Origin of the sequence: Escherichia sp. KTE31, assembly GCF_000407925.1 — a bacterium.
GTDB lineage: Bacteria > Pseudomonadota > Gammaproteobacteria > Enterobacterales > Enterobacteriaceae > Escherichia > Escherichia ruysiae.
In genome coordinates this window covers 413,102-528,444 of the sequence record NZ_KE136726.1, presented here as the reverse complement: position 1 = coordinate 528,444, position 115,343 = coordinate 413,102, and the positions used below count along the sequence as shown (strand labels likewise).

General features: G+C 50.7%; 107 protein-coding genes, 1 pseudogene and 1 riboswitch (2 of these 109 running past the window's edge). Of the genes and pseudogenes, 62 read left to right on the top strand and 46 right to left on the bottom strand.

What is annotated here, in order from left to right; genetic code table 11:
• The 3 genes from rpoD to rpsU form a co-directional block, all read right to left on the bottom strand.
• Window positions 1–1,575 carry the 5' portion of an RNA polymerase sigma factor RpoD gene (rpoD, locus tag WES_RS03160; RefSeq protein ID WP_000437367.1) on the bottom strand. 267 nt of this gene lie to the left of the window's left edge, so the window shows 1,575 of its 1,842 coding nt (coding positions 1–1,575); its start codon is at window positions 1,573–1,575; its stop codon lies off the left edge, out of view.
• A gap of 194 nt (window positions 1,576–1,769) precedes the next feature.
• Complete coding sequence (gene dnaG / locus WES_RS03165) at window positions 1,770–3,515, bottom strand: DNA primase (protein ID WP_016159752.1); 1,746 nt, start codon at window positions 3,513–3,515, stop codon at window positions 1,770–1,772.
• Between the two features lie 110 nt (window positions 3,516–3,625).
• Window positions 3,626–3,841 carry a 30S ribosomal protein S21 gene (rpsU, locus tag WES_RS03170; protein ID WP_001144069.1) on the bottom strand — a complete coding sequence of 72 codons (216 nt, stop codon included), beginning with the start codon at window positions 3,839–3,841 and terminating at the stop codon, window positions 3,626–3,628.
• A gap of 237 nt (window positions 3,842–4,078) precedes the next feature.
• Between rpsU and tsaD the strand changes: the two genes are divergently transcribed.
• A complete protein-coding gene (gene tsaD, locus WES_RS03175; RefSeq protein ID WP_001264373.1) occupies window positions 4,079–5,092 on the top strand; it encodes a tRNA (adenosine(37)-N6)-threonylcarbamoyltransferase complex transferase subunit TsaD in 1,014 nt (337 codons plus the stop codon).
• 42 nt (window positions 5,093–5,134) lie between these two features.
• Here the strand turns inward: tsaD and ttdT are convergent, their stop codons facing one another.
• The 3 genes from ttdT to ttdA are packed head-to-tail and all read right to left on the bottom strand — an operon-like array spanning window position 5,135 to window position 8,160.
• Window positions 5,135–6,598, bottom strand: a complete 1,464-nt coding sequence (ttdT, locus tag WES_RS03180) for an L-tartrate/succinate antiporter (RefSeq protein WP_000804984.1) — start codon at window positions 6,596–6,598, stop codon at window positions 5,135–5,137.
• 48 nt (window positions 6,599–6,646) lie between these two features.
• Window positions 6,647–7,252, bottom strand: coding sequence for a L(+)-tartrate dehydratase subunit beta (gene ttdB / locus WES_RS03185; protein WP_000722945.1), 606 nt, complete (start codon window positions 7,250–7,252; stop codon window positions 6,647–6,649).
• Entirely contained in the window at window positions 7,249–8,160 is a 912-nt protein-coding gene (gene ttdA / locus WES_RS03190) for a L(+)-tartrate dehydratase subunit alpha (protein WP_000986723.1), read from the bottom strand. Before ttdA ends, ttdB begins: the two co-directional genes overlap by 4 nt.
• Window positions 8,161–8,366: 206 nt before the next feature.
• Here ttdA and ttdR point away from each other — a divergent pair, with 206 nt between their 5' ends.
• Entirely contained in the window at window positions 8,367–9,299 is a 933-nt protein-coding gene (gene ttdR, locus WES_RS03195) for an L-tartrate utilization transcriptional activator TtdR (RefSeq protein ID WP_016159753.1), read from the top strand.
• Between the two features lie 12 nt (window positions 9,300–9,311).
• Here the strand turns inward: ttdR and plsY are convergent, their stop codons facing one another.
• The gene (gene plsY, locus WES_RS03200; protein WP_001272794.1) at window positions 9,312–9,929 is read right to left on the bottom strand and encodes a glycerol-3-phosphate 1-O-acyltransferase PlsY; all 618 of its coding nucleotides are present in this window, start codon (window positions 9,927–9,929) and stop codon (window positions 9,312–9,314) included.
• 104 nt (window positions 9,930–10,033) lie between these two features.
• Here plsY and folB point away from each other — a divergent pair, with 104 nt between their 5' ends.
• On the top strand, window positions 10,034–10,402 hold the full coding sequence (gene folB, locus WES_RS03205) for a bifunctional dihydroneopterin aldolase/7,8-dihydroneopterin epimerase (RefSeq protein WP_016159754.1): 369 nt from the start codon (window positions 10,034–10,036) through the stop codon (window positions 10,400–10,402).
• A gap of 90 nt (window positions 10,403–10,492) precedes the next feature.
• Window positions 10,493–11,314: an undecaprenyl-diphosphate phosphatase gene (bacA, locus tag WES_RS03210; protein WP_001305111.1), complete on the top strand. Its 822-nt coding sequence runs from the start codon at window positions 10,493–10,495 to the stop codon at window positions 11,312–11,314.
• Window positions 11,315–11,472: 158 nt separating this feature from the next.
• On the opposite strand, the gene cca is transcribed toward bacA, so the two are convergent.
• Together cca and WES_RS03220 are read right to left on the bottom strand one after the other, a co-directional pair.
• Entirely contained in the window at window positions 11,473–12,711 is a 1,239-nt protein-coding gene (gene cca, locus WES_RS03215) for a fused tRNA nucleotidyltransferase/2',3'-cyclic phosphodiesterase/2' nucleotidase/phosphatase Cca (RefSeq protein WP_016159755.1), read from the bottom strand.
• Between the two features lie 63 nt (window positions 12,712–12,774).
• Window positions 12,775–13,395, bottom strand: a complete 621-nt coding sequence (locus WES_RS03220; RefSeq protein ID WP_001125317.1) for a TIGR04211 family SH3 domain-containing protein — start codon at window positions 13,393–13,395, stop codon at window positions 12,775–12,777.
• A 241-nt stretch (window positions 13,396–13,636) separates the two neighbouring features.
• Between WES_RS03220 and ygiF the strand changes: the two genes are divergently transcribed.
• Genes ygiF through hldE form a run of 3 tightly spaced genes read left to right on the top strand, consistent with a single transcriptional unit; the run spans window position 13,637 to window position 19,282 of the window.
• The gene (gene ygiF, locus WES_RS03225; RefSeq protein WP_016159756.1) at window positions 13,637–14,938 is read left to right on the top strand and encodes an inorganic triphosphatase; all 1,302 of its coding nucleotides are present in this window, start codon (window positions 13,637–13,639) and stop codon (window positions 14,936–14,938) included.
• Between the two features lie 22 nt (window positions 14,939–14,960).
• The gene (gene glnE / locus WES_RS03230; RefSeq protein WP_016159757.1) at window positions 14,961–17,801 is read left to right on the top strand and encodes a bifunctional [glutamate--ammonia ligase]-adenylyl-L-tyrosine phosphorylase/[glutamate--ammonia-ligase] adenylyltransferase; all 2,841 of its coding nucleotides are present in this window, start codon (window positions 14,961–14,963) and stop codon (window positions 17,799–17,801) included.
• 47 nt (window positions 17,802–17,848) lie between these two features.
• Window positions 17,849–19,282 carry a bifunctional D-glycero-beta-D-manno-heptose-7-phosphate kinase/D-glycero-beta-D-manno-heptose 1-phosphate adenylyltransferase HldE gene (hldE, locus tag WES_RS03235; protein WP_000869188.1) on the top strand — a complete coding sequence of 478 codons (1,434 nt, stop codon included), beginning with the start codon at window positions 17,849–17,851 and terminating at the stop codon, window positions 19,280–19,282.
• A 119-nt stretch (window positions 19,283–19,401) separates the two neighbouring features.
• Here the strand turns inward: hldE and WES_RS24175 are convergent, their stop codons facing one another.
• The 3 genes and pseudogenes from WES_RS24175 to WES_RS03245 form a co-directional block, all read right to left on the bottom strand.
• Window positions 19,402–19,461, bottom strand: a complete 60-nt coding sequence (locus WES_RS24175) for a type I toxin-antitoxin system Ibs family toxin (RefSeq protein WP_105271347.1) — start codon at window positions 19,459–19,461, stop codon at window positions 19,402–19,404.
• A gap of 238 nt (window positions 19,462–19,699) precedes the next feature.
• Entirely contained in the window at window positions 19,700–21,361 is a 1,662-nt protein-coding gene (locus WES_RS03240; RefSeq protein WP_016159758.1) for a flotillin family protein, read from the bottom strand.
• A 26-nt stretch (window positions 21,362–21,387) separates the two neighbouring features.
• Window positions 21,388–22,018, bottom strand: a pseudogene (locus tag WES_RS03245) (OB-fold-containig protein).
• Between the two features lie 266 nt (window positions 22,019–22,284).
• On the opposite strand from WES_RS03245, the gene glgS reads away from it, so the two are divergent.
• Complete coding sequence (gene glgS / locus WES_RS03250) at window positions 22,285–22,485, top strand: cell surface composition regulator GlgS (RefSeq protein ID WP_010348753.1); 201 nt, start codon at window positions 22,285–22,287, stop codon at window positions 22,483–22,485.
• A gap of 34 nt (window positions 22,486–22,519) precedes the next feature.
• Here the strand turns inward: glgS and ubiK are convergent, their stop codons facing one another.
• A complete protein-coding gene (gene ubiK, locus WES_RS03255) occupies window positions 22,520–22,819 on the bottom strand; it encodes a ubiquinone biosynthesis accessory factor UbiK (RefSeq protein ID WP_010347865.1) in 300 nt (99 codons plus the stop codon).
• A 121-nt stretch (window positions 22,820–22,940) separates the two neighbouring features.
• Window positions 22,941–23,089, top strand: a riboswitch (FMN riboswitch).
• A gap of 103 nt (window positions 23,090–23,192) precedes the next feature.
• Here ubiK and ribB point away from each other — a divergent pair.
• Window positions 23,193–23,846, top strand: coding sequence for a 3,4-dihydroxy-2-butanone-4-phosphate synthase (gene ribB / locus WES_RS03260; protein WP_016159760.1), 654 nt, complete (start codon window positions 23,193–23,195; stop codon window positions 23,844–23,846).
• Between the two features lie 63 nt (window positions 23,847–23,909).
• Here the strand turns inward: ribB and WES_RS03265 are convergent, their stop codons facing one another.
• The 4 genes from WES_RS03265 to WES_RS03280 form a co-directional block, all read right to left on the bottom strand.
• Entirely contained in the window at window positions 23,910–24,962 is a 1,053-nt protein-coding gene (locus tag WES_RS03265; RefSeq protein ID WP_016159761.1) for a fimbrial adhesin, read from the bottom strand.
• The gene (locus tag WES_RS03270; protein ID WP_016159762.1) at window positions 24,959–25,699 is read right to left on the bottom strand and encodes a fimbrial biogenesis chaperone; all 741 of its coding nucleotides are present in this window, start codon (window positions 25,697–25,699) and stop codon (window positions 24,959–24,961) included. Before WES_RS03270 ends, WES_RS03265 begins: the two co-directional genes overlap by 4 nt.
• Window positions 25,700–25,714: 15 nt before the next feature.
• Window positions 25,715–28,237, bottom strand: a complete 2,523-nt coding sequence (locus WES_RS03275; protein ID WP_016159763.1) for a fimbria/pilus outer membrane usher protein — start codon at window positions 28,235–28,237, stop codon at window positions 25,715–25,717.
• A 79-nt stretch (window positions 28,238–28,316) separates the two neighbouring features.
• Complete coding sequence (locus WES_RS03280; RefSeq protein WP_000915004.1) at window positions 28,317–28,880, bottom strand: fimbrial-like protein; 564 nt, start codon at window positions 28,878–28,880, stop codon at window positions 28,317–28,319.
• A 571-nt stretch (window positions 28,881–29,451) separates the two neighbouring features.
• On the opposite strand from WES_RS03280, the gene yqiD reads away from it, so the two are divergent.
• Entirely contained in the window at window positions 29,452–29,622 is a 171-nt protein-coding gene (gene yqiD, locus WES_RS24300) for a protein YqiD (protein ID WP_000469267.1), read from the top strand.
• Window positions 29,623–29,679: 57 nt separating this feature from the next.
• On the opposite strand, the gene zupT is transcribed toward yqiD, so the two are convergent.
• Window positions 29,680–30,453: a zinc transporter ZupT gene (gene zupT, locus WES_RS03290; RefSeq protein WP_000115866.1), complete on the bottom strand. Its 774-nt coding sequence runs from the start codon at window positions 30,451–30,453 to the stop codon at window positions 29,680–29,682.
• 142 nt (window positions 30,454–30,595) lie between these two features.
• On the opposite strand from zupT, the gene ygiD reads away from it, so the two are divergent.
• Window positions 30,596–31,384 carry a 4,5-DOPA-extradiol-dioxygenase gene (ygiD, locus tag WES_RS03295; protein ID WP_010358743.1) on the top strand — a complete coding sequence of 263 codons (789 nt, stop codon included), beginning with the start codon at window positions 30,596–30,598 and terminating at the stop codon, window positions 31,382–31,384.
• Between the two features lie 48 nt (window positions 31,385–31,432).
• Here ygiD and dsbI read toward each other — a convergent pair whose 3' ends face one another.
• From dsbI to tolC, 6 genes are all read right to left on the bottom strand, one after another.
• Window positions 31,433–32,104, bottom strand: coding sequence for a protein-disulfide oxidoreductase DsbI (dsbI, locus tag WES_RS03300; RefSeq protein ID WP_016159764.1), 672 nt, complete (start codon window positions 32,102–32,104; stop codon window positions 31,433–31,435).
• Between the two features lie 14 nt (window positions 32,105–32,118).
• A complete protein-coding gene (locus WES_RS03305) occupies window positions 32,119–32,787 on the bottom strand; it encodes a thiol:disulfide interchange protein DsbA/DsbL (protein ID WP_016159765.1) in 669 nt (222 codons plus the stop codon).
• Window positions 32,788–32,804: 17 nt separating this feature from the next.
• On the bottom strand, window positions 32,805–34,601 hold the full coding sequence (locus WES_RS03310; RefSeq protein WP_016159766.1) for an aryl-sulfate sulfotransferase: 1,797 nt from the start codon (window positions 34,599–34,601) through the stop codon (window positions 32,805–32,807).
• A gap of 484 nt (window positions 34,602–35,085) precedes the next feature.
• Window positions 35,086–36,246, bottom strand: a complete 1,161-nt coding sequence (locus WES_RS03315) for a glutathionylspermidine synthase family protein (protein ID WP_016159767.1) — start codon at window positions 36,244–36,246, stop codon at window positions 35,086–35,088.
• A 5-nt stretch (window positions 36,247–36,251) separates the two neighbouring features.
• Window positions 36,252–36,923, bottom strand: a complete 672-nt coding sequence (locus WES_RS03320) for a DUF1190 family protein (protein ID WP_000831533.1) — start codon at window positions 36,921–36,923, stop codon at window positions 36,252–36,254.
• A gap of 147 nt (window positions 36,924–37,070) precedes the next feature.
• Entirely contained in the window at window positions 37,071–38,552 is a 1,482-nt protein-coding gene (tolC, locus tag WES_RS03325; protein ID WP_000735301.1) for an outer membrane channel protein TolC, read from the bottom strand.
• Window positions 38,553–38,757: 205 nt separating this feature from the next.
• On the opposite strand from tolC, the gene nudF reads away from it, so the two are divergent.
• Genes nudF through parE form a run of 5 tightly spaced genes read left to right on the top strand, consistent with a single transcriptional unit; the run spans window position 38,758 to window position 43,164 of the window.
• Window positions 38,758–39,387: an ADP-ribose diphosphatase gene (gene nudF / locus WES_RS03330; protein WP_000917108.1), complete on the top strand. Its 630-nt coding sequence runs from the start codon at window positions 38,758–38,760 to the stop codon at window positions 39,385–39,387.
• Window positions 39,388–39,810, top strand: a complete 423-nt coding sequence (locus tag WES_RS03335; RefSeq protein ID WP_000833387.1) for a DUF1249 family protein — start codon at window positions 39,388–39,390, stop codon at window positions 39,808–39,810. It abuts the gene before it with no gap.
• 24 nt (window positions 39,811–39,834) lie between these two features.
• Window positions 39,835–40,662, top strand: a complete 828-nt coding sequence (gene cpdA, locus WES_RS03340; protein WP_000444757.1) for a 3',5'-cyclic-AMP phosphodiesterase — start codon at window positions 39,835–39,837, stop codon at window positions 40,660–40,662.
• The gene (gene yqiA / locus WES_RS03345; protein ID WP_000105733.1) at window positions 40,662–41,243 is read left to right on the top strand and encodes an esterase YqiA; all 582 of its coding nucleotides are present in this window, start codon (window positions 40,662–40,664) and stop codon (window positions 41,241–41,243) included. Before cpdA ends, yqiA begins: the two co-directional genes overlap by 1 nt.
• 28 nt (window positions 41,244–41,271) lie before the next feature.
• Window positions 41,272–43,164 carry a DNA topoisomerase IV subunit B gene (parE, locus tag WES_RS03350; protein ID WP_000195277.1) on the top strand — a complete coding sequence of 631 codons (1,893 nt, stop codon included), beginning with the start codon at window positions 41,272–41,274 and terminating at the stop codon, window positions 43,162–43,164.
• Window positions 43,165–43,226: 62 nt separating this feature from the next.
• On the opposite strand, the gene WES_RS03355 is transcribed toward parE, so the two are convergent.
• Window positions 43,227–45,368, bottom strand: coding sequence for a TonB-dependent siderophore receptor (locus WES_RS03355; RefSeq protein WP_016159769.1), 2,142 nt, complete (start codon window positions 45,366–45,368; stop codon window positions 43,227–43,229).
• 373 nt (window positions 45,369–45,741) lie between these two features.
• Here WES_RS03355 and WES_RS03360 point away from each other — a divergent pair, with 373 nt between their 5' ends.
• The 5 genes from WES_RS03360 to WES_RS03380 are packed head-to-tail and all read left to right on the top strand — an operon-like array spanning window position 45,742 to window position 50,419.
• Complete coding sequence (locus WES_RS03360) at window positions 45,742–46,551, top strand: ABC transporter ATP-binding protein (RefSeq protein WP_000940877.1); 810 nt, start codon at window positions 45,742–45,744, stop codon at window positions 46,549–46,551.
• Window positions 46,548–47,531 carry a FecCD family ABC transporter permease gene (locus WES_RS03365; protein ID WP_016159770.1) on the top strand — a complete coding sequence of 328 codons (984 nt, stop codon included), beginning with the start codon at window positions 46,548–46,550 and terminating at the stop codon, window positions 47,529–47,531. Before WES_RS03360 ends, WES_RS03365 begins: the two co-directional genes overlap by 4 nt.
• Window positions 47,532–47,539: 8 nt before the next feature.
• Complete coding sequence (locus WES_RS03370) at window positions 47,540–48,577, top strand: FecCD family ABC transporter permease (RefSeq protein WP_032147951.1); 1,038 nt, start codon at window positions 47,540–47,542, stop codon at window positions 48,575–48,577.
• A gap of 10 nt (window positions 48,578–48,587) precedes the next feature.
• Window positions 48,588–49,535, top strand: coding sequence for an iron-siderophore ABC transporter substrate-binding protein (locus WES_RS03375; protein ID WP_016159772.1), 948 nt, complete (start codon window positions 48,588–48,590; stop codon window positions 49,533–49,535).
• Window positions 49,532–50,419: a MurR/RpiR family transcriptional regulator gene (locus WES_RS03380; RefSeq protein ID WP_016159773.1), complete on the top strand. Its 888-nt coding sequence runs from the start codon at window positions 49,532–49,534 to the stop codon at window positions 50,417–50,419. The genes WES_RS03375 and WES_RS03380 overlap by 4 nt, the downstream gene beginning before the upstream one ends.
• Before the next feature lie 44 nt (window positions 50,420–50,463).
• Here the strand turns inward: WES_RS03380 and WES_RS03385 are convergent, their stop codons facing one another.
• Together WES_RS03385 and mdaB are read right to left on the bottom strand one after the other, a co-directional pair.
• On the bottom strand, window positions 50,464–50,778 hold the full coding sequence (locus WES_RS03385; RefSeq protein ID WP_000958592.1) for a putative quinol monooxygenase: 315 nt from the start codon (window positions 50,776–50,778) through the stop codon (window positions 50,464–50,466).
• 30 nt (window positions 50,779–50,808) lie between these two features.
• Window positions 50,809–51,390 carry an NADPH:quinone oxidoreductase MdaB gene (mdaB, locus tag WES_RS03390; RefSeq protein WP_000065430.1) on the bottom strand — a complete coding sequence of 194 codons (582 nt, stop codon included), beginning with the start codon at window positions 51,388–51,390 and terminating at the stop codon, window positions 50,809–50,811.
• Window positions 51,391–51,637: 247 nt separating this feature from the next.
• Here mdaB and WES_RS24600 point away from each other — a divergent pair, with 247 nt between their 5' ends.
• The 3 genes from WES_RS24600 to WES_RS03405 are packed head-to-tail and all read left to right on the top strand — an operon-like array spanning window position 51,638 to window position 53,169.
• The gene (locus WES_RS24600) at window positions 51,638–52,117 is read left to right on the top strand and encodes an Hcp family type VI secretion system effector (RefSeq protein WP_016159774.1); all 480 of its coding nucleotides are present in this window, start codon (window positions 51,638–51,640) and stop codon (window positions 52,115–52,117) included.
• A 2-nt stretch (window positions 52,118–52,119) separates the two neighbouring features.
• Window positions 52,120–52,830 (top strand): hypothetical protein, encoded by a 711-nt coding sequence (locus WES_RS24595; RefSeq protein WP_016159775.1) that lies wholly within the window; start codon window positions 52,120–52,122, stop codon window positions 52,828–52,830.
• A 6-nt stretch (window positions 52,831–52,836) separates the two neighbouring features.
• Entirely contained in the window at window positions 52,837–53,169 is a 333-nt protein-coding gene (locus WES_RS03405; RefSeq protein WP_016159776.1) for a DUF2645 family protein, read from the top strand.
• Window positions 53,170–53,214: 45 nt separating this feature from the next.
• Here WES_RS03405 and qseC read toward each other — a convergent pair whose 3' ends face one another.
• Complete coding sequence (gene qseC, locus WES_RS03410) at window positions 53,215–54,564, bottom strand: quorum sensing histidine kinase QseC (protein WP_016159777.1); 1,350 nt, start codon at window positions 54,562–54,564, stop codon at window positions 53,215–53,217.
• Window positions 54,561–55,220, bottom strand: coding sequence for a quorum sensing response regulator transcription factor QseB (gene qseB, locus WES_RS03415; protein ID WP_001221480.1), 660 nt, complete (start codon window positions 55,218–55,220; stop codon window positions 54,561–54,563). The genes qseC and qseB overlap by 4 nt, the downstream gene beginning before the upstream one ends.
• Window positions 55,221–55,371: 151 nt before the next feature.
• Between qseB and ygiW the strand changes: the two genes are divergently transcribed.
• The 7 genes from ygiW to WES_RS03450 all read left to right on the top strand — a co-directional run bounded on the left by ygiW (window position 55,372) and on the right by WES_RS03450 (window position 65,192).
• Window positions 55,372–55,764 carry an OB fold stress tolerance protein YgiW gene (ygiW, locus tag WES_RS03420; RefSeq protein WP_000731637.1) on the top strand — a complete coding sequence of 131 codons (393 nt, stop codon included), beginning with the start codon at window positions 55,372–55,374 and terminating at the stop codon, window positions 55,762–55,764.
• A 52-nt stretch (window positions 55,765–55,816) separates the two neighbouring features.
• Window positions 55,817–56,299 carry an AraC family transcriptional regulator gene (locus tag WES_RS03425; RefSeq protein ID WP_016159778.1) on the top strand — a complete coding sequence of 161 codons (483 nt, stop codon included), beginning with the start codon at window positions 55,817–55,819 and terminating at the stop codon, window positions 56,297–56,299.
• A gap of 109 nt (window positions 56,300–56,408) precedes the next feature.
• The gene (locus WES_RS03430) at window positions 56,409–58,016 is read left to right on the top strand and encodes an ABC transporter substrate-binding protein (RefSeq protein WP_016159779.1); all 1,608 of its coding nucleotides are present in this window, start codon (window positions 56,409–56,411) and stop codon (window positions 58,014–58,016) included.
• Between the two features lie 137 nt (window positions 58,017–58,153).
• Window positions 58,154–60,412: a DNA topoisomerase IV subunit A gene (gene parC / locus WES_RS03435; RefSeq protein ID WP_001281916.1), complete on the top strand. Its 2,259-nt coding sequence runs from the start codon at window positions 58,154–58,156 to the stop codon at window positions 60,410–60,412.
• A 227-nt stretch (window positions 60,413–60,639) separates the two neighbouring features.
• Window positions 60,640–61,377 (top strand): 1-acylglycerol-3-phosphate O-acyltransferase, encoded by a 738-nt coding sequence (gene plsC, locus WES_RS03440; protein ID WP_000965724.1) that lies wholly within the window; start codon window positions 60,640–60,642, stop codon window positions 61,375–61,377.
• A gap of 72 nt (window positions 61,378–61,449) precedes the next feature.
• Entirely contained in the window at window positions 61,450–62,862 is a 1,413-nt protein-coding gene (gene ftsP / locus WES_RS03445; RefSeq protein WP_000059392.1) for a cell division protein FtsP, read from the top strand.
• 110 nt (window positions 62,863–62,972) lie between these two features.
• Complete coding sequence (locus tag WES_RS03450) at window positions 62,973–65,192, top strand: YgiQ family radical SAM protein (protein ID WP_016159780.1); 2,220 nt, start codon at window positions 62,973–62,975, stop codon at window positions 65,190–65,192.
• A gap of 42 nt (window positions 65,193–65,234) precedes the next feature.
• Here WES_RS03450 and yqhH read toward each other — a convergent pair whose 3' ends face one another.
• From yqhH to yqhD, 5 genes are all read right to left on the bottom strand, one after another.
• The gene (yqhH, locus tag WES_RS03455) at window positions 65,235–65,492 is read right to left on the bottom strand and encodes a lipoprotein YqhH (RefSeq protein WP_016159781.1); all 258 of its coding nucleotides are present in this window, start codon (window positions 65,490–65,492) and stop codon (window positions 65,235–65,237) included.
• 61 nt (window positions 65,493–65,553) lie between these two features.
• Window positions 65,554–65,802, bottom strand: a complete 249-nt coding sequence (locus WES_RS03460) for a hypothetical protein (RefSeq protein ID WP_000795834.1) — start codon at window positions 65,800–65,802, stop codon at window positions 65,554–65,556.
• 35 nt (window positions 65,803–65,837) lie between these two features.
• Window positions 65,838–66,764: a YqhG/Tai3 family protein gene (locus WES_RS03465; RefSeq protein WP_016159782.1), complete on the bottom strand. Its 927-nt coding sequence runs from the start codon at window positions 66,762–66,764 to the stop codon at window positions 65,838–65,840.
• A gap of 199 nt (window positions 66,765–66,963) precedes the next feature.
• Window positions 66,964–67,791, bottom strand: a complete 828-nt coding sequence (gene dkgA, locus WES_RS03470) for a 2,5-didehydrogluconate reductase DkgA (RefSeq protein WP_016159783.1) — start codon at window positions 67,789–67,791, stop codon at window positions 66,964–66,966.
• 105 nt (window positions 67,792–67,896) lie between these two features.
• On the bottom strand, window positions 67,897–69,060 hold the full coding sequence (gene yqhD / locus WES_RS03475) for an alcohol dehydrogenase (RefSeq protein ID WP_016159784.1): 1,164 nt from the start codon (window positions 69,058–69,060) through the stop codon (window positions 67,897–67,899).
• Between the two features lie 193 nt (window positions 69,061–69,253).
• On the opposite strand from yqhD, the gene yqhC reads away from it, so the two are divergent.
• Window positions 69,254–70,153, top strand: a complete 900-nt coding sequence (gene yqhC, locus WES_RS03480) for a DNA-binding transcriptional regulator YqhC (RefSeq protein WP_000817719.1) — start codon at window positions 69,254–69,256, stop codon at window positions 70,151–70,153.
• Between the two features lie 39 nt (window positions 70,154–70,192).
• On the opposite strand, the gene yghB is transcribed toward yqhC, so the two are convergent.
• Window positions 70,193–70,852, bottom strand: coding sequence for a DedA family general envelope maintenance protein YghB (gene yghB, locus WES_RS03485; RefSeq protein WP_016159785.1), 660 nt, complete (start codon window positions 70,850–70,852; stop codon window positions 70,193–70,195).
• Window positions 70,853–70,991: 139 nt separating this feature from the next.
• Complete coding sequence (gene metC, locus WES_RS03490; protein ID WP_010356640.1) at window positions 70,992–72,179, bottom strand: cystathionine beta-lyase; 1,188 nt, start codon at window positions 72,177–72,179, stop codon at window positions 70,992–70,994.
• 251 nt (window positions 72,180–72,430) lie between these two features.
• On the opposite strand from metC, the gene exbB reads away from it, so the two are divergent.
• Window positions 72,431–73,165 (top strand): tol-pal system-associated acyl-CoA thioesterase, encoded by a 735-nt coding sequence (gene exbB / locus WES_RS03495; protein ID WP_000527844.1) that lies wholly within the window; start codon window positions 72,431–72,433, stop codon window positions 73,163–73,165.
• A gap of 6 nt (window positions 73,166–73,171) precedes the next feature.
• Entirely contained in the window at window positions 73,172–73,597 is a 426-nt protein-coding gene (gene exbD / locus WES_RS03500) for a TonB system transport protein ExbD (protein ID WP_001240712.1), read from the top strand.
• A gap of 38 nt (window positions 73,598–73,635) precedes the next feature.
• On the opposite strand, the gene yghA is transcribed toward exbD, so the two are convergent.
• Window positions 73,636–74,520 carry an NADP(+)-dependent aldehyde reductase gene (gene yghA / locus WES_RS03505; RefSeq protein ID WP_016159786.1) on the bottom strand — a complete coding sequence of 295 codons (885 nt, stop codon included), beginning with the start codon at window positions 74,518–74,520 and terminating at the stop codon, window positions 73,636–73,638.
• Between the two features lie 190 nt (window positions 74,521–74,710).
• Here yghA and WES_RS03510 point away from each other — a divergent pair, with 190 nt between their 5' ends.
• Complete coding sequence (locus tag WES_RS03510; RefSeq protein WP_000439331.1) at window positions 74,711–75,205, top strand: TIGR00645 family protein; 495 nt, start codon at window positions 74,711–74,713, stop codon at window positions 75,203–75,205.
• A gap of 39 nt (window positions 75,206–75,244) precedes the next feature.
• Here the strand turns inward: WES_RS03510 and gpr are convergent, their stop codons facing one another.
• Entirely contained in the window at window positions 75,245–76,285 is a 1,041-nt protein-coding gene (gene gpr / locus WES_RS03515; protein WP_016159787.1) for an L-glyceraldehyde 3-phosphate reductase, read from the bottom strand.
• 156 nt (window positions 76,286–76,441) lie between these two features.
• Between gpr and yghX the strand changes: the two genes are divergently transcribed.
• The 10 genes from yghX (at window position 76,442) to hybG (ending at window position 84,591) form a co-directional block, all read left to right on the top strand.
• Entirely contained in the window at window positions 76,442–77,329 is an 888-nt protein-coding gene (gene yghX, locus WES_RS03520) for a YghX family hydrolase (RefSeq protein ID WP_010348720.1), read from the top strand.
• Window positions 77,330–77,449: 120 nt separating this feature from the next.
• Window positions 77,450–77,737 (top strand): DUF2623 family protein YghW, encoded by a 288-nt coding sequence (gene yghW / locus WES_RS03525; RefSeq protein ID WP_001059138.1) that lies wholly within the window; start codon window positions 77,450–77,452, stop codon window positions 77,735–77,737.
• 188 nt (window positions 77,738–77,925) lie between these two features.
• Window positions 77,926–79,044: a hydrogenase 2 small subunit gene (gene hybO / locus WES_RS03530; RefSeq protein ID WP_000145410.1), complete on the top strand. Its 1,119-nt coding sequence runs from the start codon at window positions 77,926–77,928 to the stop codon at window positions 79,042–79,044.
• Between the two features lie 2 nt (window positions 79,045–79,046).
• Window positions 79,047–80,033, top strand: a complete 987-nt coding sequence (hybA, locus tag WES_RS03535; protein ID WP_001081870.1) for a hydrogenase 2 operon protein HybA — start codon at window positions 79,047–79,049, stop codon at window positions 80,031–80,033.
• Window positions 80,023–81,201: a Ni/Fe-hydrogenase cytochrome b subunit gene (hybB, locus tag WES_RS03540; RefSeq protein ID WP_000017694.1), complete on the top strand. Its 1,179-nt coding sequence runs from the start codon at window positions 80,023–80,025 to the stop codon at window positions 81,199–81,201. The genes hybA and hybB overlap by 11 nt, the downstream gene beginning before the upstream one ends.
• Window positions 81,198–82,901: a hydrogenase 2 large subunit gene (gene hybC, locus WES_RS03545; RefSeq protein WP_000083059.1), complete on the top strand. Its 1,704-nt coding sequence runs from the start codon at window positions 81,198–81,200 to the stop codon at window positions 82,899–82,901. The genes hybB and hybC overlap by 4 nt, the downstream gene beginning before the upstream one ends.
• Complete coding sequence (locus WES_RS03550) at window positions 82,901–83,395, top strand: HyaD/HybD family hydrogenase maturation endopeptidase (RefSeq protein WP_001221940.1); 495 nt, start codon at window positions 82,901–82,903, stop codon at window positions 83,393–83,395. The genes hybC and WES_RS03550 overlap by 1 nt, the downstream gene beginning before the upstream one ends.
• Complete coding sequence (gene hybE / locus WES_RS03555; protein ID WP_016159788.1) at window positions 83,388–83,876, top strand: hydrogenase-2 assembly chaperone; 489 nt, start codon at window positions 83,388–83,390, stop codon at window positions 83,874–83,876. The genes WES_RS03550 and hybE overlap by 8 nt, the downstream gene beginning before the upstream one ends.
• Complete coding sequence (gene hypA, locus WES_RS03560; protein WP_000544956.1) at window positions 83,869–84,210, top strand: hydrogenase maturation nickel metallochaperone HypA; 342 nt, start codon at window positions 83,869–83,871, stop codon at window positions 84,208–84,210. The genes hybE and hypA overlap by 8 nt, the downstream gene beginning before the upstream one ends.
• 132 nt (window positions 84,211–84,342) lie before the next feature.
• Window positions 84,343–84,591: a hydrogenase maturation factor HybG gene (gene hybG, locus WES_RS03565; RefSeq protein WP_000334896.1), complete on the top strand. Its 249-nt coding sequence runs from the start codon at window positions 84,343–84,345 to the stop codon at window positions 84,589–84,591.
• Window positions 84,592–84,958: 367 nt separating this feature from the next.
• On the opposite strand, the gene WES_RS03570 is transcribed toward hybG, so the two are convergent.
• Window positions 84,959–85,981, bottom strand: coding sequence for an IS110 family RNA-guided transposase (locus WES_RS03570; protein WP_016159702.1), 1,023 nt, complete (start codon window positions 85,979–85,981; stop codon window positions 84,959–84,961).
• Between the two features lie 124 nt (window positions 85,982–86,105).
• Complete coding sequence (yghU, locus tag WES_RS03575) at window positions 86,106–86,972, bottom strand: glutathione-dependent disulfide-bond oxidoreductase (protein ID WP_016159789.1); 867 nt, start codon at window positions 86,970–86,972, stop codon at window positions 86,106–86,108.
• 204 nt (window positions 86,973–87,176) lie between these two features.
• Between yghU and gss the strand changes: the two genes are divergently transcribed.
• Together gss and pitB are read left to right on the top strand one after the other, a co-directional pair.
• Complete coding sequence (gene gss / locus WES_RS03580; protein ID WP_010348713.1) at window positions 87,177–89,036, top strand: bifunctional glutathionylspermidine amidase/synthase; 1,860 nt, start codon at window positions 87,177–87,179, stop codon at window positions 89,034–89,036.
• A 291-nt stretch (window positions 89,037–89,327) separates the two neighbouring features.
• Window positions 89,328–90,827 (top strand): inorganic phosphate transporter PitB, encoded by a 1,500-nt coding sequence (pitB, locus tag WES_RS03585; RefSeq protein WP_016159790.1) that lies wholly within the window; start codon window positions 89,328–89,330, stop codon window positions 90,825–90,827.
• Window positions 90,828–90,875: 48 nt separating this feature from the next.
• Here pitB and WES_RS03590 read toward each other — a convergent pair whose 3' ends face one another.
• On the bottom strand, window positions 90,876–91,568 hold the full coding sequence (locus WES_RS03590) for a dTMP kinase (protein WP_016159791.1): 693 nt from the start codon (window positions 91,566–91,568) through the stop codon (window positions 90,876–90,878).
• A 173-nt stretch (window positions 91,569–91,741) separates the two neighbouring features.
• On the opposite strand from WES_RS03590, the gene WES_RS03595 reads away from it, so the two are divergent.
• From WES_RS03595 to lptG, 7 genes are read left to right on the top strand one after another with little or no spacing between them, the layout of a single operon-like run.
• Window positions 91,742–92,455, top strand: coding sequence for a dTMP kinase (locus WES_RS03595; protein ID WP_077637372.1), 714 nt, complete (start codon window positions 91,742–91,744; stop codon window positions 92,453–92,455).
• A gap of 30 nt (window positions 92,456–92,485) precedes the next feature.
• The gene (locus WES_RS03600) at window positions 92,486–93,244 is read left to right on the top strand and encodes a nucleoside/nucleotide kinase family protein (RefSeq protein ID WP_000339523.1); all 759 of its coding nucleotides are present in this window, start codon (window positions 92,486–92,488) and stop codon (window positions 93,242–93,244) included.
• A 45-nt stretch (window positions 93,245–93,289) separates the two neighbouring features.
• Window positions 93,290–94,639, top strand: coding sequence for a lipopolysaccharide biosynthesis protein (locus WES_RS03605; protein WP_016159793.1), 1,350 nt, complete (start codon window positions 93,290–93,292; stop codon window positions 94,637–94,639).
• Window positions 94,639–95,475 (top strand): hypothetical protein, encoded by an 837-nt coding sequence (locus tag WES_RS03610; protein ID WP_000984960.1) that lies wholly within the window; start codon window positions 94,639–94,641, stop codon window positions 95,473–95,475. The genes WES_RS03605 and WES_RS03610 overlap by 1 nt, the downstream gene beginning before the upstream one ends.
• The gene (locus tag WES_RS03615) at window positions 95,475–96,032 is read left to right on the top strand and encodes a YtfJ family protein (protein WP_016159794.1); all 558 of its coding nucleotides are present in this window, start codon (window positions 95,475–95,477) and stop codon (window positions 96,030–96,032) included. The genes WES_RS03610 and WES_RS03615 overlap by 1 nt, the downstream gene beginning before the upstream one ends.
• A 30-nt stretch (window positions 96,033–96,062) precedes the next feature.
• Entirely contained in the window at window positions 96,063–97,133 is a 1,071-nt protein-coding gene (lptF, locus tag WES_RS03620) for an LPS export ABC transporter permease LptF (RefSeq protein ID WP_000779664.1), read from the top strand.
• Complete coding sequence (lptG, locus tag WES_RS03625) at window positions 97,130–98,209, top strand: LPS export ABC transporter permease LptG (protein ID WP_016159795.1); 1,080 nt, start codon at window positions 97,130–97,132, stop codon at window positions 98,207–98,209. The genes lptF and lptG overlap by 4 nt, the downstream gene beginning before the upstream one ends.
• Before the next feature lie 34 nt (window positions 98,210–98,243).
• On the opposite strand, the gene spt is transcribed toward lptG, so the two are convergent.
• The 4 genes from spt to WES_RS03645 are packed head-to-tail and all read right to left on the bottom strand — an operon-like array spanning window position 98,244 to window position 102,328.
• Entirely contained in the window at window positions 98,244–99,416 is a 1,173-nt protein-coding gene (gene spt, locus WES_RS03630; RefSeq protein WP_016159796.1) for a serine palmitoyltransferase, read from the bottom strand.
• Window positions 99,416–99,664 (bottom strand): acyl carrier protein, encoded by a 249-nt coding sequence (locus tag WES_RS03635; RefSeq protein WP_000248094.1) that lies wholly within the window; start codon window positions 99,662–99,664, stop codon window positions 99,416–99,418. The genes spt and WES_RS03635 overlap by 1 nt, the downstream gene beginning before the upstream one ends.
• 31 nt (window positions 99,665–99,695) lie before the next feature.
• Complete coding sequence (locus tag WES_RS03640) at window positions 99,696–100,610, bottom strand: NAD-dependent epimerase/dehydratase family protein (protein WP_016159797.1); 915 nt, start codon at window positions 100,608–100,610, stop codon at window positions 99,696–99,698.
• Window positions 100,607–102,328 (bottom strand): fatty acyl-AMP ligase, encoded by a 1,722-nt coding sequence (locus WES_RS03645; protein WP_016159798.1) that lies wholly within the window; start codon window positions 102,326–102,328, stop codon window positions 100,607–100,609. Before WES_RS03645 ends, WES_RS03640 begins: the two co-directional genes overlap by 4 nt.
• 379 nt (window positions 102,329–102,707) lie before the next feature.
• Here WES_RS03645 and yghO point away from each other — a divergent pair, with 379 nt between their 5' ends.
• Window positions 102,708–103,832 carry a protein YghO gene (gene yghO / locus WES_RS03650; protein ID WP_016159799.1) on the top strand — a complete coding sequence of 375 codons (1,125 nt, stop codon included), beginning with the start codon at window positions 102,708–102,710 and terminating at the stop codon, window positions 103,830–103,832.
• 70 nt (window positions 103,833–103,902) lie between these two features.
• Here yghO and glcC read toward each other — a convergent pair whose 3' ends face one another.
• Window positions 103,903–104,673 carry a transcriptional regulator GlcC gene (gene glcC, locus WES_RS03655; RefSeq protein WP_016159800.1) on the bottom strand — a complete coding sequence of 257 codons (771 nt, stop codon included), beginning with the start codon at window positions 104,671–104,673 and terminating at the stop codon, window positions 103,903–103,905.
• A 250-nt stretch (window positions 104,674–104,923) separates the two neighbouring features.
• Between glcC and glcD the strand changes: the two genes are divergently transcribed.
• The 7 genes from glcD to sslE form a co-directional block, all read left to right on the top strand.
• Window positions 104,924–106,423, top strand: coding sequence for a glycolate oxidase subunit GlcD (gene glcD / locus WES_RS03660; RefSeq protein ID WP_016159801.1), 1,500 nt, complete (start codon window positions 104,924–104,926; stop codon window positions 106,421–106,423).
• Complete coding sequence (gene glcE / locus WES_RS03665; RefSeq protein ID WP_016159802.1) at window positions 106,423–107,475, top strand: glycolate oxidase subunit GlcE; 1,053 nt, start codon at window positions 106,423–106,425, stop codon at window positions 107,473–107,475. The genes glcD and glcE overlap by 1 nt, the downstream gene beginning before the upstream one ends.
• A gap of 10 nt (window positions 107,476–107,485) precedes the next feature.
• Window positions 107,486–108,709, top strand: a complete 1,224-nt coding sequence (gene glcF / locus WES_RS03670) for a glycolate oxidase subunit GlcF (RefSeq protein ID WP_001194661.1) — start codon at window positions 107,486–107,488, stop codon at window positions 108,707–108,709.
• Window positions 108,710–108,713: 4 nt separating this feature from the next.
• A complete protein-coding gene (locus tag WES_RS03675; RefSeq protein ID WP_010348692.1) occupies window positions 108,714–109,118 on the top strand; it encodes a heme-binding protein in 405 nt (134 codons plus the stop codon).
• A gap of 21 nt (window positions 109,119–109,139) precedes the next feature.
• Entirely contained in the window at window positions 109,140–111,311 is a 2,172-nt protein-coding gene (gene glcB / locus WES_RS03680) for a malate synthase G (RefSeq protein ID WP_016159803.1), read from the top strand.
• Between the two features lie 355 nt (window positions 111,312–111,666).
• Window positions 111,667–113,349, top strand: a complete 1,683-nt coding sequence (glcA, locus tag WES_RS03685) for a glycolate permease GlcA (RefSeq protein ID WP_000259282.1) — start codon at window positions 111,667–111,669, stop codon at window positions 113,347–113,349.
• 495 nt (window positions 113,350–113,844) lie between these two features.
• Window positions 113,845–115,343 carry the 5' end (the start) of a lipoprotein metalloprotease SslE gene (sslE, locus tag WES_RS03690; protein WP_016159804.1) on the top strand. Its footprint extends 3,052 nt past the window's final position, so the window shows 1,499 of its 4,551 coding nt (coding positions 1–1,499); it begins with the start codon at window positions 113,845–113,847; its stop codon lies beyond the right edge, outside the window.

Below are 115,343 nucleotides of genomic sequence, written 5' to 3'. Positions count from 1 at the left end.
ATCCTCGATGAAATCTCCCAGATGCGAATCTTCATCATCACCGATCGGCGTTTCCATGGAGATTGGCTCTTTGGCGATCTTCAGCACTTTGCGGATTTTGTCTTCCGGCATCAGCATACGTTCAGCCAGTTCTTCCGGCGTCGGTTCACGACCCATTTCTTGCAGCATCTGGCGAGAAATACGGTTGAGCTTGTTGATGGTCTCAATCATATGCACCGGAATACGGATGGTGCGCGCCTGATCCGCGATAGAGCGGGTGATCGCCTGACGGATCCACCAGGTTGCGTAGGTGGAGAACTTGTAACCACGACGGTATTCGAATTTATCAACCGCTTTCATCAGACCGATGTTGCCTTCCTGAATCAGATCGAGGAACTGCAAGCCACGGTTGGTGTATTTCTTAGCGATAGAAATAACCAGACGTAAGTTCGCTTCAACCATCTCTTTCTTCGCACGGCGGGCTTTCGCTTCACCGATGGACATGCGACGGTTAATGTCTTTAACCTGCTCAATGGTCAGGCCGGTTTCTTCTTCAATCTGCTGCAGTTTCTGCAGGGCGCGATGCACTTCTTCAGAGACATCGTGCAGTTTTTCCGACCACGGCTTGTTCATCGCAATTGCCGCGTTGAACCAGGTATCGCTGGTTTCGTTGCCGGTAAACAGGGTGATGAAGTTTTTCTTCGGCATTTTGCACTGCTCAACGCAGAGCTTCATGATCAGACGTTCTTGTGTACGAACGCGATCCATCATGACGCGCATACTGTTGACCAGGTAGTCAAACTGCTTCGGCACCAGGCGGAACTGTTTGAATACTTCAGACAGTTTCAGGATCTCTTCCTGAGCAGCAGCGTGGCTGCGGCCTTTCGCTTTGATGGTGTCACGCGTTACAACGTACTGAGCGCGCAGTTCAGCAAATTTTTCACGAGCCAGTTCCGGGTCGATGCTGTTGTCATCGTCGGCACTGTCGTCGTCGGCATCTTCTTCGTCTTCATCTTCGTCATCGTCCAGATCTTCTTGAGAAAGCTCTGAACCGACGTGAGTGGCGGTTGGCGCCAGATCTTCTTCTGCGTTCGGGTCAACAAAGCCAGTGATCAGATCGGACAGACGCGCTTCTTCTGCTTCAACACGATCGTACTGTTCCAGCAGATAGGTGATCGCTTCCGGATATTCAGCAACGGAGCATTGAACCTGGTTGATCCCGTCTTCGATGCGTTTAGCGATGTCAATTTCGCCTTCGCGGGTCAACAGTTCAACGGTGCCCATTTCACGCATGTACATGCGTACCGGGTCAGTCGTACGCCCGATTTCAGATTCCACGCTGGAAAGCACCTGCGCGGCGGCTTCGGCAGCATCTTCGTCTGCTGTGTTTTCAGCCAGCATCAGGTCATCGGCATCCGGCGCTTCTTCCATCACCTGAATGCCCATGTCATTGATCATTTGGATGATGTCTTCGATCTGATCGGAATCGACGATATCTTCCGGCAGATGGTCATTGACCTCGGCATAGGTCAGATAGCCTTGCTCCTTACCACGGGTGACAAGAAGTTTCAGCTGTGACTGCGGGTTTTGCTCCATAAGACGGTATCCACACTTATTTCATGAGGTTGGTGTTGGGCGATTGACCGGATATCATTCAGACGTTAATACTGAAATCCAACGGTTGTTTACCGCCAACGATAATTACGAGGGCGTACTTATATCATTGCCGCTGCCTCTCAGTGCGGCTGTCGGGGGCTTCCCGATCGCTATTCGGCACTTAAGCCGTTAAATCACTTTTTCGCCAGTTCCTGGTTTAATGTCCAGAGTTCCAGGCGTTCTTCATTGCTTAAACCATGCGTGCGCTCGCGAGCAATTAACTCTTCCTGGCGCAGTTCAAGCAACGAATCAAACATATGGTTGAGTGAGTCGGTGAAGGTTTGCTCAGCAATATTCCTATCTGCTATATCGTCCCACATCGACAGTTTTTCAAGGGTGGCAGCATTATTTGTACCACGATAGTGCTCTAAAAGTTGCCCGGTGGTCAGACCTGGCTGAGAGAGACAAGTGTTGACCAGTTCTCTGAATAAGCCAAGTCCGGGTAGCTTATTTTCATCCAGATTCTCAAGCGGCGGGACTAACGTCGCTAATTCTGGATTTTGCACCAGCAACCCTATAAGTATACGCATGGTCGTGCGTTTTAGCTGCGGAACAGGACGAGAAACGCCGTTCTCTGCTGCTTTCGGCATTAATCGTTCAAGCTGGCTGTCATCAAGGATGCCTAACTTGTTGCCTAATTCCTGACGAAGATAGATGCGCAGCGTTTCTCCTGGCACCTGAGAAATCAGCGGCAGCGCCAGCGTACTTAAACGTGCGCGCCCGTCAGGAGTACTCAGATCAACCTGCGGCATCAGGCTGTTAAACAGAAACGCGGAGAGCGGCATTGCCTGCTCCATTCGCGCTTCAAACACCTCTTTACCCTCTTTGCGCACCAGTGTGTCTGGGTCTTCGCCATCCGGTAAAAACATAAAGCGTAACTGACGGCCGTCTGTCATATAAGGCAGCGCAGTTTCCAGCGCCCGCCAGGCGGCATCGCGACCTGCACGGTCGCCGTCATAACAGCAAATGACATTGTTGGTCGCACGGAACAACAACTGAATGTGATCGGCAGTGGTTGACGTACCCAGCGATGCAACGGCGTAATTAATACCGTATTGCGCCAGCGCCACCACGTCCATATAGCCTTCGACCACCAACAGACGCTGGGGTTCAGCGTTATCCTGCTGCGCTTCATAAAGACCGTAAAGCTGGCGGCCTTTATGGAAAATATCGGTTTCCGGTGAGTTCAGGTATTTGGGGGTATCGTTGCCCAGCACGCGCCCGCCAAAACCAATCACCCGACCGCGTTTATCGCGAATAGGGAACATCACCCGCTCGCGGAAACGATCGTAACTGCGACCCTGATCGTTGGTGACCAACATGCCCGCATCAATCAATGACTGACGATTTTCTGGATTGCCGCCAAACCGTTTCAGGACGTTGTCCCAGCCGGGGGGCGCAAAACCAATCGCAAAGCGGGCGATGACCTCGTGGCTTAATCCGCGTTTTTCCAGATACTGGCGCGCAGATGTGGCAACAGGTTGTTGTAAAGATTGTTGGTAAAACGTATTCAGACCGTCCATCAACTGATAAAGCGTTTGCCGTTGATGGCGCTCTATCTGGCTGGGGCCGCTGCCTGCTTCAAATGGCACTTCAAGATTGTGCATTGCCGCCAGCTCTTCGACCGTTTCGACGAACTCGAGCTTGTCGTAGTTCATCAGGAAGTCGATCGCGTTGCCGTGCGCGCCACATCCAAAGCAGTGGTAAAACTGTTTCTCACCGTTAACGGTGAATGACGGGGTTTTCTCGTTGTGGAAGGGACAACACGCGTGAAAATTCTTGCCCTGCTTTTTCAGCTTCACACGGGCATCGATCAGATCGACGATGTCAGTGCGCGCCAGCAGATCATTAATGAATACGCGTGGGATTCGTCCAGCCATAGGCCCCGATTTTTAGCAATTCATAAACGAAAATAAGCCGCGCATTCCTTTCGGAAGCACGGCCTTACAACTACAACTCGGTCTGATCGGAGAGCAACGCTCTCAGGGAATTAGTACAGACGAGTGCGGCGTGCGTTTTCGCGAGCCAGTTTCTTCGCGTGACGTTTCACTGCAGAAGCTTTAGCGCGCTTACGTTCGGTAGTCGGTTTTTCATAGAACTCACGACGACGAACTTCCGCCAGAACACCTGCTTTTTCGCAGGAACGCTTGAAGCGACGCAGAGCTACGTCGAACGGCTCGTTTTCACGTACTTTAATTACCGGCATGTGCCTCTCACCTTTGATTAATTCGGTTTGCCGCTGGCATCAACGCCAGCTTATTTCAAAATGGTGCGGAATTTTACTGCAATTGCTGCTGCTTTGTAAAGCACCGCGACCTCTTTTGAAAGGGACTTTTATAAGGGTGAGGAGTATACACGAGGCTTTCTCCAGGGGCGAACAAAGTTTTACATCAACCCGCATTGGTCCTACACTGCGCGGTAATAAAGCGAGGTAAAACAAGTCATGCGTGTACTGGGTATTGAAACTTCCTGCGATGAAACCGGCATCGCCATTTACGACGATGAAAAAGGTTTGTTAGCCAACCAATTGTATAGTCAGGTGAAATTACACGCTGACTATGGCGGCGTGGTGCCTGAACTGGCCTCCCGCGATCACGTGCGTAAAACCGTACCGCTGATCCAGGCGGCGCTGAAAGAGTCTAGTTTGACGGCAAAAGATATTGATGCCGTGGCCTATACCGCAGGCCCAGGATTAGTCGGCGCGCTGCTGGTTGGTGCGACCGTGGGACGTTCTCTGGCGTTTGCCTGGAACGTTCCGGCGATTCCGGTGCACCATATGGAAGGGCATCTGTTAGCACCGATGCTGGAAGATAACCCGCCGGAATTTCCGTTTGTCGCATTGCTGGTTTCCGGCGGTCATACGCAGTTAATCAGCGTTACCGGCATTGGTCAGTATGAGCTGCTCGGCGAGTCCATTGATGATGCCGCTGGTGAAGCGTTTGATAAAACCGCGAAGCTGTTAGGGCTGGATTATCCTGGCGGGCCGCTGCTGTCGAAAATGGCGGCGCAGGGTACAGCCGGGCGCTTTGTCTTCCCGCGTCCGATGACCGACCGTCCGGGGCTGGATTTCAGCTTCTCCGGCCTGAAAACCTTCGCCGCGAACACGATTCGTGACAATGGCACCGACGACCAGACGCGTGCCGATATTGCCCGCGCCTTTGAAGATGCGGTGGTCGATACGCTGATGATTAAATGCAAGCGTGCGCTGGATCAGACCGGATTCAAGCGGCTGGTAATGGCAGGTGGCGTGAGTGCTAACCGCACGCTGCGGGCGAAACTTGCGGAAATGATGAAAAAGCGTCGCGGCGAAGTGTTCTACGCGCGTCCGGAATTTTGTACCGATAACGGTGCGATGATCGCCTATGCCGGAATGGTGCGGTTTAAAGCAGGCGCGACGGCGGATCTCGGCGTTAGCGTGCGTCCGCGTTGGCCGCTGGCAGAGTTACCGGCTGCGTAAAACTCTCGGGTGCCGGAGAGCAATTTCCGGCACCGTCCCCACTTAAAGCAAAACCACGGGCATCCACAGTAAGCCGGTAATCACCAGCAACACGAGGAATATCAGCCCAAAAATCGCCCCCAGTCGCCAGTAATCCACTGTTGGCAGATAACCACTACCGTAGTAAATCGGACTGGGCCCGGTGGCGTATGGCGTAAGAATGCTCCCCAGACCAATTGCCGCGCCAACCATCAGGCAGAACACCGGCAGCGGGATTTCCGGCATCGCCAGCGCGGCGGCAATCATCATCGGCGCGAGGGCGGAGGTATACGCCGTGGCGCTGGCAAAGAAGTAGCGCAGCAGATAAAACACCACAATCAACGCCACCATCACCATCGTCGGCGAATAACCACTTAAGCTGCCAGCTAACAGTTTGCCAAACCAGCTAATAAAACCGGTGTTGTTGAGTCCGGTGGCGAGGGTGATTAGCGAGGCCAGCCAGAAGAAAACGTTCCACGCCGCTTTATTACTGACAATATCGTCCCAGCTGATAATGCGCAGAAGCAGCATCAGTGCCACCACGCTGTAACCGACCATCGCAGCATCGATATAATCACCGCCGAAAATCCACAGCACCAGCGCGCCCACCATCAGCGCCAGCATCCGTTTTTCACGCGAACAGAGTGGCCCCATCGCTTGCAGTTCCGTCTCTGCCCAGCGCGGCACCTGATCGCCAGACTTCAGCACCGGTGGATACAGCACATAAGCCAGCCAGGGAACCAGCAGAACCAGTAAGATACTGAGCGGCAACATACCGAGGAACCAGTCGCCCCAACTCAGCGTGGCGTGAGATGCGCTTTTCATCAGTCCAATTAACAGCAGGTTAGGCGCCATCGCCGTCAGGAAAATGGCGCTGGTCACGCAGTCGGCAACAATCCCCATCCACATGATGTATGAGCCAATGCTGCGCGAACTGCTGTCGTTCGGCTGTGATTGATAGAGCGGCGGCAGGTTACGGATGATGGGATAGATAATCCCCGCACCGCGCGCTGAGTTGGAAGGTGTTACAGGTGCCAGAATCAACTCGGAGAACATTACCGCATAGCCGAGAAACAGTGTGCGATGCCCCATCTTTTTTACCAGAATCAGCGCGATACGGCGTCCAAGACCGGTTTTTTCATAGCCAGTGCCAAACATAAAGGCGGCGAAAATCAGCCAGATAACCGAATTAGAAAAACCGGAAACCGCCCAGGAGAGGGATTTTGCGGTGAATTTAAAGCCTGGCTGGGCGAGCTGCTCGGGGCTAAACAGCAGCCAGGGCGAGAGAATGGCGATGATGGAGATACCCACCATCGCCACCACGGCACCCGGCACGGGTTCGAGGATCAGCCCAACGATCACGCCGGTAAAAACCGCAAAGTAGAGCCAGGTATGACTCTCCAGCCCTGCGGGAACCGGAAGTAGAGCAATAATGGCGATGACCGCCAGCGGTGCGAGATATCGCCACCATTCAGTGGAAGGTTTCATCGTGTTATGCCTGCGAAAAAGGAGAGGGGGTGAGCCTCTCCGGGAGGGTTATTTGATGTAGTGGACGTGCTCGCAAATCTCTTCCACGATGGGATCGCGGCGTTCGGCGAACAGCTTTTTGTTTTCGGCTATCAGGTTGTTTCCGTGGGTATCAATAGAGACAATCAGCGGCCCAAACTCTTTAACCCGGCAGACCCACAGCGACTCCGGCATTCCGAGTTCTGTCCAGTGCACCTCTTCAATCTCTTCCACCTGGGTCGCCGCCAGTACCGCGCAGCCTGCCGGAAAAATTACATGCAGCGCCTTGAATTTCTGGCAACCTTCTTCGGTCAGCGGCCCCATTCCGCCTTTGCCGACCACCAGTTTCACGCCGGTCTGTTCAATGAATTCACGTTCAAAACTTTCCATACGCATACTGGTTGTCGGGCCGACGGAGACCATCTCCCATTTGTCGCCGTTTTTGCGCACGATGGGGCCTGCGTGGAAAATCGCTTTGCCGTTGAGATCGTAAGGGATCGGACGTTTCAGTTCGATCAAGCGGCGGTGACAAACGTCACGGCAGGTCACCAGCGTACCGGTCAGGTAGATCACATCGCCAACGTGAATATCTTGCAGATCTTCAGCTTTGATCGGGGTTGTCAGGATCTTTTTCATAACGCGCTCCGGGTGTGAGACAGATTTTCAAAGGAGAGATCGGCATGAACCAGCAGTGTGCCGCGACGATGCGCCCAGCAGCCTGTAGAAACAGCAACGCCGATGGTTGACGGATGGCGAGCGGCAGATTCGATATGCACGCCCATCACTGAACTGTTGCCAGTCAGCCCCTGTGGACCAATCCCCAGACGGTTGAGTCCTTCTTCCAGGCGTAGTTCCAGCTCTGCCGCTTTTGGATTGGGATGGCGGCTGCCAATTGGGCGCAAAATGGCTTTACGCGAGAGCACAGCGGCGGTTTCCACCGAGGTGGCGATGCCTACACCTACCAGCACCGGTGGACAGGCATTTACGGCGAGGGTGGAGATATTTTCGAAGACGAATTTCACCACGCCTTCGTAGCCTTCCGATGGCATTAACACTTTCGAGCGGCCAGGTAGCGTGCAGCCGCCGCCAGCCATGTAAACTTCGATTTCCGCGTCGTCACCGTCGGGGACGATATCCCAGGTAACCCACGGTACGCCGCTACCGGTATTTTTGCCGGTGTTCACTTCGTCAAAAATTTCCACCGCGTTGTGGCGCAGTGGCGCTTTGACGGTCGCCTCTTCCACGGCTTGCTTAAGAATGCTTTGCAGCTCGCCAAGCAGCGGGAAACGAGAACCGACTTTAACAAAAAACATGATTTCGCCGGTGTCCTGACAGGCCGGGCGATTCAGGTCGATCGCTTTTTGCATGTTATCGAACATCGTGTGGTAGATAATTTTCCCCATCGACGACGTTTCGGCGTCCCGAAGCTGTTTTAGTTTATCCACCACGTCATCGGGCATCCGGGTAGAAATCATGGCGGTAAAGTTAGCGACAATATCCGTCAACTTATTCACTGCCTGTTGTTTATTACATTCGCTCATCATGGCAACTCCAGTTTTTCTATTTGTCTGGAAAAATTTACCGCCACAAACTAACACTAAAAATAGGGTTTTATATTTCTTACCGCCGTGAATATGTAATTAACAGTTCGTGAATCAACACGAAAATAAGAATGAATATTGCGCCAGAGCAGGGAATGGCAATGTTTTGCGAAATACACTGAGCCAGTCAAAATTGCGGATAATTAACGATGCTGAATAGCTGGCCTTTAGCCAAAGACTTGCAGGTACTGGTGGAAATCGTCCATAGCGGCAGTTTTAGTGCCGCAGCGGCGACGCTTGGGCAGACGCCCGCATTTGTCACCAAACGAATCCAAATCCTTGAAAACACGCTGGCAACGACGCTGCTTAACCGCTCCGCTCGCGGCGTGGCGCTGACTGAAAGTGGCCAACGTTGTTACGAACATGCGCTGGAAATCCTCACCCAATATCAGCGACTGGTCGATGACGTCACGCAAATCAAAACGCGCCCGGAGGGGATGATTCGTATTGGTTGTAGTTTTGGTTTTGGTCGCAGCCATATTGCGCCAGCAATTACTGAACTGATGCGCAGTTACCCTGAATTACAGGTGCATTTTGAATTGTTTGATCGGCAAATTGATTTAGTGCAGGATAATATTGATCTGGATATTCGTATTAATGATGAAATCCCTGATTATTATATCGCGCATCTTTTGACGAAAAATAAAAGAATATTATGCGCAGCACCTGAGTATCTGCAAAAATATCCCCAACCACAATCCTTACAGGAATTAAGTCGTCATGACTGCCTGGTGACTAAAGAGCGCGATATGACCCACGGAATATGGGAGTTGGGGAACGGTCAGGAGAAAAAATCGGTGAAAGTCAGCGGGCACCTTTCCTCCAACAGCGGTGAGATAGTGCTGCAATGGGCGCTGGAAGGGAAAGGGATTATGCTGCGTTCCGAATGGGATGTGCTGCCGTTTCTGGAGAGTGGCAAACTGGTGCGAGTATTGCCGGAATATGCACAAAGCGCCAATATCTGGGCTGTCTATCGGGAGCCACTCTATCGCAGTATGAAGTTGCGCGTCTGCGTAGAGTTTCTGGCGGCATGGTGCCAGCAACGACTGGGCAAGCCCGATGAAGGCTATCAGGTTTTATAAACCTGACAGAAATCACTGCGGATCTTTTTCTCGCTTTCTTTTAAATTTCGTCCAGATTTTTGTCTCCTGGCGACGCCACAGACGCTGGATGTTGTCATGATGACGCAGCAGGATGAGGCAAGAGAGCATAGAAACCGGGAAGGTAAATTGTGGCTTAAACCACCAGACATAAAACGGGGCAATCAGTGCGCTGACAATCGCTCCCAGCGACGAATAACCGCTGAGCAAAATGGTTAACAGCCAGGTTCCCGCCATCACGCCCGTTAAATCCCAGCCTATCGGGGCGATTGCACCAAAAGCGGTGGCAACGCCTTTTCCACCTTTAAAACCGAAGAAAACCGGCCAGATATGCCCAAGACAGGCGGCAATCGCAATCAGCCCTAGCCAGAAGGGGCTGACGCCTAATTCATATGCGCCCCAGACGGGCAACATTCCTTTCAGAACGTCGAAAATCAGCACTGCTACGGCTGCTCCCTTGCCACCGATACGTAACACATTGGTTGCGCCGGGATTGCCGGAGCCGCTGGTTCGCGGATCGGGCAGCCCACACAAGCGGCAAACCAGAATGGCACTGGAAATGGAGCCGCAGAGGTACGCGATGAGGATCATTCCAGGCGCGATTGCACTCATAAGCTGTTCCGTTTTGAAAATTCGTGTTCAACGATGAATCTGTGGATAATACGCACATTTCGCCGGAAGTGGTATCCGGTTAGCCAAAAAGCAGGCAGGACGTGATGGATATTGTATTTATAGAGCAACTTTCGGTAATCACCACTATTGGTGTTTACGACTGGGAACAGACCATCGAACAGAAGTTAGTGTTCGATATCGAAATGGCGTGGGATAACCGTAAAGCGGCGAAAAGCGATGATGTGGCGGATTGTCTCAGCTACGCTGACATTGCAGAAACGGTGGTCAGCCACGTCGAGGGCGCGCGTTTTGCGCTGGTGGAACGCGTGGCGGAAGAGGTGGCGGAACTGCTGTTAGCACGCTTTAACTCGCCGTGGGTGCGTATCAAACTCAGCAAACTAGGCGCAGTGGCGCGTGCAGCGAATGTTGGCGTCATCATTGAGCGTGGCAATAATCTGAAAGAAAATAATTAATTTTACAGCTGTTAAACCAAACGGTTATAACCTGGTCATACTGCAGTAGTTCGGACAAGCGGTACATTTTTATAATTTAGGGGTTTATTGATGAGCGATATGCACTCGCTGCTGATAGCGGCAATATTGGGTGTGGTCGAAGGATTGACAGAATTTCTGCCGGTATCCAGCACGGGCCATATGATTATTGTCGGTCATTTGTTGGGGTTTGAGGGCGACACGGCGAAAACCTTTGAAGTCGTGATCCAGTTAGGATCAATTCTGGCTGTGGTAGTGATGTTCTGGCGGCGTCTGTTTGGCCTGATTGGCATTCACTTTGGGCGTCCGTTGCAGCACGAAGGAGAAAGCAAAGGTCGGTTAACGCTGATCCACATTTTGCTGGGGATGATCCCGGCGGTGGTGTTGGGACTTTTATTCCACGATACGATTAAGTCGTTGTTTAACCCGATAAATGTGATGTATGCGCTGGTCGTCGGCGGTCTGTTGCTGATTGCCGCCGAATGCCTGAAGCCGAAAGAGCCGCGTGCGCCGGGTCTGGATGATATGACCTATCGTCAGGCGTTTATGATTGGCTGTTTCCAGTGTCTGGCGCTGTGGCCGGGTTTCTCCCGCTCTGGGGCAACTATTTCCGGCGGGATGCTGATGGGCGTGAGCCGCTACGCCGCTTCTGAGTTCTCGTTCCTGCTGGCGGTGCCGATGATGATGGGCGCAACGGCGCTCGATCTCTACAAAAGCTGGGGCTTCCTGACAACCGGCGATATCCCGATGTTTGCCGTTGGGTTTATCACCGCTTTTGTGGTGGCGCTGATAGCGATTAAAACCTTCCTGCAATTGATTAAGCGCATTTCGTTTATCCCGTTCGCCATTTATCGCTTTATTGTGGCGGCTGCGGTGTACGTAGTGTTCTTTTGATTCGGAGCAGGCCCGGTTTTCTCCCTCGCCCTTTTAGGGAGAGGGCCGGGGTGAGGGTAATTGTTCGCTCTGGTACTGGCCTGTTCCCCTCACCCTAACCCTCTCCCCAGAGGGGCGAGGGGACAGTTCGCGCTAACTTTTAGTTATATATCCAACACTTACTCAGGTTTTGGGCAACGTTGTTCCTTCCAGCTGGCTACCGCCGCAATCCGGCGTCGGGTCAACTCTTCGCGAATCTCTACGCCTTTAAATCCCGCTTCAACGACCGCTTTCGTCGGTACTGACTGCGCCACTTCCCAGGCTTCGCGCAACCAGCGCCCTTGCGGGTAATCAGCCGATTCAAAGCCGGTTCTGCCGCGCACGTCGGCCTCGCTGGTCAGCGCCAGTTGCTCGACACGCTGCGGTTTACGCCAGGCATCGATGGAATCAAACAATTTGACGATGGTTTTTGGGTTCAGCATTGGGAAGGTGTGGATGAGATCGTGAAACTCAGCCACCTGTCTGGCTAAATCGCGAATTTCATTTGGCACCCGCAGACGCTGACATAGTTGTTCCACTAACTTCACGCCCGCCGGACCGTGACCGTGATGACGCGGCCAAAGTTCTGGTGGAGTCAGCCCTTTACCGAGATCGTGGCATAACGTTGCGAAACGGACATCGACCTGCGGACTCAGCATCGCTGCCATGGAGAGCGTCATTAAGGTGTGAATACCCGTGTCGATTTCCGGGTGCCATTTCGCCGGAGCGGGGACACCAAACAACGCGTCGATCTCCGGGAATAAAACGCGTAGTGCGCCGCAATCACGCAATACCTGGAAGAAAACTTGCGGATTGCGTGTGGTGAGGGCGCTTTCAGTCTCTTTCCACACGCGTTCGGGCGTCAGGTGTTCGAGTTCGCCTGCATGAGTCATCTCACGCATCAGCGCCAGAGTTTCATCGGCAATACGAAAACCAAGGTGGGCATAACGCGCAGCAAAACGCGCTACGCGCAATACGCGTAGCGGATCTTCGCCAAACGCGGGGGAAACATGGCGCAACAGACGATTTTGCAGATCGCTCAGGCCGTTGTACGGGTCGATAATCTTGCCGTTATCATCCTGAGCCAGTGCATTGATGGTCAGATCGCGACGCTTAAGATCATCTTCCAGTGTGACATCCGGCGCGGCATAACAGGTAAAACCGGTATAACCGGAGCCGGATTTCCGTTCGGTACGTGCCAGCGCATACTCTTCATGGGTTTGCGGATGCAGAAAAACAGGAAAATCGCGGCCTACCTGCTGGTAGCCCGCGTCGAGCATCTCCTGTGGCGTACTGCCGACCACCACCCAATCTCTGTCTTTGACCGGTAGCCCTAACAATGCATCCCGAACCGCACCACCGACCAGATAAATCTTCACGCCATCTTCCCTTCGTCAAATACACAATTCCTAATAATAAGACAGTGCAACGAAGAAGGCGATTTAGTTCATCCAGCGATCTTTACGTTTGCGCGTTGGGATCAGGTGCGGCAATACCAGGCCGAGCAGCAAGCCAAGTCCCAGCACACCGCCGCCATACATAAACCACTGCATGATGATGGTGCGCTGTTTGTCATCCAGCTGAACGCTGGCGGCATCGACTTTTTTCTGCGCGACAATCAGTTCGTTTTTCAGCTTCTGATTTTCTTCTTTTAACCCGTTGATCACACTGTCGCTCTGCGCCACTTTTTGCTGCATTTCTGCGGTGCGCTGATTCCAGGTGTTATCGATATTGGTGAGCTTATCGGTCAGGGTTCTGACCTGATTTTCCAGATCTGGCACGCGGGAGCGCAGGCTTGGCTCAGTGCTCAGTTGTTTCAACGGGATCCAGGCGGTACGGCCGGAGCTGTCTTTCACCTGGGCATAATTGGTGTTGGCGTCAGTTTGTAATAATGTCACTTCTTCACCGGCGTTCACGGTGCCCACGAGGCGATAATGATCTCCCGGACCACTGCGAACCCAGGTGTTCAGTTCGTCAGAAACATAGCGTTTTTCTTCCGCGTGAGAGACGGCAGTGGCGCTAAGCGCGAGTAAAGTTAGTGCGATCAGGCGTAATTTTGGCATCAGGCTGTCGTTATTGTCATGGAAAGTGGAACGATAGTAGTGGCATCAGTGTTGCTGCGCAAAGCATTCGGTATCAATCGGAATCCTCTGTGTCAGGTTTTGCCACTGTCTCAAACTTTTACGCCCGTCAAAATGCTCGTTGCATGGCAATTTGGCGCAAAATACTATCTACTGACAAAAAAGATCGCATTTAGTTCGCCGTTCATCGTCACTTATGTGACATAACCGATAAGTAAAGGCCATGGCTCAGGAAATCGAATTAAAGTTTATTGTTAATCACAGTGCCGTTGAGGCGTTGCGTGACCATCTCAATACGCTGGGCGGCGAGCACCATGACCCCGTGCAGTTGCTGAATATTTACTACGAAACGCCGGATAACTGGCTGCGTGGGCACGACATGGGGCTGCGTATTCGTGGCGAAAACAGTCGCTATGAGATGACCATGAAAGTTGCCGGACGGGTAACGGGCGGATTGCACCAGCGCCCGGAATATAACGTGGCGTTGAGTGAACCGACGCTCGACCTGGCGCTGTTACCGACGGAAGTCTGGCCAAACGGTGAGTTACCTGCCGATCTCGCGTCCCGCGTGCAGCCGCTGTTCAGCACCGATTTTTATCGCGAAAAATGGCTGGTGGAGGTCGATGGCAGCCAGATTGAAATCGCTCTCGATCAGGGCGAGGTGAAAGCGGGTGAATTTGCTGAACCTATCTGTGAGCTGGAACTTGAGCTGCTTAGCGGTGAAACGCGCGCGGTGCTGAAACTGGCGAACCAACTGGTATCGCAAACCGGATTACGCCAGGGCAGCCTGAGTAAAGCGGCGCGTGGCTATCATCTGGCGCAGGGCAATCCCGCGCGTGAAATCAAACCCACCACCATTTTGCATGTTGCAGCAAAAGCCGATGTGGAACAGGGGCTGGAAGCGGCGCTGGAGCTGGCGTTAGCGCAATGGCAATATCATGAAGAGCTGTGGGTGCGCGGCAACGATGCGGCGAAAGAGCAGGTGCTGGCAGCCATCGGCCTTGTTCGCCATACGCTGATGCTGTTCGGTGGTATTGTGCCAAGGAAAGCGAGCACTCACTTACGTGATCTGTTGACCCAATGTGAAGCGACGATTGCTTCTGCGGTTTCTGCCGTGACGGCGGTCTACTCTACCGAAACGGCAATGGCGAAACTGGCGTTGACTGAATGGCTGGTCAGCAAAGCCTGGCAGCCGTTTTTAGATGCCAAAGCGCAGGGCAAAATGAGCGATTCCTTTAAACGCTTTGCCGATATCCATCTTTCCCGCCATGCTGCTGAACTGAAAAGCGTTTTTTGCCAACCGTTGGGCGATCGCTACCGTGACCAGTTACCACGTCTGACGCGTGATATTGACTCAATACTGTTGCTGGCGGGTTACTACGATCCTCTCGTTGCGCAAGCCTGGCTGGAGAACTGGCAGGGACTGCGTCACGCCATTGCGACCGGGCAACGCATTGAAATTGAACATTTCCGTAATGAGGCAAACAATCAGGAACCGTTCTGGTTGCACAGCGGAAAACGTTAATCAGGCAAGGATAAAATCGCTTATGAAGCCGCTCTCTTCACCGTTACAGCAGTACTGGCAGACCGTTGTTGAGCGGCTGCCAGCGCCTTTAGCCGAGGAATCACTTAGCACACAGGCGAAGTCAGTACTTACTTTTAGTGATTTTGTGCAGGACAGCGTAATTGCGCATCCAGAGTGGCTAACGGAACTGGAAAGCCAGCCGCCGCAGGCCGACGAATGGCAGCATTACGCTGCATGGTTGCAGAAGGTGCTCAGTGATGTAAGCGATGAAGTCAGTTTAATGCGCGAGCTGCGTTTTTTCCGGCGGCGCATTATGGTGCGCATCGCCTGGGCGCAAACTCTGGCACTGGTTACTGAAGAGAGCATTTTGCAGCAGCTCAGCCATCTGGCGGAGACGCTGATTGTCGCGGCGCGCGACTGGCTGTATGAAGCCTGCTGTCGCGAGTGGGGAACGCCGTGCAATACGCAGGGCGAAGCGCAACCGTTGCTGATTTTAGGCATGGGCAAGCTGGGTGGCGGGGAACTGAATTTCTCCTCAGATATCGATCTGATTTTTGCCTGGCCGGAACATGGCTGTACGCAGGGCGGACGCCGCGAACTGGATAACGCTCAGTTCTTTACCCGCATGGGCCAGCGGCTGATTAAAGTGTTGGATCAACCAACGCAGGATGGCTTTGTCTATCGCGTGGATATGCGTCTGCGTCCGTTTGGCGAAAGCGGCCCGCTGGTGTTGAGCTTTGCGGCGCTGGAGGATTATTACCAGGAGCAGGGGCGCGACTGGGAGCGTTACGCGATGGTCAAGGCGCGGATTATGGGCGATAGCGATGGCGTCTATGCTAACGAATTGCGTTCAATGCTGCGCCCGTTTGTTTTCCGCCGTTACATCGATTTCAGCGTCATCCAGTCACTGCGTAACATGAAAGGGATGATTGCCCGTGAAGTGCGTCGTCGCGGCCTCACTGATAACATCAAACTTGGCGCGGGCGGTATTCGCGAAATTGAATTTATCGTCCAGGTGTTCCAGCTCATTCGCGGCGGACGTGAACCGTCGCTGCAATCGCGCTCTTTACTGCCAACGCTCAGCGCCATTGCCGCGCTGCATCTGCTTTCTGAAAATGATGCCGAACAATTGCGAGTGGCATATCTGTTCCTGCGGCGTCTGGAAAACCTGTTGCAAAGCATTAACGACGAACAAACCCAGACGCTTCCTGCCGATGAGCTTAACCGTACGCGGCTGGCGTGGGCAATGGATTTCGCTGACTGGTCGCAACTGACCGGGGCACTGACCGGACATATGACAAATGTGCGTCGGGTGTTTAATGAACTGATTGGCGACGACGAAAGCGAAACTCAGGAAGAGTCGCTGTCGGAACAGTGGCGTGAGTTGTGGCAGGATGCGTTGCAGGAAGATGACACTACGCCGGTGCTGGCGCATCTTAGCGAAGATGATCGCAAACAGGTGCTGACGCTGATTGCCGATTTCCGCAAAGAGTTGGATAAACGCACCATTGGGCCTCGCGGGCGTCAGGTGCTCGACTATCTGATGCCGCATCTGCTAAGTGATGTCTGTGCGCGTGAAGACGCTGCTGTCACGCTGTCGCGCATTACCGCCTTGTTGGTGGGGATTGTTACTCGCACTACTTATCTTGAGCTGCTTAGTGAATTTCCGGCGGCACTTAAGCATTTGATTTCTCTGTGTGCCGCATCGCCGATGATTGCCAGCCAGCTGGCGCGTTATCCATTATTGCTGGATGAACTGCTCGATCCAAATACCCTCTACCAACCGACGGCGACCGACGCCTACCGTGATGAACTGCGCCAGTATTTGCTGCGCGTGCCGGAAGATGACGAAGAACAACAGCTTGAGGCGCTACGCCAGTTTAAACAGGCGCAACTGTTACGCATTGCGGCAGCGGATATCGCCGGTACGCTACCGGTGATGAAAGTGAGCGATCACTTAACCTGGCTGGCGGAAGCAATGATAGATGCTGTCGTTCAGCAGGCGTGGGTTCAAATGGTCGCCCGCTACGGTAAACCGAATCACTTAAACGAACGCGAAGGCCGTGGTTTTGCGGTGGTCGGCTACGGTAAGCTGGGCGGCTGGGAGTTAGGTTACAGTTCCGATCTTGACCTTATCTTCCTCCATGATTGCCCAATGGATGTGATGACCGACGGCGAGCGGGAAATCGACGGGCGGCAATTTTATCTGCGTCTGGCGCAACGCATTATGCATCTGTTCAGTACGCGTACTTCTTCCGGCATTTTGTATGAAGTGGATGCGCGGCTGCGTCCGTCCGGGGCAGCGGGAATGCTGGTGACATCCGCAGAAGCGTTTGCCGATTATCAGAAAAACGAGGCCTGGACGTGGGAACATCAGGCGCTGGTGCGTGCGCGGGTAGTGTACGGCGATCCACAATTGACCACGCACTTTGACGCAGTGCGACGGGAAATTATGATGCTGCCGCGTGAAAGTAAAACTCTGCAAACGGAAGTGCGGGAAATGCGTGAGAAAATGCGCGCTCATCTCGGCAATAAACATCGCGATCGCTTTGATATCAAAGCTGATGAAGGCGGAATTACCGATATCGAATTTATTACTCAATATCTGGTGTTGCGCTACGCTCATGAAAAACCGAAGTTAACGCGCTGGTCAGACAACGTACGCATTCTGGAACTGCTGGCGCAAAACGACATTATGGAAGAGCAGGAAGCGATGGCGCTGACCCGTGCTTACACTACGCTGCGCGATGAACTTCATCATCTGGCGTTACAGGAATTACCGGGTCATGTGCCGGAGGAGTGCTTCACCGCAGAGCGTGAACTGGTGCGGGCAAGCTGGCAGAAGTGGCTGGTGGAGGAATGAAGTGTGATATTATCGCGCGCAAATTTTGAATCTCTCAGGAGACAGGAATGAAAGTAACGCTGCCAGAGTTTGAACGTGCAGGAGTGATGGTGGTTGGTGATGTGATGCTGGATCGTTACTGGTACGGTCCCACCAGCCGTATCTCGCCGGAAGCGCCGGTGCCTGTGGTTAAAGTCAATACCATTGAAGAACGTCCGGGCGGCGCAGCCAACGTGGCGATGAACATCGCTTCTCTTGGTGCTAACGCTCGCCTGGTCGGGCTGACTGGTATTGATGATGCGGCGCGCGCGCTGAGTAAATCACTGGCGGACGTCAACGTAAAATGCGACTTCGTTTCTGTGCCAACGCATCCGACCATCACCAAACTGCGGGTGCTTTCCCGCAACCAACAGCTGATCCGTCTGGATTTCGAAGAAGGTTTTGAAGGTGTTGATCCGCAGCCGCTGCATGAGCGGATTAATCAGGCGCTGAGTTCGATTGGCGCGTTGGTGCTTTCTGACTACGCGAAAGGTGCGCTGGCAAGCGTACAGCAGATGATCCAACTGGCGCGTAAGGCGGGCGTTCCGGTGCTGATTGATCCAAAAGGCACCGATTTTGAACGTTACCGTGGCGCTACGCTGTTGACGCCGAATCTGTCAGAATTTGAAGCTGTTGTCGGTAAATGTAAGACCGAAGAAGAGATTGTTGAGCGCGGCATGAAACTAATTGCCGATTACGAACTCTCGGCTCTGTTGGTGACCCGCTCCGAACAAGGCATGACCCTGCTGCAACCGGGTAAAGCGCCGCTGCATATGCCAACCCAGGCGCAGGAAGTGTATGACGTTACCGGTGCGGGCGACACGGTAATTGGCGTACTGGCGGCAACGCTGGCGGCGGGTAATTCGCTGGAAGAGGCCTGCTTCTTTGCCAATGCGGCGGCTGGCGTAGTGGTCGGCAAACTGGGAACCTCCACGGTTTCGCCGATCGAGCTGGAAAACGCGGTTCGTGGACGTGCAGATACCGGCTTTGGTGTGATGACCGAAGAGGAGCTGAAGCTGGCTGTAGCGGCGGCGCGTAAACGCGGTGAAAAAGTGGTGATGACCAACGGTGTCTTCGACATCCTACATGCCGGGCACGTATCTTATCTGGCAAACGCCCGCAAACTGGGTGACCGCCTGATTGTCGCAGTGAACAGCGATGCTTCCACCAAACGCCTGAAAGGGGATTCTCGTCCGGTTAACCCGCTCGAACAGCGTATGATTGTGCTGGGCGCACTGGAAGCTGTCGACTGGGTGGTGTCGTTTGAAGAAGACACGCCGCAGCGCCTGATCGCCGGCATCTTGCCAGATCTGCTGGTGAAAGGCGGCGACTATAAACCGGAAGAGATCGCCGGGAGTGAAGAAGTCTGGGCCAACGGCGGTGAAGTGCTGGTGCTCAACTTTGAAGACGGTTGCTCGACGACCAACATCATCAAGAAGATCCAACAGGATAAAAAAGGCTAACCGGAAAGCGGTTCACAGATCTCGTTTCGTGCCAGGTAGACCTATTGACGCTGTTGTTTTTTCAACCTAAAGTAAAGGAACAAGGGTAAGGGAGGATTCCTCCCCCCTCTGATTGGCTGTTAATAAGCTGCGAAACTTACGAGTAACAACACAATCAGTATGATGACGAACTTCATCATAACCCTTTCCTTCTATAAGGCCCCTTCCTCGGGAGGGGCTTTCCCGTTTCAGCCCCTTGCTGACTCCCCGATTGTTGATGAGCGCCAGACCCCGCGCAATGCTTTCTCTGATGCAGTTTTACCTTCCCCGAGTCGACTCGCAAAACGCTGTAACAAGCTGATCAGTTGCACTTTTTAGCGGAACGCAGATATAAAAAATCCCCGGCTTTGTGTGCCAGGGATGTGAATATAAGAAAATCTACTCTACTTTATCTGCGATGGGTATCGATGGAGTCAATGGTGAAGTCAATGCCGCCAACGAACCGCCTGAAACGCCGATTTCATTGAGGAGAGAGTCAATAAGCGGTGCTTGTGTGCGGTAAGAAAGGGCGGCTGATAACGCCTGTTCTGCCAGATTACCTCCACCAACGCAGCCTGATGTTGCATCACCCGTAGCGCCACCACGATTCAGACCATCGACCTGAATGATCTTAATACCGTCAATAGACTTCATTGGCTCAACGGATTTCTCAATTACTGCAGGAAGAGACTGCAACAGCGCCAGCTTGAACTTAAGGCTGGTTTGTTCGTCAGAAAGTACGTTGATAGCGTCGTTCAGTGCGCGTTGTGCTTCCGCTTCCGCCAGGCCTTTTTTACGTGTTGCCTCAGCTAACTCTACGATTGCTGCCGCCTGCATCTCTGCGGCTTCTTTTTCAGCTTTCGCGCGGACGGTCAGTTCGACCGCTTTGGTTTCCGCGTCTTGTGCTGCGGCAATCAGAGCAACCTGCTTGGCACGATCGGCTTCGGCGGTCTGACGTGTTGTTTCTACGTTTTGCTGGGCGCTTACCGCTTCTGCAAGTGCGAGGTTGGCACGCGCTTCCGCTTGTGACTGCTGTTCCGATTTGGCCGCAATAGCGATCGATTTCGTTTGGTTGGCGATTTCGGTGACCTGCTGCTGTTCGATCTCTTTAATGCGAACTTCGCGTTCGGCCTCAACTTTTCTTGAGCGCACGGCCTGTTCGCGGTCGATTTCTGTTTCCTGAATCTGCCGTTCAGCCAGAATACGCGTTTGCTCTGCCTCACGACGACGTTCAGCTTCAAAAGCCGCAATTTTCGCATTCTGCTCTGCGGTGCGGGTTTTAACCTGCTGCTCCTGCTCAAGTGTCATAAACGCTTCTTGCTGTTCAATCTCGAGCTTTCGCGACAGCGCATCACGGTTTTTCTCACGCACCGCAACTTCTACATCCTGTTCAACTTCGTTACGCTCGCGGCGACGGCGTTCTGTTTCCTGCGTCAGCTTGGTTAAACCTTCGGCGTCAAAGGCGTTGTTCGGATTGAAATGCTCTTTCGACGTCTGGTTAAAGTTGGTAAGTGACACGCTTTCCAGTTCCAGACCGTTTTTCGACAAGTCTTCTGCAACGGTATTTTGCACCCCCTGAACGAAGTTTTCGCGTGTATCCTGTAACTCATGCATGGTCATTTGTGCTGCGGTGGCACGCAGAGCATCGACGAATTTATCTTCGACCAGCATCCGCAAATCTTCCGGTGACAAGGTTCGTTGCCCCAACGTCTGAGCGGCGGTGGCGATGCCTTCTACCGACGGTTTTACCCGCACGAAGAAAGCGACCACGACATCGACACGCATACGATCTTTTGTAATCAAACTATCAATCGTCGAGCGACTAACTTCCAGTTTTAATGTATTCATATTGATAGGGATTATTTCATGGAAGATCGGCATAACAATTGCGCCGCCACTCATAACCACTTTTTGTCCGCCTAATCCGGTACGGACAAATGCCTGCTCAGCAGATGCCCGACGATAAAGCCGCGCGAAAATAATACCGATAATAAATAGAACGCATACGGCAACAATCGCCATAAACATCCAGGAAGGCACTAAGTTAACAATATCATCCATTATTAAATTTCCTTTTAATTAAATACTTATAATATATTTGGCCAGGGATTTTTTTTCAGCCAAATACCGCGTTGGAGAAAGTCGGCAAATAATTAATACCTCGTCACCTTTATTAAAAAATTTCCCTTCTTCGGGTTCCAGTAATAAATAGTGTGTTTGACCGAATTGATCGGTGAGTTTTCCTTCACAGGGGTTACCTGAAGTCGCCTGATGACCGGTAATTAATGCCATGCAGCCAATATATTCTTCTTCGGTAATAGCAGAGCTATGGTCACGTGGAACCCAGGGGGCAATTATCTTACCGGTATAATGCACCATGATAATTGAGAGCAGTAAACTGACAGGAACAACGAACAGATTCGAGAGTGGGGCTTGCCAGAGCAAGATGCAGGCGTGTTGTAGCAAAACACCAAGCAGCCCAAAGAAACCGGCTAGCAGGCAGAGGATGACGAGGGCTGGCAACCTTCCGATATTGAGATAATGAAGCGCCTGACTAATATTACCTGTGGTTATGGAATCGTAATGATCAAGATGTGCATCGAGAGCGCCGGATAGCATATGGCCACAGATAATGGCAATAATTTCCAACAGACCGATTAATAGTACAAAGGAAATAGCGAAAAGATAAGGTGCGTTATAGTCGGCAAATAAAATCATCAGTCACTCCATCGTCCATTCAGTGACGCATTGTTTATTGTGGTATGGTTTCCTTGCTTACATTTATCTTGGCTAATAATAACATATGTTAGTGAGTTCTTAAAAGGAGAAGTCATTTAATGTTATTTTTTATTTTTTGAAAAAGTGTGATCCTAAACAATATATTTACGCACGTTATGTTTAAAGGCACTACACTGATTAGGGAATACTGAAATCAAAAAAAGCATATAGCCTTAAAAGGTATGCGATAACCGGAGGATGTGCTTATGGATCATAGTCTTAATTCTTTAAATAATTTCGATTTCCTGGCGCGTAGTTTTGCCAGAATGCATTCTGAAGGCCGCCCGGTCGATATTCTGGCCGTCACCGGTAATATGGATGAAGAACATCGGACCTGGTTTTGCGCCCGCTATGCCTGGTATTGCCAGCGGATGACACAGTCAAAAGAACTGGAATTAGAACATTGATATTACGGGCCATTTGGCCCGTTTTTGTGTTGCTTTATTCTGCTTTATCAACGGGTGGGATGGCTGGAGGAGACTGAACTTCTGCTACCGGATTATTGCGTGCTTCCAATTCACTGATGCGCTGTTCCAGTAACGCCAGTTTCTCACGGGTCCGTAACAGAACCTGCGTCTGAACGTCGAATTCTTCACGGCTCACAAGATCGAGACGCGTCAACTGCGCCTGCAGGGTTTGGCGGATTTTTTTCTCCACATCTTCCCCGAACTCCCTGATTCCTTTAGGCATTGATTCGTGAACCTGGCGAGCAATTTGCTCAATTTTTTTCGGGTCAATCATTGTAGTTTCCCTGTACTGATAGGTGTTTAGTGCCATTGTAGTGCGATAAGGGTAAGTCATAAACCAGAATTATGTGAACCTGTGCGTTGCCGCCGCTAATCATTAGCGTTATAGTGAATCCGCTTATTCTCAGGGCGGGGCGAAATTCCCCACCGGCGGTAAATCAACTTAGTTGAAAGCCCGCGAGCGCTTTGGGTGCAAACTCAAAGGACAGCAGATCCGGTGTAATTCCGGGGCCGACGGTTAGAGTCCGGATGGGAGAGAGTAACGATTCTGTCGGGCATGGACCCGCTCACGTTATTTTGGCTATATGCCGCCACTCCTAAGACTGCCCTGATTCTGGTAACCATAATTTTAGTGAGGTTTTTTTACCATGAATCAGTCGCTACTTTCCTCTTTTGGTACGCCTTTCGAACGTGTTGAAAATGCACTGGCTGCGCTGCGTGAAGGACGCGGTGTAATGGTGCTTGATGATGAAGACCGTGAAAACGAAGGCGATATGATCTTCCCGGCAGAAACGATGACCGTTGAGCAGATGGCGCTGACCATTCGTCACGGTAGCGGTATTGTTTGCCTGTGCATCACTGAAGATCGCCGTAAACAACTCGATCTGCCAATGATGGTAGAAAATAACACTAGCGCCTATGGCACCGGTTTTACCGTGACCATTGAGGCTGCTGAAGGTGTGACTACCGGTGTTTCTGCCGCTGATCGTATTACAACCGTTCGTGCTGCTATTGCCGATGGCGCGAAACCGTCAGATCTGAATCGTCCGGGCCACGTTTTCCCACTGCGCGCACAGGCGGGTGGTGTACTGACTCGCGGTGGTCATACTGAAGCGACCATTGATCTGATGACGCTGGCAGGGTTTAAACCGGCAGGTGTACTGTGTGAGCTGACTAATGACGATGGCACCATGGCGCGTGCGCCAGAGTGCATTGAGTTTGCGAATAAACACAATATGGCACTGGTTACTATCGAAGATCTGGTGGCTTATCGTCAGGCGCACGAGCGTAAAGCCAGTTAATAGCCTGTATATTTTGAATATAGAAAAGCCGGGCATCTGGACTGACCCCGGCTTTTTTGCTATTTAGTGATAGTTTATTTTTACGATCAAGTCTTTCTGGAAGGGGCCGAATCTAAGCGATTCGCCAGATTTTTGTGTTAATTCCGCCAGGTAGTCATGGGTCGCCGTGGTGGAAGATTGCCCCGGTACATAGGTGGTAAATATTTTATACTGGTTAAATACTACGGAATCCTTCGTTTTTTGGTCGATGATGTTCATCAACAGACCATTTCCCATTTCCAGATGGGTATCGTCGTAGAGTGTGTCACTTGTATAGAAACTGGTTGCAACGTCAAATTGTTCGCTGCAATCAGCAGTGGCATCTTTTATTGTTGAAACACTAAAAGCTGCTTTGGGGGGAAATGTTGAGAAAGAGTTTGCAGCGATTTGCCCAAAGTTGACTATCTGGCTCTCTGGATAAATGCGCATAGTTACGCCGCAATCAAGAAATGAAATATTATCGAGACCTGTAATATTCACATGGAGGTTTTTTGCTTTGGGATTAGTATTTGCACCTTGTCCACCATCAAATTGCAACACGTTTACATCACCAAAATCCCAACTGAGGCCCTCTGTAGAAGGGGGAATTTGAGCGAGTTTTACATACAGGCGGAAACGAGCATTGAACTCGTTATTTTTCTGATATGTGCTGCCATTACAAGCTTTAGTTGTATATTGATCCCCCGTTGAATTCTTTCGATCCAGACACACTCCCGTATCTATGCTCTGACCATTTCCTTCATAGTCCTGACCGTTATAAGTCACACCAAATATTAAATACGGGTTGTTCAGAACGATGGGATCATTAAACTCTGCCAATTTGATCCAGGCATGAATATTTTCTGTGGGGGCAGCAGATGACCAGTTACCTGCATTGTTGCAAAAGACGTGGACAGCGATATCGTCACTTTCCCAAATTTTCTGACCCAGAATGGCATTTTGAGGAATTCTGAAGGAGGGCATCTCCTTTTCGATAAGCGTAGGACCTTTGTTTTTATCCTGATAGCAATCTACAGCATAAGAAGAAACGTTAAAAAACAAACACAGAATAGCTAACAGCCTAAAAAGCGTAATCATAATTTTCCCTTTCTGGCTGATGTGCTTTGACACAGAGACTGGACGGAGTTGCACTCAACTTTAAACATTTCCAGACCACCATAGTCGCCAACAAAACCGAGCAGGAATGTGGCTGGCAGGTTGTTCAGGTGCTGAGTCGCTGTTGCAAACGGTGCTACCATAATGCTGTCTGCCCCAGGCATTAATGTTTTTCCGTTAGTGCCTATATAACCAACAGTAATATGATAAGGCGTTGGATTATTGAGCGTGAGTCCTGTCGCAGTACGGCTTACCGTGACTTTTTGCAGAGGCACCATTTGCCCCTCTTTTAATTCAATGGCTTTTGGACGCCAGAATAATTTCAGGCGGCTTTGCATCGCGATCTGCATTACATTCTGTTCTTTGGCACGAGGCGGAATTTCCCGGACGTTATAGTAGAACAAGGTTTCCCTGTCTTGTGGTAAGTTATTGAGCGATGCCAGTGCCATCAGACGAATTTGCACCTGTTCATCTGCTTCGATACGCTCCATTGGCGGCAGTGTTGAAATATAGTCGCGTGTTTTTTTGCCGCTGGCATCTTCAATCCATGACTGCGCCAGATAAGGTTCAGTTTTGCTTTGATTGGTCAGACGAACTGTCGCACTTTTACTGGAAGCATTAAAAATAATGCGCGTCCTGTCCGGTGAAACCGTGGCCTGGGCAAAACAACTTATCACCAGTAAACAAATCATTCCCGTTGTGATTATTGGCATTTTCATTTCATTCATCCTGAATTAATTGACTTTTTTACACGGTAAAATAATAGCGTTTTCGCTGATATTACTTTTATTGGGCGGAGTCATTTCGCACATGTTATCCCCCCATGTTAAACGCAATGTACTATTTTCCTGAATTCCGCTGAGATAAACGAAGCCATCTTCTGCAACCAGGCCCACATCTTTACCTGATGCTTTATCCGTTACGCTTACTCCCAGTGGCGGGAAACGGCCATTTTCCATGCGGATCACTCCGACGATCTGATATCCGGCGCTGGCATTCAGTTTCGCGTAACCGATCGCGCCCTCAGTGAGCGTGGTGCGAATGACTGAGTTTTCAACATCCACACCTTCGGGCAATTCGTTGTTATTCACTCTTAGCATGGCGGTGGTGTAGTTCGATAAAGAAGGAACAACAGCAACGCCCATCCCGTTGGTCACGGTACGGTTAGAGTTAATCTCAACGCCAGCAATGCCGTCTGTATCCACCATCATGCGGGCATTATCACCGTAGCTATAATCATGAAGCGCAACACCGTGACGCGTGGCTGTCAGAGAGCCGTACCAGCCAGCAGTGATTGAGTTGTATTGATTTGGTTGCATACTACCGTTGATATTCAGGCGTCCCCACGGAGAATAGTGCTGATAACTTCCGCGCAGTGTTGGCTCTCCATCGCGGATATTGTCGTCTGTTGCCGATGCTGAAATATTCCAGGTATTGTTACGATCTGATGTGTCATACCAGGAGATCATTTGCGAGGTATTACTGTCACCGGTACGTTGCATACTGTATGAGATATTACGATTTTGCTGTAAAGGCAGAGAGAATGAGAAATAATACTGATTCTCTTCGTCGTCATCCCAACGAATCCGGCTTATTGCCAGCGAAGCGGAGATCCCTCTGAAATCACCAATATCAAAATTTCTGCTCAAAGACAGGGAGTAATTGGTATTACTTTCACGGTCCCAGTAGGTATTACGTGTAATATTGAGATAAGAGTTCAGCTCCAGCGCAGCAAAGTACTGGTTCAGCGAAATTACATAGCTCTCTTTTTCATTATCGACGGTTTCATCGCCGTTGCGCGAGGCGAGATACTCACTCATCGACACATAATCTTTATCAGAGAAACGATAACCCGCGAAGGTAATCTGGCTCCCAGTTGATTCAAAATGTTTTGCGTAGTTAAACCGATAACTATAGCCGCGTAATTTATCGCTATTCTGTTGTTGCAGAGAGGCTTCTGCGCCGGTGACATCGAATGAAAGCGAGCCGAACTGATTAAGGTTAAAACCTACACCGGTAGTAATCGCCTGATAATCATCAGCCGTAAACATGCCGCCGCCATAGAGAGAGACGTTATTCAGCCATCCCCATGAGGCTTCCGTCGTCCAGAAGAATGGGTTATTGATATCGTTATGCCCAACGGAGGTTGGTTTCCCAAGTGACATTTTATAGCGCACTTGCCCTTTACGGGTTAAATAAGGGATAGAAGCAGCGCCGACTTGAAAGGTGTTGGTGCGACCATCTTCTTCTTCTACAGTGACATCCAGTTGCCCCTGGAGCGATTGCCCCAAATCAGAAATGGTAAATGGCCCTGGTGAAACGGTAGTTTGATAAAGGACTCGACCATTTTGTGCAACGGTGACTTTGGCGTTAGTCTGCGCGATACCGGTAATTTGCGGGGCGTAACCCTGTAAATCGGGTGGCAACATACTTTCGTCACTTTCTAAGGATGCTCCAGTAAAGTGGAATGTATCGTAAAGATTGGAACTCAGATCGTATTGCCCCATGGTAAATTTTGATGACCATGTGGGGATAGGACGGAACAAATAGGTGCGCGCAAAGTCGCCGTCGTGGCTAACGGAACGGCCTTCAGCAAGATTCTGATTATATTGATAATCACTGCGTAAACGCCATGCGCCGAGGTTGAAACCTAATGTGCCGTAGGAACTGATATTTTGGGTGCTGTCGCCGTGATGTGGCGCATACTGACTGGCGTACAGGTTGTAGTCGAGAATAAACCCTGCGATACCGTCATCCCAGAATTCGGGGGGAGTCCAGTTTTTGGCCTGATATTTGAGCCATGCCTGAGGAACACTGAGTGATAACACCATTGTTGACTTATCGAGGCGCGTTATTAATTCTGGTTTTAGGCTTAAATCAAGGCAGTCAGTGCTTTGTATTGTTTGTAAGGTCTCAATGAATTCTTCATTCAGGCCAAAGTTAGTTAAATGCTCTTTCGTCAGGCACAGTAACGAACCGCTTTCTGTATCTGCTTTTACCCAGTCCAGCGTCGACGCTTGCGGTAATATATTTTTATTGATCTGCACGCGAACAAGATATTTGCCTGGGGTGATATATCCTTTTTTCTCGAATCGGGAGAGATCGATATTTGCACGATCTTCAACGTCAATCATATCAACGTTGAATTCTACCGCTTGTGTCGGAAAAACTAATAACAGTGAGCATACAACACCAGAAAGGACATTTTTTATTGAGAGAGATAATTTATCCCGACTAAACGTGTTTTTAGTTTGCATAAAAATCCATTTTTACAATGTCCCAAACAGCCGATGAAACTTCATCGGCTTGATTTTCTGGCGTTATCTATGAGTATTATTATTTGTAGTCGAGGACATAGTTTGTCTGCGCCTGGACGTTACCTGGTGTTGCATTTTTAGCCAGGGATTCCATGCGAGCTTTGAAGTTCAGCTCCTGGAATGAGTTGGTGGTAGGGAAATTGATGGTGACTGGAGTACCCAGGGTCACATTAGTGTTGTCAGATTTTATCAGGCGAACACCAACACCCGATGCACTACCGATGTTGCCATCAAGGGTGTTTTTCAGCAAGCTGGAGTCAGTGGTATCAACGCTGGCAGAACTGAAGGTAATTTTGACTTTATCGACAGTATTTGTGCCATCAGACAAAATGCAGTCCTGCAGATGAATGGTGACATCTACCGGCAGAGATTTTTGTCCACTGTTCAATACAGTGCTGGCAACTTCACCAAGGTTGATGGTTTGATCTTCATCACCAGGCGCGATAGAACATGGTGCATCGATAACTTCACCTTTAAAAGTGATTTTACCTGACCCCTGATTTGTATCATCAGCAAGAGCGTTAAAAGCGACACCAGAAATTAACGTAGCCGCGAATGCAGACAGAAGGGTTTTCTTTAACATGAGTATAATCCTTTACAAATAGGAAGTATGAAATATGAGAGAAAATATATTTTTTGAATGAAATATTAATTTCAGTAAAATGTTATCACGTGGCTAAATGCAAGTCTTGTTATGTTTTTTTAAATTAACTTTAAGAAAAACTTAAACAATAAATAAAGAAAATGAATTTGCTATTACATCAATCAAAATAAATAAAATTAATTGATGTGGTGAATGTTGTTTTGAGTGAACAGGTGAAATTAACCTCCGTTGTTAGGCGGTTTGTGCTTGTCGTTAATAGCTTTCCATTTATATTCTGAATGCTAATGAAATATTGTAAACATATGATTTACATAAAATAGCAACAATAAAATATATATAATGAATAGATACCCTATGTTGAAGGAAGTATAAGTATTTTTAATGTGAAGGGTGTTTTTTAAACAACAAATGATATGTTTCTGTTCATTAAATATGATCGAAATCATATAATTGTTTCTCTATTATGCGACCATATGAATATATCCGAAAATGGATGTGTGAAATTTATTCGCCAAATGTTTAATAATGTTAAATATTAAGGGTAAAAAGGATGTTTATCGCCTGGTACTGGATTGTATTGATTGCGCTGGTTGTGGTGGGTTATTTTCTGCATCTGAAACGTTATTGTCGGGCGTTCCGCCAGGACAGAGACGCACTGCTGGAAGCGCGTAACAAATACTTAAGCAGTGCGAGAGAAGAAGTAGCAGAAAAGCTGGAATAGAGCTTTTGTGATGTCTGCAGATGTTGTCCATGCGCCGGACAACATCTGAAGTCGTTTTTAACCAATTCCTGCCGTTTGTAGCAGCACTAAACTGAACCCCATTACTGACATTCCACATAGCACGCCATAGCTGGGGTTATTATTGGGATCAATTTCTTTGGCCAATGGCATTAATTCGTCAACGGAAAGTGCGACCATAATACCCGCAACCGCCGCCATGATTGCTGCCATTACCACTGGAGAAATCATGCTACCGAGGATTAACCACGCCAGAACACCACCGAGAATTTCTGCCAGTCCAGAAATCCCGGCCCACAGAATTGCGGTGCGTTTCGAGCCTGTTGCAGCATAAACCGGCCCTGCTACTGCCAGACCTTCAGGAATATTGTGCAACGCCACTGCCAGAGCGATACCAAAGCCCAGCTCCAGGTTACTGCTCGCTGTGACAAAGGTGGCAATCCCTTCCGGGAAGTTATGCAGGCTGATACCCAGAGTGAGCAAAATGGCAGTGCGCTTGATTGATTTTGGTAGCGGCTGCACTGATTTTTGCATTAAATCCTGCGGGTGGGCATGGGGCAACATGCGGTCCAGGCCAAAATAGCCCAGCAAACCAACGATGAACATACCGTAGCCCAGCACAGGCGACATCCCTTCGGCGGCTAATGCGGCAGGAAGCATCTCCATTAATGAGATGAGCAACATGATCCCCGCCGCAAATCCCAGCGAAAACGCCAGCAGTCGGTTTGAGGGTTTTTGTCCAAGAACGCCGAGAAACGCGCCAATAAACGTGGCTGCCCCCGCCAGTATGGTCAGAATGAGAGGTACTGACATCGACAACTCCTTATAATTCTTCAACTTCAGGTGGAGCTTCAAAATAACTGATGATCATCATCATGGTTATCTGGGTTCTTCGCCCACCGAACAAGCGTATTGTGAGGATATCAAAATGACACCTTCAATTAAGGATATCATCATGTCTTCAACGCGTATGCCAGCATTGTTTTTAGGTCACGGTAGTCCGATGAATGTGCTGGAAGATAATTTATATACCCAGGCCTGGCAGCAGCTAGGCGAGACATTGCCGCGCCCGAAAGCGATAGTCGCTATTTCTGCGCACTGGTTTACTCGTGGCACGGGAGTAACGGCGATGGAAACGCCGCCGACAATTCATGACTTTGGCGGTTTTCCTCAGGAATTATACGAAACCCATTATCCGGCGCCGGGTTCACCAGCGTTGGCACAGCGACTGGTCGAATTGCTGGCGCCAGTACCCGTTACCCTGGATAAAGAAGCGTGGGGTTTTGACCACGGTTCCTGGGGCGTGCTGATTAAGATGTATCCTGACGCTGACATCCCGCTGGTACAGTTGAGTATTGACAGCACTAAACCCGCCGCCTGGCATTTCGAAATGGGACGTAAACTGGCGGCGCTGCGCGATGAAGGGATAATGTTAGTTGCCAGTGGTAACGTGGTGCATAACCTGCGCACGGTGAAGTGGCATGGTGATAGTTCACCGTATCCGTGGGCGATGTCATTTAATGAGTATGTGAAAGCGAATCTGACGTGGCAAGGGGCGGTTGAGGAGCATCCACTAGTGAATTACCTCGACCATGAAGGTGGGGCGTTATCGAACCCAACACCGGAACACTTTCTGCCACTGTTGTATGTGTTAGGTGCGTGGGATGGTCAGGAACCGGTGACTGTTCCGGTTGATGGCATAGAGATGGGCAGTTTAAGCATGTTGTCGGTGCAGGTAGGCTAAAAGATGAGAAGAACCGAAGCCATATTGTTGGCTTCGGTTCGCGTTACCTTACTTTCTCAGCAGTTTAAGTCCCCACGCACCACTCATCACCAGTAGCAGCAACAAACAGAGACCAAAAGCCAACATACAGGCTTGTGCCATGTTCATAAAGTGCCACGGTGGTAGCAGATACCAGCCTTCAGATTGCTGATACATCTCCACAAACCACTGCTGCATACTGCTCAGTGTGACGCCATCAGGAACGATTGGCGCGTCATAGCCGCAATCTCCTGTTGGTCTGAACCAGTTTGGTGCCCACTGTGCCAGCGGCAGGTTAAAAGAGAAAGTGGGATCGGTAGAGCAACCCTGTACGCCAAACAGTGAATCGGGGTCCGGGTTATGCACCGCATGGTGGATATCGTTCAGTTTGAGCGAAAACTTCAGTCCCATAATGCTGCCGTAAAATGCCATCACGCAGCCAATCAACTTAAGGACGATATTCTTCGGGTTAATTGCTGCAACCAATCCCCCAATAACCATCACAAACATGGCGTAGCGAATGTAAACGCATTGTTCACAGGGTGCCATGTAGAGATAGATCTGGAAGAAAGAGTGCGCAAGGATAATCAGCGCGCCCATCGCAACGGCCATTAACAACCATAAAAAGCGTTGTTCCTGCCATCTTACCAGCGTGTTCACCGGTGAAGTGCGAAGATCTTTCCACATTCCCTTAATACCCATAGCCTGTTTCCCTGTTATTTGCTTGCTAACTCACGGATAAGGTCTGCCATAGCGTCGATGGATTTAATGCTCTTGGTGTAGATTAGGTATTTACCATTGACGACATACGCCGGAACTCCCTGGATTTTGGCAACTTCATAAGATGCTTTCCATTTTTCCAGAGTTTCCTGTACCGCTGGCTCTTTCAGTGCCGCTTCAAAATCTGCCTGACTCATACCTGCGGCATCCAGACCAGTTTTGATAAAAGCAGCTGGATCTTTACCGTCAGACCAGCGTTCTTGTTTGTCGTGATAAGCCGCGTAATAAGCAAACTTGGCTTTCTTAAACTGAGAGTTAGCATCAAATAATGAAATACCTGCGGCTTTATCTTTATTGATTAAGACCGCAAAGACTTCGCTCGCCTGTTTGCCGTATTCACCTTTGGTTTCCAGATGAAAAGGAGTGAAAGCAACGACATCTTTTACTTTTTCAGAGACCGGACCAGTCACTGCTTTGTCATACTTGTAGCAGAACGGGCAGGCATAGCTGAACACTTTAATCAGCGTTTTATCGGCATTCGGAATCGGTTTTTCCAGAACCATATAATCCGTGCCTTCGGTGAATGCAGATGCGGTAAATGAAACTGCCAGAGCTGCAGTAAGCAGTACACTTTTAAACAGTGATGAGATCCCTAATTTCGACATTTTTATTCCCTTCTTAATTATTTAAACATCTGCTCTGGACGGACTAACAGCGCACGATAGTGAGTCTGGTTGGGTTTATCAGACAGCACATCGATTTCTACTTTCACTTCTTTGGTTTTGTAGTCGATTTCGTTCAACTTACCGACGGTCGGCTGACCGACGTCGAACAGATGAATGGAACCGCCGAAACCGAACATGGTGTTGCGGTCGGCCTGGTATTCGATGATGGAGGTAATTGGACTATAGAAGTCGTAGCCACGTTCTTTACCGTATTCCCAAACTTGCTGAACGGTGCCTTTCTTCTCATCAATCTTATATTCCACAAAGCGGGAATATTTCATGGTTGGTAAGGCAGGTTGTTCCAGATGGCGACCGTCGCCATTATCAAAGATAGTGAGCGTACCTTTACTGGAAATCCATGCGGTATGCTGGGTGTAGGTAAAATCGAAGTCCGAGTTTTCACACAGACCGTTTTCGTTACACGTAATAGGTTTACCGTTAGCATCAACCGGTTTCAGCAGTTTGCTGGCCAGCGGTTTTTCCCAGCCTTTAGATGGCGCAAGTATCCATTTCACTTGTTTATCACGACCAATTTTCACAACGCCCTGGTGACGAGAAGAGAGGATGATTGAGTCGTCTTTTGCGTCATAGGCGATGGAGTTGACGTGTGCCCAGTTACGCCCTGGTCCTACACCCAGCGCGTCGCCAAACGGTGTGTCTGGCTCCAGTTTTGCCTGCTGTCCGGCGTGAGCAAGGTCAACGTTAACGCAAACTGCGCCTGCATCCAGTGCTCCGAGCAGAGCATCACGTTTCGGATCGAGGATCTTCGTCAGATCCCATACATCGACAACGCGGCCAGATTTATCAACTTCGAGGATATGGTCACGAATGGTGGTGACGTGTACGCCGTCATCGCGGCGGTAGTTGCTCTTACCTACGCGCAGCAGTACCGTGCCATTTGGCGTCTCAATGGATTCATGAGTGGCGTCAGCGAATCCGCGCGGTAGTTTATGATCTTCCAGCACCTGACCCATCATGTCGAACTCGTACCAGTGCTGACCTTGTACTGCGGTAAAGGTGCCGCGTGGCGTTTCGCGGATGCCCATCAGATAACCACGTTTGTTGATATCGCGGTCACGACCATCGTAGAAGGTGTCTTGATCCAGCCACCAGCGGTATTCACCTTCGGTATCGACGATAAAGGTGAATGGCGCGATATCAAAAGGCAGTGCGCCAGTTGCCGGACCCGCATCGAGTATCCCGGCATTTTTATCTTTCTCACCATGCCAGTGGAGGTCGGAACCTTGCGCAGTAAAGGTATGGGTATTAACCAGATATAGGCGGTCTTCAAAACCTGGCGCGACTTTAACGACTTTGGTTTGCTGGAGATCGGAGATGGAGCGATTATCCATGTAATTGTTGACGATGGCGGAAGTCTGCACCACGTAATCATCTTTCATGGCCTTACCGTTTTCTTTCCACTCAATGGTCACTTTGTTAGCAAATTTCTGGTAAAGACCAAAAATCGGTACACCATCGTAAGTTTTCAGTGACTCCTGACCCACGTGATAGCTGATTTCAACGCCTTTTTCGCCTTTCCCGTGGACGGTAACTTTGACGTCAGAAATGACGTGGCTATCTAAATTAACCACAGCGGTCAAAGGCGCATTACCGTAGGGATCAACGATAACTGCGCCGAGTTGCCCGGCAGGTGGCGCAGGTTTAAAACCTGCTGCCATCACCCCCGATGCTGACAAACCCAGAGTTATCGCCACAGCTCCGGCTACCAGAGTTTTTCTATATTTATCAAACATGGATATATCTCCTTATATAACGCAAATATATAATAATGATGAATATCGACTGTTGAGATGGTGCTAATAAATTCATTTAATGAATGGAAATGTATTACTAATAATGTTTATAAATGTTTTTTACTGGTTTTAGATTTTTTGTATTTCTCTGTAACAAATGTTTTCTTCTGGGCGATACTAGGTGGGCAATATATCAATAACAATATTCAATATTGTGTAGTGTGATCCCTGCGGCATTGTTTTTTAATTATTGAATCTATTTTTGATGCAGTGGTGGCTATAAATAAATATATAAAACAACATGTTACCATGTAATTTTATTAGTTAATTTAATTACAATATCGCTTGCATATGACGATTTGACATTAAATTGGTTATTAATGTTAAATAAAAGGTGGAGATGTATGGGTTTATATATTGATAGGGGTTATAAATGGCGGGTTATAATAAATTGCCCCGGTAAACGGGGCAATTTTGAACAGTATTATTCAACGAAAATATGCGGATAAAACCGAGACATATCCTGGGTGATTAATGCGCGGTCTTCACGAATCCCAATTCCGGCAGGCTGATCATTCACCAGCCAACTACCAATCAGCATATAACTGTCGCCAAATTTCGGTAGTGGATGGAATTGCTGAACAATCATGCCTTCTTCGCCATACGGACCTTCCGCCGCTTCAATGGTTTTGCCGTTCTCGATGATTGACACGTTTGCGCCTTCACGTGAGAAGATCGGCTTAACCACATATTTTTCCATTTGCGGATGATCATCTTCCGCAAAATAAGCGGGCAACAGGTTCGGGTGATTCGGGAACATCTCCCACAGTAGTGGCAGAAGCGCCTTGTTGGAAATAATGCTCTTCCATGCTGGTTCCAGCCAACGCACGCCAGCATCTTCCAGCTTAGTGGAGAACATTTCGCGCAGCATAAATTCCCACGGATACAGTTTGAACAGATTAGCGATGACCTGATCCTGCAAATCCGTGAACTGACCTTTTTCGCCTAAACCGATATCGTCGATGTACAGAAACTCGGTGGCGATTTCAGCTTCGGTCGCGCAGTCCTGCAAATACTGAATTGTGCCGCGATCTTCCACTGTGTCGCGACAGCAGGTGAGATGCAGCAACTGAAAGCCGTACTGCTCACGCAGCTCGACAAAGCGATCGATCAGCTTTTCTTGCAGACTGTTAAACTGGTCGCTGCCTTCCGGTAGGTTGCCCGCGTTAAGCTGATCTTCCAGCCAGATCCACTGAAAGAACGCAGCTTCATACAGTGACGTTGGTGTATCGGCGTTATTTTCCAGAAGTTTAGGTTCGCCAGTGCCATCCCACGCCAGATCAAGACGCGAATAAAGCGACGGCTGGTGAGTCAGCCATGACTGACGCACAAAACTCCAGGTGTGTTTTGGAATGCGGAATTTGGTCATCAGCTCGTCGCTGGCGATCACTCTTTCCACCACTTTCAGGCACATCTGGTGTAGTTCAGCGGTGACTTCTTCCAGCTTTTCGACCTGTGCGAGGGTCAATTTGTAGTAAGCATCTTCACACCAGTACGGCTCACCGTACATGGTATGAAAATTGAAACCGTACTCGTGAGCTTTTTCGCGCCAGTCCGGGCGCTCGGTAATACTGACTCTTTCCATCGGTATCAGCCGCCCATTGAACGAGAAGAAGTGCCGGTTGCGCTACGCTGCATGGTGCTTTGTTTGGCAACAGATTCACCAAAGCCGCCACGGGTAACGGTGGTGGTGGTCGCCGGTTTCGGCGCCATAGCTGTTTTCGGTACGGTCATGGTGCGGCCTGGCTGGGCAGCGCCATAGTTTTTACCGGTGGCATCAGTATATTTGCCGTAAGCCGGGCTGGCCGGGTTTTTCGAGGAGAACAGCGGCTGCTGTGCAAAGCCCGCGCCGCCGCCCATCAGACGCCCCATCATGTAACCAGCCATCAGCGGCATCCAGAAGCTACCGCTGGATTGCTGAGCCTGTGCCTGGTTTTCTGGCGCCATGCCAGCCTGAGCCGGTGCCTGCTGGCATTGACCTTCGCCAAATTCAGCAACACAGTCTTCCCGGGTGGCGTATTTCGGCGCAGTACGTTCCGCTTCTTTCAGCGCATTATTGTACGCAGTGGCGCACTCTGCGCTTTTACCTGGGTTTGCAGCTGAACAATCATCAGCATTTTGATACAGAGACACAGTCTCATCACTCTTTTCACAGCCAGCCAGCATAAAAACAGTGGCAACCGCAAGAGCGACAGGTGTCAGATGGCGTGCGCTCCAGTTTTTACGGAACGATGCGTGGCGTATGGATTTTGTCCGTTTCATTTTTGTCTTCCGGGACCAGTGGTAAATACCCATCAGAATAGAGGATGGCTGGTCGAAATTGAAGCGAGAAGAGGGAAGAATGCGGCAGATAACCCGTATCTTTACGTTGCCTTACGTTCAGACGGGGCCGAAGCCCCGTCATCGTCATCAGTTACGGAAAGGGTTATGACCGTTACTGGTGGTAGTGCGTGCGGATGTTTGCTGAACAACTGGTGCCGGGCTATCAGGCGCATAGCCATCAGCAATAGCATTCTGTTCTGGCGTTGGCGGTGCAACGTTTTCCGGGTTAGTGGAAACCGGTTTGCTCAGCGCATTGTTCAGTGCCAGCAGATCCTGCTCGTTCAACGTACCCAGGGCTGACTTAATATTCAGCTGGTTAATCAGGTAGTTATAACGCGCATTCGCCAGCTCTTGCTTGGCGTTGTACAGCGTGGTGGTCGCATCCAACACATCAACAATGGTACGCGTACCGACCGAGTAGCCCGCTTCCATCGCGTCTAATGAGCTTTGGGCGGAAACCACGGCTTGTTTGTAGGCGTTAATGCTACTGATAGATGCATTAATGTTGTTGAAAGAGGAACGCACGGTTTGCACGACGCTACGGTGTGCGCTTTCCAGTTGTTCGCTGGCACCGACAAAGTTGTACTGTGCCTGTTTCACCTGCGAGTTAACCATCCCGCCCTGATAAATCGGCAGCGAGAAGCTCAGGCCAACTTTGTTCTGGCCCATATTGCTGTCGTCATACTGGGCACTGTTCGCACCACGGGTTTTCGAACCACTATAAGAGGTATCAGAAATCCCGGTAGAAGCTGTTAAATCCAGCGTCGGTAAGTGACCGTCCTGCGCCTGGCGAATTTGCTCGCGCGCCAGATCCTGGCTCAAACGTGCCTGTAACAGCGACAGGTTGCGTTTTTCTGCTTCTTTCAGCAGCGCATTAACCGGCTGTGGTTTGTCGGTTTTGAAGTTTTCGACATTCAGTGCTGCCAGTTCCGGATAGTAATTACCGGTGATCTGACGCAGTTGCTCAACGGCATTGTCGAGGTTGTTACGTGCGGTCACTTCGTTCGCCAGCACGGTATCGTACTGTGCGCGGGCGTTCTGCACGTCGGTGATCGCCACCAGACCCACGTTAAAACGTTGGGTGGTTTGATCCAACTGACGGTAGATCGCTTCTTTTTGCGCCTGAGTATAGGAAAGAACGTCAATGGCATTCAACACGTTGAAATAAGCGGTCGCGGTGTTGAGGATCAAGGTTTGTTGATCGGTCTGATAGGTGACGTCCTGAATACCGGCAGCCTTTTCCTGCAAGGTCAGCGCACGCCATTTCGACATATCGAAAATGGACTGAGTCAACTGCAGGGATGCACTGGTTGCGTTAGAGTTGATGCCGTTCGCGTCGCGGTAGCCGTTGCTATAGGTGTAATCTGCACCTAAACCTAGCTGTGGCAGTAATGGACTGCGCGCTTCATTAATTTTTTCAAAGGCAGCATCACGATCGGCGGCAGACTTACGCAATTCCGGGTTACTAAGGCGTGCTTGCTGATAAACTTGCATCAGGTTCTCGGCCTGGCTCAACGTACTGAACCCAGAAAGGCTCAGGCCGATAAGAATGGGGAGCAATTTCTTCATTTGCATTCCTTGTGGTGAAGCAGTATTTAGCGCTGATCAAACTGTAAAATTATTGCGGATTCTAGCAGAAGCCGCTACCGCAAAAGGTTGGCGTTACGTGCCATAGGGCATTAATGTGCCTCAATTTAACACATGACTGCTCAAACGGCAGTCAAACGTCGCTGAAATTCACATTTTATTCACTATTAGTGCCAGGACATTAACCATGCTTAAGCCAGACAACCTGCCCGTTTCATTTGGCAAAAACGATGTAGAAATTATTGCACGAGAAACACTTTATCGCGGCTTTTTTTCATTAGATCTTTATAGGTTTCGTCATCGTCTATTCAACGGGCAAATGAGTCATGAAGTCCGCAGGGAAATTTTTGAGCGCGGTCACGCCGCAGTCTTGCTACCCTTTGACCCAGTGCGTGATGAAGTCGTGCTGATTGAGCAGATACGGATTGCCGCATATGACACCAGCGAAACCCCCTGGCTACTGGAAATGGTTGCCGGGATGATTGAAGAGGGGGAAAGTGTGGAAGATGTCGCCCGTCGCGAAGCGATTGAAGAAGCGGGGCTGATAGTCAAACGAACCAAACCGGTGTTAAGTTTCCTCGCAAGCCCAGGCGGCACCAGTGAGCGTTCGTCAATTATGGTGGGCGAAGTGGACGCCACGACCGCAAGCGGTATTCACGGTCTGGCTGATGAAAACGAAGATATTCGCGTTCATGTGGTAAGCCGGGAACAGGCATACCAGTGGGTAGAAGAGGGGAAAATCGACAACGCAGCGTCGGTCATCGCTTTGCAATGGCTGCAACTGCATCATCAAGCGTTAAAAAATGAGTGGGCATAAATGAAGCGTTACACACCTGACTTTCCTGAAATGATGCGCCTGTGCGAGATGAACTTTTCACAATTGCGCCGTTTGTTACCGCGCAATGACGCACCCGGCGAAACTATAAGCTATCAGGTGGCAAACGCACATTATCGGCTAACGATAGTGGAATCGACCCGATACACTACCCTGGTGACAATAGAACAGACTGCGCCCGCGATCAGCTACTGGAGCCTTCCGTCAATGACGGTGCGTCTGTATCATGACGCGATGGTGGCTGAAGTGTGTTCAAGCCAGCAGATTTTTCGCTTCAAAGCGCGGTATGATTATCCTAATAAAAAGTTGCATCAACGCGACGAAAAGCATCAAATTAATCAGTTTTTAGCGGATTGGTTGCGATACTGTTTAGCACATGGAGCGATGGCGATTCCGGTTTATTAGCGTCGTGAAACCTAAGGACACCATTTGGAAAGCCTGTTAACCCTTCCTCTGGCTGGTGAGGCCAGAGTGAGGATTTTACAAATTACCGACACTCACCTGTTTGCACAAAAGCACGAAGCCCTGTTGGGGGTTAACACCTGGGAGAGCTACCAGGCTGTGCTGGAGGCGATTCGTCCACACCAGCACGAATTCGACCTGATTGTCGCGACAGGTGATTTAGCGCAGGATCAAACTGCTGCGGCCTATCTGCACTTTGCAGAAGGCATCGCAAGCTTTCGTGCGCCCTGCGTCTGGCTGCCGGGAAACCATGATTTCCAGCCTGCGATGTACAGCGCGTTACAGGATGCGGGTATCTCCCCGGCGAAGCGTGTGTTTATCGGTGAGCAATGGCAAATCCTGTTGCTGGATAGCCAGGTGTTTGGCGTACCGCACGGCGAATTGAGCGAGTTTCAGCTTGATTGGCTGGAACGTAAGTTGGCTGATGCGCCAGAGCGCCATACGTTGCTGCTACTGCACCATCATCCGCTGCCTGCAGGCTGTAGCTGGCTCGACCAACACAGTCTGCGTAACGCAGGTGAACTGGATAATGTGCTGGCGAAGTTTCCGCACGTCAAATATCTGCTGTGTGGTCATATTCATCAGGAACTCGATCTCGACTGGAACGGGCGCCGCCTGCTGGCAACGCCGTCGACCTGTGTGCAATTTAAACCGCACTGTTCCAACTTCACGCTGGACACCATTGCCCCCGGCTGGCGTACGCTGGAGTTACATGCTGATGGCACGCTGACTACCGAAGTGCACCGCCTGGCGGACACGCGTTTCCAACCTGATACCGCTTCAGAAGGCTACTGATGTCTACGCTTCTTTATTTACACGGTTTCAACAGCTCACCGCGTTCTGCAAAAGCGAGCTTGTTGAAAAACTGGCTGGCGGAACATCACCCTGACGTTGAGATGATTATTCCGCAGTTGCCGCCGTATCCTTCCGATGCGGCAGAACTGCTGGAATCCATTGTCCTGGAACATGGCGGCGATTCGCTGGGTATCGTCGGTTCGTCACTGGGGGGTTACTACGCCACCTGGTTGTCGCAATGTTTTATGCTGCCCGCAGTGGTGGTAAACCCGGCGGTGCGCCCGTTTGAACTGCTAACAGACTATCTCGGTCAGAACGAGAACCCCTACACCGGGCAGCAATATGTGCTAGAGTCACGCCATATTTACGATCTCAAAGTCATGCAGATTGACCCGCTGGAAGCGCCGGATCTGATCTGGCTGCTGCAACAGACGGGAGATGAAGTGCTGGATTACCGCCAGGCGGTGGCGTACTACGCTTCCTGCCGCCAGACTGTAATAGAAGGCGGCAACCACGCATTTACGGGCTTCGAAGATTATTTCAACCCGATCGTCGATTTTCTTGGTCTGCACCATCTCTGACGATCAACTCGAATTGCTAACTTAAACCATGACGCAAACTTATAACGCTGATGCCATTGAGGTACTCACCGGGCTTGAGCCGGTTCGCCGCCGTCCGGGGATGTATACCGATACCACTCGCCCTAACCATTTGGGGCAAGAAGTTATTGATAACAGTGTCGATGAAGCACTGGCGGGTCACGCAAAACGCGTGGATGTAATTTTACATGCTGACCAGTCGTTAGAAGTGATTGACGATGGTCGCGGGATGCCGGTGGATATTCACCCTGAAGAGGGTGTACCGGCGGTTGAACTGATTCTTTGCCGTCTGCACGCAGGCGGTAAATTTTCTAACAAAAACTACCAGTTCTCTGGCGGCCTGCATGGCGTGGGGATCTCGGTGGTTAACGCCCTGTCAAAGCGCGTAGAAGTCAACGTGCGCCGCGATGGTCAGATTTATAATATCGCCTTTGAAAATGGCGAAAAGGTTCAGGATTTGCAGGTTGTCGGCACTTGCGGTAAACGCAATACCGGCACCAGCGTGCACTTCTGGCCGGATGAAACCTTCTTTGACAGCCCGCGCTTTTCTGTTTCCCGGCTTACACATGTACTGAAAGCCAAAGCAGTACTGTGCCCCGGCGTTGAGATCACCTTTAAAGATGAGATCAACAACACTGAGCAACGCTGGTGCTATCAGGACGGTCTGAACGATTACCTGGCGGAAGCGGTAAATGGTTTACCGACGCTGCCGGAAAAACCGTTTATTGGTAATTTCGCTGGCGATACTGAAGCGGTTGACTGGGCGCTACTGTGGCTACCGGAAGGTGGTGAACTGCTGACCGAAAGCTACGTCAACCTGATCCCAACGATGCAGGGCGGTACGCACGTTAACGGTCTGCGTCAGGGCTTGCTGGATGCGATGCGTGAGTTTTGCGAATACCGCAACATTCTGCCGCGCGGCGTGAAGCTGTCGGCGGAAGATATCTGGGATCGCTGCGCATATGTGCTGTCAGTAAAAATGCAGGACCCGCAGTTTGCCGGGCAGACCAAAGAGCGCCTCTCTTCGCGTCAATGTGCGGCATTCGTTTCTGGCGTGGTTAAAGATGCCTTCACCCTGTGGCTGAACCAGAACGTCCAGGCAGCGGAACTACTTGCTGAGATGGCAATTTCCAGCGCCCAGCGTCGTATGCGTGCCGCCAAAAAAGTGGTACGTAAAAAGTTGACCAGTGGACCGGCATTGCCAGGAAAACTGGCAGACTGTACTGCGCAGGATCTCAATCGTACCGAACTGTTCCTCGTGGAAGGTGACTCCGCAGGCGGATCCGCTAAGCAGGCGCGCGATCGTGAATATCAGGCGATCATGCCGCTGAAAGGTAAGATCCTTAACACCTGGGAAGTCTCTTCCGATGAAGTACTGGCCTCGCAGGAAGTGCACGATATTTCGGTAGCGATCGGTATTGATCCTGACAGCGATGATCTTAGCCAGCTACGTTACGGCAAGATCTGTATCCTCGCGGATGCGGACTCCGATGGCCTGCACATTGCCACGCTGCTCTGCGCTTTGTTTGTAAAACACTTCCGCACGCTGGTGAAACACGGTCACGTTTACGTCGCTCTGCCACCGCTCTACCGTATTGATCTGGGTAAAGAGGTCTATTACGCGCTGACAGAAGAAGAGAAAGAGGGCGTACTTGAGCAATTAAAACGCAAGAAAGGCAAGCCGAACGTTCAGCGTTTTAAAGGGCTGGGGGAAATGAACCCTATGCAATTGCGCGAAACCACGCTTGATCCGAATACTCGCCGTCTGGTGCAGTTAACCATTGATGATGAAGACGATCAGCGTACTGACGCGATGATGGATATGCTGCTGGCGAAGAAACGCTCGGAAGACCGCCGTAACTGGTTGCAAGAGAAAGGTGACATGGCGGAGATTGAGGTCTGATAATCCTCCCGTCAGGAGAATAAAACATAGCCCGGTATACAATCGTATACCGGGCTTTTTTATCAAAACTCCATTTTCACCGTGAATTGCACTTCACGCGGATCGCCAATCTGGTTACCCAGATTATTTGTGGCGATGGAAGAGGTGTAATACGTTTTATCAAACAGGTTTTTGACGTTCAATTGCAGTGTGACCGGATACTGCAATTTCATTTTGTATGCGGCGAAGGCATCGGCAACGAAATAGCCTGGCAGATAATAGTCAGCCCCATTGGTTGCCGAACGACGGCTTACGCCATGTCCGCCACCGCCAAACGTCAGTGTGTTATTGCCTGGCATGTTGTGAATGTCATAGGTCAGGAATAGCGAACCGGTATGACGAGGAACATTCGGCAATGGTTTTCCAGCATAATCAGGATCATCCAGAACCTTAGCATCGGTATAGCCGTAGCTGGCAATGATATTAATGTTTTCAGTTAATGCTCCCGCAAGGTCGACCTCTACCCCTCTTGAACGAACGCGGCCTGCCGTTTTGGCGATGGTTTCGTCACCAATACTTTCGGTATACAAGACGTTACGTTTATGGATATCAAACAGCGCAATATCTGCGGTTATACCATCGAACAGCTCGAATTTTGCCCCGACTTCGTAAGCATTAGATGATTCCGGTGGAAGATCGCCAATGTAGCTGGCAATTGACGATTGCGGCATAAATGTTTGCGAATAATTAGCAAATAAGGATACCGATGGCGTCAGTTTGTAGACCAACCCCAGTTTGGGAGTCCATTGTTCATCGCGACTGTCAGTATTGACATTAAAAGGGCGGCCTTTACCCGCATACTGCGTGTAATACTGATAGCGGATCCCGGCGACGGCAATCCAGTTATCGGTCAGATAGAGTGCGTCCTGTGCGTACGCTGAGTAGCTCTCCTGTTTGATCGTCTGATCGCTGTCCGACGCCGAGACCGTTGTGCATTTGCTGGTATTGCCATAAACAGGATTATAAATATTGAAATCTTTAGCATTTTTACAGCGAATCATATCTGTGCGCAGAAGATCATAATATTCATATGACACCCCACCCAAAATTTCATTATAGAATCCAGCAATATCAACATTCCCTTGCAGATCCGCACGAGTAGAATGCATACGCTGGGTAGATCCCTGAGTTGCATCAACACGCCGTGTCAGTGTTCCTGTCGTTGCATCATACGCGGTAACGCGAGCTTGATTATCGCTGTATTTATCCTGGCTGTAGCTGTAATCAAAGCGCGCTGTCCACTGGCTATTGAGATGATATTCTGCGTTGAGTTGCGCCAGATCGGACTGACCATCTGTAATATTAAACGGTTCGTCGAAACGTATTTTTCGATCAACGTTTACGGGCTGTTTCGTCGTAAGGTCGAAAATCGTTCCACGATCGAACGGCGTTTTATAATCCCGATGGGAATAGAGCATGGTTACTGTTGCATTATCACCAAACCAGGTGAGTGATGGGGCAATAAATGTACTGCGCTCTTTACCGAAATTCCGCCAGTAATCTTCATCCTGCACTTCCCCCGTCAGGCGGTATGCCAGCTGAGTGCCTTCAATGGGGCCTGTGATATCAAGTTGCCCGGTGCCACCACCGAAACTGGAGGACGTGGCTGAGACAGAACCATGGAATGTTTTTTCCGGGCGCTTTGTCACGACGTTAATCAGTCCGCCAGGATCGAGAATGCCATACAGCGTGGAGGCCGGGCCTTTTAGCACTTCCACACGTTCTGTTGCGGCGTTGAAGCTGCGAGGAAGTACGGTTCGCAGACCGTTGGTCATGATCGAGCCATCCCGGTTTGCGCCAAACCCACGGCGTACAAAAGCATCCTGAGTCCCGCCTAATGTATTGGTCTGTACCACGTTACTGACGTTATAAAGCGCCTCATCCAGCGTCGTCGCATTCTGATTTTCCAGTACTTGATCGCTAACCGTATTGACCACCTGCGGAATATCCAGCATTGGCATATCGGTTAATGTCGCCGTGGAGGTGCTCAGAGGTTGATAACCATCGGTAGCCTCAGTTGCGGTATTTGCATCCGCTGTAACAGTGATTGTTTCGCCATCTTTGGTCGTTACAGTGTCGGTTGCATGAATCATCGGTGCCGCAAAGAGCAGTGAAAAGAGCGCCCGACCTTTGACTCCAGAGAATGAAGGTGTGAACTTAGCCATTTAGTCTGTTATCCCAAAAACTCGCGGATTGTCGCGAGTGAAAATTGTTTCTTGTTGCTCACTAAGCACTATCCGTTTGTTATTTCATCACCGGATATGTAATTGAGAATCATTCAAACATGTGGTGATGTAGTAGTAAATGAGAAATGACAAAAAAATGCTACATGTGTTTTTACGATGATTTAATGCAACCTGATTGTTCTTAACTAGTTAATATTTAATATTTTAATTTTTATTTTAAATAATATTTCACGTGTTATTTACCTTGTTTTTATATGGTTTTTAACTCCTTGACTACTACATTTTGTGGCGTCAAACTCTCAAAGGAGAATGAGTTTTATTTTTGTTTGTTTTTGATTAAGTTGGCGTACACGTGGCACATAACGCAAAAGGGCAGGGGCTGATCCTCGACAATGTTTCTGCCGGGTATCACAAGAAAATCATTGTTGATGGTGTTTCTTTCTCCGTTCCCACAGAAAAAATGACCGTTCTGGTTGGGGCAAACGGTTGTGGAAAGTCGACGTTGCTCAGCACCATTGCACGTATCTTGCAACCCATGGGCGGCTCGATATTGCTGGATGGTAAAGCGATTCACGAGCAACCAACGAAAGAGTTATCCCGCAGACTTGGGATCTTGCCGCAGTCGCCATTATTGCCAGAGGGCTTAACCGTTTATGAACTGGTGTCGCGTGGGCGCTTTCCCTGGCAAAATTTCATACGTCAATGGAGCGACGCCGACGAACAGGCGGTAGAAGAGGCACTGAAATTAACCGGTACGCAGGAGTTTGCACATTTACCGGTTGAAAAACTCTCTGGTGGGCAGCGCCAGCGATGCTGGATTGCGATGGTGTTGGCGCAAAAGACGCCTTATATCCTGCTGGATGAACCCACAACCTGGCTTGATTTACGTTATCAGGTTGAAATTCTTGAGTTATTACATGATTTAACGCGTCATCACGGGCGTACAGTCGTCGTGGTGTTGCATGATCTGAATTTTGCCGTGAATTATGGTGATACGTTGATATTTTTACGCCAGGGAAAAGTGGTGCGTGTATTGAATGAGGGGGAGCATTGCACGCCTGAGCTGGTAAAAGCTGTCTTTGACGTTGATGTTCACGCATCAATAAATCCTCTGACGGGGAAACCGTTTTTCATGCCGTTTCGTGGTGTAGAAAAAGTATGATGCGCGCGGGGCTGGTTACTGTATTTTTCTTCGCCTTACTGCTGGTGGGATGCGTGGTATATCCAGGGATTGGTGCCCGATTTATTGCACCACAAACGGTGTTGCAGGCATTTCTTCATTTTGAACCGCAAAACTTCGATCACAACGTAATTGTAAGACTCCGTTTGCCGCGTTTAGCGGCAGCATTGCTGACTGGTGCTTCTCTTGGCGTTGCTGGTGCTTTGTTGCAGGCTGTCATTCGTAACCCATTGGGGGAGCCACATATTTTAGGCTTAAATGCCGGCGCCGCCCTGGCTGTCGTTGCCGCCAGCGCGCTTGGACTGGCCTTTCCTGTTGGGCGCCCACTGCTGGCATCTGCGGGAGGCGCGTTATTGTTCCTGTTGATATTGCTGCTTTCCTCCGCAGGGCGTTCAGGGTTAACGCCAATGAAAGTTACTTTATGCGGCGTGGCGCTATCGGCGTTTGTTTCCTCAATAACGGCTGCAATCCTGATTCTTGACGAGCAAACGTTGCTGGCGATGCGGACATGGTTAGCAGGTGATTTAGCGGGGCAGGATTGGGCGACGCTTGGTACGTCCGCCTGGTTTTCTTTGGGGGGATTTGTATTAGCCCTTTACCTTGCTCCCTCTCTTAACATGTTGGCACTGGGCGATCGTATGGCGCAGGGGCTGGGTGTCTCGGTACTACGCACGCGGACATTCACTTTGATCGCGATCGCGTTGCTTTGCGGTGCTGCCGTATCGATAGCTGGCCCCATTGGCTTTGTCGGCTTGCTAGTACCGCAGATTGTCAGGCGCCTGGTATCAACGGATCTGCGCGTTCTGCTACCTCTTTCAGCTTGTGTCGGCGCCCTTTTGTTATTACTGGCAGATATTATTGCCCGGACGCTTTTCACGCCCCATGAGTTAGCGACCGGTGTCATGACGGCGTTAGTTGGTGCGCCCGTTTTTGTCATTATGGCGACGAGGATGTTTAAATGAGTCAGATAATGAACGTCGGGCTACGCCCACTACGTGTTGGTAAATTTTCGACACTGATTCGCCCTAAAAATCTGCTGTTGCTTAGTGGACTGTCTCTGTTTGCGGTTGGAATACTGATATTCGGTCTGATGCATGGTTCTTTCTCCGTCCCGGCATCGGAAGTAGGACGTGCGTTGTTTGCTCCAGAAAACGTAAGCACCGACGCACGTTATATTGTGCAGGATATCCGCTTGCCGAGAGTCATCATGGCATTGCTATGCGGGGCCATGTTAGGTATGGCAGGGGCCGCAATGCAATCCATTGCGCGTAACGGCCTTGCCGATCCCGGTTTAATCGGCGTTAAAGAAGGATGTAGCGTGGCTGTGCTGTGGCTGATTTTCCAGTTTCCAATGCTGGGAATGTTCTGGCGTCCAGTGGCTGGTCTTGCTGGTGGCTTGTTGGTTGCTTTAATCGTGATTTTTTGCGCGCGCGATATTTCTCGCCCGCGATTTGTTCTGATAGGCATTGGCGTGTCCTGGTTTTTCGCCGCCGGGATCGGTGTATTTATGACCACAGCAGATGTTCGTGATGTACAAACTGCATTGATGTGGTTATCGGGAAGCCTTCATGCAGCCAACTGGATGTTAGTCGGTATTTCAGCCTGTTGGATGGTGCCAGCCGCTCTTTTATTGCTGTTCACCGCCCGGACTGCGGATATCGCTCTGCTTGGTCATCAGATTGCAACCGGGTTAGGTGTGAATAGTTCCCGTCTGGCGTTATTGCGTGTAGCCGCACCAATAATCCTGACAGCCGTCTGCGTTTCGTGTGTTGGTAACATCGGTTTTGTCGGATTGATAGCACCGCATATATCACGTTTTATTCTGCGTGGCGGGCAGACGACATTACTGCTGGGGAGCGCAGTATCGGGGGCGTTATTAGTTATCCTGGCGGATAGCATTGGTCGTTTGGCTTTTTTGCCTTTGCAACTGCCAGCCGGAATCATTATTTCATTGATTGGTGGACCATTCTTTTTGCTACTGCTCTGGCAACGCAGGAACAGTTTTTAACGGGAGTTATATGCGTTTATTTTTTTCTCTGCTGATACTGTTGTCATTTTTTGCCCGTGCAACAGAACCGGTTCAGGTCTTTACTGATGATTTAGGGCGCAAAGTCACTGTTCCTGCACATCCAAAGAGAATTGTCTCTTTACACGACCTTGATATCACTATTCCTCTGATTGAGCTCGGTGTACCTCCTGTCGCCAGCCACGGGCGAACACGGCCTGATGGTAGCCATTTCATTCGATCAGGCGCGTTACTAACAGGCGTCGACTTCGATAATTCATCGATAGCCTTTATTGGAACTGCTGATATTGATATTGAAGCGATTGTGGCGGCAAAGCCTGATCTGATCATCACAGAACCGACCCGTAATACGCCCATTGAACAACTGGAAAAAATTGCGCCCACGGTGAGCATTGATCATCTCAAAGGGGGCGCGCCAGAAATCTACCGCAAGCTGGCAGAACTTACAGGAACGCAGTCGCAGCTGGCGATACTTGAACGCCGCTATCAGGCACAAATCAATGCGCTGAAGGCGACGCTGGACAGCCAAAAAATAACGGTATCGGTGATTCAGGCAAATCAGGGAAAAATTAATGTGATGCATAGCTATCATTCGCTGGGGCGTGTATTACGCGATGCTGGTTTTCGCTTTCCGCCGCTGATTGAGAGCATTCCTGAAGGTGGGCGAATGGATGTGAGCGCGGAGCGTTTGCCTGAACTGGATGCCGATTTTGTTTTTGCAACCTGGCGTGGTGACACCGGTGGTAAACCTCAGGATGAGCTGGCAGCAATGGAAAAAGTCATGCCGGGATGGTGTCAGTTTCTGACGGCCTGTCGTTCCGGGCGCTATGTGCTGATTTCTCGTGAAGAGGCGATTTCTAACTCCTTTGCATCGCTGGGGCTGATAGCCGCGCAGATACAATCACAAATTGCAGGGCGACCTCTACCGGAGGCCAAATGATCCAGAAAGACAAAACGCGGGTTGATATTTTTGGTGAGCGTTTTCGTACTCGCGCCAGTCAGTTAACGCCTGGGTTAAGAGCCGTCGCCAGCTACATTAATGAACATCGTGAAGTGGTACTGGAGCAAACGGCGATGGAAATTGCGGCCACATTGAACACTTCCGATGCCACAGTGATTCGGGCTATCCAGGCCCTGGGGTTTGCCGGGCTGCGCGATCTGAAACGCACTCTGGAACAGTGGCTTGGTCCTGCCCTTAGTTCCAGCGAAAAGATGTCTACGACGGTGAGTAACTTGACGAGCGATGTTAACACCGCAATCGATTTTGTTCTTGAAGGGCATTTGTATACCTGTAATGTCCTGTCAGAGCCTGAAAACCGCCACGCGCTCGCACAAGCGGTAGCCATGCTGGTGCAGGCACGGCAAGTTGTTATTTTTGGCATTGGCGCTTCGGGTATCCTGGCGGACTATACTGCACGGTTATTCAATCGCATTGGCTTACCCGCCACGGCGCTAAACCGTACTGGTATTGGCCTTGCCGAGAAACTGATCGCGCTTCAGCGTGGTGATGTATTGATCATGATGGCGCAAAAATCCGCACACCGGGAAGGACTGACAACGCTGCGTGAAGCAAGACGGCTGGGGATTCCTGTTATTTTGCTGACAAACGCTCTGGATTCGCGTTTTAGCAAAGACGCCAGTATCGTGATTCATGTTCCGCGCGGCGATGAAAAGGGGAAAACGCCGCTACATGGTACGGTATTGTTGTGCCTGGAAATGATTGTCTGGTCGGTGGCTTCCGCAGTGCCGCAGCGTGCGGTTAAAACCATTAAGCGAATTAACGATTTCCATCGGGGTTTGAAAACGGGAAGAAAGAATGGCTAATCTGACCTGAGACCGGTAACAGCACCGGCCTCTTTTCAGAAATGTCAAAGCCCCGGCTGCAGAATACGAATATTCATTTCCAGCACATCGCCTTTTACGGCTTCACTATATGCTTTCATGTGCGGGGTTTGCAGATGCGCTTCAAGATGGGCAATGCTTTCCCATTGCTCAATCATCACGATAGAGTCCGGCGCCATAGACTGGAAACTCACGCCAGCAGCGCAATCCACCATCGGCGCATAGCCGTGGCAACCTTCTTCCTTCAGTACGATTGGAACGATTTTAGCAAACTGATCCAATACCGCCTGACGGTGATGTTGGCCAGGACGAGTACGGATTTCAGCGATTACTGTAAGCATGGTTAACTCCTTCTAAAGCCTGAGCCCTAGTTAACCAAAAATCTCTACAAGATGCTTGCGATATTCTTCAGTATAGCGGGGAACATCAGGCATTTTTATCACGTCATTAGCGATAAATGTCGGCAGCGGTTCCATACCGAGGAATTGGTTTGCTTTATGGAACGGCAGATACACGCCGTCAACGCCGACGCCGTGGAAGAACTGATCTTTTTCGGTGAAGGCTTCCATTGGTGCGTTCCAGGTCAGAGAGAGCATATATTTTTTGCCCTGCACCAGGCCGCCAGAGCCGTATTTTTTCGACGGATCTTTGCGGGTTCGACCATCGCTGGCATACAGCGTACCGTGACCTTCGGTGAACACATCATCAATGTATTTTTTCACCGTCCACGGCGCGCCCATCCACCAGCCAGGCATCTGCCAGATAACCACATCAGCCCAGAGAAAGTTTTGTACTTCGGCTTTGACATCGTAGTCGCTGTCGGCGCGAACGATGCGGACATCATGCCCGAGGTCGCGGAGCGTGCCATCCGCGACTTCGGTCAGGGTGTCGTTCAGTTGACCATTGGAGTGGGCGAATTTCTTCGCGCCGTTGATAATCAGGATATTGCTCATTTTTTATCCTCAAGGTGAGAAGTTTGTCGACTATAGTACGTCACAGAGCGGTACGGTGAAATTAGCAAAATGTGCAAAGTCTTTTGCGAATTTTGCAAAAATCTGTTTTTGCTCTGACTCACCGATGCAGGATAAATATTTTCTGAAAATGACAATACTGATAGCAATTTCTCATAATTCCCACAGGAGAGATGTATTATGCAAATGTTACAGGAGTTTTTCGGGAAAATAATTATGGAGAATATATATGTCAAATATCATATATTTATCAATTAAAGGAAAAGCACAAGGTTTGATCTCTGAGGGCTGTGGTTCGTATGCATCTATTGGTAATAAATATCAAATAAATCATGAGGATGAAATTTTTGTTTTACAGCTCGACCATTCTTTAAGTCGAGAATATAATGTAGTGCATCATCCCATAAAATTTTACAAGCCAATAGATAAATCCTCCCCTTTATTAAATGCTGCTCTTTCTGAAAATGAAGAGTTATCAGCTGTATTTAATTTTTATAGAATTAATTCTGGCGGTTGTATTGAAAGGTTTTACACAATTGAATTGCAAGGGGCTCATTTATCAAATATTCTGACTTGTTATCCACACTCAATTACACATGCGGGTAATCAACCGGAAGAGGTCATTGTTCTTAATTATAAAAATATAACATGGAAGCATCATATCGCGAGTACAGAATCATATAGTTGTTGGGATGAAAGGGTTTTTTAAATATGAAAAACGATCTCACTATAAAAAATAGGTATTGTACAATTCCACAAACGAAGTTCCGTAAATGGGATGAAATGGACGTTTTACTCTGGAAGTTAGGAAAAAATGATTCGCGTCACCGTTCTGGAGTATATTATTTAAATGCTTATAAAGATGCATATGTACAATATAATAGAGATAAAATAATTAAACATGCATATGCTGCAGGGATTCGTCCAGAATTACTTGGCGGTGTAGCCTGGATTGAGTCAGGAGGTATGCCTGAAAATTATAAGTTTCAGATATATGAAACAAAAAGAATGATCGGATTGTTAGATATGCCTGAAAATAAAACATCATTTGGCTCAATGGGTATACAAATACGAACCGCAGCGATTACTCTAGGTCTTGAGCCTTCTGAATTAACTACCAGAAATCAGTTAGAATTAGCGACATGCCTAATGGAGGATGATTTTACCTTTCAAGTTGCCGCTACTCATTTAAGAGATCTTGCCCTTTTTGATTATCCATCTTCGGCAACACTGTATATGACGAATGAGCAGTATATCATGGCTGGTATTAGATATAATCGTGGTGTTGAACGAGATTTAGATTTTTTTGTTTATTTAATAAATAATGTTCCTGCACGTGATACAGATGATTATAAATTCATCTCTTATGGTATGAGGTTGTTAGAGATTAGAGAACATATAAAAAAATTGATTGATGAGTGATCAGATATGTTAAAGAAACAACTACTATCAATATTTGAAGCTCTGTTATATATAATGCTTGCTTATTGGTTGGCAGAAAATTTCTTTGCTTTCAATAAGTATGACTGGATGCTTGAGTCGGGAGACAATATTTGCAGTATACCTTCCGTTTCAGGCGAAGATCGTGTATTACAAGCAATGATTGCAGCATTTTTTCTTCTGACGCCACTTATTATTATCATCTTAAGAAAACTCTTTGTGCGGGAAATGTTTGAGTTTTGGTTATATGTAATCTCTCTCGTTATTTGTCTGTTTTGTGGTTGGTGGCTTTTTTGGGGACGACTTATATTTTGCTATTAATAAAATCTATGAGAGTCGTTTTAACGGCTCTCATAGACATAGGTGTTACCAGCTCACCTTCGCCTCAAATCCACCTTGTTTTGCATTCCCAAACACAACATTCATGCCATGCAATTTGGCGATCCGCTGGACAATCGACAGCCCAAGCCCACTGCCGGTGGCGGTTTGTCCCGGTGGGCGATAGAAACGTTCGCCGATTCGCGCCAGTGCCTCTGGCGTCACACCGGGGCCGTTATCCCTCACGATGAAGTTATCGGCATTCAGCGTGACGTCCACCACGCTGCCTTGTGGGCTGTAGCGCACGGCGTTATCCAGCAGATTTCGTACCAGCAAACTTAGCAATAGCGGTTGTCCGGTGCGTTTGATGCCCTGTGCGTTGAGCGTCAGCCGCACGTCAATTTTCGCCTGCTGCGCCGTGTGGTAAATATCCATTACCGACGATTGCAGGAGATCTTCAAGTGGGATCTCCGCGACATCCTGAAGGTTATCCAGCGAGTCGAGCCGCGACAGAGTGAGCAGTTGATCAACAAGGCGGGTGGCGCGATCGATCCCGGAATGTAATTGAAGCAGTGCTTTTTTCCGTGCCTGTGGATCGTCGTCAGAGAGCTGCGCAACTTCGGTTTGTACTTTCAGCGCCGTTAACGGGCTACGCAGTTCGTGAGCAGCATCGGAGGTAAAGCGTCGTTCACGAACCATCATCGTATGAGTACGGTCGAACAGTTGATTCAGCGACTCGACCAGCGGACGCACTTCGTTGGGTACACCGTCAGCGTTGAGCGGTTTTTCCGAGTCAGGATCGCGCATACGTAGCGCCAGCGCCAGTTTGTTTAGTGGCGAGAGCTCACGACCCAGTAGTACCATCATGATAATCAACATGATAGGCAGCGCGATAAGCCAGGGAATGAGCTGTCCGGTGACAATCGCCAGCGCCATGTCTTCACGGTATTCCCACTCCTGGCCAACAACGATGCGATACTTACCATCGGGGGATGTCATCCAGACAAAACGCCAGGGGTCGTCTTCACCTACCAATTGCCCGTTAGCAAACCCTTCACGTTGATAGCTATAGGGAATATCTTCGCCATTATCGCCATCGTTAAGGACCATGTTGCCGTCGTGAGTAAAGACAGCAAAGGTCAGCGCATCATCATCTACGTGACCGTGTTTTAATTTATTCGGTGTCTGCGCCATACGATCTGCCGCATTGATTTCGTTAAGATCGAGCGTACTTAACCGTTTGGCAAACAGCATCAACTGGGTATCGAATAACTCATCGACATTATCAATTGTTTGTTTCCAGGCGACAAAGCTGGAGAGTAGCCAGGTCACCGAGGCCAGAATCAAAAAGATCAGCGTCAACCTGACTCGCAGACTAAGGCGTTGGGTAAATTTCATTTCTCACCTAATGTGTAGCCAATACCGTGAACGGTGCGAATAAAGTCGCTGCCGAGCTTACGTCGCAGATGATGCACATGCACTTCGATGGCATTGCTGGTGACCTCTTCGTCCCAGGTATACAGTTTTTCTTCAATCAGTTTGCGCGGCAGTACCCGACCGGCGTTACGCATCAGTAATTCCAGCAGAGCAAATTCTTTTGGCTTCAGCGTTAAGAGTTCGCCGGCCTGGGTGGCGATACGTTTGCCTGGGTCGAGCATTACGTTACCGTGATGTAGCTCATTGCTGGCTTGCCCGTTGCTTCGGCGCATCAGAGCTTCCAGCCTGGCTGCGACTTCTATCAATGCAAAAGGTTTACAAAGATAATCGTCGGCTCCCAGACGCAAACCTTCCACGCGTTCCGCCAGGGCATCGCGCGCGGTCAGGATTAATACTGGCTCACGCTGACCTTTATCCCGCCATTCGCGCAAAATATCGCGACCATCCATTCCCGGTAAGGTTAAATCCAGAATTACCGCGTCATAAGGTGCGCTATAAAGCGCCTCTTTTCCCTGACGACCTTCCGTAAACCAGTCAACACTAAAGCCCATCTTACTAAGACCTGTTTTGATGCCGTCGCCAATCAGCATGTCATCTTCTATCAGTAAAATTCGCATCTTTTCATCCCTGCGATAGCTGTATTCGTTGTCAGTAAACCGTGTTGTAACGCGCTCTGTACAGTACTAAATTTTCTTTTTTTTTCTTAAGAAGTTGTTAAGGAGTATCTTGTTTAATGTTCGAAAACAGACATTAAAGGGAGTAACAAACATGAAAAAATTAGCAGCAGTAATTGCAGTAATGGCTCTGTGTAGCGCACCAGTTATGGCAGCAGAGCAGGGTGGTTTTTCTGGACCATCAGCAACGCAAAATCAGGCCGGAGGATTTCAGGGGCCGAACGGCAGTGTAACTAACGTAGAAAACGCAAAATCCCTGCGTGATGATACCTGGGTAACTCTGCGCGGCAATATCGTTGAACGCATCTCTGACGATCTCTACGTGTTCAAAGATGCCAGCGGTACTATCAATGTCGATATCGACCACAAACGCTGGAACGGTGTAACGGTGACACCGAAAGATACGGTTGAGATTCAGGGGGAGGTCGATAAAGACTGGAACTCAGTTGAGATCGACGTTAAACAGATTCGTAAAGTGAATCCGTAATTGTTACCGCTCCCGGGACGCGTTCCCGGGAATAATTTTGCAGGGAGGCAACATGAAAAACCAGGCACTGGCCGTGAACATCATCAATTTCCCTTCAACCCGCGTGGCTTTGTTGCCGCATCGCTGTAGCCCTGAGTTGCTCAACTATAGCGTGGCGAAATTTATCATGTGGCGCAAAGAGACGGGACTTTCCCCTGTTAACCAAAGCCAGACATTTGGCGTCGCCTGGGATGATCCTGCCAGCACCGCGCCGGAAGCGTTTCGCTTTGATATCTGCGGCAGCGTTAGCGAAGCGATTCCGGAGAATCGTTATGGCGTGAGTAATAGTGAGCTTGGCGGAGGACGTTATGCCGTGGCTCGTCATGTTGGCGAGCTGGACGATATTTCGCGCACAGTATGGGGGATCATTCGTCAGTGGCTGCCAGAAAGCGGCGAGAGAATACGTAAAGCGCCGATACTGTTTCACTACACTAATCTGGCTGAAGGGATGTCAGAGCAGCGGCTGGAAACGGATGTCTATGTGCCGTTGGCGTGACGGGAAATATTTTAACGGAGTGTGAGCCAAATCACTCGCGATAAGTTTGAGCTAACAATCCCACCGGCGTATTGTTGTCGGGCTTATAATTTCTCCGGTAAGGAATACCATGTATACGCGAAATTTATTATGGCTGGTCAGCCTGGTAAGTGCGGCTCCTCTCTATGCTGCTGACGTTCCCGCCAACACACCGCTCGCCCCGCAACAAGTCTTTCGTTACAACAATCATAGCGACCCAGGTACGCTCGACCCGCAAAAGGTTGAGGAGAATACTGCTGCGCAGATTGTGCTGGATCTATTTGAAGGTCTGGTATGGATAGACAGTGAAGGCAAAGTGCAACCCGCTCAGGCCGAATCATGGGAGGTGTCAGATGGCGGCAAACGCTATGTTTTCCATTTACGTCACGGCTTACAGTGGTCTGATGGCCAGCCCTTAACGGCACTGGATTTTGTCCTCGGCTGGCAGCGCGCGGTTGACCCCAAAACGGCAAGCCCTTTTGCTGACTATCTGGCACAGGCGCATATTAAAAATGCAGCGGCTATTGTGGTAGGCAAAGCGGATATTGCATCGCTGGGTGTGAAGGCTACCGATGATCGCACTCTTGAAGTCACGCTTGAGCAGCCCGTTCCCTGGTTTACGACCATGCTCGCCTGGCCGACGCTGTTTCCGGTTCCGCATCATGTGATTGCGAAGTATGGCAATAGCTGGAGTAAGCCAGAACATATGGTTTACAACGGTGCTTTTGTGCTTGATAAATGGGTAGTTAACGAAAAGATTACAGCGCGAAAAAATCCTCAATACCGCGATGCAGAGCATACTGTCTTGCAGCAGGTTGAGTATCTGGCGCTGGATAATTCGGTCACCGGCTATAACCGCTATCGTGCGGGAGAGGTTGATCTCACCTGGGTTCCGGCGCAGCAAATTCCTGCAATCGAAAAATCACTTCCTGGCGAGCTGCGAATTATCCCGCGTCTGAACAGCGAATATTACAACTTCAACACCCGGAAACCGCCGTTTGATGACGCCCGTGTGCGGCGGGCGTTGTATCTTACGGTCGACAGGCCGTTAATCGCGCAAAAGATACTTGGGTTGCGAACGCCCGCAACAACGCTGACACCGCCAGAGGTAGAAGGATTTCGTGCGCCAACGTTTGAGGAACTGCAAAAGCCAATGGGTGAGCGTGTCGCGATAGCAAAAGCCTTGCTGAAACAGGCGGGATACGACGCCTCTCATCCGCTACGCTTTGAACTGTTCTACAACAAGTACGATCTGCATGAAAAAACGGCGATAGCCTTGTCTTCCGAATGGAAAAAATGGCTGGGCGCACAGGTGACGCTGCGCACAATGGAGTGGAAAACGTATCTCGATGCCCGGCGTAGCGGTGATTTCATGTTGTCGCGGCAGTCGTGGGATGCGACATATAATGATGCATCCAGCTTCCTGAACACGCTTAAAAGCGATAGTGAAGAGAACGTCGGTCACTGGAAAAATGCAAAGTATGACGCGTTATTGAACCAGGCCGCGCAAACCACCGACGCGGGAAAACGTAATGCGCTGTATCAACAGGCCGAGGCCATTATCAACCAGCAGGCACCGCTCATTCCCATCTACTATCAGCCGCTGATCAAACTGCTTAAACCTTACGTTGGCGGTTTCCCGCTGCATAATCCCCAGGATTATGTCTACAGTAAAGAGTTGTATATCAAGGCACATTGATGCCTTTATCGCCGTCGGAGCACGTCCGGCGGCACTATTCACACTGATCTCCTGTGACTCGACGCGACAGATAATGTAGTATCTCCGGCAATATTGCCCCTTTGAAGGCTGGCGAATAAGTTGAGGAATCAGAATTAATGAGCGATATGGCAGAGCGCCTTGCGCTACATGAATTTACGGAAAACGCCTACTTAAACTACTCCATGTACGTCATCATGGATCGTGCGTTGCCGTTTATTGGTGATGGTCTGAAACCTGTTCAGCGCCGCATTGTGTATGCGATGTCAGAACTGGGTCTGAATGCTACCGCCAAATTTAAAAAATCGGCCCGTACTGTGGGTGACGTACTGGGTAAATACCATCCGCACGGTGACAGCGCCTGCTATGAAGCGATGGTACTAATGGCGCAGCCGTTTTCTTACCGTTATCCGCTGGTTGATGGGCAGGGAAACTGGGGGGCACCGGACGATCCGAAATCGTTCGCGGCAATGCGTTATACCGAATCCCGCCTGTCGAAATATTCTGAGCTGTTACTGAGTGAGCTGGGGCAAGGGACGGCGGACTGGGTGCCAAACTTCGACGGCACGTTGCAGGAGCCGAAAATGCTGCCTGCCCGCCTGCCGAATATTTTGCTTAACGGCACCACCGGTATTGCTGTCGGGATGGCGACGGACATTCCGCCACACAACCTGCGTGAAGTCGCCCAGGCGGCAATCGCTTTAATCGACCAGCCGAAAACCACGCTTGACCAGTTGCTGGATATTGTTCAGGGCCCGGACTACCCGACCGAAGCGGAAATTATCACCTCCCGCGCCGAGATCCGTAAAATCTACGAGAACGGTCGTGGTTCTGTGCGTATGCGCGCGGTGTGGAAGAAAGAAGATGGCGCGGTAGTTATCAGCGCCTTACCGCATCAGGTTTCTGGTGCGCGCGTACTGGAGCAAATTGCTGCGCAAATGCGCAACAAAAAGCTGCCGATGGTTGACGATCTGCGCGATGAATCTGACCACGAGAACCCGACCCGTCTGGTGATTGTGCCGCGTTCTAATCGTGTGGATATGGATCAGGTGATGAATCATCTGTTTGCCACGACCGATCTGGAAAAGAGCTATCGTATCAACCTCAATATGATTGGTCTGGATGGGCGTCCGGCGGTGAAAAACCTGCTGGAAATCCTCTCCGAATGGCTGGTGTTCCGTCGCGATACCGTGCGCCGCCGTCTCAATTATCGTCTGGAGAAAGTCCTCAAGCGCCTGCATATTCTTGAAGGTTTGCTGGTGGCGTTTCTCAATATCGACGAAGTGATTGAGATCATTCGTAATGAAGATGAACCGAAACCGGCACTGATGTCGCGTTTTGGCATTACGGAAACCCAGGCGGAAGCGATCCTTGAACTGAAACTGCGTCATCTCGCCAAACTGGAAGAGATGAAGATTCGCGGTGAGCAGAACGAACTGGAAAAAGAGCGCGACCAGTTGCAGAGCATTCTGGCTTCCGAGCGCAAGATGAATAACCTGCTGAAGAAAGAGCTACAGGCCGACGCACAAGCCTATGGCGACGATCGCCGTTCGCCGTTGCAGGAACGCGAAGAAGCGAAAGCGATGAGCGAGCACGATATGCTGCCGTCCGAACCCGTTACCATTGTGCTGTCACAGATGGGTTGGGTACGCAGCGCCAAAGGCCATGACATCGACGCACCAGGCCTGAACTATAAAGCGGGCGATAGCTTCAAAGCGGCGGTGAAAGGCAAGAGCAACCAACCGGTGGTATTTGTTGATTCCACTGGTCGTAGCTACGCCATCGACCCGATTACGCTGCCGTCGGCGCGTGGTCAGGGCGAACCACTCACCGGTAAACTGACGTTACCGCCAGGTGCCACTGTTGATCACATGCTAATGGAAAGCGACGATAAGAAACTGTTGATGGCTTCCGATGCTGGCTATGGATTCGTCTGCACCTTTAATGATCTTGTTGCCCGTAACCGTGCAGGTAAAGCATTGATTACCTTACCTGAAAATGCGCATGTTATGCCGCCAGTAGTGATTGAAGATGCCTCTGATATGCTACTGGCTATCACCCTGGCGGGACGTATGTTGATGTTCCCGGTAAGCGAGCTTCCGCAACTGTCGAAGGGTAAAGGCAACAAGATCATCAACATCCCATCGGCAGAAGCTGCGCGGGGCGAGGATGGTCTGGCACACCTGTATGTACTGCCGCCGCAGAGCACTCTGACTATTCATGTCGGGAAACGCAAAATCAAACTGCGCCCGGAAGAGTTGCTGAAAGTGACCGGGGAGCGTGGTCGCCGTGGCACCTTGATGCGAGGTTTACAGCGTATCGACCGTGTCGAGATTGACTCACCTCACCGCGCCAGCAGTAGCGATAGCGAAGAGTAACATGCCGGAGGGGCTTTCTCCCGTTTGTAAGGAACGCCGGATGACACGTTAAGTCGTCATCCGGCAGCGTAATCAGCCCCAGGAAACGATAAAAATTCCCTTGAAACCGTTGTTTATTCATGCGTTGCGATTAACAATACGCTTTTCCAGAGAGCGGCTTTTAACAATGCCCTAACCTGATTTCAGGTGACGTACAATGCCAGTCTCTCAGATCTTCAGAGGGTGTTATGCTATATATCTTTCGTCTTATTATTACCGTTATTTACAGCATCTTAGTCTGTGTTTTCGGCTCCATTTACTGCCTTTTCAGCCCGCGAAATCCAAAGCATGTAGCCACCTTCGGGCATATGTTTGGGCGCCTTGCGCCGCTGTACGGGCTGAAAGTTGAGTGTCGCAAACCTGCAGATGCTGAAAGCTATGGTAATGCTATCTATATTGCTAACCACCAGAACAATTATGACATGGTGACAGCATCGAACATCGTGCAGCCGCCGACGGTCACAGTGGGTAAAAAGAGTTTGCTGTGGATCCCCTTCTTTGGGCAGTTGTACTGGTTAACCGGCAACTTATTGATCGACAGAAACAACCGTACTAAGGCGCACGGCACTATCGCGGAAGTGGTGAATCACTTCAAAAAACGCCGTATTTCCATCTGGATGTTCCCGGAAGGAACGCGCAGCCGTGGTCGCGGTCTGTTGCCGTTTAAAACTGGGGCATTCCATGCGGCAATTGCGGCAGGCGTCCCGATTATTCCCGTGTGTGTTTCCACGACTTCGAATAAGATTAATCTTAATCGACTGAATAATGGTTTAGTGATCGTAGAAATGCTGCCGCCAATTGACATCAGTCAATATGGTAAAGATCAGGTTCGCGAGCTGGCTGCTCATTGTCGTTCGATAATGGAACAAAAAATCGCCGAGCTCGATAAAGAAGTCGCAGAGCGCGAAGCCGCCGGAAAAGTTTAAGTCGGCAATCTGTTTTTTGCGGGGATGTTTTCCTGCACGGTATTACTTTAGCCAGTTTTACATGGAGCAAATATGTCACTCAGTCGGCGTCAGTTCATTCAGGCATCGGGGATCGCACTGTGTGCAGGTGCTGTCCCCCTGAAGGCAAGCGCAGCCGGTCAACAGCAACCACTGCCCGTTCCGCCGCTGCTTGAATCTCGCCGTGGGCAACCGCTATTTATGACAGTACAACGTGCGCACTGGTCATTTACGCCAGGAACGCGCGCGTCGGTTTGGGGTATCAATGGTCGCTACCTGGGGCCGACTATCCGCGTCTGGAAGGGCGACGATGTTAAGCTGATTTACAGCAACCGACTGACAGAAAATGTCTCAATGACAGTGGCTGGATTACAAGTGCCAGGACCACTGATGGGCGGTCCGGCACGTATGATGTCGCCAAACGCTGACTGGGCGCCTGTGCTACCAATTCGCCAGAATGCTGCGACTTTGTGGTATCACGCTAATACACCGAATCGCACCGCTCAGCAGGTCTATAACGGCCTTGCCGGGATGTGGCTGGTGGAAGATGAAGTCAGCAAGTCGCTGCCCATTCCTAACCATTATGGTGTGGATGATTTTCCTGTCATTATCCAGGATAAACGGCTGGATAACTTTGGTACGCCAGAATACAACGAACCGGGAAGCGGCGGCTTTGTTGGCGATACGCTGCTGGTCAACGGTGTACAAAGCCCGTACGTTGAAGTTTCGCGCGGTTGGGTGCGCCTGCGCCTGCTGAACGCATCGAACTCCCGTCGCTATCAACTGCAGATGAGCGATGGTCGTCCGTTGCACGTGATTTCTGGCGATCAGGGATTCCTGCCTGCTCCCGTGTCGGTGAAGCAGCTTTCGCTGGCGCCGGGCGAACGCCGTGAAATTCTGGTGGATATGAGCAACGGTGATGAAGTGTCTATCACCTGTGGCGAAGCGGCGAGCATTGTTGATCGTATTCGTGGCTTCTTTGAGCCGTCCAGCATTCTGGTTTCCACGTTGGTGCTAACGTTGCGCCCGACCGGCCTTCTGCCGCTGGTCACTGACAGCCTGCCGATGCGCTTGTTACCGACTGAAATAATGGCCGGTTCACCGATTCGCAGCCGTGATATTAGCCTGGGCGATGATCCCGGCATCAACGGGCAGCTATGGGACGTTAATCGCATTGATGTTGCTGCCCAGCAGGGAACGTGGGAACGCTGGACGGTACGCGCGGACGAGCCGCAATCATTCCATATTGAAGGTGTGATGTTCCAGATCCGCAACGTGAATGGCGCAATGCCATTCCCGGAAGACAGAGGCTGGAAAGATACCGTCTGGGTTGATGGACAAGTGGAACTGCTTGTTTATTACGGTCAGCCTTCCTGGGCGCATTTCCCGTTTTACTTTGGTAGCCAGACACTGGAAATGGCGGATCGCGGCTCTATTGGGCAGTTGTTGGTTAATCCAGTGCCTTAATCGCCATACTCGCCCGAGGAGGGCGAGTATGGAATACCTTTCGATTTCTCTTTCGTTCCGGCTTATAATCCCCGGCCTTTGATTATTTTTTTATCATTTCTGGAAGCAAAATGAGCTCTATCTCCCTGATCCAACCGGATCGCGACCTGTTCTCCTGGCCGCAGTACTGGGCCGCCTGTTTTGGACCGGCACCGTTTTTACCGATGTCTCGTGAAGAGATGGATCAACTTGGCTGGGATAGCTGCGACATCATTTTGGTTACTGGCGACGCGTATGTCGATCACCCAAGCTTCGGGATGGCGATTTGCGGTCGTATGCTGGAGGCGCAGGGCTTTCGCGTCGGGATCATCGCCCAGCCGGACTGGAGCAGCAAAGACGACTTTATGCGTCTGGGTAAACCGAATCTGTTTTTCGGCGTGACCGCAGGCAATATGGACTCGATGATCAACCGTTACACTGCCGATCGCCGTTTGCGTCATGACGATGCTTACACGCCGGATAACGTCGCGGGTAAGCGCCCGGATCGCGCCACGCTGGTTTATACCCAACGTTGTAAAGAGGCATGGAAAGATGTGCCAGTGATCCTCGGCGGTATTGAAGCCAGCCTGCGCCGTACCGCGCATTATGATTACTGGTCTGATACCGTGCGCCGTTCCGTGCTGGTGGATTCCAAAGCCGACATGCTGATGTTCGGTAACGGTGAGCGTCCACTGGTGGAAGTGGCACATCGTCTGGCGATGGGCGAGCCGATTAGCGAAATCCGCGATGTACGTAATACCGCGATTATCGTGAAAGAGGCGCTGCCTGGCTGGAGCGGCGTGGATTCTACTCGTCTTGATACACCAGGGAAAATCGACCCTATTCCGCATCCGTATGGCGAAGATTTGCCGTGTGCGGATAACAAACCGGTGGCTCCGAAAAAACAAGAAGCCAAAGCCGTTACCGTGCAGCCGCCGCGCCCGAAACCGTGGGAAAAAACCTACGTTTTGTTACCTTCTTTCGAGAAAGTAAAGGCAGATAAAGTGCTGTACGCTCATGCTTCGCGTATTTTGCACCACGAAACCAACCCTGGCTGTGCCCGCGCGCTGATGCAAAAACATGGCGACCGCTATGTGTGGATCAACCCGCCAGCTATTCCGCTTTCTACCGAAGAGATGGACAGCGTTTTTGCGCTGCCGTACAAGCGCGTGCCGCATCCGGCTTACGGTAATGCCCGTATTCCGGCTTACGAAATGATCCGTTTCTCGGTCAACATTATGCGAGGCTGCTTTGGCGGCTGCTCTTTCTGCTCTATTACCGAGCATGAAGGGCGCATTATTCAGAGCCGTTCGGAAGATTCGATTATCAATGAGATTGAAGCGATCCGCGACACCGTTCCGGGCTTTACGGGCGTGATTTCCGATCTCGGTGGGCCAACTGCCAACATGTATATGTTGCGCTGCAAGTCACCACGCGCCGAGCAAACTTGTCGCCGTTTGTCGTGTGTTTACCCGGATATTTGCCCGCATATGGACACTAACCACGAACCGACGATCAACCTCTATCGCCGCGCGCGCGATCTGAAAGGCATTAAAAAGATCCTGATCGCCTCCGGTGTGCGTTATGACATCGCCGTGGAAGATCCGCGCTATATCAAAGAGCTGGCAACCCATCACGTTGGCGGTTATCTGAAGATTGCCCCGGAACATACCGAAGAAGGGCCGTTGTCGAAGATGATGAAGCCGGGCATGGGTAGCTATGACCGCTTTAAAGAACTGTTCGACACCTACTCGAAACAGGCAGGTAAAGAGCAGTATCTGATCCCGTATTTCATCTCCGCGCACCCCGGTACACGCGATGAAGATATGGTGAATCTGGCGCTGTGGCTGAAGAAACATCGCTTCCGTCTCGACCAGGTACAGAACTTCTATCCGTCGCCGCTGGCTAACTCAACCACCATGTATTACACCGGCAAAAATCCGCTGGCGAAAATTGGTTATAAGAGCGAAGACGTCTTCGTGCCGAAGGGCGACAAGCAGCGTCGTTTGCATAAAGCGTTGTTGCGTTACCACGATCCGGCAAACTGGCCGTTAATCCGCCAGGCGCTGGAAGCGATGGGTAAAAAGCATCTAATTGGCAGCCGTCGCGATTGCTTGGTGCCTGCGCCAACCATTGAAGAGATGCGCGAAGCTCGCCGACAGAACCGTAACACCCGTCCGGCGTTGACCAAACATACGCCAATGGCGACTCAGCGTCAGACGCCTGCTACGACAAAGAAAGCGTCGCCTGTGCAATCTCGCCCTGTGAATGCCGGTGCGAAGAAACGCCCTAAAGCGGCGACTGGACGTTAAAAAAACATCCCCGGTAACTGAATGCTGCCGGGGATTTTTTTATCATTCTGCGTACATACGCAAGCAGCGCAGGCAATCGAAATAGTCCTGCGCATCAAGGCGTGTATTGGCTCTGTTAGCTTCGGATTTGGCGGCGTAGATTTGCGGGCGTAATGCTTTTATATCCTGCTCAAGCCTGGCGATTTTGGTATTTAATGTTTGTACATTACCTGCCAGTTGATTGACCTTTTGCTCATTGACGCAACCACTTAATAAGCCGGCTACCAGAATGAGTGCTCCCACGGTGAAAATCTTTTTCATTATTTATTTCTCCCTGTTTTTTATTGTTCTGATTAATAGTTGATTGACGTTTAGTGGAGTATTACCACCGTGGCGGGTGCGCCCAAATTCCGTCTGGCCATCTCCCGGCATCATCCAGCCGTGTATTGACTTTTTCTGCCGCTTCTTTTGCTACCTGAATTTCCTGACGTAAAGCGTCGATATCCTGTTGGAGTTGCTTAATTTTTATATTTATCAGATGAATATCATTTTCTACATGACTGATTTTTTCATTATTGACACAGCCTGTGAGTATAAATATTAGAAAAAAGAGTAACAGTTGATTCTTCATTTCCAGTTTCCTTTATCTGGTATTAATTATTCAGCTCATTGCTTTAATCTGGCGGCGGTTTTCGCTTCAATCTGTTTAAGCAAGCTACCGCTGCCAGGACGGATAAAATCGGCAATTTCCCACTTTCCTTCGCGCCGCTGTAAAACTAAATCCTGCTCTTCACTGTTATCATTGGTCAGCGCAATACGAACATGAATACGGGCGGAATCGGCAGTTTTCTCGAGTACACGAATTTCATCAACGCGAGAAAATAGCGACTCTTCGCCAAAACAAATCGGATTGTCGTAAATAAATTGCCGTTCTATTTGCATCTCTTGATCGAAATTGCCGTTTTTATTGAATGTGGTTTTATAAAATTCATTGACTGCCTGACGATAGGTGTCGGAAACAACCCATGTCCAGGGCCAGCTATAATCGGCAATATGTTTAAACAATTCGGCGACAAAGGCTTCAGGCTCTTCTTTTTGTAGCGATGCCAGCGTTGCCAGGATTTTTTCATTCTCGCTATTAACTGCCTGCCAGACGCTGCCATGGTTGCTGATGACATCATCAATGACCCAACGACCATTTTCTGCCACCATTTTCAGCGTTTGCGTGGTCTTTTCTTTATCGTCGTCAAAGGTACGAAAGCGCACAACGGCATCTGCATGATCGGTATCCGTTTGAGTAACTGCTACGCTTTCTAACACCAGATCGCCAAAATCCTGACAATCACAAATCGGATCATAATCCAGCCAGCCGATATTGCCCGGCAGCGTGAGATTATCATTCAGGGTAAGTGCCTTTTGTATGCGTGCAGACGTTATCGCCTGCTCTCCTGTCTCACCAAAATAAGGCGCGCTGGCATCAGATTTATAGTTTTGATAAATCTGGCGAACAGTCTGTTCAGCAGTCAGCGAGGGTGATTGTGCCTGAGTAGTGAAGCTTGCAAAAAACGCCAAAAACAGAAGTATTAATTTCATCTGTTTTTCACCTCACCGTCGTGTTTATCCATATTGTAGATGCTTTGTTGCTTTAAGAGCTTCCAGCTCTGCATGATGATGTCCTTAAATTTGGCATTTCTGAACAAGGAAGAGTAACAACGGGCGGGAGGTGAGGGGAATAAATGATTTCTGAAAAGTCCGGTAGCGGAACATTACCGCCACCGGGAGAATTTGCGCGTTAGCCGCCGAACTGGTCGGGATCGGGACCGAGACGTTTACCTTGATCGAGTTTTGCGATTTCACCAAGTTCGTCTTTGTCGAGACGGAAATCCCAGACATCAAAGTTTTCGGCAATGCGTGAAGGCGTGACCGATTTCGGGATCACCACCAGACCGTTATCCAGATGCCAGCGGATAACAATTTGTGCCGGTGTTTTGCCGTATTTATCCGCCAGGTAGCGAATGACTTTCTGATCGAAAACGCCTTTCCCACCTTGCGCTAATGGGCTCCAGGATTCGGTCTGGATTTTGTGCGTAGCGTTCCAGGCGTGAAGCTGGCGTTGCTGCATCAGCGGGTGAAGTTCGATCTGATTAATAACAGGCGTCACGCCAGTTTCGTCGATCAGACGTTGCAGGTGGTGGATCTGGAAGTTACAGACGCCAATGCTTTTGATTAATCCTTCTTTTTGCAGCTCGATCATTCCTTTCCACGCCTCGACATAGTGATCGATAGCGGGAACGGGCCAGTGCATTAAGTAAAGGTCGATATAATCAAGCTGAAGTTTTTTCAGGCTGTCGAGCAGTGCTTCGCGGGGGCGTTTGTGGTCGTCGTTCCACAGTTTGGTTGTAATGAACAACTCTTCTCTGGCAAGAGCGGCATTTTTCAGCGCCTTGCCGACACCTTCTTCGTTTTTATAGGCAGCGGCGGTATCAATCGAGCGATATCCCACTTCTAACGCTTTTTGGATAGCGGTGATGACTTCCTCATTACTTGCTTGCCAGACACCCAGTCCCAGCTGGGGCATGACATTGCCATCCTGTAGCTTAATAACGGTTGGATTAGCCATACGTTCCTCCTTTTATATGAACTCACCGGAGCAGGCTCCGGTGAGTTGGTGTGAACTTAAGTCTGGACGAAATACCCAAAAACGAAAGTTTGAGGAGGAAAAAGCTTAACGAGCGGCTTCGTAAATACGGCGGCTGACATCCAGCGTAATGTCATGATTTTCGCCCAGTTGGGTCATGCCGTGCTCTTCCAGTTTCTTCAGCAATGCCGGGATGGAGCTGCCGTCCAGACCGTAGTCGGAGAGGCGGGTTGGCACGCCTAATTGTTCGAAGAAGTTGCGGGTCGCGGCAATTGCGGCGTCAATACGCTCATCGTCGGAACCTTCAGTGATGTTCCAGACGCGTTCAGCATATTGCAGCAGTTTTGCGCGCTTGGTGTCGCGTTTTTCATTCCACAGGGCAGGCAGAACGATAGCCAGCGTTTGCGCGTGATCCAGACCGTGCATCGCAGTCAGTTCGTGTCCCAGCATATGTGTTGCCCAGTCCTGCGGGACGCCAGCGCCGATCAAACCGTTCAACGCCTGGGTTGCCGCCCACATGACGTTAGCGCGTACATCGTAGTTTTCTGGCTCTTTCAGGGCTTTCGGGCCATCTTCGAGAAGCGTCAGCAAAATACCTTCTGCGAAGCGATCCTGAATTTTGGCATCAACCGGTTTGGTAACATACTGTTCCACGGTGTGCACAAAGGCATCCACTACGCCGTTAGCCACCTGGCGCGGCGGCAGGGTGTAGGTATAAACCGGATCGAGCACGGCAAATACGGGTTGAACGTGGGCAGAATGGAACGCCTGCTTGTCGCCGGTGGTTTTACGGGAGATCACCGCACCTGCGTTGGATTCTGAACCGGTCGCTGGCAGTGTCAGCACACAGCCCATTGGGATGGCGCTTTTAATCTCTTTACCGCCAGTTTGTAGGATGTGCCACGGATCGACATTCTCAGGATAATTTGCCGCTGCGGCGATAAATTTGGTGCCGTCCAGTACGGAACCGCCGCCAACCGCCAGCAGGAAAGTCACTTTCTGTTCGCGAACCAGTTTCACGGCGTTCATCAGCGTTTCATAAGCCGGGTTTGGCTCGATACCGCCAAACTCCAGCACGTCCATACCTTTCAGCGCATCCAGAACTTGATCCAGAACGCCTGTTTTTTTCACGCTGCCGCCGCCGTAGGTAATCAATACGCGAGCATCGTGAGGAATTTGTTCGCGTAAACCAGCGATAGCGCCTTTACCAAACAAAATACGGGTTGGGGTGTGCAGATTAAAGTTGTTCATTACTTGCTCCCTTTGCTGGGCCAATATTAGGGCAGAGATCGGTCTGCCTGATGTTTTTCATTGTGGTCGCCAGCGCCGCAGCTCTCAATGCTCATTTCTGCCAATGTCTTGCCTATTTCTCCAGAGTGCTGGAGAAATGGTACAAAATTGCGCACAATCAAATTGCCGCATTATTCTTAAGAAATTACGCGATATGAAACGTGAAGAGATTTGCCGCCTGCTGACGGACAAAATTAATAACCTGAAAAATAAAGAAAATAGTTTGTCTGAGCTGTTGCCCGATGTGCGCTTATTGTATGGCGAGAACCCCGGCGCACGTACGCCGGTGATGTATGAACCTGGCATCATAATTCTCTTTTCCGGGCATAAAATCGGCTATATCAATGAACGCGTGTTTCGTTATGATGCCAATGAATATCTGCTGCTGACGGTGCCGTTACCGTTTGAGTGCGAAACCTATGCCACGCCGGAGGTGCCATTAGCGGGCTTACGTCTCAACGTCGATATTTTGCAGTTACAGGAACTGTTGATGGACATTGGTGAAGACGAGCATTTCCAGCCGTCGATGGCTGCCAGTGGCATAAACTCCGCTACGTTGTCAGAAGAGATTTTATGCGCGGCGGAGCGGTTACTGGATGTGATGGAGCGACCGCTGGATGCGCGCATTCTTGGCAAGCAGATCATCCGCGAAATTCTTTACTACGTGCTGACCGGACCTTGCGGTGGCGCATTACTGGCGCTGGTCAGTCGTCAGACTCACTTCAGCCTGATTAGCCGCGTGCTGAAACGGATTGAGAATAAATACACCGAAAACCTGAGCGTCGAGCAACTGGCGGCAGAAGCTAACATGAGCGTTTCAGCGTTCCACCATAATTTTAAGTCTGTCACCAGCACCTCTCCGTTGCAGTATTTGAAGAACTACCGACTGCATAAGGCGCGGATGATGATCATCCATGATGGCATGAAGGCCAGCGCGGCGGCGATGCGCGTCGGCTACGAAAGTGCGTCGCAATTTAGCCGTGAGTTTAAACGCTACTTCGGTGTGACGCCGGGGGAAGATGCGGCAAGAATGCGGGCGATGCAGGGGAGTTAAATGTGTTCCCGGCATCGCCGCCGGGAACGGAGAAAAACGTCAGGCGTTACCGTATTTCTTTTTAATCACCACAAACAGCGTGCCTAACAGGCCGGCGGTTAACAGGGCAATCGGCAGGATCATCAGGAATGTCATTACCTGATCTTCATGGCGTTTAACGAACGGGATCATGCTCAAGGCATAGCCGAAACCGGTCACCACGCTGACCCATAGCAATCCACTTAACCAGTTGAAAAACTGGAAGCGGCGGTTTGGCAGACCGGAAATCCCCGCCATGGTTGGTAGCAGCGTGCGGACAAATGCAAGAAAACGTCCAGCCAGCAAAGCCAGCAAACCGTGGCGGTCAAACATACAGGTGGCGCGCTGATGATATTTAGCGGGGAGCTGTGCCAGCCAGCCTTTCACCGTTTTGGTATTACCTAGCCAACGCCCCTGAATATAACTTAACCAGCAGCCCAGGCTGGCTGCGGCAGTCAGAATCACGATTGTTGGCAGAAAATCCATCACCCCCTGGGCAATCAGTGCGCCAGCCAGTATCAACAAGCTGTCGCCTGGCAAAAATGAAGCGGGCAGCAGACCGTTTTCTAAAAACAGCGTGGCAAACATGACAAAGTAAACAACGCTAACAATATGAGGATCCGCCAGCGCGGCAAAGTCGTGTTGCCAGAGCGCAGCGATAATGTCTTGAATAACAGCCATGGACTTTCCTGTGGAACAGCGTTTAAGCCTTTATTTGCCTATTGTACTCCTGAATCGTCCGGGACGCCTTGATCCCGGACGCAACAATTTAAGACTATTCACAATTAAATGTCTGCAAAATTGTCCAAATTTGGCAATGTTACACAATTCGGGTAAAGCCCGCGTCCAGATCGGCAATCAGATCGTCGACGTTTTCCAGACCAATATGCAGGCGAATCAACGTGCCGCTGAAATCAATCTTTCCTTGCGGGCGAATGGCGGCGATATGTTCCGGTTGATTTGCAAGGATCAACGATTCATATCCTCCCCACGAGTAGGCCATGCTGAATAAACTGAAGTTATCCAGATAGTTCGCCAGTTCTTCATCGTTGAGTTTTTTCTTCAACACAAAGGAAAATAGTCCGCTGCTGCCTGTAAAGTCTCGTTGCCAGAATTCGTGACCTTTACTGCCCGGCAGAGCAGGGTGGTTAACCCGTTCAACCTGCGGATGTTCCGCCAGCCATTCAGCCACTTTCAGGCTGCTTTCATGATGTTGACGCAGACGCACACCTAAAGTGCGCAGGCCACGGCTGGTCATATAAGCGGTGTCGGCATCGACCATTTGTCCCATCAGATAAGCATTCTCCCGCAATTGCTCCCAGCATCGGGCATTACATACCGCAGTGCCGATCATTGCATCCGAGTGACCTACCAGATATTTGGTGGCGGCCTGAATGGAAACATCAATGCCAAAATCAAGGGCTTTAAACAGCACCCCGGCAGCCCAGGTGTTATCGATCATAATGATGGCGTCCGGCACCACGCTGCGCACGGCGGAGACAATCGCCGGAACATCATGCACTTCCATGGTGATGGAGCCCGGCGATTCCAGAAAGACGATTTTAGTGTTTGGTTGCAGATGTTTAACGATATCCGCGCCAATCAGCGGATCAAACCACGATGTCGTTACGCCCAGTTTGCTGAGGATTTTGCTACAGAAATCCTGACTTGGTTCGTAGGCGGTGTTGGTCATCAACACATGATCGCCCTGTTCGACAAAAGCAAGGATGGAATTGGCAACCGCTGCCGCACCGCAAGGAAACAGTGCACAGCCGGCGCCACCTTCCAGTTCGCACATTGCTTCTTGTAACGAGAAGTGGGTTAACGTTCCGCGCCGTCCATAGAACAATTCGCCGTTGGCGCGATTACGCGTCGCATGTTTTTTCGCTTCAACGCTGTCAAAAACCAGCGAAGAGGCGCGCTGAATCACGCTATTCACCGCGCCGAGAGTGTACTTTTTGCTGCGTCCTGCATTCACCAGTTGAGTATCAAGCTTTTTGTCCGCCATGTCGGGATTCCTGTTTTTATACGTCTGGATGTCTAAACTAGCATGAATAATTGCGGGCGCATCCTGAAGAATTGGCATAAAGAAGAAAATTTTCGCAAATGGCGTTCTGGTGGCTTTTTTACTGCGTAAACGCAAGGAAAAGAAAGCAAAGGTACGGCAGTATGCAAATAGTAATGAGAACGACTATCAATTCGACGTCGTTTTGATATTATTATGCGCAGATTTTGTGACTTGCGTCCTGGAGATACACAGTGGGTAATAATTTAATGCAGACGGATCTTTCCGTCTGGGGTATGTATCAGCACGCCGATATTGTCGTTAAGTGCGTGATGATTGGGCTTATTTTGGCCTCCGTAGTCACCTGGGCAATCTTCTTCAGTAAGAGCGTAGAGTTCTTCAATCAGAAGCGTCGCCTTAAGCGCGAGCAGCAACTGCTGGCTGAAGCGCGTTCCTTAAACCAGGCCAACGATATCGCCGCTGATTTTGGTAGCAAAAGCTTAAGCCTGCATTTGCTCAATGAAGCGCAAAACGAGCTGGAATTGTCAGAAGGCAGCGACGATAACGAAGGTATTAAAGAGCGTACCAGCTTCCGCCTGGAGCGTCGGGTCGCCGCAGTGGGGCGTCAAATGGGACGCGGTAACGGCTATCTGGCAACCATTGGCGCGATTTCGCCGTTCGTTGGTCTGTTTGGTACGGTCTGGGGCATCATGAACAGCTTTATCGGTATTGCGCAAACGCAGACCACGAATTTGGCGGTGGTTGCACCGGGTATCGCAGAAGCTCTGTTAGCAACGGCAATCGGCCTGGTGGCAGCGATTCCGGCCGTCGTTATCTATAACGTATTCGCGCGCCAGATTGGCGGCTTTAAAGCGATGCTGGGCGATGTCGCAGCGCAGGTGCTGTTGCTGCAAAGCCGTGACCTGGATCTGGAAGCCAGCGCCGCTGCGCATCCGGTTCGTGTCGCACAAAAATTACGTGCAGGGTAATGCGCTATGGCAATGCATCTTAACGAAAACCTCGACGATAACGGCGAAATGCATGATATCAACGTGACGCCGTTTATCGACGTGATGTTGGTTCTGCTGATTATCTTTATGGTGGCGGCACCGTTAGCGACGGTAGATGTGAAGGTGAACTTGCCTGCTTCTACCAGCACGCCGCAGCCGCGCCCGGAAAAACCGGTTTATCTGTCGGTGAAGGCAGACAACTCGATGTTTATCGGTAACGATCCGGTCACCGATGAAACAATGATTACGGCGTTGAATGCGTTAACCGAAGGCAAGAAAGACACCACCATCTTCTTCCGAGCGGACAAAACCGTCGATTACGAGACGTTGATGAAGGTAATGGATACGCTGCATCAGGCGGGTTATCTGAAGATAGGCCTGGTCGGCGAAGAAACCGCTAAAGCGAAATAAAAATGATGCCCGGTTGCTTCATACAACCGGGCATTTTTTTAGCCTAGATGTTCGCCGCCGCACACGCCGTGCACTTCTGCGGTGACGTAGCTCGACTCCTGACTCGCCAGATAAACATAAACAGGCGCCAGTTCTGCCGGCTGCCCCGCACGTTTCATCGGCGTTTGCTGACCAAACTGTGGGATCTTATCCTGCGTTTGTCCGCCGGAAATTTGCAGTGCTGTCCAGATAGGGCCTGGTGCGACAATATTCACCCGAATACCTTTCTCCGCGACCTGTTTTGCCAGGCCACGGCTGTAGTTCAGAATCGCCGCCTTCGTAGCCGCATAGTCCAGTAAATGCGGGCTTGGCTGGTATGCCTGGATTGACGAAGTGGTGATAATACTTGCACCTTTCGGTAGCAGGGGGATCGCTTCCTGGGTTAGCCAGAACAGCGCGAAAATGTTAATGGCAAAGGTCTTTTGAAACTGTTCGCTGGTGAGGTCTGCAATATCAGGAATGGCAACCTGTTTCCCGGCGACCAGCGCCATAATATCCAGCCCGCCTAACGCCTTGTGCGCTTCGTGAACCAGCGAACGGGCGAATTTCTCATCGCTTAAATCGCCTGGCAGCAGAACGGCTTTGCGTCCGCATTCTTCAATGATCTTTTTCACATCCTGGGCGTCTTCTTCTTCCGCCGGAAGATAACTGATCGCCACGTCAGCGCCTTCACGCGCGTAAGCGATGGCGGCAGCACGACCGATACCAGAATCGCCCCCTGTCACCAGTGCCTTACGATCTTTCAGGCGACCGCTACCAACATAGGTTTTCTCGCCGCAATCCGGCACCGGTGTCATCTTCGCCTGGATGCCTGGCGTCGGTTGTTTCTGTTTGGGATATTCACCAGTGTAATACTGCGTGGTCGGGTCTTTTAAATGAGACATCGCTTTTCTCCCTTCAGGTTCAACGTCCTATAAGGGTAGACGCTCTCAATGCGTTAATCAGGGAACCAGGAAGATCCCTAAACCTCGGATTTATGCGACAACGGTTTAACGTATATGTTGATTTGCTGTTGCGCGCTGTTTACTCAATTGCGATATACTGTTGCCCGTTTTAACTACACGACAGGAATGTATGGAACGTTTTCTTGAAAATGCAATGTATGCTTCTCGCTGGCTGCTTGCCCCCGTGTACTTTGGCCTTTCGCTGGCGTTAGTTGCCCTGGCGCTGAAGTTCTTCCAGGAGATTATTCACGTACTGCCGAATATCTTCTCGATGGCGGAATCTGATTTGATCCTCGTTCTGCTGTCGCTGGTGGATATGACGCTGGTTGGCGGTTTGCTGGTGATGGTGATGTTTTCCGGTTATGAGAATTTCGTCTCGCAGCTCGATATCTCTGAGAACAAAGAGAAGCTGAACTGGCTGGGGAAAATGGACGCAACGTCGCTAAAGAACAAAGTGGCAGCGTCGATTGTGGCGATCTCTTCCATTCACTTACTGCGCGTCTTTATGGATGCGAAAAATGTCCCTGATAACAAACTGATGTGGTACGTCATTATCCATCTGACGTTTGTGCTCTCTGCGTTTGTGATGGGCTATCTTGACCGACTGACTCGCCATAATCACTGATCTGATTCGGGCGCGGTTCTCGCGCCCGTTATTAACACGTTATTTATCGGATGACGCTTGCCACAGATTCAGCTCGCCATCGGCGATATGCTGGTCAATCTGCGCTAACTCCTCGGTGCTAAACGCCAGATTATTCAGCGCCTGTACGTTCTCCTCCAGTTGCTCCGCACGGCTGGCACCGATCAATACCGATGTCACGCGATCATCTTTCAGCAACCAGCTTAATGCCATTTGCGCCATCGACTGACCGCGCTGCTGTGCCATTTTATTCAATAACCGCAGGCTGTTGAGGTTGGCTTCGGTGAGCATTTTCGGCGTCAGACCTCGAACTTTATGACCTTCGCGATGCATCCGTGAATCCTCCGGAATACCGTTGAGATATTTTCCAGTCAGCAGTCCCTGAGCCAGAGGAGTAAAGGCAATGCAGCCCACGCCGTTATTTTCCAGGGTATCCAGCAGGCCGCTTTTATCTACCCAGCGGTTCAGTAAATTGTACGAAGGTTGATGAATTAACAGCGGAATTTTCCACTCGCGCAGCAACTTGACCATTTTTTGCGTCCGCTCTGGCGAGTAAGAGGAGATCCCGACATAAAGCGCCTTACCGCTTTGTACCGCATGAGCCAGCGCAGAGGCGGTTTCTTCCATCGGCGTATTTTCATCGACGCGATGAGAGTAAAAAATATCGACATATTCCAGACCCATACGCTTCAGGCTTTGGTCGAGGCTGGCGAGCAGGTATTTACGTGAACCGCCAGAGCCGTACGGGCCGGGCCACATATCGTATCCGGCTTTGGTAGAGATAATCAGTTCATCGCGATAAGCAGCAAAATCCTCCCGCAGCAGGCGACCAAAGTTCTCTTCTGCGCTTCCTGGAGGCGGCCCGTAATTGTTGGCTAAATCAAAGTGCGTAATGCCCAAATCAAAGGCTTTGCGCAGGATCGCACGCTGTGATTCCAGCGCGTTAACGTGGCCGAAATTGTGCCATAAACCGAGCGATAACGCGGGCAGACGTAAACCTCTTTTTCCGCAATAGCGGTACTGCATCTGCCCGTAACGTTCGGGATTCGCTAACCAGACCATGACATCTCCTTTTCACCGTTCAGTTTCGAAACAATGTTTCTAGTTTAGCAATTTGCCAGCGTGTCTCCCGTAGTCTGGTTCACAGAGTGACGAAAAACTGGGCAAAAACACGTGCTTATGCTTTGCTTAAAAAAACAACAGTTGAGGAATGAAACGATGTCGCGTTTAACAGCCAAAGATTTCCCGCAAGAGTTACTGGATTACTACGACTATTACGCTCACGGGAAAATCTCGAAACGTGAGTTCCTCAACCTGGCGACGAAGTATACGGTGGGCGGGATGACGGCATTAGCGTTGTTTGATTTGCTCAAGCCAAATTATGCGCTGGCGACTCAGGTAGAGTTTACCGACCCGGAGATTGTTGCTGAGTACATCACGTATCCTTCGCCAAATGGTCACGGCGAGGTTCGGGGTTATCTGGTGAAGCCTGCGAAGATGAGCGGCAAAACGCCAGCCGTGGTGGTAGTGCATGAGAATCGTGGACTGAATCCGTATATCGAAGATGTGGCGCGGCGAGTGGCGAAGGCGGGGTACATCGCTCTGGCGCCAGACGGCTTAAGCTCCGTGGGCGGATATCCGGGGAACGATGATAAAGGTCGTGAGCTGCAACAGCAGGTTGATCCAACCAAACTGATGAATGATTTCTTTGCCGCGATTGAGTTTATGCAACGCTATCCGCAAGCCACGGGCAAAGTGGGTATTACGGGATTTTGCTATGGCGGTGGTGTCTCGAACGCGGCAGCGGTGGCATACCCGGAACTGGCCTGCGCGGTGCCGTTTTATGGCCGCCAGGCGCCCACCGCCGATGTGGCGAAAATCGACGCGCCTTTACTGCTTCACTACGCTGAACTGGATACGCGAATCAACGAAGGTTGGCCCGCTTATGAGGCAGCGTTGAAAGCTAATAATAAGGTTTATGAAGCGTATATTTATCCGGGGGTTAATCACGGATTCCATAATGATTCCACGCCCCGTTATGACAAATCTGCTGCCGATCTTGCCTGGCAAAGGACGCTGAAATGGTTCGACAAATATCTCTCCTGATGGGTTTATCTCTTCCTGGATAACATTCTTAACATGCTGAAAAAAATAGCGTGCGTAAAAGTCGTTCTTTGCCTAAAATATCGCTATATAAGTTGATATATATCGTTTGAGGGCAAAACGATGAATAACCATTTTGGTAAAGGCTTAATGGCGGGATTAAAAGCAACACATGCCGACAGTGCGGTTAATGTGACTAAATTCTGTGCCGATTATAAGCGCGGATTTGTATTAGGCTACTCGCATCGGATGTATAAAAAGACCGGTGACCGCCAGCTCAGCGCCTGGGAAGCAGGTATTCTGACGCGCCGTTATGGACTGGATAAAGAGATGGTAATGGATTTCTTTCGTGAGAATAATTCCTGTTCTACATTACGATTTTTTATGGCTGGTTATCGCCTCGAAAATTGATCAAACATACGTATTATCTTGCTTTAATTAATTACACTAATGCTTCTTCCCTTCGTTTTAGCGCCCCGCCGCAGTATCATGACAATGATAACCATAATAAATGTGTGGTAAATGGCGCATCGATCGCATTATTGATTTTGCGGTTGAGGCAAAATATATGCCAGGTCTTCGCAACGGAATAACTATAAATGACTGGAGATAACACCCTCATCCATTCTCACGGCATTAATCGTCGTGATTTCATGAAGCTTTGTGCAGCATTAGCCGCCACCATGGGGCTGAGTAGCAAAGCCGCCGCAGAGATGGCCGAATCGGTCACTAACCCGCAGCGCCCGCCGGTTATCTGGATTGGCGCGCAGGAGTGCACCGGTTGTACGGAATCTCTGCTTCGTGCAACGCATCCAACGGTAGAAAACCTCGTGCTGGAGACCATCTCTCTGGAGTATCACGAAGTCCTTTCCGCCGCATTCGGCCATCAGGTTGAAGAGAACAAACATAACGCGCTTGAGAAGTATAAAGGGCAGTATGTGTTGGTTGTGGATGGTTCCATCCCATTAAAAGATAACGGTATTTACTGCATGGTTGCCGGTGAGCCGATTGTGGATCACATCCGCAAAGCGGCGGAAGGCGCAGCAGCCATTATTGCTATCGGTTCTTGCTCCGCGTGGGGCGGTGTCGCAGCAGCTGGGGTTAACCCCACCGGCGCGGTTAGCCTGCAAGAAGTTCTGCCGGGCAAAACCGTTATCAACATTCCCGGTTGTCCGCCTAACCCGCACAACTTCCTTGCGACCGTTGCGCACATCATCACTTACGGTAAACCGCCGAAGCTGGATGACAAAAATCGCCCGACCTTCGCCTATGGTCGTCTGATTCACGAACACTGCGAACGTCGCCCGCACTTCGATGCTGGTCGTTTTGCCAAAGAGTTCGGTGATGAAGGCCACCGCGAAGGCTGGTGCCTGTACCACCTCGGCTGTAAAGGCCCTGAAACTTACGGCAACTGCTCAACGCTGCAATTCTGCGATGTTGGCGGCGTGTGGCCGGTGGCGATTGGTCACCCGTGCTATGGCTGTAACGAAGAAGGTATCGGCTTCCATAAAGGCATCCATCAGCTTGCTAACGTCGAAAACCAGACGCCACGCTCACAAAAACCGGACGTGAATGCTAAAGAAGGCGGCAACGTCTCTGCGGGCGCTATCGGTTTGCTCGGCGGCGTGGTTGGGCTGGTTGCCGGTGTCAGCGTGATGGCGGTGCGTGAACTGGGTCGTCAGCAAAAGAAAGATAACGCTGACTCACGGGGAGAATAACCGTGAACAGACGTAATTTTATTAAAGCAGCCTCCTGCGGGGCATTGCTGACGGGCGCGCTGCCGTCGGTCAGCCATGCGGCTGCTGAAAACCGCCCGCCAATTCCGGGATCGCTGGGTATGTTGTATGACTCGACCTTGTGCGTAGGCTGCCAGGCTTGCGTCACTAAGTGTCAGGATATCAACTTCCCTGAACGTAACCCACAAGGGGAGCAGACCTGGTCGAACAACGACAAACTGTCGCCGTATACCAATAACATCATTCAGGTGTGGACCAGTGGCACGGGTGTCAACAAAGACCAGGAAGAGAACGGCTATGCGTACATTAAGAAACAGTGTATGCACTGCGTCGATCCGAATTGTGTCTCTGTATGCCCGGTCTCTGCGCTGAAAAAAGATCCGAAAACCGGCATTGTCCATTACGACAAAGATGTGTGCACCGGCTGCCGTTACTGCATGGTCGCCTGTCCGTACAACGTGCCGAAGTACGACTACAACAACCCGTTTGGTGCGTTGCATAAGTGTGAGCTGTGTAACCAGAAAGGCGTGGAACGTCTCGATAAAGGCGGTCTGCCTGGCTGCGTAGAAGTGTGCCCGGCGGGCGCGGTGATTTTTGGTACGCGTGAAGAGCTGATGGCTGAGGCGAAAAAACGCCTGGCGCTGAAGCCTGGCAGCGAATACCACTATCCGCGTCAGACGCTGAAATCTGGCGACACTTACCTGCACACAGTGCCGAAATATTATCCGCATCTGTACGGCGAGAAAGAGGGCGGCGGTACTCAGGTTCTGGTACTGACGGGTGTGCCTTATGAAAATCTCGACCTGCCGAAACTGGACGATCTTTCTACCGGTGCGCGTTCCGAAAATATTCAACACACCCTGTATAAAGGCATGATGCTACCACTGGCTGTGCTGGCGGGCTTAACCGTGCTGGTTCGTCGCAACACCAAAAACGACCATCACGACGGAGGAGACGATCATGAGTCATGATCCACAACCGCTGGGCGGCAAAATCATCAGTAAACCGGTCATGATTTTTGGACCGTTAATCGTCATCTGTATGCTCCTGATTGTGAAACGTCTGGTGTTCGGTCTGGGCTCTGTCTCCGACCTGAACGGCGGCTTCCCGTGGGGCGTGTGGATCGCGTTTGACCTGCTGATCGGCACCGGCTTTGCCTGTGGCGGCTGGGCGCTGGCGTGGGCGGTATACGTCTTTAACCGTGGACAATACCATCCGCTGGTGCGTCCGGCGCTGTTGGCGAGTCTGTTCGGTTACTCACTGGGTGGCTTGTCGATCACTATCGACGTGGGTCGCTACTGGAACCTGCCGTACTTCTATATTCCGGGTCACTTCAACGTGAACTCGGTACTGTTCGAGACGGCGGTCTGTATGACCATCTACATCGGCGTGATGGCGCTTGAGTTTGCTCCTGCGCTGTTTGAACGCCTGGGCTGGAAGGTGTCGCTCAAGCGTCTGAACAAGGTGATGTTCTTTATCATCGCGCTCGGCGCGCTGCTGCCGACCATGCACCAGTCTTCAATGGGGTCGCTGATGATCTCGGCGGGCTATAAAGTGCATCCGCTGTGGCAGAGCTATGAAATGTTGCCGCTGTTCTCGCTGCTGACGGCGTTCATCATGGGCTTCTCGATTGTTATCTTTGAAGGTTCGCTGGTGCAGGCGGGTCTGCGCGGCAACGGTCCGGATGAGAAGAGCCTGTTCGTCAAGCTGACCAACACCATCAGCGTGCTGCTGGCGATTTTCATTGTGCTGCGCTTTGGCGAGCTAATCTATCGCGACAAGCTGTCCTTAGCGTTTGCCGGTGACTTCTACTCCGTGATGTTCTGGATTGAAGTCCTGCTGATGCTTTTCCCGCTGGTCGTTCTGCGTGTGGCGAAGCTGCGCAATGATTCCCGTATGCTGTTCCTGTCAGCACTGAGCGCACTGTTAGGTTGTGCAACCTGGCGTCTGACCTATTCGCTGGTGGCATTCAACCCAGGCGGCGGTTACGCCTACTTCCCGACCTGGGAAGAACTGTTGATTTCTATTGGTTTTGTGGCTATTGAGATTTGCGCTTACATCGTACTCATTCGTCTACTGCCGATACTTCCTCCTTTAAAACAAAACGATCATAATCGTCATGAGGCGAGCAAAGCATGAGCCAGAGAATTACTATTGATCCGGTAACCCGTATTGAAGGGCATTTACGCATCGATTGCGAAATCGAAAATGGCGTCGTTTCGAAAGCATGGGCTTCCGGGACCATGTGGCGCGGCATGGAAGAGATCGTGAAAAACCGCGATCCGCGCGATGCATGGATGATTGTGCAACGTATCTGTGGCGTATGTACCACCACTCACGCGCTCTCTTCTGTTCGTGCGGCAGAGAGTGCGCTGAATATCGACGTTCCGGTTAACGCGCAATACATCCGTAACATCATTCTGGCTGCGCACACCACGCATGACCATATCGTTCATTTCTATCAGCTCTCTGCGCTGGACTGGGTAGACATCACTTCTGCGCTGCAAGCCGATCCGACCAAAGCCTCCGAAATGCTGAAAGGCGTTTCGACCTGGCACCTGAACAGCCCGGAAGAGTTCACTAAAGTTCAGAACAAGATCAAAGATCTGGTTGCCAGCGGTCAGTTGGGTATTTTCGCCAACGGCTACTGGGGACATCCGGCGATGAAACTGCCGCCGGAAGTGAACCTGATTGCGGTAGCGCACTACTTACAGGCGCTGGAGTGCCAGCGTGACGCTAACCGCGTTGTGGCGCTGCTGGGCGGTAAAACGCCGCACATTCAGAACCTGGCGGTAGGTGGTGTTGCGAACCCGATCAACCTCGACGGTCTGGGCGTGCTGAACCTTGAGCGCCTGATGTACATCAAGTCCTTCATCGACAAGCTGAGCGACTTTGTTGAGCAGGTTTATAAGGTTGATACCGCAGTTATTGCAGCGTTTTATCCGGAATGGCTGGAGCGCGGTAAAGGCGCGGTGAACTACCTGAGCGTGCCGGAATTCCCGACCGACAGCAAAAACGGCAGCTTCCTGTTCCCGGGCGGCTACATTGAGAATGCGGATCTGTCCTCGTATCGTCCGATCACTTCCCATTCAGATGAATATCTGATCAAAGGGATTCAGGAAAGCGCGAAGCACTCCTGGTATAAAGACGAAGCGCCGCAGGCACCGTGGGAAGGCACGACCATTCCGGCTTATGACGGCTGGTCTGAGGACGGTAAATATTCCTGGGTGAAATCACCGACTTTCTACGGCAAAACGGTAGAAGTGGGGCCGCTGGCGAACATGCTGGTGAAACTGGCGTCAGGACGCGAGTCTACTCAGAACAAACTAAATGAAATCGTTGCGATTTATCAGAAACTGACCGGCAACACGCTGGAAGTGGCGCAACTGCACTCCACGCTGGGGCGTATTATTGGTCGTACCGTTCACTGCTGCGAATTGCAGGATATCCTGCAAAATCAATACAGTGCACTGATCACCAATATCGGCAAAGGCGACCACACCACCTTTGTGAAGCCGAACATTCCGGCTACAGGTGAGTTCAAAGGCGTTGGCTTCCTTGAAGCACCGCGCGGTATGCTCTCTCACTGGATGGTTATTAAAGACGGTATCATCAGTAACTACCAGGCAGTTGTTCCATCAACCTGGAACTCTGGCCCGCGTAACTTCAATGATGACGTCGGTCCTTACGAGCAGTCACTGGTGGGTACACCGGTTGCCGATCCGAATAAACCGCTGGAAGTGGTGCGCACCATTCACTCCTTCGACCCGTGCATGGCCTGCGCGGTACACGTAGTGGATGCCGACGGCAACGAAGTGGTTTCAGTGAAGGTTCTGTAATGCGTATTTTAGTCTTAGGGGTCGGCAATATTTTGCTGACCGATGAAGCCATCGGTGTGCGGATTGTCGAAGCGTTAGAGCAACGATACATTCTGCCGGATTATGTTGAAATCCTCGATGGCGGCACGGCAGGAATGGAGCTGCTTGGCGACATGGCAAATCGCGATCATCTGATTATTGCGGATGCCATTGTGTCGAAAAAGAACGCGCCGGGAACGATGATGATCCTGCGGGATGAAGAAGTTCCGGCGTTGTTTACCAATAAAATTTCTCCGCATCAGCTTGGCCTGGCCGACGTATTGTCGGCCCTGCGCTTCACTGGCGAGTTTCCGAAAAAGCTGACCCTGGTCGGCGTGATCCCGGAATCACTGGAGCCGCACATCGGCTTGACGCCGACGGTCGAAGCGATGATTGAACCTGCGCTTGAGCAGGTTCTGGCTGCGCTGCGTGAATCAGGCGTGGAAGCCATCCCACGGGAGGCGACTCATGACTGAAGAGATAGCAGGTTTCCAGACCTCCCCGAAGGCGCAAGTACAGGCAGCGTTTGAAGAAATTGCCCGGCGTTCGATGCACGATCTCTCTTTTCTGCATCCTTCAATGCCGGTGTACGTTTCCGACTTTACGCTGTTCGAAGGTCAGTGGACGGGGTGTGTAATCACCCCGTGGATGCTGAGTGCAGTTATCTTCCCCGGCCCGGATCAACTCTGGCCGATGCGCAAAGTGAGTGAAAAAATCGGTCTGCAACTGCCTTACGGCACCATGACCTTTACCGTTGGCGAACTGGACGGTGTTTCGCAATACCTCTCCTGCTCGCTGATGTCACCGCTTTCGCACAGCATGTCGATTGAAGAGGGTCAACGGCTGACGGATGACTGCGCACGAATGATCCTTTCGCTGCCGGTCACCAATCCGGATGTACCACACGCAGGGCGTCGCGCCCTGCTGTTTGGTCGCAGGAGTGGTGAAAATGCATGAGTTGTCGCTTTGCCAGAGCGCCGTTGAAATTATCCAACGGCAGGCGGAGCAGCACGATGTTAAGCGCGTCACCGCCGTGTGGCTGGAAATTGGCGCGCTCTCCTGCGTTGAGGAGAGCGCCGTCCGTTTTAGTTTTGAAATTGTCTGCCAGGGAACGGTGGCGCAAGGGTGCGATTTACATATCGTCTATAAACCCGCCCAGGCCTGGTGTTGGGATTGCAGCCAGGTGGTGGAGATTCATCAGCACGATGCGCAATGTCCGATCTGTCATGGCGAGCGGTTGCGTGTCGATACCGGCGATTCGCTGATCGTCAAAAGTATTGAAGTTGAATAAGACTGAGGACAACGCCTGAAAAGTGCACGGACGGTCCCCTCGCCCCTCCGGGGAGAGGGTTAGGGTGAGGGGAAACACCCGCTAAAGGTTCTTTTTCGCGTTTGTCCGCAATCGAAATAACCGGAGTTAACAATGTGTATTGGCGTTCCAGGCCAGGTGCTGGCTGTCGGTGAAGATATTCACCAGCTTGCGCAGGTTGAAGTTTGTGGTATCAAGCGCGACGTGAATATCGCCCTGATTTGTGAAGGTAACCCTGCCGATCTGCTGGGCCAGTGGGTGCTGGTACACGTCGGATTTGCCATGAGCATCATCGACGAAGATGAAGCCAAAGCCACATTAGACGCACTGCGCCAAATGGATTACGACATTACCAGCGCGTGATGATTAGCTTTCGTAGGCCTGATAAGACGCGCGAGCGTCGCATCAGGCATTGTGCTCGATTGCCGGATGCAGCGTGAACGCCTTATCCGTATATGGACACCTCCCGTTGTGCAAGTTATTTTTCATCTGTGTGACGGGAGTAAGTTGCATTCGTATATCCGGCCTCTCTTACGGTACCGTCGTACCCGGCCATGATGTTATCTGCACATCTGTTTCCTTTCGGCCTGCCGGCTTTGCTTTGCAGGGAGCCATGGATAAGGTCGGATTTGCCAGATGTCGGTCTTACCTGTTACACATCAGTTCTTTATAACTTTGCACACTTACGGCAGGTTTGTTGCTCGTTTACTTACAGGGACGTCAGTGCTGCTTACGCTGCATTCTTCACCCCATGGTATTCTTCACCACGATTTAATATCGCCCACGCTATCCGGATGTTTTTATTTGCCAGCGCCACCACGGCGATATTGTTATTACGTCTTTCTGCCACCGACTGTAGCCAGAGGCTGCGTCTGTCTGTTTTTCCGGCGCTGAACCTCAGTACTGCACGGGCACCATGGATCAGCAGCGTTCTCAGGTAACTGTCACCCCGTTTGCTGATATGGCCCAGCCGCTCTTTTCCGCCGCTTGAATGCTGTCGCGGAACCAGTCCAATAAAGGCCGACATTTCCCGACCGTTTTTAAATTGCTTCGCATCGCCCACGGCAGCCACCAGTGCACTCGCCACTATCGGGCCAAAACCCTCTATTTCCATCAGCCGTTTTATGCGGATATCGTCCCGTGCCGCCTGCTGAAGACGCCGGTCATGACGCGATATGCGCTCATCCAGCATCTGCATTTCCTCTGACAGCTCGCACAACAGACGGATGAAGCGGTCATTCCACTGCTCCTGCTGCGACAGGATTTCCGGCAGGGCTTTACGCACGTGATTTATCCCCACTGGCAGCACCAGACCAAATTCACTCAACAGCCCCCGGATTTCATTGCACAGTGCAGTCCGCTCGCGGATGATCCTGGCCCGGACCCGGTGCTCTGCCTGTAACGTCTGCTGTGCTTCCGATTTGAGAGCGACAAAACGCATACCAGGCCTGCTGATGGCCTCGCAGATGGCTGCTGCATCATTGGCGTCGTTTTTGTTGCCTTTGAGATAAGGTTTGACGAGTTTCGGCGGAATAATACGCACGGTATGGCCCATGCGGGTGAGCTCGCGGGTCCAGTAATGGGAAGAGCCACAGGCCTCAATACCAATAAGACAGGGAGAAAGGCCGGAGAAAAACGTCATCATGTGGGCACGGCGCAGGGTTTTTCGCAGTACCACTTTTTCATGGTGATCGACGCCGTGGATCTGAAAAACATTTTTTGCAAGGTCGAGACCAATACGCTTAATATTCATGACGGACACCTCCACCTGGGAACTGAGTACACCTCAGTCTGGCACATTGATGCCGTAAGGCGGGAGGTGTCCATCACATCGGCCTACATCGCCCTGGATGGCTTGCTGCGACGAACACCAACCCTTACCCCTGACGCTTATCTTCCGTATTCGTCTCGAAATCACTGGCATCATGGCGCTCATGCAACTGCTCGTTCAGTGGCCCGTTGGTGCGGTTAACAATTCGTCCACGCTTCACAGCCGGACGTTCAGCCACTTCTTTCGCCCAGCGTTGTACGTGCTTATAGCTGCCCGCATCAAGAAACTCTGCGGCATCATACACGCCGCCTAATACCACGTTGCCAAACCACGGCCAGATTGCCATATCAGCAATGGTGTACTCATCGCCCGCAACAAACTTATGCTGCGCCAGTTGTTTATCCAGTACGTCGAGCAGGCGTTTGGCTTCCATGGTAAAACGGTTGATGGCGTACTCAATTTTCACTGGCGCGTAATGGTAAAAGTGACCAAAACCACCGCCGAGGAACGGCGCAGCGCCCTGTAACCAGAACAACCAGTTCATCGTTTCAGTCCGTTTTGCCAGATCCTGCGGCAAGAAGTAGCCAAATTTCTCTGCCAGATAAAGCAGAATCGATCCTGACTCAAACACGCGGATCGGCGGATTATGCGTATGATCGCGCAATGCCGGGATCTTTGAGTTCGGGTTCACTTCCACAAAGCCGCTGGAGAATTGATCGCCATCGCCAATGCGAATCAGCCAGGCGTCGTACTCTGCGCCGGTGACGCCCAGCGCGAGTAGTTCTTCGAGCATAATTGTCACTTTCTGACCGTTTGGCGTGCCCAGCGAATAGAGCTGTAACGGGTGCTTGCCAACCGGCAACGTTTTTTCATGCGTCGAACCAGAAACCGGGCGATTAATATTGGCGAACGCGCCGCCAGCGGATTTATCCCACGTCCAGACTTTCGCGGGCTGATAAGTATTGTCTGTCATACTGAGTTGCCTTCTGAGTGGTAGTGTTGAAGCAGTGTAGCAGTTCGATTGCTGTACAGATTGTGAATTTTTTAACCCTTTGCGCCAGCCGCTGCGTTGAGGTGTATGATAAGTCAGACCTCTGTCCGGTTAATGTCGCTGAGCAGGTAATCAGAGCACAACAATTACGCCAACTGCTTAGGTTGTATTGTTAAAGGTAAAGTGATGAGCAAAGGAACGACCAGCCAGGATGCCCCGTTCGGGACATTATTGGGCTACGCCCCCGGTGGTGTAGCAATCTACTCTTCAGATTACAGTTCTCTCGATCCGCAGGAATACGAAGATGACGCCGTATTTCGTAGCTATATCGACGATGAATATATGGGCCACAAATGGCAATGCGTTGAATTTGCTCGCCGTTTTCTCTTTCTGAATTACGGTGTGGTCTTCACTGATGTAGGCATGGCGTGGGAGATTTTCTCGCTGCGCTTCCTGCGTGAAGTGGTTAACGACAACATCCTGCCATTGCAGGCATTTCCTAACGGCTCGCCGCGTGCGCCAGTCGCGGGTGCGCTGCTTATCTGGGATAAAGGCGGAGAATTTAAAGATACCGGCCATGTCGCCATCATTACCCAATTGCACGGCAACAAAGTCCGTATTGCGGAACAGAACGTGATTCATTCCCCGTTACCGCAAGGGCAGCAGTGGACGCGCGAACTGGAGATGGTGGTAGAAAACGGCTGCTATACCCTCAAAGACACGTTTGATGACACCACCATTCTGGGCTGGATGATCCAGACGGAAGATACCGAATACAGCTTGCCACAGCCGCAAATTGAAGGCGATTTGTTGAAAATCAGCGGAGCGCGACTGGAAAACAAAGGCCAGTTTGACGGTAAATGGCTGGATGAAAAAGACCCGCTGCAAAATGCCTACGTGCAGGCCAACGGTCAGGTGATTAATCAGGATCCGTATCATTATTACACCATCACCGAGAGTGCCGAGCAGGAGCTGATTAAAGCCACCAACGAGTTGCACCTGATGTATCTTCACGCTACCGACAAGGTGCTGAAAGATGACAACCTGCTGGCATTGTTCGACATTCCAAAAATCCTCTGGCCGCGTTTGCGTCTCTCCTGGCAGCGTCGCCGTCACCATATGATCACTGGTCGTATGGATTTCTGTATGGATGAGCGTGGCCTGAAGGTCTACGAATACAACGCCGATTCCGCCTCCTGCCATACTGAAGCGGGCTTAATCCTCGAACGTTGGACGGAGCAAGGCTATAAAGGCAACGGCTTCAATCCGGCAGAAGGGCTGATTAACGAACTAGCAGGCGCATGGAAACACAGTCGTGCACGTCCATTTGTCCATATCATGCAGGACAAAGATATCGAGGAGAATTATCACGCCCAGTTTATGGAGCAGGCGCTGCAACAGGCTGGCTTTGAAACGCGTATTTTGCGCGGGCTGGATGAACTGGGCTGGGATGCTGCCGGGCAACTGATTGATGGGGAAGGGCGACTGGTTAACTGCGTATGGAAAACCTGGGCGTGGGAAACCGCGTTTGATCAGATTCGTGAAGTCAGTGACCGTGAGTTTGCCGCAGTGCCGATTCGTACCGGTCATCCGCAAAATGAAGTACGTCTAATCGACGTTCTGCTGCGCCCGGAAGTGCTGGTCTTTGAGCCGCTGTGGACGGTGATCCCCGGTAACAAAGCGATTCTGCCGATCCTCTGGTCGCTGTTCCCGCACCATCGCTATCTGCTGGATACTGATTTCACTGTTAATGATGAACTGGTGAAAACCGGTTATGCCGTGAAGCCGATTGCCGGTCGCTGTGGCAGCAATATCGACCTGGTCAGCCATCATGAAGAGGTGCTGGATCAGACCAGCGGTAAATTTGCCGAGCAGAAAAACATCTACCAGCAACTGTGGTGTCTGCCGAAAGTGGACGGTAAATATATCCAGGTATGTACTTTCACCGTTGGCGGCAACTATGGCGGGACTTGCTTGCGCGGCGATGAATCACTGGTCATCAAAAAAGAGAGTGATATTGAACCGTTAATTGTGGTGAAAGAGTAATACATGTTGTAGCAACCCTGTACTGATTATAAAGAGTAATCAGTACGGGGATTAATCAAAATATTTAATGTTTATATATTTTATTATTTATTCATTTCGCGTGTGAATACATAAACTAGCGAAATGCCTTTGTATTAATTATTTCTAATAATTTTGAATGAATGCTTATTGTCTGATACACAAGAAATAACACTCTTTTTATCGTTAAAAAATGATATTTCACTTTGCCCGCGCCGCGAAAGTCACTGATAATGCCTCCGTTCGTAAATTCAAAATGGCGTAATCTAATATATGCTAAATTTATTTGTTGGCCTTGATATATATACGGGGCTTTTGTTATTACTTGCTCTGGCATTTGTGTTGTTCTACGAAGCAATCAATGGTTTTCATGACACGGCAAATGCGGTGGCAACCGTTATTTATACCCGAGCCATGCAACCACAACTTGCTGTGGTAATGGCGGCGTTTTTTAACTTTTTTGGCGTATTGCTTGGCGGACTTAGCGTCGCTTATGCCATCGTCCATATGTTGCCAACCGATTTGCTGCTGAATATGGGGTCAACCCACGGTCTGGCGATGGTCTTTTCCATGCTGCTGGCGGCGATTATCTGGAACCTGGGAACGTGGTTTTTTGGTTTACCGGCCTCCAGTTCACATACTTTGATTGGTGCGATTATCGGCATCGGTCTAACTAATGCGATGTTAACCGGTTCATCGGTGATGGACGCGTTAAATCTGCGTGAAGTGACCAAGATTTTCTCCTCACTGATTGTCTCCCCAATTGTGGGGCTGGTGATTGCGGGAGGACTGATTTTCCTGCTGCGTCGCTTCTGGAGCGGGACGAAAAAGCGTGACCGTATTCACCGCATTCCTGAAGATCGCAAAAAGAAAAAAGGCAAACGTAAGCCGCCATTCTGGACGCGTATCGCACTGATTGTTTCCGCTGCGGGCGTGGCGTTTTCGCATGGTGCGAACGATGGACAAAAAGGGATCGGTCTTGTGATGCTGGTGCTGGTGGGAATTGCGCCCGCCGGGTTTGTCGTCAATATGAACGCGTCCGGCTATGAAATTACCCGTACCCGCGATGCAGTGACTAACTTTGAACACTATCTGCAACAGCATCCTGAATTGCCGCAGAAATTGATTACGATGGAACCCCCGCTGCCTGCGACTCCGACGGATGGCACACAAGTGACGGAGTTCCATTGTCATCCGGCAAATACCTTTGATGCGATTGCGCGCGTTAAAACGATGCTGCCAGGCAATATGGAAAGCTACGAGTCGTTAAGCGTGAGTCAGCGCAGCCAGCTGCGCCGCATTATGCTGTGCATTTCTGATACCTCCGCGAAGCTGGCGAAACTGCCAGACGTCAGTAAAGAAGACCAGAACCTGCTGAAAAAACTGCGTAGCGATATGTTAAGCACCATTGAATACGCTCCGGTGTGGATCATTATGGCAGTGGCGCTGGCGCTCGGTATCGGCACCATGATTGGCTGGCGTCGTGTAGCGATGACCATCGGTGAGAAGATTGGTAAGCGTGGCATGACGTATGCGCAAGGGATGGCGGCGCAAATGACAGCGGCGGTATCTATCGGCCTTGCCAGCTACATCGGTATGCCAGTTTCCACAACACACGTACTTTCTTCGGCGGTGGCAGGGACGATGGTCGTGGATGGCGGAGGCTTACAGCGTAAAACGGTAACCAGCATCCTGATGGCGTGGGTGTTTACCTTACCGGCGGCGATTTTTCTGTCTGGTAGTCTGTACTGGATAGCATTGCAGTTGATTTAACCTTCCTGAAAATGCCCGGTCCTGGCGATCGGGCATTTCCATTTTTGACTAGTGATAACCACGCGCCGTCATAAAATCCGTAATCGCTTTTTCTGCATCAACCAGCACCTTTTCCAGTGGCTGATTGGCGTCGATATCAACCAGTTGTGCACCACCAAAGGTTAACTGTGGCGTTATGGCAATCTTTCTCGCCAGCGATTCCCGTTTATGGTCGGGTTTACGCGCGCAGGCAACTTCAAGGTCAACATTGAGTTTGATGACCAGATCAGGCTTATGGCTCGCCATCCAGTGAAACGCTTTACGTTCCTGGCTTGCCAGCCATGAGACAAAACGACCACCTTCAACGTTAGGTGGGAACACCGTACCATCGTAAGCGCCAGGAATTTGGTCCTGAGGATAACGGTCGGTTAGAACAATTAACCCGCGACGACGACAGGCAAGCATATGACGAAAGCGCAGTAAGCGACGGGCGACAAACGCTGTAATTACCAGCGCCGGAACCGGGCCAGGCAATTTTTTTGCCGTTTTCACTTCATTTTTTTCAATGGTTTTATGCAGGGATTTTCCCATCAACGGTAATTTTGTCACCGCACGTCCGACATTTCCTGCCTGCTTTCCTAAATGAACTCTTTCGGCGGCACCATATTTTCCAACAACGTTAATGAGATGTTCACACACCGTTGACTTGCCTGAACCATCGCTACCAATGACAGCAATTAATGGAGGAATTATTGACTGCATGAATATATCCTTAAATTTAAATACCCGTCCAAAATATTTATTTAATTAATGTGTTTTTATGAAAGTGTAATTCAGGTCAATGTCACAATTAACCATTGTCACAATAAGGTTGAACAGATATTCTGAGCACCGACCACGTAATATTCAATACATTATTTGCTGCCGGGTTTTTCGTGAATCAACGTAATATGTCAATAATTAATTCCACGCCAGTGCGTGTTATTGCCATTGTGGGTTGTGATGGTTCAGGTAAATCGACTCTCACAGCAAGCCTGGTAAATGAACTGGCAACAAAAATGCCAACAGAACACATTTATCTCGGGCAATCTTCCGGGAGAATTGGCGAATGGATATCACATCTTCCAGTAATTGGCGCGCCTTTTGGGCGTTATCTGCGGGGGAAAGCGGCACATGTGCATGAAAAGCCGTCAACGCCGCCCGGCAATATTACCGCGCTGGTTATTTATTTGCTTTCCTGCTGGCGGGCGTACAAGTTTCGCAAAATGTTGTGTAAAAGCCAGCAAGGCTATCTGTTGATTACCGACCGTTACCCACAGGTAGAAGTGCCTGGTTTTCGCTTTGATGGTCCGCAACTGGCAAAAACTACTGGCGGTAACGGCTGGATAAAAATGTTAAGGCAACGCGAGCTGAAACTGTACCAGTGGATGGCATCTTATTTGCCTGTGTTATTGATTCGTCTTGCTATTGATGAACAGACGGCATTTTCCCGCAAGCCCGATCATCAACTGGCGGCGTTACAGGAAAAAATCGCCGTTACGCCACAACTGACGTTCAATAGCGCAAAGATACTGGAACTGGACGGGCGACAACCTGCTGATGAAATCCTGCAAGCCTCATTACGCGCGATTCACGCCGCACTTTCCTGATCACCAAAATGGATAGGGGATGATTTACGAATGGATGCACTACAAACGCAAACTGTTAACAGTACAACCGCGCCGCAACCCAACTACATTCCAGGGCTGATTGCGGTGGTCGGGTGCGATGGCACCGGTAAATCCACGCTGACCACCGATTTGGTTAAATCGCTGCAACAACACTGGCAAACTGAGCGTCGTTATCTGGGGCTGCTATCCGGCGAAGACGGCGACAAAATTAAACGCTTGCCGCTCGTTGGCGTCTGGCTGGAACGGCGTCTGGCGGCCAAATCCTCGAAAACTCAAAGTATGAAAACTAAATCTCCGGCGCTATGGGCGGCGGTGATTATGTACTGCTTTTCTCTGCGAAGAATGGCTAATCTGCGCAAGGTTCAGCGACTGGCGAAAAGTGGTGTTCTGGTGGTTAGCGATCGCTTCCCGCAGGCGGAAATTTCCGGTTTTTATTATGACGGACCGGGGATTGGCGTCGAACGCGCCAGCGGCAAAATCAACATGTTTCTGGCACAGCGCGAGCGGCGCTTATATCAACAAATGGCGCAATATCGTCCTGAATTAATTATTCGTCTGGGCATTGATATTGATACCGCCATCTCCCGCAAGCCAGATCACGACTATGCCGAGCTGCAGGACAAAATCGGCGTTATGTCGAAGATTGGCTATAACGGCACAAAAATTCTTGAGATTGATTCCAGAGCGCCCTACCACGACGTGCTGGAACAGGCGCAGAAAGCGGTTTCTCTGGTTGCCATCGTTTCTGACCGCCGAAGTTTAACTTAAGGCTGGCGGGATACTTTTTACTATCAACGATAAGGTCAGGCTGAATTGGCGGGTTTTAACATCAAACATTGGTTTGCAGATGGAGCCTTTCGCACCATTATTCGCAATAGCGCCTGGTTAGGCTCCAGCAATGTCGTGAGCGCCTTGCTGGGCTTACTGGCGCTCTCGTGCGCTGGTAAAGGGATGACGCCAGCGATGTTTGGCGTACTGGTGATTGTGCAATCGTATGCTAAGTCGATCAGCGATTTTATTAAGTTTCAGACATGGCAGTTGGTAGTGCAGTACGGAACGCCAGCCTTAACCAACAATAACCCCCAACAATTTCGTAATGTCGTCTCGTTTTCCTTTTCGCTGGATATCGTCAGCGGCGCGGTGGCGATTGTCGGCGGTATTGCCTTACTGCCATTTCTTTCCCATTCATTAGGTCTGGATGAGCAAAGCTTTTGGCTGGCGGCGCTCTATTGCACGCTGATCCCCTCAATGGCTTCTTCCACGCCGACCGGCATTCTGCGCGCTGTCGATCGCTTCGATTTAATTGCGGTGCAGCAGGCTACAAAACCCTTTCTGCGAGCGGCGGGTAGCGTAATCGCCTGGTATTTTGACTTTGGTTTTGCGGGCTTTGTTATTGCCTGGTACGCCTCGAATCTGGTTGGCGGCACGATGTACTGGTGGTTTGCTGCGCGTGAATTACGCCGCAGAAATATCCATAACGCCTTCAAATTGAATCTGTTCGAGTCTGCCCGTCATATCAAAGGCGCGTGGAGTTTTGTCTGGTCAACCAACATTGCTCACTCCATCTGGTCGGCGCGTAACTCGTGCAGCACCGTGCTGGTGGGGATTGTGTTGGGGCCAGCCGCCGCTGGGTTATTTAAAATCGCCATGACATTCTTCGATGCCGCCGGTACGCCAGCGGGTTTGCTGGGTAAAAGTTTTTATCCAGAGGTAATGCGATTAGATCCGCGCACTACCAGACCGTGGTTGTTAGGCGTGAAGTCAGGTTTACTGGCTGGCGGAATCGGTATTCTGGTGGCGCTCGCGGTGCTAATCGTCGGCAAGCCGCTCATTTCGCTGGTATTTGGCGTTAAATATCTCGAAGCATATGACCTGATCCAGGTGATGCTTGGCGCGATTGTTATTTCGATGCTGGGCTTCCCGCAGGAGTCATTGCTATTGATGGCGGGTAAACAGCGCGCCTTCCTCGTAGCGCAAACCATCGCTTCAATCGGCTACATCGTTTTGCTGTTCATGTTTTGTCATCTGTTTGGCGTGCTGGGAGCAGCGTTTGCTTATTTCGGCGGTCAATGTCTGGACGTGGCGCTCTCACTAATTCCGACCTTAAAGGCGTTCTTTCAGCGCCATTCATTGCTTTATAACGCAGCCGGAGAGAAATCCTGATGATGAGAAAATATTTTCCGCTTGAGGCGAGCGAGCGTTTATTTGTTGCGATTGAGGAAGATGATGTTGTTGACGCGCAGGTCAGTTTGCCGCCGACAATCGCCCTGGGTTGTACCGCCGAAATCATCCATGATAATTACGCGTTATGTCTGCAATTCTGGCTAAATGGCGTTGATCATAAGGAGTTGCTGCGTTTAATCCATAAACAAACCAAAGGCGATGAGCTTTCGGCTGAAGAGCGCAAACAATTTAAATACATGCGAGCGCGCTATAAGCATTTACGTTTTGCTCAACGGTTGTATTTAAAGAAGCATCAGGCCGGATTTTTATTCGGCAAAACGACGGTATGTCTGGGCCATTTTCAGGATGGTTTTCGTAACGGTAAGAAAAATATCGTGTCGTATTACGGTAACCTGTTACGGATTTATTTAAGCTCCCCGGTCTGGTCGTTAGTGAACTGGTCATTACGCCATAGCCAGTTAGAAAGCGTGAACGGTTTTATTGCCTATCGGCAAAAGCAAATGCATATCCTGAAAGAGATTATTGCCAAACCGCGACTAACCGGCAGGGAATTTCATGATGTGCGAAAAATCATCAGTCAGCAGGTTTCTTATTACGACACCCTAAGATCGCTTGATCCTGAAAATAAAGAGGCGTTACAGATTTCCCGCTTCCTCGCTGCCATTAATGGTCTGATGGGGGATAAGCACGACGACATGGTGGCAGATGATATGGAAAACCGCCGGTCATATGACGCACCGGTGGCGCTGGATAGCGATATTCGCCAGCGTTTAGAGCTGCTTATCTCGCGTTTTCCGCTATATCCGGAGCAATAATGCCATTTCGTCGGATTGTCGCGCTGATCATTGCGCTCTTAGCGCCAGTCGTGGCGGCGCATAATTTTGTCACTGGAAAACGGGTAACTCCTGTTTATATCCAGGAAGGCGGCGAGCTACTGCTTAATAACGACGAAATTCACTACCAAAAGTGGAACAGCACGCAACTGGCGGGAAAAGTCCGCATTATCCAGTATATCGCCGGGCGCAAGTCGGCAAAGAAAAAGAACTCACTGTTAATCAAAGCAGTAGAAGCGGCAAACTTTCCGCAGGATCGTTTTCAGCCCACCACTATTGTGAATACCGATGATGCCATCTTTGGTACAGGCTATTTTGTGAGCGGTAAAATCGAGAAAAATAAACGCCGCTATCCGTGGGCGCAATTCGTTATTGACGGCAATGGTCTGGGACGGGTTGCCTGGCAATTGCCGGAGCAGAGTTCAACCATTCTGGTATTGAATAAAGCCGGGCAAATTCAGTGGGCAAAGGACGGCAGCCTGACGCCGGAAGAGGTAGATCATGTTATTGCGCTGGCGCAGAAGCTGATCAATGAATAAAAAACTCAAAGGATTGAGGGCGTTAGTGAGATGAAGCTGGTTGAACACTACATCATGCGCGGTACGCGCCGTCTGGTGCTGATTATCGTCGGTTTTCTGATCTTTATTTTCGCCAGCTATTCCGCACAGCGTTATCTGACCGAAGCGGCAAATGGCACTTTAGCTCTCAACGTTGTGCTGGATATCGTTTTTTACAAGGTGCTGATTGCACTGGAGATGTTGTTACCGGTTGGCTTGTATGTGTCAGTTGGCGTGACGCTTGGGCAGATGTATACCGACTCAGAAATTACCGCAATTTCTGCGGCGGGAGGCAGCCCAGCGCGTTTGTATAAAGCTGTTCTTTACCTTGCTATACCGTTAAGTATTTTTGTCACCGTTTTGTCGATGTATGGTCGGCCGTGGGCTTATGCGCAGATTTATCAACTGGAGCAACAGTCGCAGTCGGAGTTGGACGTCCGCCAGCTACGGGCAAAGAAATTTAATACTAACGATAATGGGCGGATGATCCTCTCGCAGACGGTTGATCAAGACAATAATCGCCTGACTGACGCGCTGATATACACTTCTACAGCCAATCGAACCCGCATTTTTCGTGCCCGCTCCGTTGATGTTATCGATCCCTCTCCGGACAAACCGACCGTCATGTTGCATAACGGCACAGCCTATCTTCTCGATCATCAGGGCAGTGACGACAACGAACAGATCTACCGCAATCTGCAATTACATCTGAATCCGCTGGATCAAAGCCCTAACGTCAAACGCAAAGCGAAATCGCTCACGGAGCTGGCGCATTCTGTCTTTCCTGCCGATCATGCCGAATTGCAATGGCGACAAAGCCGTGGCGTGACTGCGTTGTTAATGGCACTGATGGCTATCTCTTTAAGTCGGGTAAAACCACGGCAGGGGCGATTTTCTACCTTATTGCCTTTAACGTTACTGTTTATTGCCATTTTTTATGGCGGAGACGTTTGCCGCACTCTGGTGGCGAACGGTGCAATTCCTGTTATCCCTGGTTTGTGGTTAGTGCCTGGACTGATGTTGACTGGTTTGTTGGTGCTGGTTGCTCGCGACTTCTCTTTGCTGCAGAAATTTTCCCGATGAATGTCTTCAGTCGCTATTTAATCCGTCACCTGTTTCTCGGTTTTGCCGCTGCCGCAGGACTACTGCTGCCGCTTTTTACCACCTTCAACCTGATTAACGAGCTGGATGATGTCAGCCCTGGCGGTTATCGCTGGACTCAGGCTGTGCTGGTGGTAGTGATGACCCTGCCGCGCACACTGGTCGATCTTGCGCCGTTTATCGCGTTATTAGGGGGGATTGTCGGTCTTGGGCAGTTATCGAAAAACAGTGAACTTACCGCCATTCGCAGCACGGGATTTTCCATTTTCCGTATCGCGCTGGTGGTGCTGGTCGCCGGAATGCTGTGGACAGTCTCGTTAGGCGCGATTGATGAGTGGGTAGCGTCGCCATTGCAGCAACAGGCGCTGCAAATCAAATCGACCGCCACCGCGTTAGGGGGGGACGATGACATCACCGGCAACATGTTGTGGGCCAGACGTGACAATGAATTTGTGACGGTGAAATCGCTGAATGAACAGGGCCAGCCGGTAGGTGTGGAGATATTTCATTACCGCGACGATCTGTCACTCGAATCCTACATTTACGCGCGCAGCGCCACCATCGAAGACGATAAAACGTGGCTCCTGCACGGTGTGAATCATAAAAAATGGCTTAATGGCAAAGAAACGCTGGAAACATTAGATAATCTGCCGTGGCAATCGACGTTCACCAGTATAAATCTCGAAGAGTTATCGATGCCGGGTAATAGCTTTTCTGTCCGCCAGCTCAACCATTACATCCATTATTTGCAGGAAACCGGGCAACCGAGCAGTGAATATCGTCTGGCACTGTGGGAAAAGCTGGGACACCCCATCTTAACTCTGGCGATGATTTTACTGGCTGTGCCGTTTACCTTTAGCGCCCCGCGCTCACCGGGGATGGGCAGCCGTCTTGCTGTGGGCGTCATTGTTGGCTTGCTTACCTGGATCAGCTATCAAATCATGGTCAATCTGGGATTGCTATTTGCGTTAAGCGCCCCAGCGACTGCGCTCGGTTTACCGGTAGTGTTTGTGCTGGTGGCGTTGAGTCTGGTGTATTGGTATGACAGGCAACACTAAACCCGCCGTGGCGTAATACCACGACGGGTTAACATTACTGTTTCAGCGTGGCAAATGCCTGAATGATGGCATCGATTTGTTCGCGGCTGTGCGCAGCGTTAACGCTACAGCGCAGCAGCGTAATGCCCGCAGGCGCAGCAGGTGGCAGGATAAGATTCACATAAACACCTAGAGAGATAAGCTCGCGCCAGATGCGTAACCCTTCCTCTTTCGAACCGATTATCACTGGCACTACCGGGCTAATATGCGAGCTTAGCTCGTAACCCAATTTTTGCAGCCCGTCATACAGATGGTTGGCGTTATCCATCAACTTTTGCCGCAACTCTGGTTGTGTGGCAATGGTTCTTAACGACGAGCGCACGGTCGCAATGCAGGAAGGAGAAGGGGAGGCGGTGAAAATATACGGGCGGCTGCCGTAGCGCAGCACTTCCATCGCTTCCGAGCCGACAGCAAAACCGCCGATAGAGGCCAGACTCTTACTGAAGGTGCCAACGATAATATCAACATCGTCCTCAACGCCAACGGCTTCAACCAGCCCACGCCCCGTTGCGCCTAACACGCCAAACGAATGAGCTTCATCGACAATCAAATAACCGCCGAGACGACGTTTGATATCAACAATTTCCGCCAGCGGCGCAACGTCGCCGAGCATACTGTAGATGCCCTCAACGATGATAATCGCCTCTTTCGCCCGTTCGCCGAGGCGAATCATGTGACGTTCCAGATCGTTGGCGTCGTTATGGCGAAAACGAATAATTTCCGCGCCGCCGAGAGAGCAGGCATCATAAATACTGGCGTGGCTATCGGCATCCAGCAATACCACGGCGTTATGGTCGGCAAGTGCGCTGATGACGCCTAAATTGGCGGTATAACCAGTTGAAAAAATAATAGCAGTAGGGCGATTGAAAAACTCGGCGATCTCTTTCTCTAACGCCAGATGCGGCGCATAGCTGCCATTAGCCATTCGAGAACCGGTGGTGCCGGTGCCTTGTGCCGCTAACGCAGCCTGACCTTCGGCGATGGCCTCGTTATTGAAGGTTAAACCGAGATAATTATTGGTTCCGGCCAGGATCACTTTTTTATTGCCGATACGCCCTTCGGTGGCGGAATACACTTCATCAATACAGGTGCCAAACGGCGTTAACCCGTTATCACTAAATTGCAGTCGCTCGCCAGCAAGACGCGCATATTTATCGTATAGCCCCATTATTTATTCTCCAGCCATGGAAGTAGTGTTTCCATTAATTGCGCAGGGGTTTTGACATCCAGCAGAATATTAATCGGAATGGAAATATCGAATCTGTCTTCCAGCATCATTAAGAGATCCATCACTTTGATCGATTCCAGACCAAGATCGTTGACGAGCGCGCTGTCAGGCTTAATTTCCACACCGTTTTCGACCAAATCCTGTAAACAGGAAAGGATGTAATCCATTACTATTTCACGATTTACCATAGAAACGTTAACACACCTTTAAACAAGACAATCAAAATAGCCCGTTGCGTAATGCGTGTTCCAGGCTAATCCCGGGAAACCAGTTAATATCTTCAGAAATACGGTTATTACTTGCCGACCAGTCGGCATGGGTTAATTCACGAATTTTTGAGCGCGTCAGCATTGGCTCTTTACCAGACAGACGACTTAATGTTGTGCTGATATCCGCAAGGCATGTGAGCAACGGTAGAGGAATGCCGACCATCCGTACGGAACCACGACGGGCGGCGGCAGCAAGCTGTTGTACGCGTTGCCAGTCATAGCCTCCGGAGACGCCATCGCATAATTCATATGTTTGCGTTGGTACAGTTTCGGCGCTTAACCACTGACTCACAGCTTGCGCGAAATCGGTAACGTGCAGAAAAGAGAGCCGTGTTTCTGGTGCGCCAAGCCGTGGCAGCAAACCGCGCAGCATCCAGTCAAACAGTGGTTTTAGCTCTTTATCGCCGGGGCCATAGACTGCCGTCGGGCGAAAAACGCCCAGCGTAATTTCGTCAGCCATCGCAGCCAGCCGTTGTTCGGCGACGTGTTTGGAGTTTGCATACCAGGAGAGTTCAGGATGGCGCGCCGCCAGCGAAGAGATAAACAGAAAACGTTGGCAAAAGCCGCTCTCTTTTGCCGCCTGCATCAGACGCAGACTGCCGTCAACGTTACAGCGGGTAAAGACATCTTCTTTGTGCCCGCGCACTTGCCCGGCACAATGAACCACCGCACTGGCACCGGCAACCAGCTCGCTAAGCGAATGCGTATCTTCCAGCGAACCGCGCACCCAGATGAGATTATCGCTGACGTGAGCGCGGGCAGTACGCGTCAACGCGCGAACATGAAAGCCGCGAATGAGCAGGTTATCGATAATATATTTACCAATAAACCCGGTAGCACCCGTCACCGCGACTATTTGGTTCATACGAGAGATTCCTGCACAGCGGGATTAGCGGCGACGGCCTTCTGATAACGTTTTTTCGCTTCCGCACGGGCGGGCTTGCCGGAAGAGGTGCGGGGAATACTGTGGGGCGGTAACAGATCGATAGCCGCTGTCACGCCAAACTCGCTTTGTATCCGCGCCGCCAGCGAGTGGATAAGCTGCCTGCGACGTTCTTCGTCACTAATCCGACACTGGATCTGCAAAATGATTTTTTCCTGGGCGGTAACAAAAGCAATGGCATCGCCGGAGTGAATTTCCGGCTCCTGCTCCGCCAGGTACTCAATATCCTGCGGCCAGATATTGCGCCCACGAATAATAATCAGATCTTTAATGCGTCCGGTGACATACAGATAACCGTCCAGCAGATAGCCGAGATCGCCAGTATCTAACCAACCCGTCGCGGCAATCTCGTCTTGCGAAGCCAGGTCGCCAAAGTAACCACTCATCAGGCTGGGGCCGGAGATGCAAATATGACCTACCACACGTTCCGTGACTGGAATACCTGCTTCATTACGGATTTCAATACCATGTTCCGGCAATGCTTTACCGCAGTTGACGAAAGTCGATACAGCGCGCGTTCCTGTGTTCGGTGCGACGGCTTTACCCTGATATTCTAGGATGTCGCGATCTACTTCGTTAACTACAACGCCGGAGGCTTCGTCAGAAAAACTGACGGCAAGCGCGTTCTCTGCCAGCCCGTAGCATGGCATGAAAGTTTTATCGTCAAAGTTAGCCTGACGGAAACATTCAGCAAATTGATGGAGTTGTTCTGCGGAGATTGGCTCAGCGCCAATACCGGCGACGCGCCAGCAGGAGAGATCCAGTTCAGCGAGATCTTTTTCATTCACCCGGCGCTGGCACAGTTCATAGCCAAACGGTGGCGCAACGGAAACGGTGCCGTGATTTTTACTGATCAATTTAAGCCATTGCAGCGGGCGCATGGCGAAATCCTGAGTGCGCAAGTAATCCACTGAAAGCTGCGTGGCGACAGGTGTCAGGAGAAAACCGACCAGCCCCATATCATGATAGAAAGGCAGCCAGGAGACGCAGCGATCGCCCGGACGTAATTTAATGCCGTCATGACTGATGGCACGTAGATTTGCCATTACTTCGCGATGAGTAATGATGACGCCACGGGGAAAACGGGTGCTGCCGGAGGTGTACTGGAGGTAGGCTATATCGTCTGGAACGGGATGCTGGAGCGTAACGTCGGCTTCCGGCAAGGATTTAAACCAGGCATGGCTTAACACATGCAGCTCGGGGTTGTCATGCGTCGCGGCATTGACCAGCGGTAACCACTCATCGCCGGTGATAATCGCGGCTGGCTGACAGCTTGCCAGTAAGCCCTGCAATTTGGCGCTCCAGGAATCTCGTTGACCGACCCCCATCGGAATCGCCAACGGGACGGCGACTAACCCGGCATACTGGCAGGCAAAAAATGCTTCAACAAACCCGCTACTGGTTTCGGCAATCAGCGCCACGCGATCGCCTTTTTTCAAATTTAGCGATAACAACCGCTTTGCGCCTGCTTCGGCATGTGCTTTTAAATTGTGATATTCCAGTTCATCTTCAAGCTGGCAACGTCTGTCATAAAAATTCATTCCGGCGCTACCCAGAGCGGCATAATCCAAAGCATCAACCAGCGTTGGAAAATCGGCATAGCGCATAGGCAGGGAATGCGTAAAAATTTTATTAGACATATACACCACGAGAAAATTGGATATCAAAAATAAAATGACAATAATGCGGTGGATTATATATGCATAAAAGATAAATGAGATAGTATTTTCACGGGTGCGATATTGAACATTGATTTAAATAATGATTTTAACTTTTTTGTTTTTATTGTGAATAATATTTGATTTGTGAATGTATTAAGTAAGTGGCCTGTCTGGTCGCATTAAGCACTAACGATTAATATTTTTTCAGATAATGTAGGTGATGGTTTTATCGCAATAATTAAAAGCAGTATTTTATATTCATCGGATGGATTATTAAGGTGCCGAATGTCTCGGTTTATGCCCGTATTCCCTCCGTTAATTATTTGTTAGCCACTGAGCCAGGGAATGCGGTCTGCTGATGATTAAAATTGAAAAAGTAATTAATAAAAATGACCTTAAGGCATTTATCGCTTTTCCGTCATCACTTTATCCCGATGATCCAAACTGGATCCCTCCTTTGTTCATTGAACGCAGCGAGCATTTGTCCAGGAAGAATCCGGGGACGGAGCATATTATCTGGCAGGCGTGGGTGGCAAAAAAAGCGGGGCAGATAGTCGGGCGCATTACCGCGCAAATCGATACTTTGCACCGCGAGCGATACGGCGAAGATACCGGTCATTTCGGTATGATTGACGCCATTGATGATCCGCAGGTTTTTGCCGCTTTATTTGGCGCAGCGGAAGCGTGGTTGAAGTCACAAGGCGCGCGCAACATCAGCGGACCTTTCAGTCTGAATATCAATCAGGAAAGCGGATTACTGATTGAGGGTTTCGATACACCGCCATGCGCGATGATGCCGCACGGTAAACCGTGGTATGCCGCACATCTGGAGCAATTGGGTTATCACAAAGGCATTGATCTACTGGCGTGGTGGATGCAGCGAACCGATCTTACTTTCTCTCCGGCGCTAAAAAAACTGATGGATCAGGTACGCAAAAAGGTGACCATTCGCTGCATCAATCGCCAGCGGTTTGCCGAAGAAATGCAGGTTCTGCGTGAGATTTTCAACTCTGGCTGGCAGCACAACTGGGGATTTGTGCCGTTTACCGAACATGAGTTCGCGACCATGGGCGATCAGCTTAAGTACCTGGTGCCGGACGATATGATCTACATCGCCGAGATTGATTCTGCACCCTGTGCGTTTATTGTCGGCTTACCGAACATCAACGAAGCGATTGCCGATCTGAATGGATCGCTCTTTCCCTTCGGCTGGGCAAAATTGCTGTGGCGCTTAAAAGTCAGCGGTGTGCGAACTGCGCGAGTGCCGCTGATGGGGGTACGTGACGAGTATCAGTTTAGCCGCATTGGCCCGGTGATCGCGCTGCTGCTGATTGAAGCATTACGCGATCCGTTTGCTCGCAGGAAGATTGATGCGCTGGAGATGTCATGGATCCTCGAAACCAATACAGGCATGAATAACATGCTGGAACGCATTGGGGCGGAGCCGTATAAACGTTACCGATTGTATGAAAAGCACATTTAATACCAGATCCTATTAAGCGCAGGGGCGGTCCCCTCGCCCCAGGGGAAGAGGGTGAGGGCGAAAACTCGGCTCACATTCCCCCCAGATTCATCTCCAGCGGCACCGCCGAGCGAATCAAGTGGTGGCCTTCCAGCTCGATATCGTGGAGATTCTTTTTTACGGTCATCACGTGATCGCGGGCGGCGCGCTGGGCGACGTGCGGCAGCCGCTGCAAAACCGCGTTATAGATCCGCGCATGTTGGCGATCGATCTGTTTCTTCTGCTGTGGTCGATGGTAGAGATTATTCACGCTGGCAAACACCGAATTAAACATCAGGTCGGTCAATGATTGCAGAGTAAACACCAGCACCTGATTGTGGGAAGCCTGACAAATCGTCCGATGAAAAGCGTGATCCAACTGCGCATGTTCGATCAGCGAAATCTCTTTGTTGTTCTCACTGGCGGCGAGCATTTTTTCATAACAGCGAGTAATCAAGACAAAATCAGCCTGGGTTCCCAGCGTTGCCGCCAGCCTTGCCGATTCACCTTCCAGCAGTGCGCGAACGTCGAGCAGATCGTACAGCGTTCGCGGCTGCGTACTGAACAGATGGATTAGCGGGCTGGTGTCCTGCACCCGATCAAGACGAGCCACACGGGAATCACGCCCCTGCGCCGTTTCAATAATCCCGCGCCCGCGCAGCACGGTCAGTCCTTCACGCAGTGCGGAGCGTGAGAAGCCGAGCTTTTCACACAGTCGGCGCTCTGAAGGAAGCGGCTGCCCAACTTTCAACACGCCGTCGATAATCAACCGTTCGATACTCTCTGCAACCACTTCGCAAATAGGGCGACGCTCATCTTTCATTGCCGGACCTCGTGCACAGGTAGGACCAATTTTTCTGTTCTTAATTTGCAAAACACGTACATCACGTAAGTGATTATGTTACATCAATTTAACATTAAGTTAACCGAAGCAAGGTCACAGAGCTGGAAAAAAAATGGTCTGACCGGTAGCTAAAGAGATAGACGAAAACAAAAAGCCCGCTTAATAACTGTTCACAGAAGCAGCGCGCAAAAATCAGCTGCCACACAACACAACAAAGCGAAGCCTACTCATGAGCATCTTGTACGAAGAGCGTCTTGATGGCGCTTTACCCGATGTCGACCGCACATCGGTACTGATGGCACTGCGTGAGCATGTCCCTGGACTCGAGATCCTGCATACCGATGAGGAGATCATTCCTTACGAGTGTGACGGGTTGAGCGCGTATCGCACGCGTCCATTACTGGTTGTTCTGCCTAAGCAGATGGAACAGGTGACAGCGATTCTGGCTGTCTGCCACCGCCTGCGTATACCGGTGGTGACCCGTGGTGCAGGCACCGGGCTTTCTGGTGGCGCGCTGCCGCTGGAAAAAGGTGTGTTGTTGGTGATGGCACGCTTTAAAGAGATCCTCGACATTAACCCCGTCGGTCGCCGCGCGCGCGTGCAGCCGGGCGTACGTAACCTGGCGATTTCCCAGGCCGTAGCGCCGCATAATCTCTATTACGCACCGGATCCCTCCTCGCAAATCGCCTGTTCTATTGGCGGCAACGTGGCGGAAAACGCCGGAGGCGTCCACTGCCTGAAATATGGTCTGACCGTACATAACCTGCTGAAAATCGAAGTGCAAACGCTGGACGGCGAGGCGCTGACGTTGGGATCGGACGCGCTGGATTCGCCTGGTTTTGACCTGCTGGCGCTGTTCACCGGATCGGAAGGTATGCTCGGCGTGACCACCGAAGTGACGGTAAAACTGCTGCCGAAGCCCCCCGTGGCACGGGTTCTGTTAGCCAGCTTTGACTCGGTAGAAAAAGCCGGACTCGCCGTCGGTGACATCATCGCTAATGGCATTATCCCCGGTGGGCTGGAGATGATGGATAACCTGTCGATCCGCGCGGCGGAAGATTTTATTCATGCTGGTTATCCCGTCGATGCCGAAGCGATTTTGTTGTGCGAGCTGGACGGCGTGGAGTCTGACGTTCAGGAAGACTGCGAGCGGGTTAACGACATCTTACTGAAAGCGGGCGCGACTGACGTCCGTCTGGCACAGGACGAAGCGGAGCGTGTGCGTTTCTGGGCCGGTCGCAAAAACGCCTTCCCGGCGGTGGGACGTATCTCCCCGGATTACTACTGTATGGACGGCACCATTCCGCGCCGTGCGCTGCCTGGCGTACTGGAAGGCATTGCCCGTTTATCGCAGCAATATGATTTACGCGTCGCCAACGTCTTTCATGCCGGAGACGGCAACATGCACCCGTTAATCCTTTTCGATGCCAACGAACCCGGTGAATTTGCCCGTGCGGAAGAGTTGGGTGGGAAGATCCTCGAACTTTGCGTTGAAGTGGGCGGCAGCATCAGTGGGGAACATGGCATCGGGCGCGAAAAAATCAATCAAATGTGCGCCCAGTTCAACAGCGATGAAATCACGACCTTCCATGCGGTCAAGGCGGCGTTTGACCCTGATGGTTTGCTGAACCCGGGGAAAAACATCCCCACGCTACACCGCTGCGCTGAATTTGGTGCCATGCACGTGCATCACGGTCATTTACCTTTCCCTGAACTGGAGCGTTTCTGATGCTACGCGAGTGTGATTACAGCCAGGTGCTACTGGAGCAGGTGAATCAGGCGATTAGCGATAAAACGCCGCTGGTAATTCAGGGAAGCAATAGCAAAGCCTTTTTAGGTCGCCCTGTCACCGGGCAAACGCTGGATGTGCGTTGTCATCGCGGCATTGTTAATTACGACCCGACCGAACTGGTGATTACCGCTCGCGCCGGAACGCCGCTGGTGGCGATTGAAGCGGCGCTGGAGAGCGCCGGGCAAATGCTTCCCTGCGAGCCGCCGCATTATGGTGAAGAAGCCACCTGGGGCGGAATGGTTGCCTGCGGGCTGGCGGGGCCGCGTCGCCCGTGGAGCGGATCGGTACGCGATTTTGTCCTCGGTACGCGCATCATTACCGGCACTGGAAAACATCTGCGCTTTGGCGGCGAAGTGATGAAAAACGTCGCCGGATACGATCTCTCGCGGTTAATGGCCGGAAGCTACGGCTGTCTTGGTGTACTCACTGAAATCTCGATGAAAGTGTTACCGCGACCGCGTGCCACCTTGAGTCTGCGGCGGGAAATCAGCCTGCAAGAAGCCATGAGTGAAATCGCCCAGTGGCAACTCCAGCCACTTCCCATTAGCGGCTTATGTTATTTCGACAACGCCTTGTGGCTCCGCCTTGAAGGCGGTGAAGGATCGGTAAAAGCAGCGCGTGAACTGCTGGGTGGCGAAGAGGTCGCTGGTCAGTTCTGGCAGCAATTGCGCGAACAACAATTGCCGTTCTTCTCATTACCGGGCACTTTATGGCGCATTTCCTTACCCACCGATGCGCCGATGATGGATTTACCCGGCGAGCAACTGATCGACTGGGGCGGCGCGTTACGCTGGCTGAAATCGACAGCCGATGACAATCAAATCCACCGCATCGCCCGCAACGCCGGCGGTCATGCGACCCGCTTTAGTGCCGGAGATGGTGGCTTTGCCCCGCTATCGGCTCCTTTATTCCGCTATCACCAGCAGCTTAAACAGCAGCTCGACCCTTGCGGCGTGTTTAACCCCGGTCGCATGTACGCGGAACTTTAAGGAGCAGGCTATGCAAACCCAATTAACCGAAGAGATGCGGCAGAACGCGCGCGCGCTGGAAGCCGACAGCATCCTGCGCGCCTGTGTTCACTGCGGATTTTGTACCGCAACCTGCCCAACCTATCAGCTCCTGGGCGATGAACTGGACGGGCCGCGCGGGCGCATCTATCTGATTAAACAGGTGCTGGAAGGCAACGAAGTCACGCTTAAAACGCAGGAGCATCTCGATCGCTGCCTCACTTGCCGCAATTGTGAAACCACCTGTCCTTCTGGTGTGCGCTATCACAATTTGCTGGATATCGGGCGTGATATTGTCGAGCAGAAAGTGAAACGCCCACTGCCGGAGCGAATACTGCGCGAAGGATTGCGCCAGGTAGTGCCGCGTCCGGCGGTCTTCCGTGCGCTGACGCAGGTAGGGCTGGTGCTGCGACCGTTTTTACCGGAACAGGTCAGAGCAAAACTGCCTGCTGAAACGGTGAAAGCTAAACCGCGTCCGCCGCTGCGCCATAAGCGTCGGGTTTTAATGCTGGAAGGCTGCGCCCAGCCTACGCTTTCGCCCAACACCAACGCGGCAACTGCGCGAGTGCTGGATCGTCTGGGGATCAGCGTCATGCCAGCTAACGAAGCAGGCTGTTGTGGCGCGGTGGACTATCATCTTAATGCGCAGGAAAAGGGCTTAGCGCGCGCGCGAAATAACATTGATGCCTGGTGGCCTGCGATTGAAGCGGGTGCCGAGGCTATTTTGCAGACTGCCAGCGGCTGTGGCGCGTTCGTCAAAGAGTATGGGCAGATGCTTAAAAACGATGCGCTGTATGCCGATAAAGCGCGTCAGGTCAGTGAACTGGCGGTCGATTTAGTCGAACTGTTGCGCGAGGAACCGCTGGAAAAACTGGCAATTCGCGGCGATAAAAAACTGGCCTTCCACTGCCCGTGTACTCTGCAACATGCGCAAAAGCTGAACGGCGAAGTGGAAAAAGTATTACTGCGCCTGGGATTTACCTTAACCGACGTTCCCGACAGCCATCTGTGCTGCGGGTCGGCGGGAACATATGCGTTAACGCATCCCGATCTGGCACGCCAGCTACGGGATAACAAAATGAATGCGCTGGAAAGCGGCAAACCGGAAATGATCGTCACCGCCAACATTGGTTGCCAGACGCATCTGGCGAGCGCCGGTCGTACCTCTGTGCGTCACTGGATTGAAATTGTAGAACAAGCCCTTGAAAAGGAATAACAAAATGAAAACTAAAGTCATTCTTAGCCAGCAAATGGCGAGTGCAATTATTGCCGCAGGTCAGGAAGAGGCGCAGAAAAATAACTGGTCTGTTTCCATTGCTGTTGCAGATGACGGCGGTCATCTGCTGGCGTTAAGCCGCATGGATGATTGCGCGCCAATTGCGGCTTACATCTCCCAGGAGAAAGCGCGTACCGCCGCGCTGGGGCGTCGTGAAACTAAGGGCTATGAAGAGATGGTGAACAACGGACGTACCGCGTTTGTGACGGCACCGTTACTGACGTCGCTGGAAGGCGGCGTACCGGTTGTTGTTGATGGGCAAGTTATTGGTGCCGTGGGCGTTTCTGGTTTAACCGGAGCACAGGATGCGCAGGTCGCGAAAGCGGCAGCAGCGGTGTTGGCGAAATAAGCGAAAACGAGGAGATAAATAATGAGTGAGACCATAACCCAGGGCCGTTTACGCATTGACGCCAATTTTAAACGTTTTGTGGATGAAGAAGTTTTACCGGGCGTGGAACTGGATGCTGCCGCGTTCTGGCGCAATTTTGATGAGATCGTTCACGATCTGGCGCCAGAAAATCGTCAGTTGCTGGCAGAACGCGATCGCATTCAGGCGGCGCTCGACGAGTGGCATCGCTGCAATCCAGGGCCGGTAAAAGACAAAGCGGCCTATAAATCTTTCCTGCGTGAACTGGGCTACTTGGTGCCGCAACCGGAGCACGTGACGGTGGAAACCACGGGCATCGACAGTGAAATCACCAGTCAGGCGGGGCCACAGCTGGTGGTTCCGGCAATGAACGCCCGCTATGCGCTGAACGCGGCGAACGCCCGCTGGGGGTCGCTGTACGACGCGCTGTACGGCAGCGACATCATCCCGCAGGAAGGGGCGATGGTCAGCGGCTACGATCCGCAGCGCGGCGAGCAGGTTATCGCCTGGGTTCGGCGTTTTCTCGACGAATCACTGCCGCTGGAAAATGGCAGCTATCAGGATGCGGTGGCGTTTAGCGTGGTCGATAAACAATTACGTATCCAGTTGAAAAATGGCACGGAAACCACGTTACGTACCCCGGCGCAGTTTGTCGGTTATCGTGGTGATGCCGCTGCGCCGGGCTGCATTTTGCTGAAAAATAACGGTTTGCATATCGAGCTGCAAATCGATGCCAACGGGCGGATTGGCAAAGACGATCCGGCGCACATCAACGATGTTATCGTCGAAGCTGCCATCAGTACCATTCTCGACTGCGAAGATTCGGTCGCTGCGGTTGATGCGGAAGATAAAATCCTGCTGTACCGCAACCTGCTGGGGCTGATGCAGGGCACTCTGCAAGAGAAGATGGAGAAAAACGGTCGGCAAATCGTGCGTAAACTGAATGACGATCGTCATTACACCGCCGCCGATGGCTCTGAAATTTCTCTGCACGGGCGCTCGCTGCTGTTTATCCGTAACGTGGGTCATTTGATGACCATTCCCGTGATTTGGGACAGCGAAGGCAATGAAATTCCGGAAGGTATTCTTGATGGCGTCATGACTGGCGCGATTGCCCTCTACGATTTAAAAGTGCAGAAAAACTCGCGTACCGGCAGCGTCTATATTGTGAAACCGAAAATGCATGGTCCGCAGGAAGTGGCGTTCGCCAACAAACTGTTTACCCGCATTGAGACGATGCTCGGCATGGCACCGAATACCCTGAAAATGGGCATTATGGATGAAGAACGCCGAACCTCGCTAAACTTACGTAGCTGTATCGCCCAGGCGCGCAACCGCGTGGCGTTCATCAACACCGGCTTCCTCGACCGTACCGGTGATGAGATGCATTCGGTGATGGAAGCGGGGCCGATGTTGCGTAAAAACCAGATGAAATCGACGCCGTGGATCAAAGCCTACGAACGTAATAACGTGCTGTCTGGTCTGTTCTGCGGGCTGCGTGGCAAAGCGCAAATCGGTAAAGGTATGTGGGCAATGCCGGATCTGATGGCAGACATGTACAGCCAGAAGGGCGATCAGCTGCGTGCCGGGGCGAACACAGCCTGGGTTCCGTCGCCGACCGCCGCTACGCTCCATGCGCTACACTACCATCAAACCAACGTACAGAGCGTGCAAGCCAACATTGCCAACACAGAGTTCAATGCTGAATTTGAACCGCTGCTGGACGATCTGCTGACCATTCCGGTTGCTGAAAACGCTAACTGGTCGGCGCAAGAGATCCAACAAGAGCTGGATAACAACGTGCAGGGGATTCTGGGGTACGTGGTGCGTTGGGTCGAGCAGGGGATTGGTTGTTCAAAAGTACCGGATATTCACAACGTGGCGCTGATGGAAGACCGTGCAACGCTGCGCATCTCCAGCCAGCATATCGCCAACTGGTTACGTCACGGTATTCTGACTAAAGAACAGGTGCAGGCGTCGCTGGAGAATATGGCGAAAGTGGTGGATCAGCAAAACGCTGGCGATCCGGCGTATCGTCCGATGGTGGGGAATTTCGCTAATTCGTGTGCGTTTAAAGCTGCCAGCGATTTAATCTTCCTCGGCGTGAAACAGCCAAACGGTTATACCGAACCGTTATTACACGCCTGGCGTTTACGCGAAAAAGAAAGTCATTAATAGCAATAGCAAAAGCCCCGGCAAGTTTTATTGTCGGGGCTATTATAGTTACTGCGGTAGTACATTTATCCCGGAAATAACCGGAGCGATTATCAGGGTTTAACAATATTAAATACCCGTAGCGCATCACTAGCGGGATTAAAACAACAATATGGACATCTTAACGATACTCTGCACCTGCGTGTGCGGAACAGAAACCCTTACCCGATATACTTGTTATGCCAGAGGTAGCAATTGCGTTAGCGGCGTGCTGTTGCTGTAAAGTATAACCCCTATATTTTACAGTTCAGTCCTCTTTTGCTTATTACAACCTTAAGTATATCAAGCATATAAAGATAATAAGAGACTGAACAATATGGTTACCTGGACCCAAATGTATATGCCGATGGGAGGACTGGGGCTATCCGCTCTGGTCGCCTTGATCCCGATAATATTCTTCTTCGTTGCACTCGCGGTATTACGTCTGAAAGGACATGTCGCCGGAGCAATAACCCTTATATTATCGATATTGATTGCGATATTCGCCTTTAAAATGCCGATTGATATGGCATTTGCTGCTGCGGGATATGGCTTTATTTATGGCTTATGGCCGATTGCGTGGATTATTGTCGCAGCGGTATTCCTCTATAAATTAACCGTTGCCAGCGGGCAGTTTGATATTATCCGCAGCTCGGTTATCTCCATCACCGACGATCAACGTTTGCAGGTACTACTGATTGGTTTTTCCTTTGGCGCGCTGCTGGAGGGGGCGGCTGGCTTTGGTGCACCGGTGGCGATTACGGGGGCGTTGCTGGTGGGGCTGGGCTTCAAACCGTTATATGCGGCGGGGCTGTGCCTGATTGCCAACACTGCGCCGGTGGCGTTTGGTGCATTGGGCGTGCCGATTCTGGTCGCCGGTCAGGTAACGGGAATCGATCCGTTCGACATCGGTGCAATGGCGGGACGTCAGTTGCCGTTCTTGTCAGTTCTTGTACCGTTCTGGCTGGTGGCGATGATGGACGGCTGGAAAGGGGTGAAAGAGACGTGGCCAGCGGCGCTGGTTGCGGGTGGTAGCTTTGCGGTTACCCAGTTCTTTACCTCTAACTACATTGGTCCTGAACTGCCGGATATTACTTCGGCGCTGGTGAGTATCGTCTCACTTTCTTTATTCCTTAAAGTCTGGCGACCGAAAAATACCGAAACGGCAATCAGCATGGGGCAATCCGCAGGTGCGATGGTGGTGAATAAACCGTCTTCTGGCGGTCCCGTGCCTTCAGAATATAGTCTGGGGCAAATCATTCGCGCCTGGTCACCCTTTTTAATCTTAACGGTGCTGGTCACCATCTGGACGATGAAGCCATTTAAAGCGTTATTTGCGCCGGGCGGTGCGTTTTATTCGCTGGTGATTAATTTCCAGATCCCTCATTTGCATCAGCAGGTACTGAAAGCGGCACCCATTGTCGCCCAGCCGACACCGATGGATGCGGTGTTTAAATTCGACCCGCTGTCCGCTGGCGGCACCGCTATTTTTATTGCGGCGATTATCTCTATCTTCATTCTCGGCGTGGGGATCAAGAAAGGCATTGGCGTCTTTGCCGAAACGCTAATTAGCCTGAAGTGGCCGATATTGTCGATTGGCATGGTGCTGGCATTTGCTTTCGTGACCAACTATTCCGGCATGTCTACCACGCTGGCGCTGGTACTGGCGGGCACTGGCGTGATGTTCCCGTTCTTCTCACCGTTCCTTGGCTGGCTGGGGGTATTCCTTACCGGCTCGGACACATCCTCGAATGCCCTGTTTGGTTCACTGCAATCAACCACCGCGCAGCAAATCAACGTCTCTGACACCCTGCTGGTGGCAGCAAATACCAGCGGCGGCGTGACCGGCAAGATGATCTCTCCGCAATCTATCGCCGTGGCGTGCGCCGCAACAGGCATGGTGGGCCGAGAATCTGAACTGTTCCGCTACACTGTGAAACACAGTCTGATCTTTGCCAGCGTTATTGGCATTATCACGCTGTTGCAGGCGTATGTGTTTACCGGAATGTTAGTCTCGTAAGTCAACAAAGCCGGATGATCGTCAATATCATCCGGCCTCATTCTTTTCTGGTTACATTATTCTGTCTTATTAATTAAAAAATCATTTCCTGATTTATTATCTATGCGGCAATAATGTTTTGTGTTCAGATAACCCGCTAAATAATTAAGCGCGTGAGAATATCTATTTTTTTGTCCCGCAAAACAAGTCTGTATTAATTATGTTCGCTTGATGAGTAAACACCGTGCTATCTGTTGCTTTTGCAATCGCAATCGTTAAAACTATCAACAACTTGAGATAGTCACATTGTGAATAATTGTTACTTTTTTGTTTGTTAAATCTTTTGATAAATACCCCGACTGACATCGTATAGGGGATATTCTTATAAATTTCACCTGTTTCGTTATCAATAATGCAGTTTTCTTAAGAATGGAGGAAATTATTAGAGAAGATAAAGCATAAAATTATTTCCCCAGTTACGAATCTTTCAACTTTATTTTGTCACTTGCGTTATTAATGAATAAGAAATTTAAATATAAGAAATCGCTTTTAGCGGCTATTTTAAGCGCAACCCTGTTAGCCGGTTGTGATGGCGGTGGTTCAGGATCGTCCTCCGATACTCCGCCTGTAGATTCTGGAACAGGGTCTTTGCCGGAAGTGAAACCTGATCCAACACCAAACCCGGAGCCGACGCCGGAGCCTGAACCTACTCCGGACCCGACACCTGATCCAGAGCCAACGCCAGAACCGGAGCCAGAACCTGTTCCGACGAAAACGGGTTATCTGACCCTGGGCGGAAGCCAGCGGGTAATCGGTGCTAAATGTAATGGTGAATCCAGCGACGGCTTTACTTTTACACCTGGCGAGGACGTTACTTGCGTAGCGGGTAACACGACAATTGCCACCTTCAACACTCAGTCAGAAGCTGCGCGTAGCCTGCGTGCGGTTGAAAAAGTGTCGTTTAGCCTTGAGGACTCGCAAGAACTGGCGGAGTCCGACGACAAGAAAAGCAATGCGCTCTCGCTGGTAACCTCCATGAACAGTTGTCCGGCGGATACAGAACAGGTTTGCCTGACGTTCTCCTCGGTGATCGAGAGTAAACGCTTCGACTCGCTGTATAAGCAAATCGATCTGACTCCGGAAGAGTTCAAAAAGCTGGTCAATGAAGAGGTGGAAAACAATGCCGCGACCGATAAGGCGCCATCCACTCATACTTCACCGGTAGTGCCCGTCACGACGCCGGGAACAAAGCCGGATCTGAACGCTTCCTTCGTGTCGGCTAACGCGGAACAGTTTTATCAGTATCAACCTACGGAAATCATTCTTTCTGAAGGTCGCCTGGTAGATAGCCAGGGGAATGGCGTGGTTGGCGTCAACTACTACACCAATTCAGGGCGTGGTGTAACCGGAGAAAACGGCGAGTTTTCCTTTAGCTGGGGGGAAACCATCTCCTTTGGCATCGACACCTTTGAACTTGGCTCAGTGCGCGGTAACAAGTCGACTATTGCACTGACGGAACTGGGCGATGAAGTTCGCGGGGCAAATATCGATCAGCTGATCCACCGCTATTCGAAAGCCGGACAAAATAATACCCGTGTCGTTCCGGACGATGTGCGCAAGGTCTTTGCTGAATATCCCAACGTGATCAACGAGATTATCAATCTCTCTTTATCCAACGGTGCGACGCTGGGTGAAGGTGATCAAGTTGTTACTCTGCCTAACGAATTTATCGAACAGTTTGAAACGGGTCAGGCCAAAGAGATCGATACTGCAATCTGTGCGAAAACCGACGGTTGTAACTCTCCGCGCTGGTTCTCGCTGACCGCGCGCAGCATTAACGAAGGTCAGATTCAGGGCGTTATCAACAAGCTGTGGGGTGTGGATAAAGATTACAAATCAGTGACGAAATTCCACGTTTTCCATGACTCTACCAACTTCTATGGTAGCACCGGTAATGCGCGTGGTCAGGCGGTGGTGAATATCTCCAACGCGGCATTCCCGATTCTGATGGCGCG

Bases quoted from the DNA above. Each gene is read 5' to 3' on its own strand.
- dnaG (WP_016159752.1), bottom strand. From the start codon at position 3,515: ATGGCTGGACGAATCCCACGCGTATTCATTAATGATCTGCTGGCGCGC.
- rpsU (WP_001144069.1), bottom strand. From the start codon at position 3,841: ATGCCGGTAATTAAAGTACGTGAAAACGAGCCGTTCGACGTAGCTCTG.
- tsaD (WP_001264373.1), top strand. From the start codon at position 4,079: ATGCGTGTACTGGGTATTGAAACTTCCTGCGATGAAACCGGCATCGCC.
- ttdT (WP_000804984.1), bottom strand. From the start codon at position 6,598: ATGAAACCTTCCACTGAATGGTGGCGATATCTCGCACCGCTGGCGGTC.
- ttdB (WP_000722945.1), bottom strand. From the start codon at position 7,252: ATGAAAAAGATCCTGACAACCCCGATCAAAGCTGAAGATCTGCAAGAT.
- ttdA (WP_000986723.1), bottom strand. From the start codon at position 8,160: ATGATGAGCGAATGTAATAAACAACAGGCAGTGAATAAGTTGACGGAT.
- ttdR (WP_016159753.1), top strand. From the start codon at position 8,367: ATGCTGAATAGCTGGCCTTTAGCCAAAGACTTGCAGGTACTGGTGGAA.
- plsY (WP_001272794.1), bottom strand. From the start codon at position 9,929: ATGAGTGCAATCGCGCCTGGAATGATCCTCATCGCGTACCTCTGCGGC.
- folB (WP_016159754.1), top strand. From the start codon at position 10,034: ATGGATATTGTATTTATAGAGCAACTTTCGGTAATCACCACTATTGGT.
- bacA (WP_001305111.1), top strand. From the start codon at position 10,493: ATGAGCGATATGCACTCGCTGCTGATAGCGGCAATATTGGGTGTGGTC.
- WES_RS03220 (WP_001125317.1), bottom strand. From the start codon at position 13,395: ATGCCAAAATTACGCCTGATCGCACTAACTTTACTCGCGCTTAGCGCC.
- ygiF (WP_016159756.1), top strand. From the start codon at position 13,637: ATGGCTCAGGAAATCGAATTAAAGTTTATTGTTAATCACAGTGCCGTT.
- glnE (WP_016159757.1), top strand. From the start codon at position 14,961: ATGAAGCCGCTCTCTTCACCGTTACAGCAGTACTGGCAGACCGTTGTT.
- hldE (WP_000869188.1), top strand. From the start codon at position 17,849: ATGAAAGTAACGCTGCCAGAGTTTGAACGTGCAGGAGTGATGGTGGTT.
- WES_RS03240 (WP_016159758.1), bottom strand. From the start codon at position 21,361: ATGGATGATATTGTTAACTTAGTGCCTTCCTGGATGTTTATGGCGATT.
- glgS (WP_010348753.1), top strand. From the start codon at position 22,285: ATGGATCATAGTCTTAATTCTTTAAATAATTTCGATTTCCTGGCGCGT.
- ubiK (WP_010347865.1), bottom strand. From the start codon at position 22,819: ATGATTGACCCGAAAAAAATTGAGCAAATTGCTCGCCAGGTTCACGAA.
- ribB (WP_016159760.1), top strand. From the start codon at position 23,193: ATGAATCAGTCGCTACTTTCCTCTTTTGGTACGCCTTTCGAACGTGTT.
- WES_RS03265 (WP_016159761.1), bottom strand. From the start codon at position 24,962: ATGATTACGCTTTTTAGGCTGTTAGCTATTCTGTGTTTGTTTTTTAAC.
- WES_RS03270 (WP_016159762.1), bottom strand. From the start codon at position 25,699: ATGAAAATGCCAATAATCACAACGGGAATGATTTGTTTACTGGTGATA.
- WES_RS03275 (WP_016159763.1), bottom strand. From the start codon at position 28,237: ATGCAAACTAAAAACACGTTTAGTCGGGATAAATTATCTCTCTCAATA.
- WES_RS03280 (WP_000915004.1), bottom strand. From the start codon at position 28,880: ATGTTAAAGAAAACCCTTCTGTCTGCATTCGCGGCTACGTTAATTTCT.
- yqiD (WP_000469267.1), top strand. From the start codon at position 29,452: ATGTTTATCGCCTGGTACTGGATTGTATTGATTGCGCTGGTTGTGGTG.
- zupT (WP_000115866.1), bottom strand. From the start codon at position 30,453: ATGTCAGTACCTCTCATTCTGACCATACTGGCGGGGGCAGCCACGTTT.
- ygiD (WP_010358743.1), top strand. From the start codon at position 30,596: ATGTCTTCAACGCGTATGCCAGCATTGTTTTTAGGTCACGGTAGTCCG.
- dsbI (WP_016159764.1), bottom strand. From the start codon at position 32,104: ATGGGTATTAAGGGAATGTGGAAAGATCTTCGCACTTCACCGGTGAAC.
- WES_RS03305 (WP_016159765.1), bottom strand. From the start codon at position 32,787: ATGTCGAAATTAGGGATCTCATCACTGTTTAAAAGTGTACTGCTTACT.
- WES_RS03310 (WP_016159766.1), bottom strand. From the start codon at position 34,601: ATGTTTGATAAATATAGAAAAACTCTGGTAGCCGGAGCTGTGGCGATA.
- WES_RS03315 (WP_016159767.1), bottom strand. From the start codon at position 36,246: ATGGAAAGAGTCAGTATTACCGAGCGCCCGGACTGGCGCGAAAAAGCT.
- WES_RS03320 (WP_000831533.1), bottom strand. From the start codon at position 36,923: ATGAAACGGACAAAATCCATACGCCACGCATCGTTCCGTAAAAACTGG.
- tolC (WP_000735301.1), bottom strand. From the start codon at position 38,552: ATGAAGAAATTGCTCCCCATTCTTATCGGCCTGAGCCTTTCTGGGTTC.
- nudF (WP_000917108.1), top strand. From the start codon at position 38,758: ATGCTTAAGCCAGACAACCTGCCCGTTTCATTTGGCAAAAACGATGTA.
- WES_RS03335 (WP_000833387.1), top strand. From the start codon at position 39,388: ATGAAGCGTTACACACCTGACTTTCCTGAAATGATGCGCCTGTGCGAG.
- yqiA (WP_000105733.1), top strand. From the start codon at position 40,662: ATGTCTACGCTTCTTTATTTACACGGTTTCAACAGCTCACCGCGTTCT.
- parE (WP_000195277.1), top strand. From the start codon at position 41,272: ATGACGCAAACTTATAACGCTGATGCCATTGAGGTACTCACCGGGCTT.
- WES_RS03355 (WP_016159769.1), bottom strand. From the start codon at position 45,368: ATGGCTAAGTTCACACCTTCATTCTCTGGAGTCAAAGGTCGGGCGCTC.
- WES_RS03365 (WP_016159770.1), top strand. From the start codon at position 46,548: ATGATGCGCGCGGGGCTGGTTACTGTATTTTTCTTCGCCTTACTGCTG.
- WES_RS03370 (WP_032147951.1), top strand. From the start codon at position 47,540: ATGAACGTCGGGCTACGCCCACTACGTGTTGGTAAATTTTCGACACTG.
- WES_RS03375 (WP_016159772.1), top strand. From the start codon at position 48,588: ATGCGTTTATTTTTTTCTCTGCTGATACTGTTGTCATTTTTTGCCCGT.
- WES_RS03380 (WP_016159773.1), top strand. From the start codon at position 49,532: ATGATCCAGAAAGACAAAACGCGGGTTGATATTTTTGGTGAGCGTTTT.
- WES_RS03385 (WP_000958592.1), bottom strand. From the start codon at position 50,778: ATGCTTACAGTAATCGCTGAAATCCGTACTCGTCCTGGCCAACATCAC.
- mdaB (WP_000065430.1), bottom strand. From the start codon at position 51,390: ATGAGCAATATCCTGATTATCAACGGCGCGAAGAAATTCGCCCACTCC.
- WES_RS24600 (WP_016159774.1), top strand. From the start codon at position 51,638: ATGTCAAATATCATATATTTATCAATTAAAGGAAAAGCACAAGGTTTG.
- WES_RS24595 (WP_016159775.1), top strand. From the start codon at position 52,120: ATGAAAAACGATCTCACTATAAAAAATAGGTATTGTACAATTCCACAA.
- WES_RS03405 (WP_016159776.1), top strand. From the start codon at position 52,837: ATGTTAAAGAAACAACTACTATCAATATTTGAAGCTCTGTTATATATA.
- qseC (WP_016159777.1), bottom strand. From the start codon at position 54,564: ATGAAATTTACCCAACGCCTTAGTCTGCGAGTCAGGTTGACGCTGATC.
- qseB (WP_001221480.1), bottom strand. From the start codon at position 55,220: ATGCGAATTTTACTGATAGAAGATGACATGCTGATTGGCGACGGCATC.
- ygiW (WP_000731637.1), top strand. From the start codon at position 55,372: ATGAAAAAATTAGCAGCAGTAATTGCAGTAATGGCTCTGTGTAGCGCA.
- WES_RS03425 (WP_016159778.1), top strand. From the start codon at position 55,817: ATGAAAAACCAGGCACTGGCCGTGAACATCATCAATTTCCCTTCAACC.
- WES_RS03430 (WP_016159779.1), top strand. From the start codon at position 56,409: ATGTATACGCGAAATTTATTATGGCTGGTCAGCCTGGTAAGTGCGGCT.
- parC (WP_001281916.1), top strand. From the start codon at position 58,154: ATGAGCGATATGGCAGAGCGCCTTGCGCTACATGAATTTACGGAAAAC.
- plsC (WP_000965724.1), top strand. From the start codon at position 60,640: ATGCTATATATCTTTCGTCTTATTATTACCGTTATTTACAGCATCTTA.
- ftsP (WP_000059392.1), top strand. From the start codon at position 61,450: ATGTCACTCAGTCGGCGTCAGTTCATTCAGGCATCGGGGATCGCACTG.
- WES_RS03450 (WP_016159780.1), top strand. From the start codon at position 62,973: ATGAGCTCTATCTCCCTGATCCAACCGGATCGCGACCTGTTCTCCTGG.
- yqhH (WP_016159781.1), bottom strand. From the start codon at position 65,492: ATGAAAAAGATTTTCACCGTGGGAGCACTCATTCTGGTAGCCGGCTTA.
- WES_RS03460 (WP_000795834.1), bottom strand. From the start codon at position 65,802: ATGAAGAATCAACTGTTACTCTTTTTTCTAATATTTATACTCACAGGC.
- WES_RS03465 (WP_016159782.1), bottom strand. From the start codon at position 66,764: ATGAAATTAATACTTCTGTTTTTGGCGTTTTTTGCAAGCTTCACTACT.
- dkgA (WP_016159783.1), bottom strand. From the start codon at position 67,791: ATGGCTAATCCAACCGTTATTAAGCTACAGGATGGCAATGTCATGCCC.
- yqhD (WP_016159784.1), bottom strand. From the start codon at position 69,060: ATGAACAACTTTAATCTGCACACCCCAACCCGTATTTTGTTTGGTAAA.
- yqhC (WP_000817719.1), top strand. From the start codon at position 69,254: ATGAAACGTGAAGAGATTTGCCGCCTGCTGACGGACAAAATTAATAAC.
- yghB (WP_016159785.1), bottom strand. From the start codon at position 70,852: ATGGCTGTTATTCAAGACATTATCGCTGCGCTCTGGCAACACGACTTT.
- metC (WP_010356640.1), bottom strand. From the start codon at position 72,179: ATGGCGGACAAAAAGCTTGATACTCAACTGGTGAATGCAGGACGCAGC.
- exbD (WP_001240712.1), top strand. From the start codon at position 73,172: ATGGCAATGCATCTTAACGAAAACCTCGACGATAACGGCGAAATGCAT.
- yghA (WP_016159786.1), bottom strand. From the start codon at position 74,520: ATGTCTCATTTAAAAGACCCGACCACGCAGTATTACACTGGTGAATAT.
- WES_RS03510 (WP_000439331.1), top strand. From the start codon at position 74,711: ATGGAACGTTTTCTTGAAAATGCAATGTATGCTTCTCGCTGGCTGCTT.
- gpr (WP_016159787.1), bottom strand. From the start codon at position 76,285: ATGGTCTGGTTAGCGAATCCCGAACGTTACGGGCAGATGCAGTACCGC.
- yghX (WP_010348720.1), top strand. From the start codon at position 76,442: ATGTCGCGTTTAACAGCCAAAGATTTCCCGCAAGAGTTACTGGATTAC.
- yghW (WP_001059138.1), top strand. From the start codon at position 77,450: ATGAATAACCATTTTGGTAAAGGCTTAATGGCGGGATTAAAAGCAACA.
- hybO (WP_000145410.1), top strand. From the start codon at position 77,926: ATGACTGGAGATAACACCCTCATCCATTCTCACGGCATTAATCGTCGT.
- hybB (WP_000017694.1), top strand. From the start codon at position 80,023: ATGAGTCATGATCCACAACCGCTGGGCGGCAAAATCATCAGTAAACCG.
- hybC (WP_000083059.1), top strand. From the start codon at position 81,198: ATGAGCCAGAGAATTACTATTGATCCGGTAACCCGTATTGAAGGGCAT.
- WES_RS03550 (WP_001221940.1), top strand. From the start codon at position 82,901: ATGCGTATTTTAGTCTTAGGGGTCGGCAATATTTTGCTGACCGATGAA.
- hybE (WP_016159788.1), top strand. From the start codon at position 83,388: ATGACTGAAGAGATAGCAGGTTTCCAGACCTCCCCGAAGGCGCAAGTA.
- hypA (WP_000544956.1), top strand. From the start codon at position 83,869: ATGCATGAGTTGTCGCTTTGCCAGAGCGCCGTTGAAATTATCCAACGG.
- hybG (WP_000334896.1), top strand. From the start codon at position 84,343: ATGTGTATTGGCGTTCCAGGCCAGGTGCTGGCTGTCGGTGAAGATATT.
- WES_RS03570 (WP_016159702.1), bottom strand. From the start codon at position 85,981: ATGAATATTAAGCGTATTGGTCTCGACCTTGCAAAAAATGTTTTTCAG.
- yghU (WP_016159789.1), bottom strand. From the start codon at position 86,972: ATGACAGACAATACTTATCAGCCCGCGAAAGTCTGGACGTGGGATAAA.
- gss (WP_010348713.1), top strand. From the start codon at position 87,177: ATGAGCAAAGGAACGACCAGCCAGGATGCCCCGTTCGGGACATTATTG.
- pitB (WP_016159790.1), top strand. From the start codon at position 89,328: ATGCTAAATTTATTTGTTGGCCTTGATATATATACGGGGCTTTTGTTA.
- WES_RS03590 (WP_016159791.1), bottom strand. From the start codon at position 91,568: ATGCAGTCAATAATTCCTCCATTAATTGCTGTCATTGGTAGCGATGGT.
- WES_RS03600 (WP_000339523.1), top strand. From the start codon at position 92,486: ATGGATGCACTACAAACGCAAACTGTTAACAGTACAACCGCGCCGCAA.
- WES_RS03610 (WP_000984960.1), top strand. From the start codon at position 94,639: ATGATGAGAAAATATTTTCCGCTTGAGGCGAGCGAGCGTTTATTTGTT.
- WES_RS03615 (WP_016159794.1), top strand. From the start codon at position 95,475: ATGCCATTTCGTCGGATTGTCGCGCTGATCATTGCGCTCTTAGCGCCA.
- lptF (WP_000779664.1), top strand. From the start codon at position 96,063: ATGAAGCTGGTTGAACACTACATCATGCGCGGTACGCGCCGTCTGGTG.
- lptG (WP_016159795.1), top strand. From the start codon at position 97,130: ATGAATGTCTTCAGTCGCTATTTAATCCGTCACCTGTTTCTCGGTTTT.
- spt (WP_016159796.1), bottom strand. From the start codon at position 99,416: ATGGGGCTATACGATAAATATGCGCGTCTTGCTGGCGAGCGACTGCAA.
- WES_RS03635 (WP_000248094.1), bottom strand. From the start codon at position 99,664: ATGGTAAATCGTGAAATAGTAATGGATTACATCCTTTCCTGTTTACAG.
- WES_RS03640 (WP_016159797.1), bottom strand. From the start codon at position 100,610: ATGAACCAAATAGTCGCGGTGACGGGTGCTACCGGGTTTATTGGTAAA.
- WES_RS03645 (WP_016159798.1), bottom strand. From the start codon at position 102,328: ATGTCTAATAAAATTTTTACGCATTCCCTGCCTATGCGCTATGCCGAT.
- yghO (WP_016159799.1), top strand. From the start codon at position 102,708: ATGATTAAAATTGAAAAAGTAATTAATAAAAATGACCTTAAGGCATTT.
- glcC (WP_016159800.1), bottom strand. From the start codon at position 104,673: ATGAAAGATGAGCGTCGCCCTATTTGCGAAGTGGTTGCAGAGAGTATC.
- glcD (WP_016159801.1), top strand. From the start codon at position 104,924: ATGAGCATCTTGTACGAAGAGCGTCTTGATGGCGCTTTACCCGATGTC.
- glcE (WP_016159802.1), top strand. From the start codon at position 106,423: ATGCTACGCGAGTGTGATTACAGCCAGGTGCTACTGGAGCAGGTGAAT.
- glcF (WP_001194661.1), top strand. From the start codon at position 107,486: ATGCAAACCCAATTAACCGAAGAGATGCGGCAGAACGCGCGCGCGCTG.
- WES_RS03675 (WP_010348692.1), top strand. From the start codon at position 108,714: ATGAAAACTAAAGTCATTCTTAGCCAGCAAATGGCGAGTGCAATTATT.
- glcB (WP_016159803.1), top strand. From the start codon at position 109,140: ATGAGTGAGACCATAACCCAGGGCCGTTTACGCATTGACGCCAATTTT.
- glcA (WP_000259282.1), top strand. From the start codon at position 111,667: ATGGTTACCTGGACCCAAATGTATATGCCGATGGGAGGACTGGGGCTA.